97 protein-coding genes and 1 tRNA gene (2 of these 98 only partly in view) are annotated in these 111,917 nt (G+C 69.9%); 52 read left to right on the forward strand and 46 right to left on the reverse strand.

Annotation, left to right across the window (positions count from 1 at the left end; all coding sequences use genetic code 11):
• Window positions 1–891: the start of an HAD-IC family P-type ATPase gene (locus ACVFYP_RS13615; protein ID WP_499200726.1), read on the reverse strand. The gene continues 1,812 nt to the left of window position 1, outside the view; the window shows 891 of its 2,703 coding nt (coding positions 1–891); its start codon is at window positions 889–891; its stop codon lies off the left edge, out of view.
• Between the two features lie 244 nt (window positions 892–1,135).
• Here ACVFYP_RS13615 and ACVFYP_RS13620 point away from each other — a divergent pair, with 244 nt between their 5' ends.
• Entirely contained in the window at window positions 1,136–2,266 is a 1,131-nt protein-coding gene (locus tag ACVFYP_RS13620) for an efflux RND transporter periplasmic adaptor subunit (RefSeq protein ID WP_499200727.1), read from the forward strand.
• Window positions 2,263–5,388 carry an efflux RND transporter permease subunit gene (locus ACVFYP_RS13625; RefSeq protein WP_499200728.1) on the forward strand — a complete coding sequence of 1,042 codons (3,126 nt, stop codon included), beginning with the start codon at window positions 2,263–2,265 and terminating at the stop codon, window positions 5,386–5,388. Before ACVFYP_RS13620 ends, ACVFYP_RS13625 begins: the two co-directional genes overlap by 4 nt.
• Here the strand turns inward: ACVFYP_RS13625 and fabI are convergent, their stop codons facing one another.
• From fabI to ACVFYP_RS13645, 4 genes are read right to left on the reverse strand one after another with little or no spacing between them, the layout of a single operon-like run.
• Window positions 5,389–6,162 carry an enoyl-ACP reductase FabI gene (gene fabI, locus ACVFYP_RS13630; protein ID WP_499200729.1) on the reverse strand — a complete coding sequence of 258 codons (774 nt, stop codon included), beginning with the start codon at window positions 6,160–6,162 and terminating at the stop codon, window positions 5,389–5,391.
• Between the two features lies 1 nt (window position 6,163).
• Window positions 6,164–7,327, reverse strand: a complete 1,164-nt coding sequence (locus ACVFYP_RS13635) for an acetate/propionate family kinase (protein ID WP_499200730.1) — start codon at window positions 7,325–7,327, stop codon at window positions 6,164–6,166.
• Complete coding sequence (locus tag ACVFYP_RS13640; protein WP_499200731.1) at window positions 7,324–8,730, reverse strand: bifunctional enoyl-CoA hydratase/phosphate acetyltransferase; 1,407 nt, start codon at window positions 8,728–8,730, stop codon at window positions 7,324–7,326. The genes ACVFYP_RS13635 and ACVFYP_RS13640 overlap by 4 nt, the downstream gene beginning before the upstream one ends.
• A gap of 5 nt (window positions 8,731–8,735) precedes the next feature.
• Window positions 8,736–10,514, reverse strand: a complete 1,779-nt coding sequence (locus ACVFYP_RS13645) for a PHA/PHB synthase family protein (RefSeq protein ID WP_499200732.1) — start codon at window positions 10,512–10,514, stop codon at window positions 8,736–8,738.
• A 210-nt stretch (window positions 10,515–10,724) separates the two neighbouring features.
• Between ACVFYP_RS13645 and ACVFYP_RS13650 the strand changes: the two genes are divergently transcribed.
• Genes ACVFYP_RS13650 through ACVFYP_RS13665 form a run of 4 tightly spaced genes read left to right on the forward strand, consistent with a single transcriptional unit; the run spans window position 10,725 to window position 15,949 of the window.
• Window positions 10,725–11,024, forward strand: coding sequence for a phasin family protein (locus tag ACVFYP_RS13650; RefSeq protein WP_499200733.1), 300 nt, complete (start codon window positions 10,725–10,727; stop codon window positions 11,022–11,024).
• Between the two features lie 19 nt (window positions 11,025–11,043).
• Entirely contained in the window at window positions 11,044–12,117 is a 1,074-nt protein-coding gene (locus tag ACVFYP_RS13655; protein ID WP_499200734.1) for an HlyD family secretion protein, read from the forward strand.
• Complete coding sequence (rbbA, locus tag ACVFYP_RS13660) at window positions 12,081–14,840, forward strand: ribosome-associated ATPase/putative transporter RbbA (RefSeq protein WP_499200735.1); 2,760 nt, start codon at window positions 12,081–12,083, stop codon at window positions 14,838–14,840. Before ACVFYP_RS13655 ends, rbbA begins: the two co-directional genes overlap by 37 nt.
• A 2-nt stretch (window positions 14,841–14,842) precedes the next feature.
• Entirely contained in the window at window positions 14,843–15,949 is a 1,107-nt protein-coding gene (locus ACVFYP_RS13665) for an ABC transporter permease (RefSeq protein WP_499200736.1), read from the forward strand.
• Between the two features lie 67 nt (window positions 15,950–16,016).
• Here ACVFYP_RS13665 and ACVFYP_RS13670 read toward each other — a convergent pair whose 3' ends face one another.
• Window positions 16,017–18,431 carry a recombinase gene (locus ACVFYP_RS13670; protein ID WP_499200737.1) on the reverse strand — a complete coding sequence of 805 codons (2,415 nt, stop codon included), beginning with the start codon at window positions 18,429–18,431 and terminating at the stop codon, window positions 16,017–16,019.
• Window positions 18,432–18,556: 125 nt separating this feature from the next.
• On the reverse strand, window positions 18,557–19,381 hold the full coding sequence (locus ACVFYP_RS13675) for an IclR family transcriptional regulator (RefSeq protein WP_499200738.1): 825 nt from the start codon (window positions 19,379–19,381) through the stop codon (window positions 18,557–18,559).
• Between the two features lie 51 nt (window positions 19,382–19,432).
• On the opposite strand from ACVFYP_RS13675, the gene ACVFYP_RS13680 reads away from it, so the two are divergent.
• The gene (locus tag ACVFYP_RS13680) at window positions 19,433–20,236 is read left to right on the forward strand and encodes an HpcH/HpaI aldolase family protein (protein ID WP_499200739.1); all 804 of its coding nucleotides are present in this window, start codon (window positions 19,433–19,435) and stop codon (window positions 20,234–20,236) included.
• Between the two features lie 27 nt (window positions 20,237–20,263).
• Here ACVFYP_RS13680 and ACVFYP_RS13685 read toward each other — a convergent pair whose 3' ends face one another.
• Window positions 20,264–21,910 (reverse strand): methyl-accepting chemotaxis protein, encoded by a 1,647-nt coding sequence (locus ACVFYP_RS13685; protein ID WP_499200740.1) that lies wholly within the window; start codon window positions 21,908–21,910, stop codon window positions 20,264–20,266.
• A gap of 129 nt (window positions 21,911–22,039) precedes the next feature.
• Between ACVFYP_RS13685 and ACVFYP_RS13690 the strand changes: the two genes are divergently transcribed.
• A complete protein-coding gene (locus tag ACVFYP_RS13690) occupies window positions 22,040–23,089 on the forward strand; it encodes an Ldh family oxidoreductase (RefSeq protein WP_499200741.1) in 1,050 nt (349 codons plus the stop codon).
• Here the strand turns inward: ACVFYP_RS13690 and ACVFYP_RS13695 are convergent.
• Window positions 23,086–23,676, reverse strand: coding sequence for a DUF4412 domain-containing protein (locus ACVFYP_RS13695; protein ID WP_499200742.1), 591 nt, complete (start codon window positions 23,674–23,676; stop codon window positions 23,086–23,088). The two genes, ACVFYP_RS13690 and ACVFYP_RS13695, sit on opposite strands and share 4 nt — an antisense overlap.
• 185 nt (window positions 23,677–23,861) lie before the next feature.
• On the opposite strand from ACVFYP_RS13695, the gene ACVFYP_RS13700 reads away from it, so the two are divergent.
• A complete protein-coding gene (locus tag ACVFYP_RS13700) occupies window positions 23,862–25,544 on the forward strand; it encodes a methyl-accepting chemotaxis protein (protein WP_499200743.1) in 1,683 nt (560 codons plus the stop codon).
• Between the two features lie 39 nt (window positions 25,545–25,583).
• Window positions 25,584–25,937, forward strand: a complete 354-nt coding sequence (locus tag ACVFYP_RS13705; RefSeq protein ID WP_499200744.1) for an MmcQ/YjbR family DNA-binding protein — start codon at window positions 25,584–25,586, stop codon at window positions 25,935–25,937.
• Window positions 25,938–26,045: 108 nt separating this feature from the next.
• Here the strand turns inward: ACVFYP_RS13705 and ACVFYP_RS13710 are convergent, their stop codons facing one another.
• Genes ACVFYP_RS13710 through ACVFYP_RS13720 form a run of 3 tightly spaced genes read right to left on the reverse strand, consistent with a single transcriptional unit; the run spans window position 26,046 to window position 28,783 of the window.
• On the reverse strand, window positions 26,046–27,023 hold the full coding sequence (locus tag ACVFYP_RS13710) for a Bug family tripartite tricarboxylate transporter substrate binding protein (protein WP_499200745.1): 978 nt from the start codon (window positions 27,021–27,023) through the stop codon (window positions 26,046–26,048).
• Window positions 27,024–27,054: 31 nt separating this feature from the next.
• The gene (locus ACVFYP_RS13715; RefSeq protein WP_499200746.1) at window positions 27,055–27,927 is read right to left on the reverse strand and encodes an ABC transporter substrate-binding protein; all 873 of its coding nucleotides are present in this window, start codon (window positions 27,925–27,927) and stop codon (window positions 27,055–27,057) included.
• Window positions 27,920–28,783 (reverse strand): amidohydrolase family protein, encoded by an 864-nt coding sequence (locus tag ACVFYP_RS13720; RefSeq protein WP_499200747.1) that lies wholly within the window; start codon window positions 28,781–28,783, stop codon window positions 27,920–27,922. Before ACVFYP_RS13720 ends, ACVFYP_RS13715 begins: the two co-directional genes overlap by 8 nt.
• Before the next feature lie 85 nt (window positions 28,784–28,868).
• On the opposite strand from ACVFYP_RS13720, the gene ACVFYP_RS13725 reads away from it, so the two are divergent.
• Window positions 28,869–30,026: a LysR family transcriptional regulator gene (locus ACVFYP_RS13725; protein WP_499200748.1), complete on the forward strand. Its 1,158-nt coding sequence runs from the start codon at window positions 28,869–28,871 to the stop codon at window positions 30,024–30,026.
• Window positions 30,027–30,033: 7 nt separating this feature from the next.
• Here the strand turns inward: ACVFYP_RS13725 and ACVFYP_RS13730 are convergent, their stop codons facing one another.
• From ACVFYP_RS13730 to arfB, 3 genes are all read right to left on the reverse strand, one after another.
• Window positions 30,034–32,568: a DNA translocase FtsK gene (locus ACVFYP_RS13730; RefSeq protein WP_499200749.1), complete on the reverse strand. Its 2,535-nt coding sequence runs from the start codon at window positions 32,566–32,568 to the stop codon at window positions 30,034–30,036.
• Between the two features lie 74 nt (window positions 32,569–32,642).
• Window positions 32,643–34,283, reverse strand: a complete 1,641-nt coding sequence (locus ACVFYP_RS13735; RefSeq protein WP_499200750.1) for a methyl-accepting chemotaxis protein — start codon at window positions 34,281–34,283, stop codon at window positions 32,643–32,645.
• A gap of 125 nt (window positions 34,284–34,408) precedes the next feature.
• Entirely contained in the window at window positions 34,409–34,822 is a 414-nt protein-coding gene (arfB, locus tag ACVFYP_RS13740) for an alternative ribosome rescue aminoacyl-tRNA hydrolase ArfB (protein ID WP_499200751.1), read from the reverse strand.
• Between the two features lie 107 nt (window positions 34,823–34,929).
• On the opposite strand from arfB, the gene ACVFYP_RS13745 reads away from it, so the two are divergent.
• The gene (locus ACVFYP_RS13745; RefSeq protein ID WP_499200752.1) at window positions 34,930–35,439 is read left to right on the forward strand and encodes a type VI secretion system amidase effector protein Tae4; all 510 of its coding nucleotides are present in this window, start codon (window positions 34,930–34,932) and stop codon (window positions 35,437–35,439) included.
• Between the two features lie 78 nt (window positions 35,440–35,517).
• Here the strand turns inward: ACVFYP_RS13745 and ACVFYP_RS13750 are convergent, their stop codons facing one another.
• Window positions 35,518–36,846, reverse strand: coding sequence for an ammonium transporter (locus tag ACVFYP_RS13750; RefSeq protein ID WP_499200753.1), 1,329 nt, complete (start codon window positions 36,844–36,846; stop codon window positions 35,518–35,520).
• Window positions 36,847–36,889: 43 nt separating this feature from the next.
• Window positions 36,890–37,228 (reverse strand): P-II family nitrogen regulator, encoded by a 339-nt coding sequence (locus ACVFYP_RS13755; protein WP_499200754.1) that lies wholly within the window; start codon window positions 37,226–37,228, stop codon window positions 36,890–36,892.
• Window positions 37,229–37,426: 198 nt separating this feature from the next.
• Between ACVFYP_RS13755 and ACVFYP_RS13760 the strand changes: the two genes are divergently transcribed.
• Window positions 37,427–38,710, forward strand: coding sequence for a UbiH/UbiF/VisC/COQ6 family ubiquinone biosynthesis hydroxylase (locus ACVFYP_RS13760; protein ID WP_499200755.1), 1,284 nt, complete (start codon window positions 37,427–37,429; stop codon window positions 38,708–38,710).
• A gap of 6 nt (window positions 38,711–38,716) precedes the next feature.
• Here the strand turns inward: ACVFYP_RS13760 and ACVFYP_RS13765 are convergent, their stop codons facing one another.
• Window positions 38,717–39,463: a 2OG-Fe dioxygenase family protein gene (locus tag ACVFYP_RS13765; protein ID WP_499200756.1), complete on the reverse strand. Its 747-nt coding sequence runs from the start codon at window positions 39,461–39,463 to the stop codon at window positions 38,717–38,719.
• Between the two features lie 411 nt (window positions 39,464–39,874).
• Between ACVFYP_RS13765 and ACVFYP_RS13770 the strand changes: the two genes are divergently transcribed.
• Window positions 39,875–40,939, forward strand: coding sequence for an ATP-binding cassette domain-containing protein (locus ACVFYP_RS13770; RefSeq protein ID WP_499200757.1), 1,065 nt, complete (start codon window positions 39,875–39,877; stop codon window positions 40,937–40,939).
• The gene (locus ACVFYP_RS13775) at window positions 40,852–41,394 is read left to right on the forward strand and encodes an ATP-binding cassette domain-containing protein (protein WP_499200758.1); all 543 of its coding nucleotides are present in this window, start codon (window positions 40,852–40,854) and stop codon (window positions 41,392–41,394) included. The genes ACVFYP_RS13770 and ACVFYP_RS13775 overlap by 88 nt, the downstream gene beginning before the upstream one ends.
• A gap of 50 nt (window positions 41,395–41,444) precedes the next feature.
• On the opposite strand, the gene gyrB is transcribed toward ACVFYP_RS13775, so the two are convergent.
• Both gyrB and recF read right to left on the reverse strand, forming a co-directional pair.
• Complete coding sequence (gene gyrB, locus ACVFYP_RS13780; RefSeq protein WP_499200759.1) at window positions 41,445–43,913, reverse strand: DNA topoisomerase (ATP-hydrolyzing) subunit B; 2,469 nt, start codon at window positions 43,911–43,913, stop codon at window positions 41,445–41,447.
• 75 nt (window positions 43,914–43,988) lie between these two features.
• The gene (gene recF / locus ACVFYP_RS13785; RefSeq protein WP_499200760.1) at window positions 43,989–45,152 is read right to left on the reverse strand and encodes a DNA replication/repair protein RecF; all 1,164 of its coding nucleotides are present in this window, start codon (window positions 45,150–45,152) and stop codon (window positions 43,989–43,991) included.
• Between the two features lie 124 nt (window positions 45,153–45,276).
• Here recF and ACVFYP_RS13790 point away from each other — a divergent pair, with 124 nt between their 5' ends.
• Window positions 45,277–45,642 (forward strand): OmpA family protein, encoded by a 366-nt coding sequence (locus tag ACVFYP_RS13790; RefSeq protein WP_499200761.1) that lies wholly within the window; start codon window positions 45,277–45,279, stop codon window positions 45,640–45,642.
• Here the strand turns inward: ACVFYP_RS13790 and ACVFYP_RS13795 are convergent.
• Window positions 45,639–47,258: a peptide chain release factor 3 gene (locus ACVFYP_RS13795; RefSeq protein ID WP_499200762.1), complete on the reverse strand. Its 1,620-nt coding sequence runs from the start codon at window positions 47,256–47,258 to the stop codon at window positions 45,639–45,641. The two genes, ACVFYP_RS13790 and ACVFYP_RS13795, sit on opposite strands and share 4 nt — an antisense overlap.
• Before the next feature lie 17 nt (window positions 47,259–47,275).
• Entirely contained in the window at window positions 47,276–47,896 is a 621-nt protein-coding gene (locus ACVFYP_RS13800) for a class I SAM-dependent methyltransferase (RefSeq protein ID WP_499200763.1), read from the reverse strand.
• A 97-nt stretch (window positions 47,897–47,993) separates the two neighbouring features.
• On the opposite strand from ACVFYP_RS13800, the gene ACVFYP_RS13805 reads away from it, so the two are divergent.
• The 3 genes from ACVFYP_RS13805 (at window position 47,994) to ACVFYP_RS13815 (ending at window position 50,521) form a co-directional block, all read left to right on the forward strand.
• A complete protein-coding gene (locus ACVFYP_RS13805; RefSeq protein WP_499200764.1) occupies window positions 47,994–49,004 on the forward strand; it encodes a hypothetical protein in 1,011 nt (336 codons plus the stop codon).
• A 30-nt stretch (window positions 49,005–49,034) separates the two neighbouring features.
• Entirely contained in the window at window positions 49,035–50,000 is a 966-nt protein-coding gene (locus tag ACVFYP_RS13810; RefSeq protein WP_499200765.1) for a Bug family tripartite tricarboxylate transporter substrate binding protein, read from the forward strand.
• An 83-nt stretch (window positions 50,001–50,083) separates the two neighbouring features.
• Window positions 50,084–50,521: a DUF6481 family protein gene (locus ACVFYP_RS13815; RefSeq protein ID WP_499200766.1), complete on the forward strand. Its 438-nt coding sequence runs from the start codon at window positions 50,084–50,086 to the stop codon at window positions 50,519–50,521.
• A gap of 76 nt (window positions 50,522–50,597) precedes the next feature.
• Here the strand turns inward: ACVFYP_RS13815 and ACVFYP_RS13820 are convergent, their stop codons facing one another.
• The 6 genes from ACVFYP_RS13820 to ACVFYP_RS13845 form a co-directional block, all read right to left on the reverse strand.
• On the reverse strand, window positions 50,598–51,338 hold the full coding sequence (locus tag ACVFYP_RS13820; RefSeq protein WP_499200767.1) for a maleate cis-trans isomerase family protein: 741 nt from the start codon (window positions 51,336–51,338) through the stop codon (window positions 50,598–50,600).
• Entirely contained in the window at window positions 51,335–52,483 is a 1,149-nt protein-coding gene (locus ACVFYP_RS13825) for an FAD-dependent oxidoreductase (protein ID WP_499200768.1), read from the reverse strand. Before ACVFYP_RS13825 ends, ACVFYP_RS13820 begins: the two co-directional genes overlap by 4 nt.
• A complete protein-coding gene (locus ACVFYP_RS13830) occupies window positions 52,473–53,735 on the reverse strand; it encodes an MmgE/PrpD family protein (protein WP_499200769.1) in 1,263 nt (420 codons plus the stop codon). Before ACVFYP_RS13830 ends, ACVFYP_RS13825 begins: the two co-directional genes overlap by 11 nt.
• On the reverse strand, window positions 53,732–54,712 hold the full coding sequence (locus ACVFYP_RS13835; RefSeq protein ID WP_499200770.1) for a Bug family tripartite tricarboxylate transporter substrate binding protein: 981 nt from the start codon (window positions 54,710–54,712) through the stop codon (window positions 53,732–53,734). Before ACVFYP_RS13835 ends, ACVFYP_RS13830 begins: the two co-directional genes overlap by 4 nt.
• A gap of 70 nt (window positions 54,713–54,782) precedes the next feature.
• Window positions 54,783–55,589 carry an enoyl-CoA hydratase gene (locus ACVFYP_RS13840; protein ID WP_499200771.1) on the reverse strand — a complete coding sequence of 269 codons (807 nt, stop codon included), beginning with the start codon at window positions 55,587–55,589 and terminating at the stop codon, window positions 54,783–54,785.
• Between the two features lie 149 nt (window positions 55,590–55,738).
• The gene (locus tag ACVFYP_RS13845) at window positions 55,739–56,941 is read right to left on the reverse strand and encodes a CaiB/BaiF CoA transferase family protein (protein WP_499200772.1); all 1,203 of its coding nucleotides are present in this window, start codon (window positions 56,939–56,941) and stop codon (window positions 55,739–55,741) included.
• Window positions 56,942–57,034: 93 nt separating this feature from the next.
• Between ACVFYP_RS13845 and ACVFYP_RS13850 the strand changes: the two genes are divergently transcribed.
• From ACVFYP_RS13850 to ACVFYP_RS13860, 3 genes are all read left to right on the forward strand, one after another.
• Complete coding sequence (locus ACVFYP_RS13850) at window positions 57,035–57,778, forward strand: FCD domain-containing protein (RefSeq protein WP_499200773.1); 744 nt, start codon at window positions 57,035–57,037, stop codon at window positions 57,776–57,778.
• Window positions 57,779–57,861: 83 nt separating this feature from the next.
• Window positions 57,862–58,884, forward strand: a complete 1,023-nt coding sequence (locus tag ACVFYP_RS13855; RefSeq protein WP_499200774.1) for a TAXI family TRAP transporter solute-binding subunit — start codon at window positions 57,862–57,864, stop codon at window positions 58,882–58,884.
• Between the two features lie 99 nt (window positions 58,885–58,983).
• On the forward strand, window positions 58,984–61,014 hold the full coding sequence (locus tag ACVFYP_RS13860; protein WP_499200775.1) for a TRAP transporter permease: 2,031 nt from the start codon (window positions 58,984–58,986) through the stop codon (window positions 61,012–61,014).
• Between the two features lie 152 nt (window positions 61,015–61,166).
• Here ACVFYP_RS13860 and ACVFYP_RS13865 read toward each other — a convergent pair whose 3' ends face one another.
• The 4 genes from ACVFYP_RS13865 to ACVFYP_RS13880 all read right to left on the reverse strand — a co-directional run bounded on the left by ACVFYP_RS13865 (window position 61,167) and on the right by ACVFYP_RS13880 (window position 64,298).
• Entirely contained in the window at window positions 61,167–61,913 is a 747-nt protein-coding gene (locus ACVFYP_RS13865; protein ID WP_499200776.1) for a prephenate dehydrogenase/arogenate dehydrogenase family protein, read from the reverse strand.
• Between the two features lie 220 nt (window positions 61,914–62,133).
• Complete coding sequence (locus ACVFYP_RS13870; RefSeq protein WP_499200777.1) at window positions 62,134–62,721, reverse strand: hypothetical protein; 588 nt, start codon at window positions 62,719–62,721, stop codon at window positions 62,134–62,136.
• Between the two features lie 45 nt (window positions 62,722–62,766).
• Entirely contained in the window at window positions 62,767–63,489 is a 723-nt protein-coding gene (locus ACVFYP_RS13875; RefSeq protein WP_499200778.1) for an SDR family oxidoreductase, read from the reverse strand.
• Complete coding sequence (locus tag ACVFYP_RS13880) at window positions 63,486–64,298, reverse strand: alpha/beta hydrolase (protein WP_499200779.1); 813 nt, start codon at window positions 64,296–64,298, stop codon at window positions 63,486–63,488. Before ACVFYP_RS13880 ends, ACVFYP_RS13875 begins: the two co-directional genes overlap by 4 nt.
• A gap of 99 nt (window positions 64,299–64,397) precedes the next feature.
• Here ACVFYP_RS13880 and ACVFYP_RS13885 point away from each other — a divergent pair, with 99 nt between their 5' ends.
• The 6 genes from ACVFYP_RS13885 to ACVFYP_RS13910 all read left to right on the forward strand — a co-directional run bounded on the left by ACVFYP_RS13885 (window position 64,398) and on the right by ACVFYP_RS13910 (window position 70,545).
• Entirely contained in the window at window positions 64,398–66,101 is a 1,704-nt protein-coding gene (locus ACVFYP_RS13885; RefSeq protein ID WP_499200780.1) for a cation:proton antiporter, read from the forward strand.
• Between the two features lie 116 nt (window positions 66,102–66,217).
• Window positions 66,218–66,778, forward strand: a complete 561-nt coding sequence (locus ACVFYP_RS13890; protein ID WP_499200781.1) for a TetR/AcrR family transcriptional regulator — start codon at window positions 66,218–66,220, stop codon at window positions 66,776–66,778.
• Window positions 66,775–67,809 (forward strand): hypothetical protein, encoded by a 1,035-nt coding sequence (locus ACVFYP_RS13895; RefSeq protein WP_499200782.1) that lies wholly within the window; start codon window positions 66,775–66,777, stop codon window positions 67,807–67,809. Before ACVFYP_RS13890 ends, ACVFYP_RS13895 begins: the two co-directional genes overlap by 4 nt.
• Window positions 67,806–69,011, forward strand: coding sequence for an ABC transporter permease DevC (gene devC, locus ACVFYP_RS13900; protein ID WP_499200783.1), 1,206 nt, complete (start codon window positions 67,806–67,808; stop codon window positions 69,009–69,011). Before ACVFYP_RS13895 ends, devC begins: the two co-directional genes overlap by 4 nt.
• A complete protein-coding gene (locus ACVFYP_RS13905; RefSeq protein WP_499200784.1) occupies window positions 69,011–69,721 on the forward strand; it encodes an ATP-binding cassette domain-containing protein in 711 nt (236 codons plus the stop codon). Before devC ends, ACVFYP_RS13905 begins: the two co-directional genes overlap by 1 nt.
• A gap of 104 nt (window positions 69,722–69,825) precedes the next feature.
• The gene (locus tag ACVFYP_RS13910; RefSeq protein WP_499200785.1) at window positions 69,826–70,545 is read left to right on the forward strand and encodes a hypothetical protein; all 720 of its coding nucleotides are present in this window, start codon (window positions 69,826–69,828) and stop codon (window positions 70,543–70,545) included.
• A gap of 30 nt (window positions 70,546–70,575) precedes the next feature.
• Here the strand turns inward: ACVFYP_RS13910 and ACVFYP_RS13915 are convergent, their stop codons facing one another.
• From ACVFYP_RS13915 to metX, 4 genes are all read right to left on the reverse strand, one after another.
• Window positions 70,576–71,544 carry a Bug family tripartite tricarboxylate transporter substrate binding protein gene (locus ACVFYP_RS13915; protein ID WP_499200786.1) on the reverse strand — a complete coding sequence of 323 codons (969 nt, stop codon included), beginning with the start codon at window positions 71,542–71,544 and terminating at the stop codon, window positions 70,576–70,578.
• Window positions 71,545–71,560: 16 nt separating this feature from the next.
• The gene (locus tag ACVFYP_RS13920) at window positions 71,561–72,088 is read right to left on the reverse strand and encodes a 3-isopropylmalate dehydratase small subunit (protein WP_499200787.1); all 528 of its coding nucleotides are present in this window, start codon (window positions 72,086–72,088) and stop codon (window positions 71,561–71,563) included.
• Window positions 72,085–73,425, reverse strand: coding sequence for a 3-isopropylmalate dehydratase large subunit (locus tag ACVFYP_RS13925; protein WP_499200788.1), 1,341 nt, complete (start codon window positions 73,423–73,425; stop codon window positions 72,085–72,087). Before ACVFYP_RS13925 ends, ACVFYP_RS13920 begins: the two co-directional genes overlap by 4 nt.
• 98 nt (window positions 73,426–73,523) lie before the next feature.
• Window positions 73,524–74,684, reverse strand: coding sequence for a homoserine O-acetyltransferase MetX (gene metX / locus ACVFYP_RS13930; RefSeq protein WP_499200789.1), 1,161 nt, complete (start codon window positions 74,682–74,684; stop codon window positions 73,524–73,526).
• A 132-nt stretch (window positions 74,685–74,816) separates the two neighbouring features.
• Here metX and hisC point away from each other — a divergent pair, with 132 nt between their 5' ends.
• The 3 genes from hisC (at window position 74,817) to ACVFYP_RS13945 (ending at window position 78,195) form a co-directional block, all read left to right on the forward strand.
• A complete protein-coding gene (gene hisC, locus ACVFYP_RS13935) occupies window positions 74,817–75,902 on the forward strand; it encodes a histidinol-phosphate transaminase (protein WP_499200790.1) in 1,086 nt (361 codons plus the stop codon).
• A complete protein-coding gene (locus ACVFYP_RS13940; protein ID WP_499200791.1) occupies window positions 75,895–76,782 on the forward strand; it encodes a prephenate/arogenate dehydrogenase family protein in 888 nt (295 codons plus the stop codon). The genes hisC and ACVFYP_RS13940 overlap by 8 nt, the downstream gene beginning before the upstream one ends.
• 132 nt (window positions 76,783–76,914) lie before the next feature.
• A complete protein-coding gene (locus tag ACVFYP_RS13945) occupies window positions 76,915–78,195 on the forward strand; it encodes a DEAD/DEAH box helicase (RefSeq protein WP_499201274.1) in 1,281 nt (426 codons plus the stop codon).
• A 62-nt stretch (window positions 78,196–78,257) separates the two neighbouring features.
• Here the strand turns inward: ACVFYP_RS13945 and ACVFYP_RS13950 are convergent, their stop codons facing one another.
• The 4 genes from ACVFYP_RS13950 to ACVFYP_RS13965 form a co-directional block, all read right to left on the reverse strand.
• Window positions 78,258–78,713 carry a DUF6691 family protein gene (locus tag ACVFYP_RS13950; RefSeq protein ID WP_499200792.1) on the reverse strand — a complete coding sequence of 152 codons (456 nt, stop codon included), beginning with the start codon at window positions 78,711–78,713 and terminating at the stop codon, window positions 78,258–78,260.
• 8 nt (window positions 78,714–78,721) lie between these two features.
• On the reverse strand, window positions 78,722–79,150 hold the full coding sequence (locus tag ACVFYP_RS13955) for a YeeE/YedE family protein (protein ID WP_499200793.1): 429 nt from the start codon (window positions 79,148–79,150) through the stop codon (window positions 78,722–78,724).
• 1 nt (window position 79,151) lies between these two features.
• The gene (locus ACVFYP_RS13960) at window positions 79,152–79,370 is read right to left on the reverse strand and encodes a YgaP family membrane protein (RefSeq protein WP_499200794.1); all 219 of its coding nucleotides are present in this window, start codon (window positions 79,368–79,370) and stop codon (window positions 79,152–79,154) included.
• Between the two features lie 140 nt (window positions 79,371–79,510).
• Window positions 79,511–80,302 (reverse strand): GntR family transcriptional regulator, encoded by a 792-nt coding sequence (locus ACVFYP_RS13965; protein WP_499200795.1) that lies wholly within the window; start codon window positions 80,300–80,302, stop codon window positions 79,511–79,513.
• A gap of 187 nt (window positions 80,303–80,489) precedes the next feature.
• On the opposite strand from ACVFYP_RS13965, the gene ACVFYP_RS13970 reads away from it, so the two are divergent.
• The 4 genes from ACVFYP_RS13970 to ACVFYP_RS13985 all read left to right on the forward strand — a co-directional run bounded on the left by ACVFYP_RS13970 (window position 80,490) and on the right by ACVFYP_RS13985 (window position 85,935).
• Entirely contained in the window at window positions 80,490–81,803 is a 1,314-nt protein-coding gene (locus ACVFYP_RS13970) for an aspartate aminotransferase family protein (RefSeq protein WP_499200796.1), read from the forward strand.
• Window positions 81,804–81,830: 27 nt separating this feature from the next.
• On the forward strand, window positions 81,831–83,420 hold the full coding sequence (locus ACVFYP_RS13975) for an ABC transporter substrate-binding protein (RefSeq protein WP_499200797.1): 1,590 nt from the start codon (window positions 81,831–81,833) through the stop codon (window positions 83,418–83,420).
• 26 nt (window positions 83,421–83,446) lie between these two features.
• Window positions 83,447–84,487, forward strand: a complete 1,041-nt coding sequence (locus ACVFYP_RS13980) for a phosphotriesterase family protein (RefSeq protein WP_499200798.1) — start codon at window positions 83,447–83,449, stop codon at window positions 84,485–84,487.
• 170 nt (window positions 84,488–84,657) lie between these two features.
• Window positions 84,658–85,935, forward strand: a complete 1,278-nt coding sequence (locus tag ACVFYP_RS13985; RefSeq protein ID WP_499200799.1) for a cytochrome P450 — start codon at window positions 84,658–84,660, stop codon at window positions 85,933–85,935.
• A gap of 64 nt (window positions 85,936–85,999) precedes the next feature.
• Here ACVFYP_RS13985 and ACVFYP_RS13990 read toward each other — a convergent pair whose 3' ends face one another.
• Window positions 86,000–86,263, reverse strand: coding sequence for a YjiS-like domain-containing protein (locus ACVFYP_RS13990; protein ID WP_499200800.1), 264 nt, complete (start codon window positions 86,261–86,263; stop codon window positions 86,000–86,002).
• A 274-nt stretch (window positions 86,264–86,537) separates the two neighbouring features.
• On the opposite strand from ACVFYP_RS13990, the gene ACVFYP_RS13995 reads away from it, so the two are divergent.
• The 4 genes from ACVFYP_RS13995 to ACVFYP_RS14010 all read left to right on the forward strand — a co-directional run bounded on the left by ACVFYP_RS13995 (window position 86,538) and on the right by ACVFYP_RS14010 (window position 89,539).
• On the forward strand, window positions 86,538–87,194 hold the full coding sequence (locus ACVFYP_RS13995) for a hypothetical protein (RefSeq protein ID WP_499200801.1): 657 nt from the start codon (window positions 86,538–86,540) through the stop codon (window positions 87,192–87,194).
• 206 nt (window positions 87,195–87,400) lie between these two features.
• On the forward strand, window positions 87,401–88,237 hold the full coding sequence (locus tag ACVFYP_RS14000) for an alpha/beta fold hydrolase (RefSeq protein WP_499201275.1): 837 nt from the start codon (window positions 87,401–87,403) through the stop codon (window positions 88,235–88,237).
• Between the two features lie 187 nt (window positions 88,238–88,424).
• The gene (locus ACVFYP_RS14005; protein WP_499200802.1) at window positions 88,425–88,751 is read left to right on the forward strand and encodes a nuclear transport factor 2 family protein; all 327 of its coding nucleotides are present in this window, start codon (window positions 88,425–88,427) and stop codon (window positions 88,749–88,751) included.
• Window positions 88,751–89,539, forward strand: a complete 789-nt coding sequence (locus ACVFYP_RS14010) for an SDR family oxidoreductase (RefSeq protein WP_499200803.1) — start codon at window positions 88,751–88,753, stop codon at window positions 89,537–89,539. The genes ACVFYP_RS14005 and ACVFYP_RS14010 overlap by 1 nt, the downstream gene beginning before the upstream one ends.
• Here the strand turns inward: ACVFYP_RS14010 and ACVFYP_RS14015 are convergent.
• Together ACVFYP_RS14015 and ACVFYP_RS14020 are read right to left on the reverse strand one after the other, a co-directional pair.
• Window positions 89,536–90,939: an ATP-binding protein gene (locus tag ACVFYP_RS14015; protein ID WP_499200804.1), complete on the reverse strand. Its 1,404-nt coding sequence runs from the start codon at window positions 90,937–90,939 to the stop codon at window positions 89,536–89,538. The genes ACVFYP_RS14010 and ACVFYP_RS14015 overlap by 4 nt on opposite strands.
• A complete protein-coding gene (locus tag ACVFYP_RS14020) occupies window positions 90,936–93,809 on the reverse strand; it encodes an ATP-binding protein (protein WP_499200805.1) in 2,874 nt (957 codons plus the stop codon). The genes ACVFYP_RS14015 and ACVFYP_RS14020 overlap by 4 nt, the downstream gene beginning before the upstream one ends.
• A gap of 337 nt (window positions 93,810–94,146) precedes the next feature.
• On the opposite strand from ACVFYP_RS14020, the gene ACVFYP_RS14025 reads away from it, so the two are divergent.
• From ACVFYP_RS14025 to ACVFYP_RS14070, 10 genes are all read left to right on the forward strand, one after another.
• Window positions 94,147–96,720, forward strand: coding sequence for an ATP-binding protein (locus ACVFYP_RS14025; RefSeq protein WP_499200806.1), 2,574 nt, complete (start codon window positions 94,147–94,149; stop codon window positions 96,718–96,720).
• Window positions 96,721–96,826: 106 nt separating this feature from the next.
• On the forward strand, window positions 96,827–97,753 hold the full coding sequence (locus ACVFYP_RS14030) for an alpha/beta fold hydrolase (protein ID WP_499200807.1): 927 nt from the start codon (window positions 96,827–96,829) through the stop codon (window positions 97,751–97,753).
• A 122-nt stretch (window positions 97,754–97,875) separates the two neighbouring features.
• Complete coding sequence (locus tag ACVFYP_RS14035) at window positions 97,876–98,229, forward strand: hypothetical protein (RefSeq protein WP_499200808.1); 354 nt, start codon at window positions 97,876–97,878, stop codon at window positions 98,227–98,229.
• Window positions 98,230–98,315: 86 nt separating this feature from the next.
• A complete protein-coding gene (locus ACVFYP_RS14040; protein ID WP_499200809.1) occupies window positions 98,316–99,098 on the forward strand; it encodes an alpha/beta fold hydrolase in 783 nt (260 codons plus the stop codon).
• 72 nt (window positions 99,099–99,170) lie between these two features.
• A complete protein-coding gene (locus ACVFYP_RS14045; protein ID WP_499200810.1) occupies window positions 99,171–100,400 on the forward strand; it encodes a benzoate/H(+) symporter BenE family transporter in 1,230 nt (409 codons plus the stop codon).
• 231 nt (window positions 100,401–100,631) lie between these two features.
• Window positions 100,632–101,315 (forward strand): response regulator, encoded by a 684-nt coding sequence (locus tag ACVFYP_RS14050; protein ID WP_499200811.1) that lies wholly within the window; start codon window positions 100,632–100,634, stop codon window positions 101,313–101,315.
• Window positions 101,315–102,310: a cytochrome-c peroxidase gene (locus ACVFYP_RS14055; RefSeq protein WP_499200812.1), complete on the forward strand. Its 996-nt coding sequence runs from the start codon at window positions 101,315–101,317 to the stop codon at window positions 102,308–102,310. Before ACVFYP_RS14050 ends, ACVFYP_RS14055 begins: the two co-directional genes overlap by 1 nt.
• Window positions 102,307–104,673: a two-component system VirA-like sensor kinase gene (locus tag ACVFYP_RS14060; RefSeq protein ID WP_499200813.1), complete on the forward strand. Its 2,367-nt coding sequence runs from the start codon at window positions 102,307–102,309 to the stop codon at window positions 104,671–104,673. Before ACVFYP_RS14055 ends, ACVFYP_RS14060 begins: the two co-directional genes overlap by 4 nt.
• A 95-nt stretch (window positions 104,674–104,768) precedes the next feature.
• Window positions 104,769–105,125, forward strand: a complete 357-nt coding sequence (locus ACVFYP_RS14065; RefSeq protein WP_499200814.1) for a hypothetical protein — start codon at window positions 104,769–104,771, stop codon at window positions 105,123–105,125.
• Window positions 105,043–106,998, forward strand: a complete 1,956-nt coding sequence (locus tag ACVFYP_RS14070) for a GMC family oxidoreductase (RefSeq protein WP_499200815.1) — start codon at window positions 105,043–105,045, stop codon at window positions 106,996–106,998. Before ACVFYP_RS14065 ends, ACVFYP_RS14070 begins: the two co-directional genes overlap by 83 nt.
• Before the next feature lie 275 nt (window positions 106,999–107,273).
• Here ACVFYP_RS14070 and ACVFYP_RS14075 read toward each other — a convergent pair.
• Window positions 107,274–107,348: transfer RNA gene (locus ACVFYP_RS14075), tRNA-Thr, on the reverse strand.
• 102 nt (window positions 107,349–107,450) lie between these two features.
• Between ACVFYP_RS14075 and ACVFYP_RS14080 the strand changes: the two genes are divergently transcribed.
• From ACVFYP_RS14080 to ACVFYP_RS14090, 3 genes are read left to right on the forward strand one after another with little or no spacing between them, the layout of a single operon-like run.
• On the forward strand, window positions 107,451–108,521 hold the full coding sequence (locus ACVFYP_RS14080; protein ID WP_499200816.1) for an efflux RND transporter periplasmic adaptor subunit: 1,071 nt from the start codon (window positions 107,451–107,453) through the stop codon (window positions 108,519–108,521).
• Window positions 108,518–109,762, forward strand: a complete 1,245-nt coding sequence (locus tag ACVFYP_RS14085) for an ABC transporter permease (protein ID WP_499200817.1) — start codon at window positions 108,518–108,520, stop codon at window positions 109,760–109,762. The genes ACVFYP_RS14080 and ACVFYP_RS14085 overlap by 4 nt, the downstream gene beginning before the upstream one ends.
• 39 nt (window positions 109,763–109,801) lie before the next feature.
• Window positions 109,802–110,482, forward strand: a complete 681-nt coding sequence (locus tag ACVFYP_RS14090) for an ABC transporter ATP-binding protein (RefSeq protein WP_499200818.1) — start codon at window positions 109,802–109,804, stop codon at window positions 110,480–110,482.
• Window positions 110,483–110,531: 49 nt separating this feature from the next.
• Here ACVFYP_RS14090 and ACVFYP_RS14095 read toward each other — a convergent pair whose 3' ends face one another.
• Together ACVFYP_RS14095 and ACVFYP_RS14100 are read right to left on the reverse strand one after the other, a co-directional pair.
• Window positions 110,532–111,803: a heme biosynthesis HemY N-terminal domain-containing protein gene (locus tag ACVFYP_RS14095; RefSeq protein ID WP_499200819.1), complete on the reverse strand. Its 1,272-nt coding sequence runs from the start codon at window positions 111,801–111,803 to the stop codon at window positions 110,532–110,534.
• A gap of 11 nt (window positions 111,804–111,814) precedes the next feature.
• Window positions 111,815–111,917 carry the 3' end of a COG4223 family protein gene (locus tag ACVFYP_RS14100; RefSeq protein WP_499200820.1) on the reverse strand. 1,076 nt of this gene lie beyond the right edge of the window, so only the last 103 of its 1,179 coding nucleotides appear in the window; its start codon lies beyond the right edge, outside the window; its stop codon occupies window positions 111,815–111,817.

The following is a 111,917-nucleotide window of genomic DNA, read 5'->3' on the forward strand; positions in this document are numbered from 1 at the left end:
GGTGATGGTCATCACCGCCGGCAGCCCTTCCGGAATCGCGGCGACGGCGACGCTGATGACGGCGAGGAAGGCATCCCCCATCGCGAAGCCGCGCAGCAGCCAGGCGAACGCGAAGAGCAGGGCGGCGATGCCCAGGATGACGAAGGTCAGCCGCCGCGCGAAGATATCCATCTGCCGCAGCAGCGGCGTGGCCAGGGTCTGCACCGCGCCGATCATGCCGCTGATCCGGCCGAGCTCCGTCGCCGGACCGGTGGCCACCACCAGCCCCGTCGCCTGCCCGGTCGCGACCAGCGTGCCGGAGAAGGCGATGCTGGCGCGGTCGCCGAGCGGCGCCGCCTCCGCCACCGCCGCGACGGTCTTCTCCGCGGGCACGGATTCGCCGGTCAGCGTCGCTTCCTCGATCCGCAGGCCGCGCGCGCGGATCAGGCGCAGATCGGCGGGCACGCGATCGCCCGCTTCCAGCAGCACGATGTCGCCCGGCACGAGATCCGCCGCATCCACCGTGCGCCGCGCCCCGTCGCGGAGCGCGGAGGCGTGCGGGGTCAGCATGTCCTGGATGGCATTCAGCGCCTGTTCCGCGCGGCCTTCCTGCACGAAGCCGACCACCGCATTGGCCAGCACGACGCCCAGGATCACCGCCGCATCGGTGAAATGGCCGAGCAGGGCGACGATGATCGCGGAGGCCAGCATCACGTGGATAAGAAGGTTGGTGAATTGCCCGAGAAAACGGCGCAGCGCACTGCGCGGGGCCGTGGCGGGCAGGCGGTTCGGCCCGTAATCCGACAGGCGGCGTGCCGCCTCCGCCGCCGAAAGCCCGGTGGGAGAGGCTTGCAGGCGTTCCGTGGCCGCCTCGGCGGAAAGGGCGTGCCAGGCGGGCTGCGGCGCCGTCACCAATGGTACCCCGCGCGGTGCGGCGGCGGCGGGATGGCCTGCGGAATCGTCATCACGATCTCTGTCCCGGCTTTTGAGTCCGGCTCTCAGGGGCGGAGCCGGCGATGCCGTAGCCTCTGCCGAAGATGAAGGCGCCGCCATGACCTGAGTCAAAACGCGCCCTTTTGGCGGACACGCCCGCGTGATCCGACGCAACTGCACCGGTGCCGGGGGCTTGCATCGGCAGGCGCAGTGGGGACGAAGCATGGCGATGATGAAGTGGTGCGGCAGCGGAATGCTGGCGGGCATGGGAATGCTGGCTGGCTTTGCCTTTGTCGCGCCCGCCACCGCGCAGCCCGCCCCGCCACCTCCGGCGGTGATGGTGGCGGAGGTGACGGCGGAACCGATCAGCCGCCCGGCGGAATTCGTGGGGCGGGTGGAGGCGATCCGCAGCCTCGATATCCGCAGTCGCGTGCAGGGTTTCGTCACCGAGGTGCCCTTCGAGGAAGGCTCTGCCGTGCGGCGTGGCGACACGCTGTTCGTGCTGGACCCCGCGCAGCATGAGGCCGAACTCGCCTCCGCCGAGGCGCAGCTCTCCCGCGCCCAGGCGACGGCGGAGGAGGCCCAGCGCAGCCTGGGGCGCAGTGCCGAACTGCGGCGGACCAATACGGTGCCGCAAGCGCGGGTGGATGAGGCGCAGGCGATCTATGACGCGGCGCGTGCCGATGTGCTGGCGGCGGAGGCGGCGGTGCGGCTGGCACGTCTGACGCTGTCCTATACCCGCATCGAAGCCGCCATCGATGGGCGCATCGGCCGCGCCAACTTCACCACCGGCGCGCTGGTGGGGCCGGATAGCGGCGCGCTGGCGCGCATCGTGCAGTTGCAGCCGCTGCGCGTGGTGTTCTCCGTCACCCAGGGCATGATCGTCGATTTCCGCGAGGCGCAGCAACGCGAGGGCGCGACCGCCCCCGACCTGGCGCTGCAACTGCGCCTGCCCAATGGCAGCCTGTATGACCTGCCCGGGCGCTTCGACTTTCTGGACAGCGAGGTGTCGAGCAACACCGGCACCGTCGCGCTGCGCGCCATCTTCGACAATCCGGATGAGATCCTGCTGCCCGGCCAGTTCGTCACCGTGATCGTGGCCGCGCGCGCGCCTGAACGGCGGGCGCTGGTGCCCTTTTCCGCCGTGCAAAGGGATCGCGAGGGGACCTTCGTGTTTGTCCTCGGTGCCGATGACACGGTGGCGCGCCGCCGCATCCAGACCGGTGCGCGGTTGCCGCGGGGCTGGTCCGTTTCGGGTGGGCTGGAGGCCGGCGAGACCATTGTGGTGCAGGGCACGCAGCGCCTGCGCGATGGGCTGACGGTGCGTCCGTCGCGCCAGGGTGAAGGCTCGTGATTTCCAGCCTGTTCATCTCCCGCCCCCGATTGGCGGCGGCGATTTCCATCGTCATCCTGCTGGCCGGCGCCATCGCCTATCTGTTCCTGCCGGTGCAGCAATATCCGCGGATCGCGCCGCCATCGGTCACAGTCTCGGCGAACTATCCCGGCGCCAATGCGCAGGTCATCGCCGATACCGTCGGCGCGCCGCTGGAATCCGCGGTGAATGGGGTGGAGGGCATGATCTACATGTCCTCCAACAGCTCCAATGCCGGGCAATACTCGCTGACGGTGACCTTCGAGGTCGGCACCGATCCCGATATCGCCCAGGTGAATGTGCAGAACCGCGTGCAACTCGCCTCCTCCTCGCTGCCCTCGCAGGTGGTGCAGCAGGGCGTCACGGTGCGCGCGCAATCGCCCGACTTCCTGCTCGCCATCGCCTTCCATCCGGCGGAAGGCAGCGCGCTGGACCCGCTGGAGGTCAGCAACCACGCGAGTACCCTGATCGCCGATGCGATGTCGCGGATCGAGGGTGTGGGAGAGGCACGCTCCCTCGGCACGGCCGACTATGCCATGCGCATCTGGCTGGACCCGAATCGCATGGCGGTGCTGGGGCTGACGCCGGATGATGTGGCGGCGGCGATCGCGCGACAGAATGTGCAGGCCTCGCTCGGCCAGGCCGGCGGTGCACCGGCCCCGGCCGGGCAGCAGGACCAGTACACGATCCTGGCGGAAGGCCGCCTGCCGGATGCCGCGGCCTTCGGCGAGATCATCATCCGCGCCGGCGCCGATGGCGCCATCCTGCGCATCCGCGACATCGCCCGCACGGAGCTGGGCGCGCAGAGCTACATGGCGGGCGCCCGCTTTCGCGGCCAGCCGGCCACGATGATGACCATCTCCCAATCCCCCGGTGCCAATGCGCTGGACACCGCCGATGCGGTGCGGGCGGAGCTGCTGCGGCTGGAAGGGGATTTTCCCCAGGGGATGGAATATGCGGTGATCTACGACGCCACCGCCTTCGTCCGTGCGACGGTGCGGGAGATTCTGGTGACGCTGGGGATGACCTTCGTCATCGTCGTTCTGGTCACCTTCGTCTTCCTGCGCAGTTGGCGCGCCACGCTGATCCCGGCGCTGACCATTCCGGTCTCCCTGATCGGCACGCTGGCGGTGCTGCTGGCCGCTGGCTTTTCCGCCAATACCGTCAGCCTGCTGGCGCTGATCCTGGCCATCGGCCTGGTGGTCGATGACGCGATCCTGGTGGTGGAGAATGTCGAGCGCATCCTGGAGGAGACGCCGGAGATCACCCCCGCCGAGGCCGCGCACCGGGCCATGGGCCAGGTCTCGACGCCGATCATCACCACCACGCTGGTGCTGCTGGCGGTCTTCGTGCCCACCGCCTTCCTTCCTGGCATCAATGGCCAGCTCTACCGGCAATTCGCCATCACCATCTCCTCCGCCCTCCTCCTGTCCTCCGTCGTCGCGCTGACGCTGGCGCCGGCGCTGGCGGCCAGCCTGCTGCATCGCAGCCAACCGGGGCGCGGGCCGCTGGCCGCCTTCGCACGCGGGCTGGACTGGCTGCGCGACCGCTATGTCTCCGCGGTCGGCTGGCTGGTGGGGCGCGCCGTGCTGGCGCTGGGCGTGGTGCTGCTCAGCATGGCCGGCGCCGTCTATCTGTTCATGACGCTGCCTTCGACCCTGGTGCCCAATGAGGACCAGGGTGCGGTCTTCGTCGATATCCAGCTTCCCGATGCCGCCTCCCTGGAAAGGACGGAAGCGGTGGTGGCGCAGGTGCGGCAGATCATGGCGGAGACGCCGGGCGTGCGCGACGTGGTGATGGTCGCCGGCTTCAGCATGTTGCAGGGATCGCCGCGGCCGAATGGCGGATTTGGCCTGGCGGCGCTGCATCCCTGGAACGAACGCGACGCGGAAGCGGAAGGGCTCGGCCGTATTCTCGGCACGCTGCAACAGCGTTTCGCCGCGATCCCGGAAGCCCAGGTCATCGCCTTCCCGCCGCCCGCCTTGCCGGGCGCCGGATCGGTTGGTGGCCTCGACTTCCGCTTGCAGGCGCAGCGCGGCCAATCGCCGCAGGAACTCGCGGAGGTCACCCGCGCCCTGGTGGCCGCCGCCAACGGACACCAGGCAGTGGGCAGCGCCTCCTCCAGCTTTTCGGCAGAGGTGCCGCAGATTCGCCTGAACCTCGACAGAACGCGGGCCGAAGCCTTTGGGGTCGGCGTTGGCGAGGTGTTCTCCACCATCGGTGCCTTCTTCGGGTCCCGCTACGTCAACGACTTCACCTATGCCAACCGCGTCTACCAGGTGGTGATGCAGGCCGATGCGCCGCATCGCGCCACGCCGGATGACGTGCTGGAGGTGCATCTGCGCAATGCGGAGGGCGGCATGGTGCCGGTGCGCGCCCTGGCGGGCATCGAGACCGAACTCGGACCCTACGCGCTGTCCCGCTACAATCTTGCGCTGGCCGCGCAGATCAATGCGCAGGCGGCGGAGGGCGCCAGCACCGGCGCGGCGATCGAGGCTTTGCAGGATGCGGCGGCGGAGGTGCTGCCGGAAGGCTACAGCTACGAATGGTCCGGCACTGCCTTCCAGCAGTTGCGGGCGGGCGCTCAGCTGCCGGTGATCCTCGCCGTGGCGCTGGCCTTCGCCTATCTGTTCCTGCTGGCGCAGTATGAAAGCTGGACCCTGCCGCTGCCGATCCTGCTGTCGCTTGCCGTGGCGGGGCTGGGCGCCACCGCGACTCTGACGCTGGTGGGGCTGGAGAACAGCCTCTATGCGCAGATCGGGCTGGTGCTGCTGATCGGCCTGGCCAGCAAGAACGCCATCCTGATCGTCGAATTCGCGCGGCTACAACGCGATGCGGGGAAAAGCGTGGCGGAGGCTGCCACCATCGCCGCCGCGCAGCGCTTCCGCGCCGTGCTGATGACGGCGATTTCCTTCATCATCGGCGTGCTGCCGCTGGCCTTTTCCTCCGGCGCCGGCGCGGGTGCGCGCAGCGCCATCGGCTTTACCGTGCTGGGCGGCATGCTGGCCGCGACCAGCCTGGGGTTGCTGGTGATTCCGGCGCTGTATGCCGTGGTGCAGCGGATGGCGGAGGGCACGGCGGCGCGCTTCGGCGGCAAGGCGTGATCACGCCACGGTATGCGCACCATTGTCGGCATGCACCACCGAACCACTCATCGGCGCCGCCGCCTCGCTTGCCAGGAAGGCGGCGATGCGGCCGATCTCCTCGATGCTGACCAGATGGCCGCTGGGCGTGCGCGCCCGCACGCGATCCAGCAACTCGTCGAAGCGGTCGATGCCCGAGGCCGCGCGGGTAAGGATGGCGCCGGCCGAAATCGCGAAGGCGCGGATGCGGCGTGGCGCGAGGTCGGCGGCGATGTAGCGCACGCTGGATTCCAGCGCGGCCTTCACCGGCCCCATCAGATTGTAATTCTCCACCACCCGGTCAGCACCGTAGAAACTGACGGTCATCAGGCTGCCGCCTTCCGTCATCAGCGGCGCCGCCAGCCGCGCCATGCGGAGGAAGGAATGGCAGGAGACGTCCATCGCCATGGCGAATCCCTCCGCTGAACAATTGACGACGCTGGCATGCAGATCCTCGCGCGGGGCGAAGGCGATGGAATGCAGCAGGAAATCCAACCGGCCCCAATCCCGCGCGACGCGATCGAACACCGCTTCGAGCTGGCCGGGGATGCGCACGTCGCAGGGCAGCAGCATCGCCGCGCCCAGCTCCTCCGCCACCGGGCGCACGAAGGGCGCCGCCTTCTCGTTCAGATAGGTCACGGCGAGTTCGGCCCCGGCCTGGCGAAAGGCGGTGGCGCAGCCGGCGGCGATGCTCTGGCCATTGGCGATGCCCACCACCAACCCGCGCTTGCCGGCGAGATCCACGATCGGGGTCATGTCAGGCTCCTTCCTCGCGCAGCAGGGACAGCGCTTCATCCGCCACCACCTGCTCCTCATCGGTCCGCAGCACCAGCACGGCGATGCGACTGCCGGCGGCGCTGATGGTTTCGGCATTCGCGGCATTGGCCGCTTCGTCCAATGCGACGCCCAGCCAGGCGAGGCGGGCGCAGACGGGCGCGCGGATTTCGGGCTGGTGCTCACCGATGCCGGCGGTGAAGACCAGCGCATCCAGCCCGCCCAGCGTGGTCGCCAGCCGCGCCACCTCGCCCGCGATGCGGAAGGTGAAGACATCCACCGCCTGTCGCGCTTCCGGTCGGTCGCTGGCCAGCAGGTCGCGGCTGTCAGCGCTGAGACCGGACATGCCGAGCAACCCGCTGCGACGGTTCAGCATGTCTTCCAGTGCCGCCAAGGTCAGGCCACCGGCTCCGAGAAGATGCAGCAGCACGCCGGGGTCGAGCGCGCCGGGGCGCGTCGCCATCGGGATTCCGTCCAATGTGGAAAAGCCCATCGAACTGTCTCGGCTGATGCCGCCTTCCAGCGCGCAGAGGCTGGCACCGCTGCCGAGATGCGCCACCACGACACGGCCTGCCGCCAGCGCCGGCATGCGCTGCGCCATCTTCGCGGCGATGGAGGCATAGGACAGGCCGTGGAAGCCGTAGCGCTTGATGCCTTCCTCGTGCAGCGCGCGCGGAATGGCGAAGCGGCAGACCTCATCCGCATGCTGGCGATGGAAGGCGGTGTCGAAGGAGGCGGTCTGCGTCAGCGCCGGGCGCAGCGCATGCAGCGCCTGGATCAGGCGCAGGCTTTGCGGCTGATGCAGCGGCGCGCGCGGGACCAGCGTCTCGATCGCCGCGAGGCTGTCGGCATCGATCCGGGCGGGGCCGGCAAAATCCTCCCCACCATGCACCACGCGGTGCCCGGCGACGGCCAGGCGCGACAGGTCAAAGCGCGTGTCGATCGCCGTCAGCACATCGGCCAGCATGGTCTCCGGCGTGCCGTTCAGCGCGATCCGCTGATCGTTGAACTGCAGAACCAGCGGCGCATGGCGTAGATCCAGCGCGCCGCCGGCCAGCCGGCAGGCCTGCCCTGCCCGAATGGCGAAAAGGCCGAGCTTCACGGTGGAGGACCCGGCGTTGAAGGTCAGCAGCAGCGGCTCGCTCATGGCGCGAGAACCCCACCCGCCGGCACCGGCGCGGCCAGCAGCTTCGCCAGGGCGGCGGAGGCGATGCGCGTGGTCAGCGAATCCGCGCGGCTGGTCAGGATGATCGGTACCCGCGCGCCGAGCACCAGCCCCGCGGCAGTGGCGCCCGCGAAATACAGAAGCTGCTTGGCCAGCATGTTCCCCGCTTCCAGATCCGGGACCAGCAGGATATCCGCCTGGCCCGCGACCGGGGAAGTGATGCCCTTGATGCGCGCCGCATCCGGGCTCACCGCATTGTCGAAGGCCAGCGGCCCATCCACCAGCCCGCCGGTGATCTGCCCGCGCGCCGCCATCACTGTCAGCGCCGCCGCGTCCAGCGTCGCGGGCATGCGTGGGTTCACCGTCTCCACCGCCGCCAGCACCGCGACCAGCGGCTGTTCCAGGCCGAGCCGGCGCAGCATGTCGATGGCGTTCTGACAGATGTCGCGCTTCTGCTCGAGCGTCGGCAGGATGTTGATGGCCGCATCGGTGATGACCAGGGGCTTTGCATAGGCCGGCACGTCCATCGCATAGACATGGCTGATGCGGCGTTCGGTGCGCAGGCCGGATTCCCGCGCCAGCACGGCGCTCAGCAGCTCATCCGTGTGCAGGCTGCCCTTCATCAGCATCGCGACGCGACCGGAAGCCGCCAGCTCCACACCCCGTGCGGCCGCGGCGTGGCTGTGCGGCACCGGGTCGATGACGATGCCATCCAGCGAGACCCGCGCCGCCTCTGCCGCCGCGCGGATCTTCGCCTCCGGCCCGATCAGCAGCGGTTCCAGCAGCCCTTCGTCGCGCAGCTCCACCGCCGCCAGGATGGCCGCGGTGGAACAGGGATGCACGATGCCGGCGGCGAGCATCGGCCCGCCCCGCGCGCGTTCGATGAAGGCGTCGTAGCGGTCATGCCGCCGGATCGAGATCTCCGGCAGTTCCGTGCGCGGCCAGGCGATGGCATTGGCCGGCGCGATCACCGTCGCCACGCCTTCCAGCACCTTCTCCCCCTTCTGGTTGGTGCAGACGGTGTCGAGCAGCACGATGCGCTTCGCATCCCGCTTTTCCCGCACCGTGACGGTCGCGGTCACCACGTCGCCGGGCGAGACGGGCTTCAGGAAGCGCAGTTCCTGCGCCAGATAGATCGTGCCCGGCCCCGGCAGCCGCGTGCCGAGCACGGCGGAGACCAGGGCGCCGGTCCACATGCCATGCGCGACGACATGGCCGAACAGGCCGGTGGCGGCGAAGGTGGCGTCGAGATGCGCGGGATTCACATCGCCGGAGACGCGGGCGAACAGCTCGATATCATCGCGACCTACGATGCGGACCAGCGAGGCGCTTTCGCCCGTCTGCATCTCGTCGAAGGTGCGGTTTCTGAGAAGCGGCTGGGTCATCATCCTCACCTTTGCAGCACATAGGTGCCGGGCGCGTCGTCTCGTGGTGGGTAGCCGGCCTCCGGCGCCCCCATGGGCGGTGGCGGCACGGAGTCCCCCGGCGTCTGCGCCTCCAGCCAATCGATCCAGGCCGGCCACCAGGATCCCTCCTGCGGCACGTGCAGCTCCATCCATTCCTCCGCATCCCGCCAGGCATCGCCCGGCTGGCGCGTGGTGATCCGGTAATGGCGGTGGGGGTGCCCCGGCTCACTGACGATGCCGGCATTGTGGCCGCCGCTGGTCAGCACGAAGGTCACCTGATCCGCATCCGCCAAGGCGTGGATCTTGTAGACCGACTTCCAGGGCGCGACATGGTCGCGTTCGGTGCCCACCGCGAAGACCGGCACGCGGATATTCTGCGGCGCCGCCGGCCGGCCATCCACCATCAGCCGACCCGCCGCGAATTCATTGTCGAGGTAGAGGCGGCGCAGATATTCAGCATGCATGCGATAGGGCATGCGCGTGGTGTCCGCGTTCCAGGCCATCAGGTCGATCATCGGCGCGCGCTCGCCCATGAGATAATCATGCACCATGCGCGACCAGATCAGGTCGTTGGAGCGCAGCAGTTGGAAGGCGCCGGCCATCTGGTCCGCGGCCAGGTAGCCGCGATCCCACATCATGCTGTCCAGCAGATGCATCTGGCTGTGGTCGATGAACAGCGCCAGCTCCCCCGGTTCGCTGAAATCGGTCTGCGCCGCCAGCAGCGTCAGCGAGGCCAGCCGGTTGTCGCCGACGCGCGCCATCGCGGCCGCGGCGATGGCCAGCAGCGTGCCACCCAGGCAGTAGCCGGTGGCATGGATGCGCTGCCCCGGCAGTATGGCCCCCACCGCTTCCAGCGCGGCCATCACACCCAGCCGGCGATAATCGTCCAGCGCCAGGTCACGATCCGCCGCCGTGGGATTGTGCCAGGAGATGCAGAACACCGTATGCCCGCGCGCCACGAGATAGGCGATCAGCGAGTTCTGCGCCGAGAGGTCCAGGATGTAGTATTTCATGATCCAGGCCGGCACGATCAGGATCGGCTCCGCCTTCACCTGCTCCGTCATCGGCGCGTATTGGATCAGCTCCATCAAGTGGTTGCGGTGAACGACGCGCCCCGGCGTGCGCGCCACGTCGCGGCCGACGACGAAATCCTCGGCCCCCAAAGGCGGCTGGCCGGCCATCGTCCGGCCGGCATCCTCCATCCAGTTCCGCATCCCTTGCAGCAGGTTCATGCCACCGGTCTGCACGGTGGCCTGCAGCACCTCGGGATTCGTGAAGGGCAGGTTGGCGGGCGAGAACATGTCGAGGATCTGCCGCGTCAGGAAGGACACCACCTCCTCATGATGCGGCGTCACCCCGGGCACATCATGGGTGACGTTGTGCCACCATTGCTGATTGAGCAGGAAGGCCTGCTGCCACAGGCGGAAAGGCCATTGCTGCCAGCCGGGGTGCTGGAAGCGCGTATCGCCTGGCAGGGGTGCGATGCACAGCGGGGCTTCCGGATGCAGGGCGCCCGCCGTCATCTCGCCGGCCAGCCGCGTGGCTTTGCGCAGCGCCTTTTGCAACAACTCCGCCTGCTTGCCGGGGGCGCGTGCCAAGTGGATGGACCAGTCGAACAGCGCCAATGCCAGTGCGGCACGCGAGATGCCGGAGGAGGATTTCGCGCTCAGCGCCTCCGCCATGCGGTCCATGGCCCGAAAGCCCTCGGTGCCGATCGGGTCCTCGCGCCGCGCCGTGCACGCTTCCGTGAGAGCCTTCGTCATGTCATGGATCCTTCACTGTCCTGGCCCAGAAGCCGCGATCGCGCATTCGTGAGATCGCAGCGCAGGACTGGCACCACGACAAATCGCGGCGGCCTTTGGCGTGCTGCGCAGTAGCGGCGGTGGCGGTCGGGAGTCCTTGACGCAGATCAATGCCTGGCGAGGCAGTGGCGCCTAGTCAGGTGCTTCCACCGCAAGAGGCAGGGATCGATCATGTCGAACCACAAGGCCGCCGCCGCGCCGCAGCCCGGCACCACCCCGGCGAACCCATTCCTCGCCACCGGGGACTGGACCAAGCCGATGATGGACGTGCCCGCCAAGTTGCAGGAGGAGGCGATGAGCTTCGCCGCGCAGCGGCTGCGCGCCCAGGCGGAGTTCCTGGAAGGCCTGGCCGGCTGCCGCAGCCCGGCCGAGATGATGGAGCGCCAGGGCCAGTTCCTGCGCTCGGCGATGGAAGCCTATTCGGCAGAAGCCGGCAGGTCGTGGAAGCTGTTGCAGGGTCCTGGCAACTGATCCAGTCCGGATACGCCGCATGATGGCCGGTGCCCGGCGCCACCTTCCTCTGGTGGCGCTGCTTCTGATCGTGGCCGTCGCAGCCTTCTATGGCTGGCGCGCCTGGCAGCCTGCCGGGCTGCCCAGCGGCATCGCCAGCGGCAATGGCCGTATCGAGGCGGTGGAAATCGACGTTGCCACCAAGCTCGCCGGCCGGTTGCAGGAGGTTGCGGTGCGCGAGGGCGACTTCGTGACCGCCGGCCAGGTGATCGCGCGCATGAACACCGACCAGTTGCAGGCACAGCGGCGGGAAGCCGAGGCGCAGCTCCGACGCGCGCGCATCGCCATCCGCACCGCCGGCAGCGTCGTCACGCAGCGCCAGGCGGAACGCATGGCGGCGGAAGCCGTGCTGGCGCAGCGCGAGGCGGAGCGGGAGGCAGCGGAACGGCGCGTCGCCCGCACCGAGCAGCTCGCCCGTGGCAACAACGCCCCGCTGCAACTGCTGGATGACGACCGCGCCCGCGTGCAGGGCGCCATCGCCGCCACCGGCGCCGCGCGCGCGCAGCTCGCCGCCGCCGAGGCCGGCATCGGCGCCGCGGAATCGCAGGTGGTGGATGCGGAAGCGGCGGTGGAGGCCGCGCAGGCCACGCTGCAACGGATCGATGTGGAAATCGCGGACAGTACGCTGCGCGCGCCGCGTGACGGCCGCGTGCAATACCTGGTCTCCCAGCCCGGCGAGGTGCTGGCCGCCGGCGGGCGCGTGCTGAACCTGATCGACGTCACCGACGTCTTCATGACCTTCTTCCTGCCGACCGAACAGGCCGGCCGCACCGCCTATGGCGCGGAGGGGCGCATCATCCTGGATGCGGCGCCACGGCTGGTGATTCCCGCCGAGGTCTCCTTTGTCTCCGACACCGCGCAATTCACGCCCCGCACGGTGGAGACGGCGCTGGAACGTCAGAAGCTGATGTTCCGCATCCGCCTGCGCATTCCCCCCGCCTTGCTGCGCCAGCATATGGAGCAGGTGAAGACCGGCCTGCCCGGCATCGCCTATGTCCGCCTCGACCCCGCCACGGAATGGCCGGCCGCCCTGCGGGCGACGATCGCGCCGTGACGACACCGCCGGTGGCGCGGCTGGAACAGGTCGTGCTGTCCCATGGCGCCAACAAGGCACTGGATGGGGTGACGCTGGACCTGCCCGCGGGCTGCGTGGTCGGCTTGATCGGGCCGGATGGCGTTGGCAAATCCAGCCTGCTGGCGCTGATCGCTGGCGCCCAGGCGATCCAGAAGGGGCGGGTGGAGGTGCTGGGCGGCGACATGGCCCAGGCCGCGCATCGCCGGCGCAGCGGGCCGCGCATCGCCTATATGCCGCAGGGCCTGGGCAAGAACCTCTACCCCACGCTCTCCGTCTTCGAGAATGTCGATTTCTTCGGCCGCCTGTTCGGCCATGGCAAAGCGGAGCGCGCCCGCCGCATCGCCGGGCTGCTGCGCAGCACCGGCCTGGCCCGCTTCGCCGACCGGCCGGCCGGCAAGCTGTCCGGCGGCATGAAGCAGAAGCTCGGCCTGTGCTGCGCGCTGATCCACGACCCCGAGTTGCTGATCCTGGACGAGCCGACCACCGGCGTGGACCCACTCTCCCGCCGCCAGTTCTGGGAGCTGATCGCGGCCATCCGCGCCGGCCAGCCCGGCCTCAGCGTGCTGGTCGCCACCGCCTACATGGAGGAGGCCGCGCGCTTCGACTGGCTGGTGGCGATGGAGGCTGGGCGCGTGCTGGCCACCGGCACGCCGGGCGACCTGCTGGCGCAGACCGGCGCTGTGGATCTGGACGCCGCCTTCATCGCCCTGCTGCCGGAGGCGCGCCGCGCCGGCCACCAGGCGGTGTCGATCCCGCCCCGCCCGGCGGCGGCGCAGGCGGAGATCGCGATCGAGGCCGAGCACCTGACCATGCGCTTCGGTGATTTCACCGCCGTCGACGATGTCAGCTTCCGCATCCCACGTGGCGAGATCTTCGGTTTCCTCGGCTCCAATGGCTGCGGCAAGACCACGACGATGAAGATGCTGACCGGCCTGCTGCCGGCCAGCGCCGGCACGGCGAAACTGTTCGGCCAGCCCGTCGCGGCGCAGGACGTCGCCGCGCGGCGGCACGTCGGCTACATGTCGCAGGCCTTCTCGCTCTATACCGAGCTGACGGTGCGCCAGAACCTCGACCTGCATGCCCGCCTGTTCAACCTGCCGCCCCAGACCATCCCCGACCGCATCGCCGAGATGTGCCGCCGCTTCGGGCTGGAGGAGGTGATGGAGGCGCTGCCGGAATCCCTGCCGCTCGGCATGCGGCAGCGCCTGTCCCTGGCCGTGGCGATGATCCATGCGCCGCGCCTGCTGATCCTGGATGAGCCGACCTCCGGCGTCGATCCGGTGGCGCGCGACGCCTTCTGGCGCATCCTGGCGGAGCTGTCGCGGCAGGATCAGGTGACGATCTTCGTCTCCACCCATTTCATGAACGAGGCGGCGCTCTGCGACCGCATCTCCCTGATGCATGCCGGCCGCGTGCTGGTCAGCGACACGCCGCAGGCGATCCGCGCGGCCCGCGGCGCGGCGACGCTGGAGGAGGCCTTCATCGATCATTTGCAGGAGGCGATGGGGGCGGAGGCCACGGCGCCCGAAGCGCCGCCGGCACCAGACGCCACGGCGCTGGCCCCAGCCCCGCGCAGCTTCGATCCGCGCCGCCTGGGCGCCTATGCGTGGCGGGAAGCGCTGGAGCTGCGGCGCGACCCGATCCGCACGGCCCTGGCGCTGATCGGCAGCCTGATCCTGATGTTCGTCATCGGCTATGGCATCAACCTGGATGTCGAGAACCTGACCTTCGCCGTGCTGGACCGCGATGGCAGCGCCGCCAGCCGCGACTACCGGGGGCAGATCGGCGGCTCCCGCTACTTCATCGAGCAGCCGCCGATCCTTGACTATGCCGATCTCGACCGGCGCATGAGGCGCGGCGAGATCAGTCTTGCCATCGAAATTCCCGCCGGCTTCGGGCGGGACCTGGCGCGCGGCCGGCCGGTGGAGATCGGCGCCTGGATCGATGGCGCCATGCCGACGCGGGCAGAGACGGTGCGCGGCTATGTGCAGGGCATGCATGCCGCCTGGCTGACCCAGCGCGCGCGCGAAGGCCACGCCGCGGCCGCGGCGCTGGGCAGCTTCACGCTGGAAATCCGCTACCGCTACAATCCGGATGTGCAGTCCCTGGTGGCCATCGTGCCGGCGGTGATTCCGCTGCTGCTGATGATGATCCCGGCCATGCTGGCGGCGCTGAGCGTGGTGCGGGAGAAGGAGCTGGGCTCGATCCTCAACTTCTACGTCACCCCGGTGACGCGGCTGGAATTCCTGCTGGGCAAGCAGGCGCCCTATGTGGCGCTGGCGATGATGAACTTCCTGATGCTGGCGGGCTTCGCCATCTTCGGCTTCGGCGTGAACTTCACCGGCAGCTTCCTGGCGCTGGCCACCGCCGCGCTGATGTATGTGGTGGCGGCCACCGCACTGGGGCTGGTGATTTCCGCCTTCATCTCCAGCCAGATCGCGGCGATCTTTGGCACGGCGCTGATCACGCTGATTCCCGCCGTGCAGTTCTCCGGCATGACCGATCCGGTGTCCTCGCTGGAAGGCGTCGGCGCGCTGATCGGGCAGGTCTATCCGACCAGCCATTTCATGACGATCGCGCGCGGCACCTTTTCCAAGGCGCTGAGCTTCGGCGATCTCGGCGGGTCCTTCCTGCCGCTGGCGCTGGCCGGGCCGGTGCTGATCGGCCTGGCCGCGCTGCTGCTGCGCAAGCAGGCGCGCTGACCATGCGCAATATCCTGCAACTGGGCATCAAGGAGTTGCGTGGCCTGGCGCGGGATGTGGTGCTGCTGCTGCTGATCCTGCATGCCTTCACCCTGGCCATCCACACTGCCTCCCGCGCCATGCCGGAAGCGTTGAACAAGGCGGCCATCGCGGTGGTGGACGAGGATCGGTCGCAGCTTTCCGCGCGGCTGTCCGGTGCCTTCTACCCACCCCATTTCACCCTGCCGCCGCTGATCACGGCGCAGCAGATGGACCGGCGGATGGATGCGGGGCAGGACACCTTCGCGCTCGACATTCCGCCGAACTTCCAGCGCGACCTGCTGGCCGGGCGGGTGCCGTCGCTGCAACTGAACATCGACGCCACGCGCATGACGCAGGCCTTCACGGGCGGCGGCTATGTGCAGTCCATCGTCAGCGAGGAAATCGCCAGCTTCCTCAACCGGCAGGATGGCGCCAGCATCACCACCGTGGGGCTGGCGCTGCGCGCGCGCTACAATCCGGAACTGAGCAAGGCCTGGTTCGGCGCCATCAATGAGGTGATTTCCTCCATCACCATGCTCTCCATCATCCTCACGGGCGCGGCGCTGATCCGGGAGAGGGAGCATGGGACGATCGAGCATCTGCTGACCATGCCGGTGACGCCCTTCGAGATCATGGCGAGCAAGATCTGGTCGATGGGGCTGGTCGTGCTGCTGGCGGCCACCTTCTCGCTGGTGGTGGTGGTGCAGGGGCTGTTGGAGGTGCCCTTGCAGGGGTCGCTGGCGCTGTTCCTGCTGGGCACCGCCTTGCAGCTTTTCGCCACCACCTGCCTCGGCATCTACCTGGCCACCCTGGCCGGGACGATGCCGCAATTCGGGCTGCTGTTGATCCTGGTGCTGCTGCCAATGCAGGTGTTGTCCGGCGGGATGACGCCGCGGGAGAGCATGCCGGAGGTCATCCAGACCATCATGCTGCTCGCGCCCAACACGCATTTCGTCATGCTGGCGCAGTCGGTGCTGTTTCGGGGCGCCGGGTTGGATGTGGTCTGGCCGCAATTGCTGGCGCTGGTGGCGATCGGCGGCGTGCTGTTCGTGTTGGCGCTGCGGCGGTTTCGGCAGTTCTTGCGGTAGCGTGTGGGGAAGGGGCGGTCACCCTGCCCTCTCCCCCCTTTGGGTGGAGAGGGTTCTTTTGGTGGCCTCAGATGGGGCAGACGCCGGAGGCGCATTGCAGATGCGCCAGGTCCACCGCCTCATGCAGCGCCGGGTCGTTGATGCCCTCGACCAGCGCCAGGAAGCGTTCCGGCGAAACCTCCTCCTCCGGCAGGTATTCATAGCCCAGCTCATTGTCCGGCCGGCTCGGCAGGATGGCGCAGCAACGGATCTCGGGCTGGTGCGTCAGCACCATGTCGCGGAAGGCCGCCAGATCGTGGCGGTCGGTGTAGATCTTCAGCGTGTAGGACACTTGATTGCCGCGCTCGGCGCCGATCCAGTGGCGTTCCAGCAGCGACAACCAGCGATACTGCGCGGCTGGCGCCGCTTCCGGCGCCGTCACCAGCTTCTCCGCCAGGCCCAGCCGTTCGATCAGCGACAGGGTCGGGAAGCCGACGATCGACATGCCGGGGAAGGAGGACAGGCTGCGGATGGGATAGCCGCGCGCCTCGTAGTCGCCCAGTAGCCGGTCGCTGTCCGGCGTCCAGCCGCCATCCTCCGCGCGGCTGCCCTTGAACTGCACCCAGCGCAGATAGTGGCGCCGCGCCGGTAGATGCGCGCCCTCCGTCAGGCCGAAGAGCTTGCTGGTGGTGCCGGCCGGCTTCACCGTGGTGACGGTGGCCGGCGGCGCCATGCCAAGCTCCGCCGCATAGCGGGAGGATTCCTGCTTCGCCGCGTCCGACAGGCGCGACAGCATCGCCCAGAAGGGGGCGGCGCGGTCTTCGTCCAGCAATTCGTCAAAGCCCAGACCCCAGCGCATCCAGGCCCATTCATGCAGGCCGGTCGGGCCGATGCCGATTCGGTTGGTGCGCGCGACCTCTGCCGCGTAGAGCGCATCCATGCGATTGGCGCGGATCAGGAAGCGCACGCCGAGCCGCACGCTGTCCTCCACCCGTGCATCCCATTCCTCCGCCATATCGGGCGGCAGGTCGCCGGGCGTCAGCTTCGTATAATCCGCCGGGCAGGCCAGCAGCGGCGCGAAATCGGCGATGACGCAATAGCCGCCGGTGACATGCAGCGTGATCTCGCCGCAGGGATTGGTGGTGGCCGGGAATTGCGCGGAGCTGGCGCGGCGCGCCACCTCGGCCAGCAACCCCACCGCATGGTCGGCCTGGTAGCGGGCGGAGCGCACATCGCGCCCATCCTCATGCACCGGCTTGTCCCAGGCGCTGCCGGTGCGGTGATCTTCCAGCCGGTCGCCGTTGATGAAGCCGGGCTCGCCATTGATGTAGCCGCAGCGCGTCGCTTCCTCGAACACCGTCAGCGCGTGGCGGTGCAGCGGGTCGGTGCTTCCGGCGCGGGCCCGCCGCACGCCGTCCCAGAAGGCGGCATCGACCATGACGGAGTTGTTGGCCGTCCACAGCCCGCCTTCGGACTTCACCCGGATGAAGCGCAGGATGCCCGGGTCGCGCCAGGACTTGGTCGCCATGCGCGCGGCCCGGCGGGCACCGCCCACCTGCACCTCCACCGACAGATGGTGGTCCACCAGCATCGCCTGTTCCCAGGGCGCCAGCTGGCGGCTCTTGGCCGGCTCAATCACCTGGGCGCGCAGATTGACGAAGGCGCGCATCAGGGAGAGGGGGCCGGAGGCCGGGCGGCCCTGCATGCCGCCGATCGGCGCACCGCAGGGGCGGATGGCGGAGAAGTCGAGCAGCAGGGTGCGGTCCGCCGCGCCCTCGAAGGCCAGGCTTTCCAGCAGCTCCACCGCCTTGCCCCAGCCTTCGCGGCTATCGGCCACCAGGTGATGGATCGCATCCGCCGGCGCCGCGCCAACCAGGAATTCGCGCGCGATCCAGCCGCGCAGATCGGCCTCCTGCGCCGCTGTCATCGATTCCAGCGAGGTGCCCCAGGGCAGAAGCTGAAAATCGAGCGCGAAGCGATGCAGCGTGGCGCGGTTCGCCGGCCAGTCCTGATGGCCGGAATCCAGCCGCAGCAGCAGCTTCGGCGCCCGCGCCCAATCCACCGCCATCAGCTCATCATCATAGGCGCGGCCGACGCCGCTGCCGTTCAGCAGCAGGTAGAACAGGCTGAAGGAGGCCGCGGCCGTGGCGCAGTTGGTAAAGACCTCCATGTTGCGGCCGTGCTGGTCGGCGTCGCCGTGCTGAAGGTGGCGGCCGGAGGTGATCAGCGCGCCGGTCGCGATGGCATTGCGCAGCCGCGCCTGTTCCACCGGATCGGCCGCCGCGCCGAGCAGCCCCATATTCCCCGCCGCCACACGATCCGCCACCCGGCCGAAATCCTCGGCGTCGCTGGGGCGGAAGACGGTGCGCCGCGCCACGGCCAGACCCATCCCCGCATCCAGCACCCGCGCTTGCACCGGCGGGCCCGCGAAGCGGGAACCCGGGGTCTGCCCAAGGGTCTGATAATGGCGGGCATAGGGGGCGCCGGGTAGGGAACCGTCCATCGTGAGCATCCTTCAACGCCGCTTCGACGCGGCGAAGGACACCATATATGGTTATCGACCGGCCGCAAGACCACCAGATGTGGTCGGGTAGCCGAATGAAGCGCCGGCGGCGCCCAGCCCAGACCTCAGCCCACGGCGCGGGCCGGCAGGGCGGAGAGCTGCACCTGGTCGGCGATGGCCGTGCAGGCCTGCCGCGCCGCCGCGATCACCTTTTCGGCAATCGCCAGGCGGTCCGCCTTGGGCACCAGCTCGATCTTGGCGGCGATGCCGATGCTGCCCAGCACGCCGCCTTCCGCATTGAACAGCGGGGCGGCGATGCCGATGACGCCGGGCAGGAATTCCGACTCGGTGATGCTGTGCCCCACCTCCCGGATACCGCGCAAAGCGTGCCGGAAGCTCTCCCAGTCCCCGCCCAGCCCGGCGGCCTCGATGGTGGCGCGGTGGCGGGCGAAGATCGCGCGAAGCTGGTGCGGCGGCAGATGCGCCAGGATGACCTTGGAGGCCGCCCCGGCGAAAAGCGGCCGGCGCTGGCCTCGGCTGAACAGCCCCTCCGGCGCGCCGGGCGCCGGGGCATCGGCCACGCACATGACGGTGCCGGAGAACAGCAGGCAGAGCAGGCCGGTCTGCCCCACCTCCTCCGCCAGCCGCCGCATCGCCGGCACGCCGCCGGCCGTCACCGGGTCACAGAGCCGCATGGTGCGGTCCAGCTCGATGATGCGCGGCCCCAGCATCCAGGCGCCGCCCGCCACCGGCGTCACCAGCCCCGCCGCCTGGAGCGCCTTGATGTAGCGATAGCAGGTGGAGCGGGAGGTGCCGGAGACGCGGATCAGATCCTCCGTCGCCCAGGCGGGAACGGTGGTGGTGAACAGATCCAGCAACCCCAGCATCTTTTCCAGACTGCTGGCGCCGCGACGCGGCTCCAGGGCGGCAACTGAAGAAAATCCCGTCATGATGGACAATCCAAAAACCCGGACATAGCGTCGGGCACGCGTGAGGAGGGAATGACTTTGAATGACACCGATATAGCCGCGAATGCGGCGCGGCGCAGGCTTGATGCCGGGGGGCTGGTCCTGTGCATGGGGCTGCGACAGGCGCGCAGCGTGGATATCGGCCAGATGGTCGCGGCCTGCGGCTTCGAATCGCTGTATCTCGACATGGAACACAGCCCGCTGGGGCTGGAGACGGTCTCCGCCATCTGCATCGCCGCCGCCGCCTGCGGCGTGACGCCCCTGGTGCGCCCGCCCGGCCATGGCGCGGAATGGATCGGCCGGATTCTGGATGGCGGGGCGCAGGGCGTCATCGTGCCGCATGTGAACACGGCGGCCCAGGCCCGCGCCATTGTCGCCGCCGCCCGCTTCCCGCCGCTCGGCCATCGCTCCGTCATGGGTCCCGGCCCCGGCACCGGTTACCGCGCCATGCCGTTGAAGCAGATCAACGCCACGCTGAATGCCGGGACGCTGGTGGTCTGCATGATCGAAACGCCGGAAGGCGTGGGGAATGCGGAGGCCATCGCCGCCGTTCCCGGTGTGGACATGCTGCTGATCGGCTCCAACGACCTCTGCACCGAGATGGGCATCCCCGGGGAGTTGCGGAACCCGAAGCTGCGGGAGGCCTATGTGACCGTCGCCGCCGCCTGCCGCGCCCATGGCAAGGTGCTGGGTGTGGGTGGCATTCGCGGCGATGTGGAATTGCAGCGGGACCTGATCGGCCTGGGCGCGCGCTTCCTGATCGCCGGCAATGATGTCGCCTATCTGATGGCCGCAGCCCGCGCCGATGCGGCGACGCTGCACCAGCTGCTGCCCTGAGGGTCCTTCCGCCCGGGCGGCCCGTGATCAGGCCGCCCGACGGCTCAGCCGGTCCACCAGCGCCGCGAAGCGCGGCTGCGCCGCGCTGGCCGGCGCGAATTGGACGCCGCATTCGCCGGCGGCCCCGATGCGGGCGATGGTGACCTGCATATCCAGGCCTTCCAGCGACAGCTGGCCACGCTGCCCGGCCGTGACACGCGGCCCACCTGTCAGCCGCGCACCGCCGCTGGACAGGTCCGCCACCCGCACCGCCACCGGCGTGCCGCCCTCCAGGGTCAGTTCCGCGGGAAGGTTGGCTCCGTGGCGCTCATGCAGGCGGCGGTTGACGCTGTCGGTGGAGCTGCGCACGGCCCGGATCACCGCAGTGCGCAGCTGCACCATGGCACCTTCCAGCGTCACGGCGGTGGCCTGCACCGCCTCCGCCTGACGGTCGGTTTCGCCCACGGCCAGACGCACGGCTTCGGTCTGCTGCGACATCTCCTCGGCCGCGGCGGCCGTCTGGCCGATGCTGCGCGCGATCTCACTGGTCGCCTCGCCCTGCTGCTGCACGGCCTCCGTGACATTGGCGACGACGCGGTCGATTTCGCTGATCCGGTCCGCCATCTCCGCCACTTCCGCCACCGCCTGGCCGGTGGCCTGCCGGATCGCGTTGAGCTGCTTGCTGATATCCTCGGTCGAGCGCGCGGTCTGCGTCGCGAGCTGCTTCACCTCGCTCGCCACCACGGCGAAGCCCTTGCCGGCCTCCCCGGCACGCGCCGCCTCGATGGTGGCGTTCAGGGCGAGAAGATTGGTCTTGCTGGCGATGTCGGCGATGATGCCGGCGACATGGCTGATCTCCTCCGCCTGCTGCGACAGCGCCTCGATACTGGTGCGCGCGGCGCGACCCGCCTGCACCGCCTGCTGCGCCGCCTGGCCCGACAGGTTGACCTGCCGGGTGATCTCCCCGATCGAGGCGGTCAACTCCTCGGCCGCCGCGGCCACGGTCTGCGCCGTGGTGCGGGTCTGGTCCGCGGCGCGCGCCGCATCCTCCGCGTTATGCCCGGTCTGCGTTGCGGCGTTGGACATCTCCTTGGCGGTGCGGGCCATGTCCTCCGTCAGCAGGCTGACCTGCGACACCGCCTGGCCCGCTTCACGCTCCACCGCCTCGGCCATGCCGACCAGCGCCCGGCTGCGGCTTTCCGTCTCCGCCGCCGCATAGGTTTCCAGCAGCAATTCCAGATCAAGCCAGGTGATGCGGCTCAGCGCTTCGCGCAGGGCTTCGTCGCGCCGGCGCGCGCCATTGTTGAACAGGCCGCTGCCCCGGGCCGAATTCCGCTGCAACGCAAGGTCGCGCAGGATGCCCGCCATCACGCTGTGGTGGCAAACGGCCACGGCGAAGCCCGGCACGCCATTGGTGTAGAAGGCCGAGGCGAGGCGGGCGGCGGACTCGGTAAAGCCCTCCCCGATCTGGCCGCCGACCACGCGCTGCCAATGCGCCACGCGCACCTCATGCACCTCGGGCTTCGCCAGCGCCTTCTGCATCTCCGGCCAGGACGCGAAGGCGCCGTGGAGGTCGGTGAGCAGTTGCGGCAGCCGCTGCGCGGCGAAGGAGGTCAGGCCGCTCAGCGCATCCAGATCCACGGGGGTCAGGCCAAAGGCGGCGATACGCTTGTCCTGTGCAGAGCTCTTGGTCATTTGGCTTCCAAAATTATAATTGGGGCTTGTCTCCATTTTGCTCCACAAGGATTGGCGAAGAATGAAGCCCGGGCCTGCATCGACGTCCCGGCGCGAACCGCGTAACGAGGCGGGTCGGAGGAACCGCACATGACCGAAACCAGCCCCCGCCACGACGTCGCCGCACTGACCCGATTCGCCCAGGATCTCTGCTTGGCGGCCGGGCTGGATACGGAAAAATCCGCCGCGGTGGCAGGTACGCTGGTGGAATCGGACCTGCTCGGCCATGTCACCCACGGCCTCGCCCTGCTGCCGCGCTATCTGGAGGATGTCGCCAACGGCGGCATGACGCGGGAGGGGGAGCCGGAGGTGCTGCGCGACCACGGCGCCTGCCTGAGCTGGAACGGACGCCGCCTGCCCGGCCCCTGGCTGGTGCACAAGGCAATCGACATCGCGCTGGAGCGGGTGGGCACCTTCGGCACCTACAGCGTGGCGATCGGCGACAGCCACCATATCGGCTGCCTCGCCGCCTATCTGACCCGCGCGACGGAGCGCGGCTTCATGATGGTGCTGTCCTCCTCCGCCTCCGCCGCCTCGGCCGTGGCGCCTTTCGGTGGGATCACCGGGGTGCTGGCGCCGGACCCCGTGGCGACGGGCATCCCGACCGAGGGCGATCCCATCCTGATGGATGTCAGCGCCTCCATCACCACCATCAACATGGCCGGCACCTTGCAGAAGCAAGGGGCGCAGTATCCGCATGCCTGGGTGCAGGACGCCGAGGGAAATCCCAGCACCGATCCGAAGGTGCTGAGCCAGGGCGGCACGCTGCTGCCGGCGGGCGGGCTGGACCATGGCCAGAAGGGCTACGCCTGGGCGCTGATGAACGAGGCGATGACCCAGGGCCTGTCCGGCTATGGCCGCGCCGACAAGCCGACCGGCTGGACCGCCAGCGTGCTGCTGCAACTGTATGATCCGGAGGCTTTTGCAGGCCTGCCCGCCTTCCTGCGCCAGACCAGCCACACCGCCGCCGCCTGCCGCGCCGCGACGCCGCGCCCGGGGGGGGAACGGGTGCGGCTGCCCGGCGAATCCGGCCTCGCCCGTCGCCGGCTGGCCTTGCGGGATGGCGTGGCGCTGGCGCCCGGCATCTGGGACGGGCTGCGCGGCGCGGCGGCGAAGCTCGGCGTGGCGATGCCGGGTTAGCGCCGGGGCGCGCCCGGCATGCCCTGCGGCATCCCTTGGGGCATCTGCATGGTCTGGTAGCCCTGCGGCCGGCGGAAGCGGGCCGGGTCCTGCGTGCCATAGGCGACCTGCGTCGCCTCCATGCCGCCGGACTCGCCACCGGAGGTGCCCTGGGCGCGCAGCATCACGCCATCGGCGGTGACGCAGGCGGTGCCGTTGTTCTGGCCGTCCTGGAAGCTCCAGACCGTGCAGGGGTGGCCGGCCACCGTGTCGCTGCCGGTGCGCCGGAACGTGCCGCCGCTGGGCAGGCCGGTATTGGCCTGCTCCATCGGGATATCCATCAGCATGCGCATCTGCTCCATCACCATGAAGCCGCGCTGCGCCTTGTGGTCGGCGACCATGTAACCCATGCCGCCCATATCCATCCGCATGGTCTGCTGGGCGGCGAGCCAGGCGATGGACATGCTCGGCAGGCCAGCCTGCGCCCGGGCACCGGTGACCCGATAGGTAACGGCGACATCCCGCGTCGGGAACAGCGGGGGCCGGTCCTGCGCCAGGGCCGGCAGGGTGGCGGTGGCCAGCAGGACGGCAAGCAGGGTCACGCGCATGGGTCCGATCCTTCCTCCGTGTAGCCGGACGCTCCCTCGCGGCGACGCGCCGCGTCAAGCGCGCCCCGCCGCTGCCGAAACGGGGTGAAGCGGTGGTGAAACTGCGATCACGTCGCCGTGTTTCACGCCTTGTTCACCCCGCAGACCGATAGTGCGCGCTTCAACCAAAGCTGGAGCCATCGCCCATGCTGTCGCGCCTTTCGATCCAGGAGCGGCTGATCGCAGCCTGCGCCTTTCTGCTTCTCTGCGTCGTTGGGATCGGCGGCTTCGGCATCTTCAAGATGCAGGCGGTGAACGCGGCCTCCACGGACATCAATGAGAATTGGCTGCCCAGCATCCAGACCCTCGCCCGAATGCAGAATGAGATGAACGAAATTCGTCTCGAAATCCGGAACCACAGCGCCACGGAAGACGCGGCCCAGATGCAGGCCATTGAAACCAGGATCGCGCAGAACGTCACGGAACTGACCGCGGCACGGCGGCTGTACGAATCCATGATCAGCAGCCCGGCAGAACGTAGCCTGTTCGACCAGACTGCGGCCGCCATCGACAATTACCTGCGCGAGACGCCTGCCGTGCTGACGGTGTCGCGCAATGAGAACGTCGCCGCCGCCGGTGCCGTGGTCAATCGCGTGCTATCGCCGATCGCCACTGTGGTGGCGCAGCGGCTGGACGATCTGACGGAGCTGAACCGGGTCGGCGCCAAAAACGCCAGCGAGGCCGCCGATGCCACCTTCCAGACCGCCCGCATGCTGATGCTGGTCGGCGGGGGCGCCGCCGTGTTGATCGGCATCCTCGTCACCCTGCTGCTGCTGCGCGCCATCAACACCGGCATCAATGCCGTGATCGCGCCGATGCAGCGCCTGTCCCACGGCGACCTGACGGCCCAGGTGCCGGCGCTGCCGGAACGCACGGAAATGGGCCGCATCGCCGCCGCATTGACCGTCTTCAAGACCGCCCTGGAGGAAAAGCAGCGCGCCGACGCCGCCATGCGGCAGGAGGAGGAGGCCAAGGCCCGCCGCGCTGAGACGGTCGCGGCCCTGGTCGCCGGGTTCGAGGCCGATGCGGCGGAGGCATTGCAAGGTGTCGCCGCCGCCACGACCCAACTCGACAGCATGGCCGGCAGCATGACGAAGACGGCCCGGGATGGCGAAAGCCGTTCCGCCTCCGTCGCCGCCGCCGCCGAACAGGCTTCCGCCAGCGTGCAGAACGTGGCCGCCGCGGCGGAGGAACTCGGTGCTTCCATCGCCGAAATCGCCCGCCGGGTGAACGACAGTGCCGCGGCGGCGCGTAACGCCGCTGAGGGCGCTCGCGCCAGCGACGCCGCCATCACCAGCCTGTCCGAGGCCGCGCAGCGCATCGGCGATGTGGTGCGGCTGATCGCCGACATCGCTGGCCAGACCAACCTTCTGGCGCTGAACGCCACCATCGAGGCGGCACGCGCCGGCGAACACGGCAAGGGTTTCGCCGTGGTCGCCAGCGAGGTGAAGGCGCTCGCCGCGCAGACCGCGAACGCGACGGAGCAGATCAGCACACAGATCGCCGCCATGCAGGCCGAGACGCGCGGCGCTGTGGACGCCATTCGCGGCATCGCGGCGACCATCGACCAGGTGGACCAGATCACCGTGCAGGTGGCCGCGGCGGCCGAGGAACAGGCCAGCGCGACGCAGGAAATCGTCCGCGCGGTGGCGGAGGCCGCGACCGGCACCCGCGAAGTCTCCCGCTTCACCGGCGAATTGTCGCAGGGCGCGGTGGCGACCGGGGAAGCCGCCTCGCAGGTCGGTGCCTCCTCCAGCGAACTGACCCAGCGTTCGCAGCGGCTGCGCCAGCAGGTGGATGGCTTCCTCTCCGGCATCCGCGCGGCCTGATTTTTTGGCCATGCGGCGGTCCTGTGCCAGGATCGCCGCATGGCCCTGTCCCCCACCACACGGCTGCGCCGCATCTGCCTCACTCTGCCCGAAGCGGCCGAGATCGAGACCTGGGAGCAGCCGACTTTTCGGGTGCGCGGGAAGATCTTCGCGATGTTGTATCTGTCGGCGGATGGCCTGGCCGTGTGGTTCAAGGCACCGCCCGGCAGCCAGGAGGTGCTGGTGGAAGCGGCGCCGGACCGCTTCTTCCGGCCGCCCTATCTTGGCCCAAAAGGCTGGGTGGCGCTGCGGCTGACCGGGCCGGTGGACTGGGCGGAGGCGGAGGCGCTGATCCGCCGCAGTTATTCGATCATCGCGCCGAAGCGGCTGGCGGCGCGGATGGTCGGGGCGTAGAGCATTTTCGAGCATTGCGGCTTCGCAAGGCGACTCGGAAAATGCGTAACACAAAGAGCTGGAGCCGTTTCACCGTCGTCGCTTTCTGTGAAACGGCTCCGGCGCCGGTCAGTCCGGCCGGATGCCCCCATCCCGCACCACCCGCGCCCAGCGCGTCAGTTCGGACTGCACCCTGGCGGCGAATTCCGGTTGCGGGCCACCGGCCGGCACCAAGCCGTTGGACAGGATGAATTGCCGCGTCGCCGGCTGCGCCAGCCAAGCGTTCAGCCCGGCATTGAGATGCGCCACCAGCGGCGCCGGCAGCCCGGCGGGACCGTAGAGCCCGTAGATGATGGTCATGCTGGCCTCCGGATAGCCGGCCTCGGCCATGGTCGGCACCTCCGGCAAATCGGGCCAGCGGGTTTCGGCGGTGACCGCCAACAGGCGGATCTGGTTGCTGCGCGCCAGTGGGATGGCGACCGACACCGGCAGCACCATCGCCGCGATCCGCCCGCCCAGCAGGTCCTGCAAGGCCGGCGCCGTGCCGCGATAGGGGATGTGGTTCAGGTCGATGCCGGCCGAGAGCGCGAACAGCACCATGCCCATATGCGGCGCGGTGCCATTGCCGGGGGAGCCATAGTCGAGATCGGCGGGCCGCGATTTGGCCAGGGCCACGAAACTCGCGACATCCTGCACCGGCAGGTCCGGCCGGACCGCGAGCACCGAATTGCCATCGGCGATGCGGATGATCGGCACGAAGGCGCGCTGCGGGTCATAGGGCAGGGTGGCGATCAGCGGCGGGCTCATCACGAAGTTCGCGCCCTGCATCAGCAGCATCCGGCCATCCGGCACGGCGCGGGCCACGGCGCCGGTTCCGATCACGCCGCTGGCGCCTGTGCGGTTCTCCACCACCACCGCCTGCCCCATCAACTCGGTCAGCGCGGGCGCCATGGCGCGCGCCAGAAGGTCCTGCGCCGTGCTCGGCGTGACCGGCACGACGAGGGAGACCGCACCACTCGGCAATGGCACCTGCGCAAGGGCCGGCGTGGTGCCCGCCAGGGCAAGGCCGGCGGCGAGCGTCGAAAATCCGCGTCGGGTCAGTGTCATCTTGTTGATTCCTCCCAATTCAAAACGGCGGTCAGTCCAGGCCGAGCGCCCGCGCGGGCGCGAAAACCTCCTCGACTGTCAGGCTGCGCGGCAGCAGCCCCTGTGCCGTGCTGGCGGCCAGCACATGTTCCAGCGAATGGGCCATGGCGGCGGCGGAGGCCGGCAGCAGGTCCGGCTCCCGCAGCGGTCTGGCCGCGCGCAACGCGGCGAGCAGAGTGGCGACCGTGCCCGGCCGTGCCTCGGCAAAGGCACGGCTGGCGACGAGCACATGGTTGATCGGCACCACCCCTGTGCGGGCGAACCAGGCGCGTGCCGCGGCCTCCGGCTCCGGGAAGACCGGGGCGAAGTCAGGGTCGTCGGGCAGGTCGTTGCCCAGGATCGCGGCATCGATCAGGCCATCGCGCAGCATCGCCGGCAGCTTCAGCCCGGGCGCCACATGGGTGACGAAGGGCGGGTCGGCAAATTCCGCCACATGGGCGCCGTCCTGGGTCAGCCATTCCGAGGCCTCCGCCGCCAGCCCGGCCTCCTCCGCCAGGATGGCGCGCACCCACATGCCGGTGGTCTGGGTATAGGCGCGCACGCCAATCCGACGCCCGGCCAGGGCCGCCGGCGTCAACTCCGGCCGCGCGGTCAGGCGGATGATGCAGCGGTGCTGGAAGCGCGCCGCCAGGGTGATCGGCAGCAGGATGATCGGCTTGCCATAGGCGAGCGCCTGCAAGGCGGTGACGATGGCCATCTCCGCCACGTCGAAGCGCTGTTCCCGGGCCATGGGGGCGAAGGCGCGGTGGATCGGCTCGATCTCCGGCATCGTCACGGGCGTGCCATCCGGCAGGGCGCCCGCCTCGCGCAGCGCCGCCGCCATGGGGCCTTTGCCGATCGCCAGGGTGAAGCCGGGCTCAGCCATGGGAGGGCGCCAGTTCGGGATAGAGGCGGCGTGCCGTGCCGCCCAGGATCGCCGCGCGATCGGTCTCCGCCAGGCTATCCAGAGCGCCAAGGCTGCGCGCCAGCAGGTCCGAAAGCCGGCCCTCAGCCGCCGGGAAGTTGGAGCCCCAGCAGATGCGCGCCGCACCGAAGCGGGCGATCAGCGCCGCCAGCAGCGCCTCCGGCGTCGAACGGCCGGCCCCGGCCAGGTCCAGCGCCCGGCTGGTCAGCTTCAGGAAGACGTTGGGATAGTCGGCCAGCGCGAAAAGCGGCGCGGAGAGCGCATAGGGCGGGCCATCGGACAGGTCCGGCCGCGCCAGATGGTCGAGCAGCACGGGCACGGTCGGGAAGCGTTCCAGCAGGATGCGCAGTGCCGGGATGCCCTTGGCTGTCATCTGCAGGCAGACCGGCAGGCCAAGCTCCGCCGCCATGGCCCAGCCCGGAAAGCCGCGCGGATCGTCCAGCCAGCCGGCCTGGCCGGGCATGGTGGTTCCGGTGGTGAACAGCCGGAAGCCGGACAGGCCGGCATCGCGCCAGCGGCGGATCACGCGCGGCGCCTCTGGGTCCAGGATGTCCACGGAAAACACGCCGACGAGGCGGTCGCGATGCGCGGCTACGGATTCCACGAGGTAGCTGTTGTCATGGCCATAGGCGGTGGAGGCCTGCACCACCACGGCGCGGGCGATGCCGGCCGCATCCATCGCCGCGATCAGCGCCTCCGGCGGCGTTGGGCGTTCCGCCGACCAGTCGGACTGCTTGCCGCCCAGCGGCGCCAGCGGATAGCGCGCCTGGTCGGGCGAGATGACATGGGTGTGGGTATCGATGATCTCGATCGGCATGCGTTTCTCCCTTGGATCGTAAAATGACCGCCGGCCGCCTTCCCCGGTAGGCGAATTGCGCGGCGCGGCTCATAAGTTCCAGGCTATGCCCGAGATCGATCCGCTGCCCCGGCTACGTGACTTGGCCGCCTTCGCCACCGCCGCGCGGCTGGGCAGCCTGGGGGAGGCGGCGCGTCAGGCGGGTCTGTCGCAGCCGGCGCTGTCCCAGGCCATCGCACGGCTGGAGGCCCGCTGCGGCGGCGTGTTGCTGGTACGCGGCCCGCGCGGCAGCTTTCCCAATGCCAAAGCCGCGCGGCTGCTGGAACGCTGCCGGCGGATGGAGCAGCAGCTTGCCGCCGGCCTTGCCGCCTGTGGCAGTGCCACGGCGCCACGCCTGCTGACGGATACGGCGCTGGCCACGCATATGGCCATCGTCGCCGCAGGCAGCTTCGCCGCGGCCGCCCGGCTCCGTGGCATCTCCCTGCCCACCCTGGCGCGTACCGCGCGGGGGCTGGAGGCGACTTTGGGCGTGGCGCTCTATCGCCGCAGCGCGGCCGGGCTGGTGGCCGCGCCGGGTGGCGCGGAGCTGGCGCGGCGCATCGGGCTCGCGCGGCTGGAAATCGAGCAGGGCCTGGCGGAACTGGCGGCGGAGCCGCCGCGCCTGCGGCTTGGCACCCTGCCGCTGATGCCTCGCCAGCCGATCGCTTTGGCCCTGCAGGCGGCGGGACCGTCGCTGGCGGTCTATGCCCAGGATGGCAGCCACGCGGAGCTGGTGGCGCTGCTGCGCCAGGGCAGGATCGACGCCATGCTGGGCGCCCTGCGCGGCAGGTCACCGCATCCGGATGTGACGGAGGAGGCGCTGCTGGACGATCCCTTCGTCATCGCCTGCGGCAGCGACGCCAGGCTGCCCGCCGGACCGGCGCGGGCGGTGTTGGCGGCTTCCGCCTGGGTGGTCGCGGCGCCGCCCCTGCCGCGACGCGCGATGGCAGAGGCGTTGTTCGCAACACTGCCCCATCGCCCCCGAATCCTGCTGGAGACGAATGCGGCGGAAACGACCATCGCGGTGCTGCGTCAAAGCGCCGCGCTGGCGCTGCTCTCCACCCAGCAGGTGGCCGCGACGCCCGGCTTGCGACGGCTGGATATCGCCCTGCCACCAGCCCCGCCCCGGCAGGTGGGGCTGACGCTCCGCCAGGACTGGCTGCCCACCCCGGATCAGGCCGTGTTTCTGGCGGCCCTGCGCGCGGCGTGCCGGGAGGCGGGTTAGTCCCGCTTCAGTCCCGAGGCCCCGGCGCCAGCACTTCGCGCTTGCCGACATGGTTGGCCGCGCCGACCACGCCATTCTTCTCCATCTGCTCGATCAGCTTGGCGGCGCGGTTGTAGCCGATGTTGAGGTGGCGCTGGACGAAGCTGGTGCTGGCCTTGCCTTCCCGCGTCACCAGCTCCACCGCCTGGTCGTAGAGCGAGGCTTCGCCATCGGTATTGCCGCCGAGCATGCCGGACAGGTCGGGGCCACCGCCCTCCTCATCCACCTCGGTGACTTCCTCGATATAGGACGGCTCGGCCTGTTCGCGCAGGAAGGCGACGATCGCCTCCACCTCCTCATCGGTGACGAAGGGGCCGTGCACGCGGCTGACGCGGCCGCCGCCGGCCATGTGCAGCATGTCGCCCTGGCCCAGCAACTGCTCGGCGCCCATCTCGCCGAGGATGGTGCGGCTGTCGATCTTCGAGGTGACCTGGAAGCTGATGCGGGTCGGGAAGTTCGCCTTGATGGTGCCGGTGATGACATCCACCGAGGGGCGCTGGGTCGCCATGATCACATGGATGCCGGCGGCGCGCGCCATCTGCGCCAGGCGCTGCACCGCCGCTTCGATGTCCTTGCCGGCGACGATCATCAGGTCGGCCATCTCGTCGATCACGACCACGATCATCGGAAGCGGCTCCAGCGCCAAGGGCTGGTCCTCGAACAGCGGCTTGTTGGTTTCCGGGTCGAAGCCGACCTGCACGCGGCGCGTCAGCACCTCCCCGCGCTGGCGGGCGGCGCTCACCTTTTCGTTGTAGCCGCCGATATTGCGGACGCCGAGCTGGGACATGGCGCGGTAGCGCTTCTCCATCTCCCGGACGGTCCATTTCAGGGCGCCAATGGCCTTGGCCGGCTCCGTCACCACGGGCGCCAGCAGATGCGGGATGCGGTCATAGACCGACAGTTCCAGCATCTTCGGGTCGATCATGATGAAGCGGCACTCATCCGGGGTGAAACGGTAGAGCAGCGACAGGATCATGGTGTTGATGCCGACCGACTTGCCCGAGCCGGTGGTGCCCGCGATCAGCAGATGCGGCATGCGGGCGAGGTCGGCGATCACCGGGGCGCCGCCGATATCCTTGCCGAGCGCCAGCGGCAGCCGGGCCTGATGCTTGTGCCAGTCCTCCGCCATCATCATCTCGGAGAAATAGACCATCTCCCGCTTGGCGTTCGGCAGTTCGATGCCGATCACGTTGCGCCCGGGCACGGTGGCGATGCGCACGGCGGTGACGGACATGCTGCGGGCGATATCGTCGGCCAGGCCGATGACGCGGGCGGATTTGGTGCCGGGGGCGGGTTCCAGCTCGTACAGCGTGACCACGGGGCCGGGGCGGATCTCCGCGATGCGGCCGCGCACGCCGTAATCCTCCAGCACCGTCTCCAGCATCCGCGCATTGCCCTGCAGCGCTTCCTCCGACGGGCCGGTGTTGCGGCGGGCGGGCGGGGCGGCGAGCAGCGACAGCGGCGGGAAGCGCCACTGGCCGTCGGGCAGGTCCAGATTGCCCTGGCGCGCATTGGCGACCGGCTTCGGCGGCGCGGCGCGTTCCGCCACGCGTGGCGCGGCGGGCTTGCCGCGGGCGGGGGTGGCAGGGGCCGGCGGTGGCGCGGTCGCCGGGCCGCCGTCAGCCCCGAAGGACGGCTCACGCCGGTGCGGCGCGGGGGCGTCCTCGACCAGGGCATCGGCGTTGCGCAGCAGTTCGGCCAGCGGCGTCTCCCGCTCTCGCCGCCGGCGCACCGCGCCGCCGACGATGCGGCCGAGCGAGCGGAAGGGCCAGGTGGCCGCGCGGGTGAACAGGCCGGGCGGCACATGTTCGCCCATCTGGCGCGCGCCGGTCGCGGTCAGCCGCGCCGCGCCGCTGGCGGCGCTGCCGGCCACGGAGCCTGCGACCGACCCGGCGCGGCGCCATTCGCCCAGGGTCAGGCCGAGCGCGATGAAGGCCAGCACTGCCATCAGCGCCGCCAGCACCAGATGCGCGATGCCGGCGCCGACCGGGCCCAGCAGGTCACGCATCACGCCGAGCAGCGCCTGGGCCACCACTGGCCCAGCCGCGCCACCGGGGCCGGCGGCGGCCGGGGCATCGGCGGGCAGCGGCAGCAGAATCAGGGTGGCGGCCAGCAGCGGCAGCGCCGCCAGCAGGCAGGCCAGACGCAGCACGAAGGGGGCGAGGCCCTTATGCACCGCCAGCCGCCAGGCCCAGGTCATCAGGCAGGCCACCGGCAGGAAGGCAGCGTAGCCGAAGGCCTGCAACAGCAGGTCCGCCACATGCGCACCGACCGGCCCCGCCAGATTGGCTGTGGGCTGCGCGGTGGCGGTGGAGAAGGACGGATCGCCCGCATCATAGGTGGCCAGCGCCAGCCCGAGCACCAGCCCGGATACCACCAGGATCAGCGCCAGCAGCTCCGCCAGGCGCCGCTTCACGGCGGCCTTGACGGCGGGGGAGGCGAAGCGGCGTCCGGCTGCGGCGAGCCGGTCGCCCACGGCCGGGGTGCTTGCGGTGCGGGCCATGGAGGCAATTCCTGAGAGCTTGCTGCAACCCTACACCGGAAGTGGCTCGGATTGAAGCAGAACCCCGAAGCCCGCTACGCCCTCAGCTGCGCCAGATAGGCACCCAGCTCGCCGCCCAGCCGGTCCGCATCGCCATCCAGGGCCGCCGCGGTGTGATCCACCTGCTGCGCCGCCTGGCTGGTCTCCGACGCCGCGCGGGCCAGATCCTCCGCCGCATCCGCGATGCCCGCCGCGCCGCTGGCCAGGCGCTGGACGCTGCGCGCGATCTCCGCCGTCGCCTGGCCCTGCGCCTGCATGGCCGCGGCCACCTCCGTCGTGATCGAGCCCATCCGGTACACCGTGCCGCCGATGGCATCGATCTGCGCGGCGGCGGCGGCGGTCGCATCCTGCACGGACTGGATCTGGGCGCCGATCTCCTCGGTGGCCTTGGCGGTCTGCGCGGCCAGGGCCTTCACCTCACCGGCCACCACGGCAAAGCCCTTGCCGGCATCGCCGGCCCGCGCCGCCTCGATCGTCGCGTTCAGCGCCAGCAGGTTGGTCTGGCTGGCGATCTCGGTGATCAGCCGCACGACCTGCCCGATATGCTGCACCGCCTCGGTCAGCCCGCCGATGCGGGCGTTGCTGTCGGTCGCCTGGCTCACCGCCTCCGCCGCGATTCGCTGGCCGGTATCGACCTGGGAACTGATCGCGGTGATGGAGGCGGCCAGCGCCTCCGTTGCCTCCGCCACCCCGGCCACCTCGCCGCGCGCGGCGCCGGCGGCATCGCGCACCGTACCGGCCTGGCGGGTGGCGGCCGTGGCCACGGCGACCAGCCCACCGGCGGCGCCGCGCATCCGCTCCGCCGCCGCGGCCACATTGCCGACGACGCCGCCGACGCCGCGCTGCAGCCCATCGGCCAGCGCCAGCTCGGCCGCCCGCTGTTCGGCGGCGGCGGTCTGCTTCGCCAGATCCTGCGCCATCCGCGCCGCCTCCGCCTCCCGCAGCGATTGCGCCAGGCAATCCAGCGCGCGGGACATCGCGCCGAGTTCGTCCTGCCGCCCGATGCCCGGGACCGGGGTGGCCAGCTCCGCCGCCGCGATACGGCCCATGGCGCCGCGCAGCGCCGCGAGCGGCCGCACCACGCCGCCCAGCGCCACCCAGACCGCCAGCGCGATGGTCAGCGGCAGGCCGATCGCCACCGTCACGCCGAGGATGCGGACCGAATCATGGCTCTGCGCCGTCAGGCCGGCCGAGCGCGCCACGCCCCGCTCCACCGCCGCATCGGTCAGCCGCGTCGCGGCGTCGCGCAGCGCGGCAACCGGGCTGGCGAGGCCGGGCCGCGCTGCCGGGTCCGTGGCCAGGCCGAGCAACCGGGCGAATTCAGTGCCGATCCGTCGGGCCTCGGCCTCCTCCGCCGTGCCGCGCAGCGCATCGGCGACCTGGGCCATGTGTTCCTGCATGTCGGGGCCGAGGCGACGCAGCGCCTCCGTGGTCTCGGTCTGCCCGGCCCCCGCCGGCGCCTGCACCAGGCGGCCGAGATCGGCGCTGGCCGTGGCCATGCGGGCGCTGAAGATCGCCGCCTTGGCGTCGCGGAACAGCAGGTCGTCGTAGCCGCGCTGCAGCCCGGCCAAATGCCAGCCGCCAGCGATGGCCGCGGCCAGCGCGACAAAGGCGGTCAGCAGGGCAGGCAGCAGGATCTTGGCCGCGATCGGCAGGTTGCGCAGGGGATCGGTCATCGGCGAGGAACCTCGGCACAGGTGCCGCACTTTGGCGCCGACGCGTTGCTTCTCCGTAAAGCGGCTGCAGCTTATTGGTCCGACGCATGCCGGGTCGCCTTGCGCAGCCGCCAGGCTTGAAAATGCTAATCCTGGCCGGGCTTGTCGCCACGCAGCTTCTTCACGCCGCTGCGCAGCTTCTTGCCCTCCAGCCGTCGCATCTGGGCGCCATAGCTGGGCTTGGTGGCGCGGCGCGTCGGTGGCGGCGGCTCGGCGGCCTTGGCCAGCAGCTCATCCAACCTTTCGCGTGCATCGGTGCGGTTGCGGTCCTGGGTGCGGAAGCGCTGCGCCTGGATCACCAGCACGCCATCCTGGGTGATCCGCCGCCCGGCCAGCGTCGCCAACCGCCGCGCCATGTACTCGCCAAGGTCGAGCCGCTTCAGGTCGAGCCGCAGCTCCACCGCCGTCTCCACCTTGTTGACGTTCTGCCCGCCGGGGCCGGAGGAACGTACGAAGCGTTCCTCCAGCGCGTCGTCGGGGATGGTGGGGATGCGGGCCATGTGAATCCTGGTGTGCCGGGGATCGGAGGCAGCCGAAATGAGTCACAGTCCGTGCCATGTCCTCATTACTCTGTGCCTTAAAACATGGCGGATGGGGGAGAGGCTAAATGGCGAAGATCACATTCGAGCAGCTCTGGTCCTCCTATCCTTCGAAGGATTCGCCCTGCGTCGCCCCGCCTGGAAAGCAGGCCATGTCCAATCAATGTGCGATCCGCGTGGGAATCGCCCTCAACGCCTGCGGCGTGTCCACGAAGGCGCTTGGGGTGACCCACTGCTGGTACCACAAGGTGAGCGATGGCCACGTCCTGCGGGCCCAGGAACTGGCAACGGCGCTACAGAAGAGGCCCCCTGCCTGGCTCGGCAAGCCCCAGACGCTGCAGTCACGCGGCTTCTCCACCCGCATCGCGGGGCGAACCGGCATCATCTTCTTCAAGGATTACTGGATGCGCGACCGGGACCGGGAAGGCCGGCCGACCGGGGATCACATCGACCTCTGGAATGGCAGCCGGCTGACCGACATGAAAAGCTGGCTGCGCGTGCAGATGGGCATCGTCATCCCGGGCATCTGGTCCGACCTTGAGGCCGCGGCTGGTATTACCTTCTGGCAGGTCGATTGACCGCCACCAAGTTGGGCCCAAATGAAAAGGGCGCCGGGGGTTGCCCCCCGACGCCCTGTTCCGTCGATGGCGAAAACCTCAGCCGAGACGCTCGCCGTGCAGGGAGACGTCGAGGCCCTCGCGCTCCTCATCCTCGGTCACGCGGAGGCCGACGATGGCATCCACGATCTTGAGCAGGATGAAGGTGGCCACCGCGGTGAAGATGAACACCGCCGCCACCGCGTAGAGCTGCAGCAGGAACTGCGCCATGGACCCGCTGATGCCTTCGGGCGACGCCGTCGTGCCCGACAGCGGGCCATAGGCGAGGAAGCCCACCAGCAACGCGCCGACGATGCCGCAGATGCCGTGCACGCCGAAGGCGTCCAGGCTGTCGTCATAACCGCACATGTGCTTCAGCGCGGTCGCACCCCAGAAGCCGGCGAGGCCGGCGACCAGGCCGATGACCAGCGCGGAGCCCGGCAGCACGAAGCCCGCCGCCGGGGTGATGGCGACCAGGCCCGCCACGGCGCCGGAGATGGCGCCGAGGACGGAAGGCTTGCCCTTGGTGGCCCATTCGGCGGCCAGCCAGGCCAGCACCGCACCCGCCGCGGCGATCTGCGTCACCAGCATCGCCATGCCGGCGCGTGCATTGGCGCCGACGGCGGAGCCGGCATTGAAGCCGAACCAGCCCACCCACAGCATGCTCGCGCCGATCACGGCGAAGGCCAGGTTGTAGGGGGACATGTTCTCCGTGCCGTAGCCGGTGCGCTTGCCGAGCACGATCGCCGCCACCAGGCCGGCCACGCCGGCGTTGATGTGCACCACCGTGCCGCCCGCGAAGTCCAGCGCGCCGAGGGCGAAGATCCAGCCATTCGGATGCCAGACCCAGTGCGCCACCGGGGAGTAGACCAGCAGGGTCCAGAGCGTGATGAAGACCAGCAGCGCGGAGAACTTCATGCGGTCGGCCACGGCGCCGGTGATCAGCGCCGCGGTGATGATCGCGAAGGTCATCTGGAAGGTCACGAAGACGCTTTCCGGGATCGTCGTCGCCACCGCGCCATCGCCGGAGCCGAGCACGAAGGGACGGTCCCAGCCCTCGCCCATGCCGGAGAGGAACAGCTTCGAGACGTCGCCGATATAGGCATTGCCCTCGCCGAAGGCGAGGCTGTAGCCCAGCACCATCCAAAGCACGCCAACCAGGCCGCAGACCGCGAAGGACTGCATCATGGTGGCCAGCACGTTCTTCTTGCGGACCATGCCCGCATAGAACAGCGCCAGGCCCGGCACGGTCATCATCAGCACGATGGCCGTGCTGGTCAGCATCCAGGCGGTGTCGCCGGTGTCGATCGTCGCGTCCTGCGCGAAGGCCGCGCCGGATACGAGCAGCGCCGGCAGCGCCATGGCAGCGGCGCGCGCAATCCTCGTCATTCCCCCGTTCCTCATCATGGGTGTGGTGTCGCCCGACATGCGGCTACAGCGCCTGGTCGTCGGTTTCCCCGGTGCGGATGCGCAGCGCGCGTTCCACATCCAGGACGAAGATCTTGCCGTCGCCGATCTTGCCGGTGCGCGCGGCGCCCGCGATCGCCTCGACCACCGAATCCACCATCTCGGCGGCCACGGCGACTTCGATCTTGAGCTTCGGCAGGAAGCTCACGTGATATTCGGCCCCGCGATAGATCTCGGTCTGGCCCTTCTGGCGACCAAAACCCTTGACCTCGGTAACCGTAAGCCCCTGCACGCCGAGCGGGGTGAGCGCATCGCGCACCTCGTCCAGCTTGAAGGGCTTGATGATGGCCATGACCAGCTTCATCGCGCCGCAGTTCCCCTTCCCAAGGCGATATCGGTCCGATGCAATCCAAGGAACGTGCCACAGCCCGCAAGCCATGGTTTGCGCCGGACTCACGGCGCCCGGGGAACTGTTGCCTCCGTGCAGCGCAACAATTCAGCCTGTTTTTTAGGCAATTGCCTCGCCCTTGCCGAAGTGCCGCTTCGGGGCGACTTTCATCGCATGAGCGATCTCGAAACCACTGTCTGCATCGTCGGCGCCGGCCCGGTCGGCGCCACCCTGGCCGCCACGCTGGCCGCCGCCGGCATTCCCACCGCGGTGCTGGACCAGGCGCCGCTGCCGCCCATGGAGCTGCCGGATTTCGATGGCCGCGCCTACGCCATCGCGCTCACCAGCCAGCGGCTGCTGGCGGCGTCGGGCATCTGGGACCGGCTGCCGGACCCGCCGCAGCCGATCCACCGCATCCGCGTGGCGGATGGCCGGCCGGGCCATGCGCCTTCCCCGCTCAAGCTGGATTTCGACAGCGCGGAGGTCGGCCCTGATCCCTTCGGCTGGATGGTGGAAGCCCGCGCGCTGCGCGTCGCCCTGAATGCCGGCCTGCCGCGCCTGCCCAATCTGCGCGTCTTCGCCCCGGCCGAGGCGGCGGTGGAACGCGGGCCGGAGGGCGCACGCATCCGCCTGACCAGCGGCCCCGATTCCGGCACGGTGATCGCCGCCCGGCTGGTGGTGGCGGCGGAGGGTCGCAACAGCCCGCTGCGCCAGCAGGCCGGCATCGCGGTGACCCGGCATGATTACGGCCAGACCGGCATGGTCGGCGCCTTCGCGCATGAGCGGCCGCACAACGGCACGGCGCTGGAGATGTTTTTGCCCAATGGCCCCTTCGCGCAATTACCCCTGGCGGGTCCGGGCGGCTTTGGCACAACGGAACTGCCCTATGCCTCCGCCTTCGTCTGGTCCGACCGGCGCGACCTGGCGGCCCGCTTCCTGGCGATGGACGAGGCCGCATTCGGGCGGGAGTTGCGGCGGCGGATGGGCGACCATCTCGGAAAAATCCGCCCGATCGGGCGGCGCTGGTCCTATCCGCTGACCGCGCTCTGGGCGCAGCGGCAGACCGATACGCGGCTGGCCCTGGTGGGGGATGCGGCGCATGGCATCCACCCCATCGCCGGCCAGGGCCTCAACCTCGGCTTCCGGGATGTGGCGGCGTTGGCGGAGGTGGTGATTGCCGCCATGACCGCCGGGGAGGACCCCGGCGAACAGGCGGTGCTGGCCCGCTACGCCGCCCGCGCCCGGCCGGATGCGGCGCTGATGCTGGGCGCCACCCATGTGCTGGAAAAGCTGTTCGGCAACGACTTTGGGCCGCTGCGTATCGCCCGCCGCCTGGGCATCGCAGCGGTGGACCGCATGCCCCGCCTCAAGCGCGCCTTCGCCCAGCGCGCGATGGGCATGGCCGGCGCGAGCGGGCTGCTGGCCGGGCAGGGGCTTGGCGCGACGCCTCTGAACTGACCCGGGCTACATATGCCGGAAGGTCACCACCAGCACGTCGCGCCAGGCGGGGCGGGTGGGGTCGGCGGGCAGCACCGGGGTGACGCCGTGGAAGCAGCGGCTGTCATCCACCAGGGCGGAATCCATGGGCCGTGTCAGGGTGAAGCCACCGAGCTGCCGGCGTTGCAGGTCGTGGATGCTGGTCTCCCCGTGCAGGACATTCTCGCGATGCACCAGCATGACCAGCACCCAGTCCACGCCATCCTGATGCATGCCCTCCGGCGTCGGCTGCCCGGCCTCATTGGGGCGGGCCTCGATGCGGAACTGGTGCATCTCCACATGCCAGCTTTCGGGGCGTACGGCGTCCGGCGTCAGCGGGTGGAACAGGCCGTGGCAGAAGCGCAGCGTGGCGCGTAGCGCGGGATGCGCGGCGATCTCCTCCGTCACCGGTTCGAACCAGCGTTCGATGCCGCCGTTCAGGGCGTTGTAGTCGCGGCTTTGATAATGCGGCTGGTGCGGCTTGCGGGTGATGTCGCCGGCGGCGGAGACGGCGAAGGCGGCGAAGCGGCGGCGACGGTAGCGGCCGCCATCGGCCATGTAGCTGTCCTGCGGCATGTCGCTCCAGCTGGCAGCGAAACCCTGCCAGTCGGCGAGCCCGGCCTCGCCCAGCAGGGCGCCGGTCTGGGCGGCGGCGGCGAAGGCGAAGCCTTGGTCACGCAGCTGCTGCTTCAGCGTCGTCTCGGCCGTGCTGCCCGTCTCCGCCTGCTGGTCCATGTCCCATCTCCTCGGCCGGCCATTGCACGGCCGGACACGGAGCATGGCCCCGGCCGGCACGGCTGGCGATGCGCGTTCGTCGCGGATCAGGGCTGCGTCTCACACCAAAGCCCCTTCCGCGTGACCGCTCCGCGCCACCTTTATACGCCGGACCGAAGCCTCCGGTCCGCTGGTTTACTTGCCCGGCACATCTCGTTTCGCTAGGCTTGCGGTCTCGGCAGCCATAACCAGAGGAGGGCCGCGGTGCATCACAGCTACCACCACCGGCGCGGCCCTGTTCCAGCCCTGCAGATGCGTTTGCAGGGCTGATCAGGCGACGGACTTTCGAGGTCTCTTTCCCGGTCAGCTCATCTTCTGACGGACGTTCTGCGCCTGGACCTTCGTCCGGCCAGGACAGTGAAAGACGACCCCATGTCCCTGATCACGCTCGAAGCCCTCGGCATGTCCGTGGGTGTGCCGCTGTTCACCAAGCTCGACTTCGCGATCCATAAGGGCGACCGCATCGGCCTCGTCGCCCAGAATGGCGGCGGCAAGTCGACCCTGCTGCGCCTGCTCGCGGAACGCAGCGAACCGACGGCGGGGCGCTGTCGCTACGGCCGCAACCTGCGCATCACCCTGATGCAGCAGGACCCGGAGCCAGCCTCGCTGCCACTGCCGGTGCGCGATGTCCTTCTCCAGGCCCTTCCCGCCGAGAGCCGGGAATGGGAGGGCTGGCGGGTGGATGTCGCGCTGGGCGCCATGCAAATCCCCATGGAGTTGCACGATCGGCCGCTGGGCGCGCTGAGTGGCGGCTGGCAGCGGATGGTGCTGCTGGTTCGCGCCTGGCTGACGGAACCCGACGTCCTGCTGATGGACGAGCCCACCAACCACCTCGACCTTCAGCGGATCGGCCAGTTGCAGCGCTGGATCGCGGAGCTTCCACAGGACGTCGCCCTGATGGTCGCCAGCCACGACCGTGCCTTTCTGGATGCGGTCACCCGGCGCACCCTGTTCCTGCGGCGCGAGGCCTCCGCCGAGTTCGCGGCGCCCTACTCCCTGGCGCGCGCCAGCCTGGTGGAGCTGGACGAGGCCACGGCACGGCGGCACGAGACGGAGCTGCGCCAGGCCACCCGGCTGCGGCAGCAGGCGGCCAAGCTGCACAATATCGGCGTCAACTCCTGCTCTGACCTGCTGAAGGTCAAGACGAAGCAACTGCAGGACCGCGCCGAGCGCATCGAGGCTGCGGCCCGCCCGGCCTATCGCGAGGGATCAGCCGGGCAGATCCGGCTGGCCGACGGCAGCACCCATGCCAGGACGCTGCTGACCCTCGACTCCGTGAAGGTCACAGCGCCGGGCGGGCGGCGGCTTTTCGCCACGGGCAAGCTGCGCATCCACCTGGGGACCGCGTGGTGCTGCTGGGCGCGAATGGCAGCGGCAAGTCGCGCCTGCTGGGGCTGGTGGCGGAGGCCATCCAAGGCCAGTCGCATCCGGGGCTGACGGTGAGCGCGACGGTGGTCGCCGGGATCTGCGACCAGTCGCTGAGCCACCTGCGCCCGGGCGAGACGCTGCACGACGCCATCCGCAGCCGCTTCGCGATCGGCGACCAGCGCATCCGGACTATGCTCGCCACGGCGGGCTTTCCGGTGGAGCGACAGGGGCACAGCATCGGGCAGCTTTCCGGGGGGCAGCGGGCGCGGCTCGCCATGCTGATCCTGCAATTGCAGGAGCCGAACTTCTACCTGCTGGATGAGCCGACCAACCATCTCGACATCGAAGGCCAGGAGATGCTGGAGGATGAGCTGCGGCAGCGGGAGGGCGCCTGCCTGCTCGTCTCACACGACCGGCGCTTCGTGGAGAATGTCGGGACGCGGTTCTGGCTTATCGCGCGCGGGCACTTGGTGGAGACGGACGACCCGCGCGCCTTCTTCGCAGCCGCTATCGCTGAAGTATGATCCCGGGACGCGCGTGGGCAGGCTTTTGCCCGGCGCGTCCCCGGCGTTCCTCACACGTCCAGATTCGCCACCTTCAGCGCATTGCCGACGATGAACTCGCGCCGCGGCTCCACCACGTCGCCCATCAGCGTGGAGAAGACCTGCTCCGCATCCTCCACGTCTTCGATGCGCACCCGCAGCAGCGTGCGCGCGGCCGGGTCGAGCGTGGTCTTCCAGAGCTGGTCGGGGTTCATCTCTCCCAGCCCCTTGAAGCGCTGGATGGTCAGGCCGCGGCGGCCCTGGGTCAGCACGCGGTCGAAGGTCAGCAGCGGGCCATGCTGCGTCGTCTCGGTCGCGTCGAAGGCGAGCATGGCGGGGCCGCTGGCATAGTCGCGGGCAAATACGTCGCGACGCTCATCCAGCCAGCGGGCCTCGGCACTGCGCAGTGCCGCGGGGTCCAGCGCATGGCGCTCCGTCACGCCGCGCACCACGCGGTACAGCTGGAGGCCCGCCGCGTCGGAGGTTGCCTTCCAGCCGCGTTCGCTCGGCGGCGCCAGCGCGTCCAGCCTTGTGGCCAGCAGCGCGGCGCCGGCCAGCGCCCTGTCCACATCAGGCGTCAGCGCGCCGGCGACGGCGGCCTGTTCGATGATGCCGGCCGGCACCTGGGTGGCGAGGCGGCGGATGCGGGACGCCACCTGACGCAGCCGCTCCACCTCCTCCGCCAGCTCGTCCCGCGCCACTTCCCGCCCATCGGCAAAGCGCAGCCGCGCGCCGGACAGCGCCTTCTCGATGAGAAAGTCTTCGAGCGCGCGGTCGTCCTTCAGATACCGCTCCTCATTGCCGCGCTTGGCGCGGTAGAGCGGCGGCTGGGCGATATAGAGATGCCCGCGCTCGATCAGCGAGGGCATCTGCCGGAAGAAGAAGGTCAGCAGCAGGGTGCGGATATGGCTGCCGTCCACGTCCGCGTCCGTCATGATGACGATGCGGTGGTAGCGCAGCTTGTCGGCGGAGAAGCCGCCGCGATCCTCCGGCCCCGTGCCGATGCCGGTGCCGAGTGCCGTAATCAGCGTGCCGATCTCGGCGCTGGACAGCATCTTGTCCATGCGCGCGCGCTCGACATTCAGGATCTTGCCCTTCAGCGGCAGGATCGCCTGGTAGCGCCGGTCGCGGCCCTGCTTGGCAGACCCGCCCGCGCTGTCACCCTCGACCAGGAACAGCTCGGACTTCGCCGGGTCCTTCTCCTGGCAATCGGCCAGCTTGCCGGGCAGGGTGCTGATATCCAGGGCGTTCTTGCGGCCGACCTTGTCGCGCGCCAGCTGCGCCGCCTTGCGGGCGGCGGCGGAGAGCACGACCTGCTCCAGCACCTGCTTGGCTTCCTTCGGATGCGTCTCGAACCAGTGGGAGAGTGCATCGGCCACCGCCATATGCACCACCGGCTGCACTTCCGAGGACACCAGCTTGTCCTTGGTCTGGGAGCTGAACTTCGGATCGGGCACCTTCACGGAAAGGACGGCGGTCAGACCCTCCCGCATGTCGTCGCCGATCAGCTCGACCTTTTCCTTCTTGGCGAGGTCTTCCGCATATTTCATCACGATGCGGGTCAGTGCCTGCCGGAAGCCGGCCTGGTGGCTGCCGCCGTCGCGCTGCGGGATGTTGTTGGTGTAGCACAGCGCCACTTCATGCGGGCTGGAGTTCCACCACATCGCCAGCTCGACCCGGATGCCCTCGGTGGCCTTGGTCACCAGGCTGATCGGCGGCTTGAAGATGGGTTCCTTGCTACGGTCCAACCATTCGACGAAGGCGACGAGCCCGCCCTTGAACTCGAAATGCGCCTCCACCGCCGGCACGTGCCGGTCGTCGCGCAGGGAGATCTTCAGGCCGGAATTCAGAAAGGCCAGTTCCCGCAGGCGGCGTTCCAGGATGGGGTATTCGTATTCGGTCTTGGTGAAGGTGCTGGCGGCCGGCTTGAAGGTCACCTGCGTGCCATGCATGTGCGCGGATTCGCCCACGATGGTCAGCGGCTGCACCGTGTCCCCATGCTCAAATCGGATAAAATGTTCCCGCCCGTCGCGCCAAATGCGGACTTCCATCCATTCGGACAGGGCGTTGACCACCGCCGCGCCCACGCCGTGCAGGCCGCCGGAGACCTTGTAGCTGTTCTGGTTGAATTTTCCGCCCGCATGCAAGCGGGTCAGCACCACTTCGGCGGCGGAGACGCCTTCCTCGGCATGCATGTCCACCGGGATGCCGCGCCCGTCATCGGTGACGGTGACGCTGCCATCGCCGTTCAGCACCACATCGCAGGTGGTGGCGAAGCCGGCCTGGGCCTCGTCCACCGCATTGTCGATGATTTCGAAGGCCATATGGTGCAGGCCGGAGCCGTCATCGGTGTCGCCGATATACATGCCCGGCCGCTTGCGCACGGCCTCCAACCCCCGCAGGACGGTGATGGACGCGCTGTCATAGGCATCCGCGCCCGGATTGCTGGGGTCGGGATTCGGGCGTTCGGGCGGGTTGGCGCGCGCGGCGGCGTCGGACATGCCGGCGGAGGCTCCTGAGTGTGGCTTGAAGCCCTGCTGATATAGGGTTTCGCGCGGGTTACGGCACTGCGTAGTCTACCGAATCGCAGCCCCCTGCACCACCCCGCGTGACATGGGGCGCAAGCCCTCCGGCGTGGCCCAAAACCCCTCCGCCAGATCGGCCAGCGGGGCGAAGATGTCGGGCTCCGTCCCGGTCAGGAAGACCTGGGCGGGCAGGCGGGCCAGGGCCTCGTACAGCGCCTCCCGCCGCGTCTGGTCCAGGTGGGCGGCGACCTCGTCCAGCAGCAGCAGGGGCGCGAAGCCCCGCGCGGCGCCGATCAGCGCGGCATGGGCCAGCACGACGGAGACCAGCAGCGCCTTCTGTTCCCCGGTGGAACACAGCGCCGCCTCCAGCCCCTTGGGCAGGTGGACCAGCTCCATATCGCTGCGATGCGCGCCCTGGGCGGCGCCGCCGGCCGCGGCATCCCGGCCCCGGCTGGCGGCCAAGGCGGCGCGCAGCCGGTCCTCCACCGCCAGGGCCGGGGACTCGGCCAGCGCGGTGGCGATGGGGCAGACCAACTCCATCCGCGCGGCAGGGAAGGCCCCGGTGGCGGTGCCGGCTTCCAGCAGCAGGTTCAGCTGCTGCGCCAGGGATCGGCGCGCGGCGATGGCGGCCACGGCGTGGCGGGCCATCGAATCCTCCAGGGCCGCCAGCCAGGCGGCATCCCGCCGGCCTTCCGACAGCAGCCGGTTGCGGCCGGCCATGGCGGTGTCATGCGCCGCCACTTCCCGCGCATGGCCGGGCTCCAGCGCCCAGACCAGCCGGTCCAGGAAGCGGCGGCGGCCGCTGGCGCCTTCCTGGAACAGCCGGTCCATCTGCGGCGTCAGCCAGACCGCGGCGGCGTGCTGGGCGAGTTGCGCTTGGTTCTTCGCCGCCTCCCCATCGACCAGATATTTGCGGCGGCTGGCCTCGGCGCTGTCGCCGATGGTGCCGGTGCCGATCTCCGTCACCCCGTCCGGCCCCTCAAAGGCACCGAAGGCGGCCCAGGGCAAAGCGGGCGCGCTGGCGACGCGCCGCCCGATCTCCCCGGCCCGCGCGCCGCGCAGCCCGCGCCCGGGGCCCAGCAGGCTGATCGCTTCCAGAAGATTGGTCTTGCCCACGCCATTCGGCCCGGCGATGGCCACGATCTGGCCGCTGAAACGCTGCTCGAAGCTGGGATAGGACCGGAAATCCGTCAGCCGGAGGCGCGTCAGGCGCAAAGGGGGGGCAGGGGTCAGGTTCGGGGTATCCGGCGAGCGACCTGGGCCGGGATTAGGGCGAACGAAGTCGGAACGTCAAGGCGGGCGGCTCGCCAGGGACGGCCGGGCATGGGATGGCTGGGGCATGACAGCGCGCCTCGCCCTTCTCCTCGTCATGCTGGCCACGCCCGCTTTGGCGCAGCCCCAGCCCCCGGCCTGCCTGTTCCCGCGCGGCAGCGATGTGCTGGAGGAGGACTGCCTGGCCCTGCTGGCCGAACTCGCCACCGCCCCGGGCCGTTTCGAGCTGCGCGGCTATGCCCAGGACCAGCAGGGACCGCGCCTCGACGGGCTGCTGAGCCGCCGGCGGGTGGAGGCGGTGGCGGAGGAACTGCGCCGGCTCGGCGTGGCGCCGGACCGGCTCACTGTACGGACACCGCCGGCCGAGGCGCGGGACATGCGCGGCACGGTGGACCCTTTCCGGCGACGGGTGGAGATCGAACGGCGCGATTAGCGCACCATCGCCACCAGCCCACTCTGCTCCCGCACCGCATCGAAGCGCAGCGCGGGAAACTCCTCCTCCGCCCGCTTCCGGCGCCAGTCGCTGCCGAACAGGGCGACATATTCGCCGTCATGGTCGGTGGCGGTGTCGCCGCGATTGGTGGTGGCCCATTTCTCGATGGCCGCGCGGTCGCCGCCGGGGGCGGAAATCCAGCGCATGGTCTGCCAGCGGGTCTCGTCGAAGCCCGCCGGCACGCCGTATTCCACCGACAGCCGCGATTTCAGCACGTCGAGCTGAAGCTGCCCGACCACGCCGACGACGGGTGGCGAGCCATCCAGCGGCCGGAACACCTGCACCACGCCCTCCTCCGCCAACTGGTCGAGCGCCGTGCGTAGCTTCTTGGCCAGCATCGGGTCGCCGAGGCGTACATGGCGCAGGATTTCCGGCGCGAAGCTGGGCACGCCCCGGAAATTGATGTCCTCGCCCTCGGTCAGCGTGTCGCCGATGCGCAGCGTGCCGTGGTTGGCGATGCCCACCACGTCGCCGGGCCAGGCCTCCTCCGCCACCTGCCGTTCCTTGGCGAAGAAGAACAGCGGGGCGTTGACCGGCACCTGCTTGCCGGTGCGCACTTGGCGCAGCCGCATGCCCTTGGTCAGCCGGCCGGAACACAGCCGCACGAAGGCCACGCGGTCCCGGTGATTCGGGTCCATATTCGCCTGCACCTTGAAGACGAAGCCGGTCAGCTTCTCCTCCGCCGCATGGACCGGGCGCTTGTCGGATTCGCGGTCGCCGGGCGGCGGGGCGAAGTCGGCCAGGCCTTCCAGCAGATGGCCCACGCCGAAATCGCGCAGCGCCGAGCCGAAATAGACCGGCGTCAGCGTGCCTTCCCGGAACTTTTCCAAATTGAACTGCGCGAGCCCGGCTTCCGCCAGTAGAATGTCCTCATAAAGTTGGGTGGCGCGTTCCTCGCCCACCAGTTGCCCGATTTTTGGATCATCCGGCCCGCTGACCGGAATGCCGCCCTCCTCGGTCGCATCCACCGGCATCAGGCGCTTCGCCAGAATGTCGTAGGTCCCCCAAAAAGTGCTGGCGCGGCCGACGGGCCAGGCGACGGGGGCGGCGTCCAGTGCCAGGGTCTGCTGGATCTCGTCGATCAGCTCGAAGGGATCGCGGGCCTCGCGGTCCATCTTGTTGACGAAGGTGACGATCGGGATGTCCCGCAGCCGGCACACCTCGAACAGCTTTCGGGTTTGGCTTTCGATACCTTTCGCGGCGTCCAGCACCATCACGGCGGCGTCCACCGCCGTCAGCGTCCGGTAGGTGTCCTCGGAAAAGTCTTCGTGGCCCGGCGTGTCCAGCAGGTTGAACACCATGCCGTCGCGCTCGAAGGTCATGACGCTGGTCGCGACCGAGATGCCGCGATCCTGCTCGATCTTCATCCAGTCGGACCGGGTGCGCCGGGCATTGCCCTTGGCGCGCACCGCCCCGGCCAGCTGGATGGCGCCGCCCTTGAGCAGCAGCTTCTCCGTCAGCGTGGTCTTGCCGGCGTCCGGATGGGCGATGATCGCGAAGGTGCGCCGGCGGGCGGCTTCGCGCGCGACGGTGTCGAGGGCCGGGGTATCACTCATGCGGGGGCTATAGCCTGTCAGGCCGTCCGGGCGAAGGCCAGGCGGGTCCAGCTCACCCCGCCGCGGCCCAGGGTATCATCCGTTTCCTGGCGGCGAAGCAGCGTGAGCCCCGCGGCGGCGGCCTGGGCGATCACCTCGGCGGGATCCACCGCATGCATCACCCGGCCCTCCGGCACCGGCCCGTGGCGCAGTGACAGCCACATCTGCCCGCCCGGCGCCAGCAACCCCGCCAGCACCGGCATGGCCCGCGCCCGGTCCCCGGCCTCCAGATGCATCCAGACGGCGGTCAGCAGCATCAGGTCGAAGTCCAGGCCCTGGGCGCGTAGTGCCGTCAGATCGGGCAGCCCGTCATCGAGCCAGGTGAGGCGCGGATCGGGGTGCAGGGCCGCGCCGCCTTCCCGCAATTCGGCCGTCGGCTCCACCGCCAGCACCTGGTGGCCCATCGCCGCCAGCGCCGCCGCGTCCCGGCCGGTGCCGGCGCCGATATCGACCACCCGCGACGGCGCGGGCGGCAGCAGGTCCAGGAAGGCGCCGTGCAGTGTGGCGAAGCTGATGCTTTCGTACTGCCGCAGCAAAGCGGGGGCCTCCGCGGCATAGCCTTGCGTGCCGGGGCGGGTGGGGAAGGGGGGCTCGTCCATCGCCGAACCATACCCATCCCTGGCCCGGCTGGCACCGCCATTCCGATCCTGGAATCAGCCCATTGACCCGCCGTGGCGGGGCGCGATACGCAAGCTCATGCAGAACGGCCGCCTCGCAATCCTGCACATTGGCGGGGAGAAGACCGGCTCCACCACCCTGCAGACCACTCTCGCCGCCAACCGTACGGCGCTGGCAGAGCAGGGCGTTCTCTACAGCCGTGCCGCCGGCGCCCAGAACCATCTGAAGCTGGCGCTGCATGCCACGGAGGGCCGCGGCACCGGCGACCTGCGCGCCATGGCGGGGCTGGAGGATGAGGCCGATTTCGCCGCCTTCCTGCGCGACTTCCCCGCCGAATTGCGGGCGGAGGCCGAGGCCAGTGACGCCCGGCTGATCTTCTATTCCAACGAACACCTCGCCTCCCGCATCCGGGATGCGGATGGGGTGCGCCGGCTGTGGTCGCTGCTCGGGCCGATCGCGGATGAGATCAAGGTGCTGTTCTACGTACGCCCGCAGCCGGAGCTGGTGCTGGCCGGCTGGTCCACCATGCTGAAATCCGGCGCTGCCGAGCCCTTCGACCTGGCCCGGCTGCTGCGCCACGGCACGCCGCTGGATCATGCCGCGGTGCTGGATCGCTGGAGCGGCTATTTCGCCGAACCCTATTGGATCCTGCGCGCCTATCAGCGCCAGGCGATGGCCAAGGGCGATATCGTGGCGGATGTGCTGGCCTGCTGCGACATTCCGGCGGAGGCGGTGCCGCGCCGCCTGGCGCCGATGAACCGCAGCCTGGATGCGGCCACCGCCGAATTCCTGCGCCTCTACAACGCCGCCGCCGGCCCGACCGCCCCGGGGCGAGGCCGGCTGATCCAGGCGCTGGAGGCGATGTCGGACGGCCCGCCGATGCGGCTGCCGCCGAAGATGGCGGAGCAGGTCGCCGCCTATTTCGCCGAGGGCAATGCCCGCCTGGCCCGCCGCCTGCTGGGGCGGGAGGCGCTGTTCCAGCCGGCACCGCCCGAGCCCGGCGTGCTGCCGGCGCTGGAGGCGGAGGACGCCGTGCGCATCGCGGCGCGGCTGTGGCATCTGGCACATGAGATGCATACCAGGTCATGATCTGACCTCCATCGCCTGAGGATGCCCGCCATGCATCGCCGCAGCCTGCTTGCCCTTCCCTTGCTCGCCGCGGCCGCGCCGGCCTGGGCCCAGGGCGCCTATCCGCAGCGGCCGGTGCGGCTGATCGTGCCTTTCCCGCCGGGTGGCACCACCGATGTCCTGGCGCGCGCCATCGCCGCCAAGTGGCAGGAGGGTTGGGGCCAGCAGGTGGTGGTGGAGAATCGCGGCGGCGGCGGCGGGGTGATCGGCGCCGAGGCCGCCTTTCGCGCCACGCCGGATGGCACCACGCTGGTGCTCGGCAACAACCAGACCCATGCGACCAATGGCGCGCTGATCCCTGGCCTGCCCTATGACCCGGCCGGCTTCGCCGCCATCACTCTGGTGGCCCGCGCGCCGCATGCCCTGGTGGTGCCGGGATCATCCCCGGCGCGGACGGTGGCGGATCTGGTGGAGCTGGGCCGGCAGCCGGGCCGGGGCCTGTCCTATGCCTCCTCCTCCGCCGGCTCCTCCTCTCATCTGATGAGCGAGACCTTTGCGCGGCGGAACGGCATGAACGCCACCCATGTGCCCTATCGCGGTGCCGCGCCGGCGGCGATGGACCTGGTGGCGGGCACGGTGGACTTCATGATGGCGACCTGGGCCAGCGTTTCCGCCCTCGCGGCCGATGGCCGCATCCGGGCGCTGGGCGTCGGCGGTGCCGAGCGCTTCCCCGACCTGCCGCAGGTGCCGACGCTGCGCGAACAGGGCTACGACTATATCTCCGGCGACGCCTGGTTCGGCCTGTTCGCCCCGCGCGGCACGCCGGACCCCGTGCTGGCGGCGGTGTATCAGGCGACGGAGGCGGCGCTGGCCGATGGCGCGGTGCGGGGGCGGCTGGAGGCGGCGGGCTTCCGGGTCGCCACCATGCCGCCGGCCGAATTCGGCGCCTTTCACCAGGCGGAGGTGGTGCGCTGGGCGGCGCTGGTGCGGGAATCCGGGGTGACATTGACCAATTGAGGCGCTTCTGGATGGGAGGGTTGCACCGGACGCGCAGCGATCCCCCCTTTTCCCCCGGCATGACAAAGGCTACATAACCATCCATGCAGGCACGCAAGCTATTTGACTTCAACGACCGTCGCAACGCGGCGGAAGAGGCACGGAAGAAGACGGCGGAGAAGTTCCAGTCGCTCAAGTCGCGACTCTCCGATCCGGAAGTGCAGCGGAAGCTGGCGGAGCAGAAGGCGATCGCCGATGCGCGTGCCGCCCGCCTCGCCGAACGCGCCGCCGAGAAGGCCGCGGAAGCCGCCCGCATCGCCGCCGAGAAGGCCGCCGCCGAGGCCGCTGCCGCCATCGCACGCAAGGAAGCCGAGCGCCTCGCGATCGAGGAAGCCCAGCGCGCCCGTATCGCCGAGATCGACGCGCAGAACCGCAGCGTGATCCTGGACGCCGAGAAGAAGGCCCGCGCCTTGGCGATGGCCGCCGAGCAGAAGGCGAAGCGCGACGCCCGCTACGCCGCCCGCAAGCAGCGCACCAAGTAGCCTGGGCGACACCGCCGCATCCGCGGCGGACGAGACGACGAACCCCCGGACATCCGGGGGTTTTGTCGTTCTGGGGTCAGAGCTTCTCCGCCAGATCCGGGCAGCACATCGCCAGCGTCGCGCTGGCCCGTAACCCCAGCCGCCGCGACACCGCGAAGGCGCAGGCGAGATTTGAAGAAATCATCGGCACGCCGATGCGCCCCGCCATCCAGCCCATCGCATCGATGGTCGGCATCCCGGTGCCGGACAGCAGCACCGCACAATCCGCCGGCGGCGCCAGCTTCGCGAGCCCATCCGCCACCTCCTCCGGCGACAATTCATAGGCCCGGAAGGTGTCGGAGACCTTGTGGCTCTCCACCAGATCGAGCCCGGCGGCGCGCCAGTAGCGCTCCGCCCGCTCCGTCAGCCAGCCCGGATAGGGCGAGAACAGCAGCAGTTTTGGGCGCCCCAGCGCCGCCAGCGCCTCCGCGATGGCGCGGGCGGCCAGCAGCACGGGGCGGCCGGCGCTTGCGCTCAGCCGGTCCTGCAGCGCGGCATCCTCGGCGGGCGGCTGGGCGTAGCTCGGCCCGGTGATGCCGACCACCACGGCATCCAGCGCCAGCGCGCCGAAATCGCCGAAGGACTCGGCGATGGCGGCCGGGTAGGCGGCGTTGCGCTGTTCCAGCGTGGTGCCGGGCATCACCGGCAGGCGGGTGACATGCAGCGCCACGCGCGGGGGCAGCAGGTCCCGCATCTCCGGCTCCACCGCCGGATTGGCGGAAGGGGTGAGCAGGCCGATGCGATGCGTCGGCAGATTTTGAGGCGTGGGCCAACTCATTGCGGCATTCCCACCTTGGCCAGATCCAGCATCGACGCCTCCCGCGCCCAGACCAGTCTTTCCGAATCCGTCAGGGCCGCCATCCGCGCCACCTCTTCGCCCGGGCTGGCGGCGACGCGGCTGTCGGTGCGGGGCAGCAGGGACTGGCGCACCACGCGCAGCCGGGCATCGGCCCAGTCCTGCAAAAGCTGCTCATCCTCCCCACCCAGCACCAGGTCCAGCGTGGCGGCCAGGGTCATCGCGTCGTGTATGCCGGCATTCATGTTCATGCCGCCACGGGTATTGGTCAGATGCGCCGCATCGCCGGCCAGCAGCACGCGGCCGGCGCGATAGGCGGTGGCCATGGCGCGCTTCACGCCATAGACGTCACGCCCCTCGATCTCCATCCCGGCCGCCTGCGGCAGGAAGCGGGCGATGCGGGCGCGGGCGTGATCCTCCGCCATCGCCTCCGCATCCGTCATCTCCGGCGCGATCCGGAAAATCAGCCGCCAGACGGTCGGCATGCGCAGCAGGGAACAGGAACCGGTCTCGTCATAAAGGTAGCCGAGCCCGTCCAGCCCCGGCACCACCTCGCGCAGATCCAGCGGCGTCAGCAGCCTCAGCACGCGATGGGCGTAGTCATTGGTCTCCGCCTCGATCCCCGCCAGGCCGCGCAGCGCGCCGGAGGCGCCGTCGCAGCCCACGGCGTAGCGGGCGCGCAGCGTGCTGCCATCGGCGGCGCGCAGCGTGACGCCCGTATCATCCTGGCTCATTCCGACCACCCCGGCCTGGAAGCGCACACATCCCAAGGGCAGGGCGGCAAGCAAGGCCGGCGTCAGATCCTGCTGTTCCCGGTGCCAGCGGAAGGGAAAGCCGGTTTCGGCCGCCAGAATGCCGAGGTCGATGCCCGCCGCCTCCCCGGTATCGGAGCGCCGCCACAGAATGCGGTCCACCCGCACGCCGCCGGGCAGCAGCGCTTCCAGCACGCCCAATTCCTGCAAGGCATCCAGCGTCGGCGGATGGAAGGTGGAGGCGCGGGAGGCGGCGGACAGACCCTCCCGCTTCTCCAGCACCCGGACGGCCACGCCGCGCTTGGTCAAGGCGAGGGCCAGCGCCAGCCCGACCGGGCCGGCGCCGGCGATCACCACCTCCGTCTCATCGAACATGGAACAGGCCCTCCGCCGGGGCATCGCGCAGCAGCGCGGCGATGGCGCGCGTGACGCCCGCCTCGCCCAGCGCCGGTGTCGCGAAGCGTGTGAATTTTTGCACGGTCTCGGCCTCCGTCATCGGATGGCCGGGGTCGCCGGTGACGTGGTGGGCGGACTCGGACAGGCCGTCGATGGTCACCGTGGCGCCGCGCAGGCCGGCCGTTGTCAGGGCCTTATCCTCCACCAGTTCGACCGCCGCTTCCAGCGCCCGCAAGGCGGGATCGGCCAGCGCGGCCTCGGTATAGGCGGCGGGGCCGAGATCGCCCTGGGCCAGCGCCGCGGCGACTGCCCAACTCAGGCTGAACTGGGCCGAGATCGCGGCCTTCGGCGCGCGGTTGCCGGCATAGCGCAACGCCTCGGCATAGGTCGCGACGGTGATGCGCGCGGGCGGCGGGGTCAGGCGCGGGCGGAGCGCCAGGGCGGCGGCGGCGGCGTAATGCGCGTGGCGGACGCCGGCAAAAGGTTTTTGGTAGCTTTCCTCCAGCAGCCATTCGCCGGCCGGCGCCATGACGACCGGCGTCTCGTGGCCCAGCGCGATGCGTCGGGCTTCCGCGAAGCCGGCCTCCGGCGCGTCCATGCCCGCGGCGGCGGCGGCGGCGGACATCTGGCCGAGCAGCGCGGCATGGGCCGGAAAGCTGTTGCGCCCGTCCATGCCGGCGGCGATCGGCGCATACATCGCGAAGGGAATCTGGCAGGCCGTCAGCCGCACCGCGCGCGCCACACCCGCCGCATCCAGTCCGGCCAGCCGTGCGGCGCAGGCGGCCGCACCCAGGCTGTGCCAGGACCCGTCCACATGCATCCCCGGCCTGATCCGCCAGGCCTCCCCGGCCCGGGCCGCGACCTCATAGCCCAGCGCGAAGGCGGCGAGCGTCAGGCGCGGATCGGCGCCCTGGGCGCGCGCCACCAAGGCGAGCGGTGCCACGGGCAAGGCCGGCCGGCCATGGGCGCGGGCCAGCCCCTCATTCGCCTCGTCCCAGCAAGTTGCGGCGGCGAGCACGGCGGCGGCGGCGGCGGGGGCGAGATGCGCCCCGGCCAGCGCCACCGCCCCCGGAAACCCCGCCTGCATCGCCTGCGCGAAGGCGGCGACGCGCGGATGGCCGAGCCCGGCCAGGGCGCAGCCCAGGCTGTCCAGCAGCAACAGCCGGGCCCGGCCTTCAGCCGAGCCATGCGGCCCGCCAAAAGCCCAGTCGATGACGGGAAGCAAGGTCAATCCGCGCGCGCGCCGGACCGGGTCACGGCATCGCGCCAGACGCGGCGTTCCCGCGCCATCAACTGCGCCAACGCCACGCGGCCCTGCGGCATGGCATCCGCCTGGCGCTGCGCCAGCAGCGCGATCCAGGCCGGGCTTTCCAGCACCTGGCGCAAGGCAGTTTCCAGCGCCGCCAGCACCGGCTCGTCCAGCTTCGACTGGGCGAAGATGCCGTACCAGGGGCTGGCATCGAAGCCCGGCACCGTCTCCGCCACCGCCGGCACATCCGGCATGGCGCGGAAGCGGGTGCCGGAGGTCACCGCGATGGCCTTCAGCGCGCCGCCCGCACCGACCTGCGGGGCGGAGGTGGCGAGGCCGTCGAAGGCGAAGGGGATGGTGCCAGCGACCATATCCGTCAGCAGCGGGGCGCTGCCGCGATAGGGCACATGCGTCATCTCCAGCCCCGTGACGGAACGCAGCAATTCCATCGACAGATGGGTGAAGGAGCCGACGCCGTTGGAGCCATAGGGCAGGCCGCCCGGCGTCGCCTTCACCTTGGCGATCAGATCGGCGAGGTTGGTCACATCCGGCAAGGCGCGCGGCGAGACCACCAGCAGGTTGGGCTGCTGCGCCATCATGGCGAGCGGCACGAAATCGGCGTCCGGATCGTAGCTGAGGCGGGCGAACAGCACCTTGTTGATGGCGATGATGCCCTGGGTCGCCACCAGCAGCGCATGGCCATCCGGCGTGGCCCGCGCCACCGCCTCCGCCGCCAGGTTGCCGCCGGCGCCTGCGCGGTTTTCCACCACCACCGGCTGGCCCAGCACCGGGGTCAGCTGGTCCGCCACCGCGCGGGCCAGGATATCGGTCAGCCCGCCGGGGGCGAAGGGCACCACCAGCCGGATCGGCCGGGTCGGGCGCCAGCTGTCCTGGCCGTAAGCCAGCATCGGCGCCGCGAGGGCGCTTCCCAGGATCAGGCGGCGGGTGACGGGCAGCATGGGCAGGACTCCTGACTTGGTCCTGACAAATGCACCCGCGACGCGCCCCCCGTCCAGAGTGGGCCGGCGGTCAGCGGCCCTTGAACTGCGGCGGGCGCTTTTCCATGAAGGCGCGACGGCCTTCCACATAGTCCTCGCTGGCGAAGCAGGCCTTGACCATGGCGTCGCAGGCGGCCTCGTTGGCCTCGCCACGATCCTTCAGCGCCTGGCCGATGATGAACTTGGCGCTGCCGACCGTCAGCGGCGCATTGCCGGCGATGGTCTTGGCGTAGTCCGTCACGAAGGATTCCAGCTGGTCGTTCGGCACCACCCGGTTCACCAGCCCCATCACGCGCGCATCCTCGGAGGACCACTTCTTCGCGGTGAAGAAGATCTCCTTGGCGAAGGACGGGCCGACCAGATCGACCAGCTTGCGCAGGCCGTGCAGCGGGTAGCCCAGGCCGAGCTTGGCCGCCGGCACGCCGAAGCTGGCGCTTTCGCCGCAGATGCGCATGTCGCAGCACACGGCCAGCGCGGTGCCGCCGCCGATGCAATGGCCCTGGATCATGGCGATGGTGGGCTTCGGGCAGTCATAGACCGCGTCATAGGCGCGGGCCGTCTGCGCCTGATAGGCAGCGACGGCCGCTTCCCCGCTGCGCTCGCTCTCGAACTTCGAGATATCGGCACCGGAGACGAAAGCGCGGCCCCCGGCGCCGGTGAGGACAACCACGCGCACCGCCGGATCGGCGGTGAAGTCCGCCATGATCCGCTCCAGCGCTTCCCACATCTCCATGGAGACGGCGTTGTGCCGCTCCGGGTTGTTGAAGGTCACCCAGCCGATGCCATCGGCCTTGCGGGCCAGCATCTTCTCCGAACCCGTCACGATCATGCCGTCCATCGCATCCACCTTTTTGTCACATGAAAAGCCCTCTCCCCCCGACGGGGGGGGGTTGAACGCATGCGTTCAACGGGCGGGTGAGGGGGGGGGCATCCCCAAAACAGGACGGAACGCCGCCCTGACCCCGCATCCTCAGTAGGGCAACAGTCTCAAACCACCTGGCGCTTGTGCAGATCGGCGATGGTCGCCGCATCCAGGCCCAGCTCGGCCAGCACCGCATCGGTATGCTCGCCGATCGCCGGCGGATGCGTCACGATCTTCGATGGCGTGCGCGACATGTCGATCGGCTGGCCGACATAGGCGACCTTGCGGTTGCCGCCGTTCAGCGTCTGCGCGATGCCGAGATGCTGCACCTGCTCGTCGGCAAAAACCTCGTCCACCTTGTTGATCGGGCCGCAGGGCACGCCGAGGTCGTTCAGCGCCTTCACCCAATGCGCGGTGGTGTTGGTCTTGGTCACGTCCTCGATCATCGCATTCAGCGCGTCGCGATTCTCGCTGCGCAGCGCGCCGCTGTTGAAGCGCGGATCGGACTTCCATTCCGGCTTGCCGAGGCCGTCCGCGCAGCGTTCCCAGATGCGCTGGCCGGAAGCCGCGATGTTCATATAGCCGTCGCTGGTCTGGAAGACGCCGGTCGGGATGCTGGTCGGGTGGTTGTTGCCCGCCTGCTTCGGCACCTGGCCTTCCATCAGCCAGCGGCTGGCCTGGAAGTCCAGCATGAAGATCTGCGCCTGCAGCAGGCTGGTCTGCACCCACTGGCCCTTGCCGGAGACTTCACGCTCCAGCAGCGCGATGAAGATGCCCTGGGCGGCGAACAGACCCGCGCAGAGATCGGCGATCGGGATGCCGACGCGCACCGGGCCCTGGCCCGGCAGGCCGGTGATGGACATCAGCCCGCCCATCCCCTGGGCGATCTGGTCGAAGCCCGGGCGGGTGGCGTAGGGGCCGTCCTGGCCGAAGCCGGAAATGCTCGCATAGACCAGGCGCGGGTTCACCGCGGAGAGCGACTCATAGTCGATGCCGAGCCGCGTCTTCACATCCGGTCGGAAATTCTCGACCACCACATCGGCCTTCTCGACCAGCTTCTTCAGCAGGGCGACGCCGTCCTTGTCCTTCAGGTTCAGCGTCATGCCGCGCTTGTTGCGGTGCAGGTTCTGGAAGTCGGAGCCCATGCGCGGCCCGCCCATCGGGTCGCCCTGGTCCAGACCTTCCGGCATCTCGATCTTGATGACGTTCGCGCCCCAATCGGCCAGCTGCCGAACGCAGGTGGGGCCGGAGCGCACGCGGGTCAGGTCGAGGACGGTGAAGCGGGACAGGGCAGTCGATGCCTGGGGCGATGTGTCGGCCTGCGACATGGCGTTTCTCCTTCTCGGGCGCGTTTTCTAGCACCACCCGGGCCCTGCGCAAACTGTTGACAAACTGCACTTGCCCCCGGCAAGCTTGCAAACATGGACGAGTCCCAAAAGCGCGCCGCGGCCCTGGAGATCGTGCGGACCCGATCCCTCGCCTCCCTGGTTTCGCAGGAGATCGAGGCGATGATCCTCGATGGCCGCCTGCCGGCTGGCGAAAGGCTGAACGAACAGCAACTCGCGCTGCGCCTCGGCGTCTCCCGCGGCCCGGTACGGGAAGCAGTGCGGGGGCTGGAACGATCCGGGCTGGTGGTCTCTGTCCGCAACCAGGGCAGCTATGTGCGCAGTGTCAGCGCGACGGAGGCGCTGGAGATCTACGACCTGCGCGCCGTGCTGACCGGCCTCGCCTGCGCCCGGCTCGCCGGCAGCGCCACCCCGGCGCAGATCGAACAGCTCGGCGCGCTGGTGCGGCGGATGGAGGCGGCCTGGGCCGCGGATGCCGCCTCGGCTTATTACGCCGCCAACCTGGAATTCCACGCCACGCTGCTGGCCCAGGGCGGCGGCCCGCGCGGGTTGCGCATCTATGAGGACCTCGGCAACGAGCTGCACCTGTTCCGCCGCCGCGCTTTGGTGGAGCCGGAGAATATGCGCGAGAGCAATGCCGAGCACGCCGCCATCCTGGCCGCCATCGCCGCCGGTGACGCCGAGGCGGCGCGCACGGCCGGGGAGAAGCATATCGCCGGCGGCAAGCGCCGCTTCCAGGCCACCGATGTTAGCCGCCCGGCCGCGCCGGGGGCAGTGGAGGTGGTGGCCACGGCCAGGCGGCGGCGGCGCACCGGCTGATCGCCGGGTGGCAAGGTTGTCGCCAAGCCCTTTCCCTGATTAGGCTAGGCCGGCACTGGTCGATTCCAAACGGGGACAAGCAGATGAACGAATTTTCCATGACGCGGCGCGGCCTTGGCCTCGCCGCTGTCGGCGCCGCCATGGCGCCGGGCCTTGCCGTCGCCCAGGCGCCGCAATTCTTCCGCATCGGCACCGGCTCGGCCGGCGGCACCTACTACCCGATCGGCGGCATCATCGCGAACGCGATCTCCTGCCCCCCGGGCGCGCCCTGCAACACCGCCGGCGCCACCGATGGCGTGCCCGGCATGGTCGCCGTGGCCGTCGCCACCCAGGGCAGCGTCCAGAACGTCAACCTGATCCAGTCCGGCAATGCCGAGGCCGGCTTCACCCAATCCGACGTCGCGCATTGGTCCTACACCGGCACCGGCCTGTTCGAGGGTCGCCCGAAGGTCGACCGGCTGCGTTTCGTGGCGCATCTGTTCCCGGAACACATCCACGCCGTGGTGCGCCGCGACAGCGCCATCCGGGGCTTCTCCGACCTTCAGGGCAAGCGCATTGCCATCGGCCTGCAGGCCAGCGGCGCGCGCATCGGCGCGGAGATGATCCTGGAGGCCAATGGCCTGCGCGCCGGCCGCGAATACACCGCGGAATTCCTGAACCAGGCACAGGGGACGGAGCGGATGCAGGATCGCGGCCTGGACGCGACCTTCACCGTGGTCGGCTACCCGGCCGCCGCCTTCACCGAATTCTGCAGCCGCGCCGGCTGCCGCATCCTGCCGATCCAGGGCGAGGAGGCGCAGAAGGTCATCGCTCGCGCCCCCTTCTACGGCACCGGCACCATCCCGCGTGGCGCCTATGAGGGTCTCGAGGCCGATGTGCCGACCCTCACGGTGGGCGCCGTTCTGGCGGTGCGCGACAGCGTGCCGGAGGCGACGGTCTATGCCATCACCAAGGCGCTGTGGTCCGACACGACGCGCGGGTTGTTGGACCGTGGCCATGCCAAGGGCCGCGAGATCGTCAAGGAAGGCGCGCTGACCGGCCGCGGCGTGGTGCCCTTCCACCCGGGCGCCGAGCGCTACTACCGCGAGAACAACATCCTGCGCTGATCCGCGCCGGCTGAACCTGCCCCGCCCGGCCCACGCGAAAGCGTCGGGCCGGGTTCTGCATTCTGGACTGTTTCACTTCCCCCACCCGAGGCCCTGACCATGAGCGGCTCCCCCGCGCCCAACAAACTCGACCTGGAGGCCGCGGCGCGGCTGGAGAAGGAGGTGGACAGCGAGCTCCGCTTCCGTGATCTGACCGGATGGACTGCCCGGCTGGTCTCCGTGCTGCTCGTCGCCCTGTCGGTCTTCCACTACTACACGGCGGGCTTCGGCATCCTGACCGAGCACTGGCACAAGGCGATCCACCTGGCCGCCGTGCTCAGCCTGATCTTTCTTCTGTTTCCGGGCGGGTTTCTCTCCGTGGGCCCGCGCATCGGCGGCGTGCCGGTGCTGGACTGGCTGTTCGCCGCGGCGGTGACGGCGGCGACCATCTACCTGCCGCTGATCTTCGATGACCTGACCTTCCGCATCGGCAATCCGAGCCAGACGGATGTGGTGATGGGCACCATCATGGTGGTGCTGGTGCTGGAGGCGACGCGGCGATCGATGGGCGCGATCCTGCCCGGCATCGTCGTGCTGTTCATCCTCTATGCCCTGTTCGGCAACCACCTGTCCGGCGTGCTGGCGCATCCCGGCTCCGACTGGTCGGGCTTCGTCAACCATGTCTACCTGACGCAGGAAGGCATCTTCGGCATTCCGGCCAAGGTGGTCGCCACCTTCGTCTTCCATTTCGTGCTGTTCGGCGTGATCGCCACGCGGATGGGCCTCGGCCAGTTCTTCATCGACCTGGCCAGCATCATCGCCGGGCGCTACCCGGGCGGGCCGGCCAAGGTCGCGGTGCTGTCTTCCGCCATGTTCGGCAGCATCAGCGGGTCCTCCATCGCCAATACCGTCACCACCGGATCGCTCACCATCCCGGCGATGAAGAAGGTGGGCTACAAGCCGCATTTCGCGGGCGCGGTCGAGGCCGCGGCCAGCGCGGGCGGGCAGATCACCCCGCCGATCATGGGCGCTGCCGCCTTCGTCATGATCGAGTTCCTGGAGATCCCGCTGACCACGCTGCTGATCGCGGCGGCGGTGCCGGCGGCGATGCATTTCTGGGGGGTCTTCGTGCAGGTGCATTTCGAGGCCAAGCGCCTCGGCCTGCGCGGCATGGAGCCGCATGAGATTCCGAAGCTGTGGCCGACCATCCGCGATGGCTGGCCCACCGTGATCCCGCTGGTGGCGCTGGTCTGGGTGATCGTCGATGGCTACACGCCCTATCTCGCGGCCTTCGTCGGCATCACGCTCTGCGTCATCGTGGGCTTCCTGAATCCCCGCAACCGGCTGACCCTGCGCGACCTGTGGGACGCGCTGGACATGGGCGCGCGCTATGCTCTGGCGGTGGGCGCGGCGGCGGCGGCGGTGGGCATGGTGGTCGGCGTGGTGACGCTGACCGGCGCCGGCTTCCGCGTCGGCTTCATCGTGACGCAGGCGGCGGCTAGCACGGCGCAGTGGTTCGCGCCGATCTTCGACATTCTGCCGCCGGCCTTCGGCACCCTGGCCGGGCTGACCCTGTTCCTGACTCTGGTCTTCGTGGCGGTGATCTGCATCGTCATGGGCGCCGGCATCCCGACCACGGCGCTGTACATCGTGCTGGCGGCGATCGCGGCGCCGGCCGTGATCCAGCTCGGCGTGCCGCCCTTGGCCGCGCATCTGTTCATTCTCTACTACGGCATTCTCGCGGATCTGACGCCGCCGGTCTGCGTCGCCGCCTATGCGGCGGCGGGCATTGCGGGCTCGAACCCCTTCCGCACCGGGCTGACCGCCTTCCGGCTGGGCGCGGCGAAGGCCACCGTGCCCTTCGTCTTCGCCTATGCGCCGGTGATGCTCATCATGGTGGATGACTTCACCCTGGCCAGCTTCCTGTTCGTCACCATCACCTGCGCGCTCGGCGTGCTGGTGCTGGGCATCGGGCTGACGGGCTATGCCTTCACCCATATGGGCATCGGCTCCCAGCTCGGCCTGGTGGCGGCGGCGCTGCTGACCATCTCGCCCAGCGGCCCGATGACGGCCGTGGGCGCGGCGATCGCGGTGCCCATCCTGGCCTGGAATTTCGTGCGCAGCCGGCGAGAGACGGCCGCGCTGGCCTGAACCAGGGTCAGCTTCATGCTGGCGGGCCGGTCTCTTGACCGGTCCGAGCGCCCGAATGGGCGCCGCGGCATGTGCCGCGTAACCAAGCCGCCGGAGACGGCGCCCGGCGCTTGAGGGCGGCCCGGAGCGGTCACGCGATAGGGCCGTTGGAATTAAGCCGGGTGCTCCAGCGCCCGGCCCATCTCCGCGGTCAGCTCCAGGAAGCGGGTGCGCACCTCGGCGGCATAGGGGTTGGCGCGCTCGATGGCGTCGAAGACGCCGGGCGGGTCGTGCCGCACCATGCCGACCGCCTGCATCAGCAGGTCGAAGCTTTTCGTCGTCATGCGCTGGGGCAGCGGCTCCATCCGCACGAGCACGGCGGCGATCAGATGCGTCAGGCCCTGCGCCACCGCCATGTCGCGGTCATGCGCCTCCGGCGTCGTCAACACCACGCGAAGCCCCAGCCAGTGACGCAGGAAGGCGCCGATGCGGAAGGCGGCGCGTCCGCGGATGGGACACAATGCGAGCTTCAGCCCGGCAATGCCGTCCCGCGCGCTTTGCGGCCCGAACAGCGGATGCGTGCCGACGATCTCCACATCCGCTGGCAGCCCCGCCAGCATCGCCCGGGCCGGCACCACCTTCACCGAGCCGACATCGACCACCACCGTGCCGGCACGCAGATGCGGGCGCAGCGCGGCGATCACCGTCTCGAAGCGATCCACCGGCACGGCCAGCACCACGATCGGGCAGGCGGCCGCGGTCGCCAGATCGGTGAAGGTCACGCCCTCCTCGGGCGCCAGCCCTGCCGCTTGGTCATACGCCAGCAGGTCGCAATGGGGGCGCAGATGGCGGGCCATCAGCCGGCCGAAGGCGCCGAAGCCGATCAGTCCAAGGGTGGGGCGGGGCAAGGCGGCCGTCATCACGCGAACTCCATAGGGGCGCTTCGACGACTGGCGGGTCTTGCTTGGGATCAACCGCCAGGGACGAGGCGGTTGAGGGAACATGACGCACCCGGCCGCTAGGATAGCGGCGCGTAATACCGGCGAGAGGTGGCGGTGCGGATCATGGGCCGGATCAGGGACCGCGGGCGGCCCGCTGTCAAGCCGGTGCCCGGCTCGCGCCGGGATCGCGTGCGGCCGGTCAGCGGGGCGGCTCGGTGCCCTTCGCGACGGCCAGGAATTCGGGCCGCCGCTCGGCGAAGCCGTCCACCTCGCCGACGCAGACGGTGGTGGTGCGGCCGCGAGGGGTTTCCAGAATGGTGAACAGGGTGCGGATTTCCTGCGCGCGGGCGGGAATGCCGTCGCGCGGGCGGATCATCCCCTCCATCAGCAGCCCCACCACATCCCCCTGCCGGTAGGTTTCCTGGTGCTGGATGTCATAGAGGGCGGACATGGTACGGATCACGGTTTCGCGCCATTCCGGGGCCTGCATGGTCTCGTTCAACTGCGCCTGGCTCAGCCCGGCATTCTGCGGCGCCTCCGCGAAGGCCACCTGGCAGCCCGTGTCCCTGTCCGCCGGCCGGCGCACCCGGAAGATCGCGGCATAGGGCGCGCGGGCCGGGGCGGAGCTGGCCTGGTAGTCCGGTGGCGGCGTGACGGACAGGCCCGTGGTTGGGTCCTGCATCGGCTGCGCCAGCGCCACGCCACCCAGGGCGCATAGCGCCGCCGCCATCATCGCCACCCGCATCGCCGCATCCTTGTCCTGCCGTTCGTGGCGATAACGCGGCATGGCGCCCGGCGCCGCGTGGCTCCGCCGGACGTGAAGCGCGGCGCTTCAGACCGGCGCGAGGCCCACCGTCAGCCCGCCGCAGACATACAGCACCTGCCCGGTGACGAAGCCGCTGCGCGCATCCAGGAAGAACTGCACGCCATTGGCTACATCCTCCGGCGTGCCGAGGCGTTTCACCGGCACGCCCTCGATGATCGCGCGGGTGCGGGGGCTGTTGTCGGGATTGGCGCGCTTGAACAATTCCGTCGCGATGGGCCCCGGGCCGATGGCGTTGACCGTGATACCATCGGCGGCGAGTTCCAGAGCCCAGGTCCGGGCCAGCCCGATCAGACCGGCCTTCGATGCGCCATAGGCGCTGCGCAATTCCTTCCCCAGGGCGGCGCGGGAGGCGATGTTGACGATGCGCCCAAAGCCCGCCGCGCGCATCGCCGGCAGCAGCGCCTGCGCCGCCAGCACCGCGCTGCGGAGATTCACCTCCATCACCGTGGTGAGGTCCTCGACCGAGGTTTCCTCCAGCGAGGCCGGCTTCACCACGCCCACATTGTTCACCAGCCGCGTCGGCCCATGCGCCGCCACGACCCGCGCCAGCACATCCCGCGTCATCGCCAGGTCGGCGAAGTCGCATTCGAAGAAATCCTCGATGGGCAAAGGGGTTTCGGGCGCGCGCAGGTCGAGGTTCACCACCCGCCAGCCGGCTTCCGCCGCGCGCTGCGCGATGGCGCGGCCAATGCCGCCCGAGCCGCCGGTCACCAGCACCGTTTCCGTCACCTGTAGGTGTCCTCCAGCCAATAGCCCAGCCGATCCGCCAGGCTTTCCCAGCCCAGATCGAGCATCATCGCATGTCCCATGCCGTCCAGCAGCGCGAAGGGCGCGGCGTGCCAGGTGGCGGTGCGCACCACCGTATCGGGCGGCACCAGCGGGTCGCGCCGGCCGCCGAAGACCACCGCGGGCTTGCCGAGCCCCCAGGCGCAGGGCACCGGCTGTGGCGCCTGCGCCTCCAGCAGCGCCAGCCGGCTTTCAGGCCGCAGCCGCGCCAGATGGCTCTGCGCCAGCGCGTCGGGCATGCCGGGGCCGAAGAAGGCGCGGCGCAGCGGCGCGGCATCGGCGGGGCCGGGTTCCGTCATCCGGGCCACGGCGCGCCACAGCGGCGGGTCGGCCATGGCGAGGCGCCAATTGGCCCAGGCCAGCCCCTCCGGCGGCGCCGGCGCCAGCAGGGCCATGCCCGCGACTTCGGGCGCATCCAGCATTCGCTGCGCCACCAACCCGCCGAGGGAATGGCCGATGACCACCACGCGCCGCCGCAGCGCGGCCAAGGCGGCGCGGGCATCCGCCACGTAATCGGCCAGGCTGGCCGGCGCCTGAGGCGGTCCCGGGTTGAAGCCGGGGGCGAAGACCGCATGGCCGGCGGCCGCCAGGCGTCCCGCAAATCCCTCCGCCCAGACCCAGGCGCCGCAGGATGCGCCGTGCAGCAGCAGCAGCGCCGGCGCGTCGGGGCGCGAGGCAGGGGTGTCCCAGGCGAGCATGGTGCCGCGGGAGAAGGCGAGTTCATGGGGGTCGGGGGCGCGCATCGCCGGCATGTTGGCAAGGCACCGCCGTGGCGACAACGGGGGTGCGACACCCTATCCGACGCTTCGGCGGCGCGGCATGCTGTTGCCATGCCGCACGGACCAGACCCCATGCTGGCGACCATCGTCGCCTGCATCCTGCTCGCCTTCATTTTTGGTACCGGCGCCCGCATGCTGCGGCTGCCGGCGCTGATCGGCTATATCGCCGCCGGCGTGCTGATCGCGCCCTATCTGCCCGGGGCGGTGGCCGAGCGCGGCATGGTTTCCGCCATGGCGGAGGTCGGCGTGGCGCTGCTGCTGTTCAGCATCGGCCTGCATTTCCGCCCCGCCGACCTGCTGGCGGTCTGGCGCGTGGCGGTGCCGGGGGCGGTGGCGCAGATCGGCATCGCGCTGGGCGCGGGGGCGCTGGTGGGCATCGGGCTGCTGGACTTGGCACCTGCGCCGGCCCTGGCCTTCGGCCTGGCATTGGCCATCTCCTCCACCGCCGTCGCCACCAAATCGCTGGAGGAACGCGGCAAGCTCGGCGGGCCGGTCGGGCGGCTGGCGCTCGGCTGGCTGGTGATGCAGGACCTGGTCGTGGTCTTCGCCTTGGTGCTGCTGCCGGCGTTGGCCGGCGGCGTGGGCGCCGGGGCTGTGGCGATGCTGGCGGGGCTCGGCCAGGCGGCACTGTCGCTCGCCGCCTTCGTGCTGCTGATGGCGCTGGTCGGGCGGCGGGTGCTGCCCTGGGCGCTGCAATGGGTGGCGCGGACCGGGTCCCGCGAATTGTTCACCCTGGCCGTGCTGGCGGCGGCGCTGGGGGTGGCGGTGCTGGCCTCCTCCCTGTTCGGCGTGTCCTTCGCCCTCGGCGCCTTCTTCGCCGGGGTGCTGCTGGGGGAGAGTGATGTGGGCCATCAGGCGGCGGCGGAAGCCACACCGCTGACGCGCATCTTCTCCGCCATCTTCTTCGTCTCGGTCGGGCTGCTGCTGGACCTGACCCAGGTGGCGGACCAGCCTTTGGCCGCGCTGGCGGCCACGGCCTCCGTTATCCTGGTGATCGGCGGCTCCGTCCTGGCGCTGCTACTGGCCTTCCGGGTGCCGCCGCGCATCGCCCTGCTGGTCGCGGCGGGGCTGGCGCAGATCGGCGAATTCTCCTTCCTGCTGACCGAGGTCTCGATCCGCCAGGGCCTGCTGCCGGAGGCGGTGCGCGGCCCGGTGCTGATGGCCGCGATCGGCAGCATCATCGCCACCCCCCTGCTGCTGAAGGCGGCGGAAGCGCTGGCGCCGGGCCTGGAACGTCGCCTTGCCGGCCGCAGGCCCGCTGCGGCCCCACGCCCGCCGCCGGTCCCCTGGCCGGTGCTGACCGACCACGCCATCGTGGTCGGCGCCGGCCGGGTCGGCGCCACCATCATCGGCGCGCTGCGCCGCCATCACCTGCCGCTGATCGTGATGGAGGAGGATCGCGCGGCGGTCGAACGGCTGGCGGCGGAAGGCGTGCCCGCCATCTGGGGCGATGCTACGCGGCCGGAGGTGATGGAGGCCGCGCATCCCGAACGCGCCCGCATCCTGGTACTGGCCCTGCCCGGCGCGCTGGAGGCGCGGGAGGTGCTGCGCCTCGCCCGCCAGGCCAATCCCGATATCCAGACCGTGGTGCGCAGCCATTCGGACACGGAGACGGTCTGGCTGGAGGCCGAGGCCGGAGTCGGGCTGGTGATGATGGGGGAGCGGGAGATCGCCCTCGGCATGGCCGATTTCGCCATGCAGCGCCTGGGACTCGCCGCCAGCACGGCGCAGGCGACGGTCGATGTGCTGCGGCGTCGCCCGGCCGAGGGCGCCTGATCCTAGACGGTCCGGCCGAGGGCGCCTGATCCGCTAGAGGGTCCGGCCGAGCGAGGGCTGATCGCTGTACCGTCTGGCCGGTTGACTTACCGTCCGGACGGTACATCTAAAGCCGCATGGTCGATTCCCAACCCGATTCCCGCACCCGCATCCTCGATGCCGCCGAGGCGATCGTGCATGCGCGCGGCGTGCCGGCCCTGACGCTGGAAGCCGCGGCGCGCGATGCCGGCATTTCCAAGGGCGGGCTGCTGTACCATTTCGCCTCCAAGGAGGCGCTGCTCACCGGTCTGCTCGGCCGGCTGGCGGAAGCCATGGCGGTGGATTTCGAGGCGGCGGTGACCAGCCAGCCCGAAGGTCCGGGCCGCACCGCCCGCGCCATGCTCGACTGGGCCTTTGGCGCGGCGGTGCCGGGCTGCGAGCTGCAGGACCGCGCGGCGGCGGTCTTCCTGGCCGCCTTCCACCACGACCCCGCGCTGCTCGACCCGATCCGCGACGTCTTCGCTCGGATGCGGACGGCGCTGGCCCAGGACGGGCTGCGACCCGGCGCCGCCCAGGCGATCATGTGCGCCACGGATGGGCTGTTCATGTCGCATGTCTTCGGCCTTTACCGCATGGATGAGGCCGAGCTGGCCGCGGTGCGCCAGGCCCTGGACCTTCTGCTGGAACCCGCCCGATGACCCGCCGAGGCAAGCTTTTGACCTTTGCCCTGCTGCTGGTGGTGGCCGGGGGTGCCTATGTGGCGCTGGGTGGCGGCGCCGCGCCGCCAGCGCCGGTCGCCGCGGCGCCTTCCGGCCCCGCCGGGGTCGGCGCCCTGGGGCGGGTGGAACCGGCCTCGCGCATCCGCCGCCTCGCCCCCGGCAATGCGCAGGAAAGCCCGCGCATCGCCCGGCTGCTGGTGGAGGAGGGCAGCCAGGTCCGCGCCGGCCAGGTGGTGGCGGAATTCCAGGATGCGGGGTTGAAGGACGCGGCCCAGGCCCAGGCCGCGGCGCAGCTCGCCCAGGCGGCCGCGCGGCTGGCCCGTACCCGTGCCGGCGGCCGCGAATCGGAGGTGACGGCCCAGCGCGCCCGCGTTGAGGCCCTGCGCAACGCCGAGGCCAGCGCAAGGCGCGAGGCCGAGCGGGCGGAGCGATTGGAGCGCAGCGGTGCCGGCGCCGAGGCGACCGCGGAGCGCAATCGCTTCGCCGCCAACCGCGCCCGCGCCGAGCGGGCGGAGGCGGAGGCTGCGCTGGAAAGCCTGCTCGGCCCGCGCCCCGAGGACCTCACCTTGGCCGAGGCTGAATACGCCGCCGCCTCGGCCGCTTTGGCCCGCGCCCAGGCGGAAGCCGCCCTGGCCCGGCTGCGCGCCCCGATCGACGGCACCGTGCTGCGGATTCTCGCCCGGGCCGGGGAGGCGGTGAGCAGCGACGGCGTGCTGGAGATGGCAGATCTGACGGCGATGGATGTCGTCGCCGATGTCTTCGAGACCGACCTGCCCCGCCTGCGCCCCGGCGCCGCCGCGGAAATCCTGGTGCCCGGCGAGCCGCGCCGCTTCGCCGCGACGCTGCGGGAGATCGGCTGGCAGGTGCGCCGCACCACCCAGGCGAGCACCGATCCGGTGGCGGCGGTGGATGCGCGAACGGTGGAGGTGCGGCTCGCCCTGGATGCCGCCGGCGTCGCGGCGCTGGCGCGGCGGTCCAACATGCAGGTCCAGGTGGCGATCCAGCCGTGAGCGCCGCTGTCCTCCCCGCCCGCCAGCCGCCGGGCTTCGCCGCCGCGAGCCTGCTGGCGCTGCGGCTGGCCTGGCGGCAATTGTGGTCGGAGAAGGCGCGGCTGGCCTCCGCCATCGCCGGCGTCATGTTCGCCTGCGTGCTGGTCTTCATGCAGCTCGGCTTCCGCGCCGCGCTGTTCGACAGCGCCACGGCGCTGATCGGCGCCATGCGCGGCGACCTTTTCCTGATGCATCCGCTGACCACCGCCAGCTTCCGCCCCGAACCCTTCCCCCGCGCCCGCACCTTCCAGGCGCTGGCCCTGCCGGAGGTGGAGCGCGCCGTGCCGATCTACCTAGCGCAGAGCACCTGGCGGAACCCGGCCGATGGCAGCCGCCGCACCATCCAGCTGATCGGCGTGGACACCGATGCGGGGGTGATGGATTTTCCGGGCCTCACCCCGCTGATCGGCGCGCTGCGCCGGCCGGATACGGTGGCCTTCGATGGCCGTTCCCGCCCCGAATTCGGCCCTGTGGCGGACATCCTGGCGCAGCGCGGCCCCTTTGGCGTGCAGGTCGGCAATCGCGACATGGAGGTGGTCGGGCTGGTGGAGATCGGCCCCTCCTTCGGCGCGGATGGCAATCTGGTGCTGTCGGATGTGAATTTCCGGCGCGTGGTGAAGGAGCGGCTGGTGTCCTCCATCGACCTCGTTGCCATCCGGCTGCGGCCAGGCAGCGACGTGCTGGCGACGCAGCGCCGCTTGCAGGAGATCCTGCCGCCCGATGTGATGGTGCTGACCCAGGCGCAGCTCGACGCGCATGAGCGTGCCTATTGGGAGGAGGCGACGCCGATCGGCTTCATCTTCTCCTTCGGCAGCCTGATGGGTCTGATCGTCGGCATGGTGATCGTCTACCAGATCCTGTTCAGCGACATCGCCGGGCATCTGAAGGAATACGCGACGCTGAAGGCCATGGGCTATTCCAACTTCTATCTCGGCCAGGTGGTGCTGGGGGCGGCGCTGATCCTGGCGGTGGGGGGCTTCGTGCCGGGCATGCTGGTGTCCATCCTGCTCTACGACCTGGTCGGCGGCGCCACCTTCCTGCCGCTGGCCATGGATGTGCCGCGCGCCACCACCGTCTTCCTGATGATCTTCACCATGTGCGCGGTGGCCGGGCTGCTGGCGATGCGCAAGCTGCGGGACGCCAATCCGGCGGACATGTTCTGATGGGCCCCGTGGAAGCCCCCGTGGAACTGCGCGGCATCACCTTCGCCTATGGCGAGGGCGAGTTGCGCAAGGCGGTGCTGCGCGACGTGGGTCTGACGGTGGCGCCCGGGGAGATCGTGCTGCTGACCGGCCCCTCCGGCAGCGGCAAGACCACGTTGCTGACGCTGATCGGCGCGCTGCGCGGTATGCAGGAGGGCAGCGCCCGCGTGCTGGGGCAGGAGCTGCGCGAGGCCGGGGAGGCGGCGCGGGTGCGGCTGCGCCGGCGCATCGGCTTCATCTTCCAGAGCCACAACCTGCTGGGCTTCCTGACCGCGCGTCAGAACGTGGCGATGGCGCTGGAGCTGGAGGCGGGGATGTCGGACCGCCAGCGGCTGGATCGCGCGGCGGAGCTGCTGACCCTGGTCGGGCTGGCCGACCATCTGGACAAGCTGCCGGCCCAGCTTTCAGGCGGCCAGCGCCAGCGTGTCTCCGTCGCCCGCGCCCTGGCGGGGGAGCCTGGCCTGGTGTTGGCGGACGAGCCCACCGCGGCGCTCGACAAGGCCAGCGGGCATGAGGTGGTGCAGCTTCTGCGCAACCTGGCGAAGTCGCGCGGCGTGCCGATCCTGCTGGTGACGCACGACCCGCGCATCCTGGATATCGCCGACCGGGTGGTGGCGATGGAGGATGGCCGCATCGTCAGCGCCACCGCGCAGAACAACGCGGCGGCCTGAGGTCCGGTCCATTCGTACTGGATTCGAAAAATATTGCTGTAAGCAGGGGACCGGATCATGCTTCCCGAAACCGCATCAGGCGGTGAGCGGGAGAGGCCAGGGTCATGCCCTATGGGCTGCTGGGAAAGTCCGCGGTGGTGTTGCCGCCAGGGTCCACGGGCCTTTGCCTGACGCTGGTCTTCGATTGGCTGAAGCTGTTGGTGGCAGAAGCCGCCACGCCCGCCGGCATCGCCATCAACGCGACGCGCTGCACCGCCCGGATGACGGAAATCGCCAGTCATTCGGGCTTGGCGACACGCCATGCGCGTAACCGCACCTGTGTGCAACTCTGCGCCCTGGATGACGTGATTTCCTCCGCCACCGTCTACAGCGCCTTCTTCACCGACCAGTCGCTCAACCAGGGTCAGGGCCGCTTCTTTCCGACCAGTCCCAGATGGAAGGACTGGGTCAATGCCGCCGATCCGGATACGCGGATCAGGGCCGCCCCGGCGGCGGAGGCCAATCCCGCCTATTTCCTGTTCATCACCCGCCAGGGCATGTCGCTGCGCGCCGGGCGCATCATGGCGCCCGATGGCAGCATGATCCATGCGCTGGGGGTGTTGTACTTCGCCAAGCAGGGGGTCGTCCTGCTCTACGATCCCAACCATGGCGAATTCATCATGAAGACCGACTGCGCCGATTTCTGGACCAAGTTCAGGACCGACTATGGCAGCAAGCCGCGGGCGGATTTCATGATGTTCCGGTACCGGCCGGACCGGGTGCTGTACGGCACGGTGGCGGAGTTGGCGGCGGCGGGCCAGATCACCCCCTTCGTCCGGCCCTGAGCGCGCGCCCAGGGCCGTAGAAAGCGGGCGCTATTCGAGCTTCACATTGCCCAGCCGCACGGCGCGCCGGTAGATGTCCAGCTCCTCCCGCACCACGGCGCCATAGCGTGCCGGCGTGATCTCCGCCGGGATCTCCGCGCCCAGGCTCATCAGGCGCTGGCGCACGGTGGCATCCGACAGGGCGGTGGCGAGCGCGGCGCGCAGCTTCTCCACCACCTCAGCCGGTGTGCCGGCGGGGGCGAGAAAGCCGAGCGTGGTGCTCAACTCCGCCTCCACCATCCCGGCCTCGCGCAGCGTCTGCACATCCGGGATCAAGGGGGAACGGGTGGCGGAGGCAATGCCCAGGATGCGCGCGCGGCCATCGGCATGCAGCGGCAGGGCGCTCGACAACTGGTCGAACACCACCGGGATGGTGCCGGCGATCAGGTCGTTCAGCGCCGGGCCGGTGCCGCGATAGGGCACATGCACAAGCCCGGCATCCGTGCCGGCGTTGAACAATTCGATGGCCAGATGCGCACCGGAACCGATGCCGGCGGTGCCCGCCGAAAGGCCGCCGCGCGTCGCCTTGGACTGCGCGACGAAATCGGCGAGCGTGCGCGCGGTCATGTCCTTCGAGACCATCATCACGATCGGCACGCGATAGGCCATGCCGATCGGCGCGAAATCCCGCAGCGGATCATAGGGCAGACGCTCCATCGCCACAGGGAAGATGGAGACGGGGGCGGTGCCGGTGATCAGGATGGTATGGCCATCCGGCCGCGCGCGGGCCACGGCCTCCGTCCCCACGATCCCGCCGGCGCCGGCGCGGTTGTCCACCACCACCTGCTGGCCGAGCGCCTGGCTCATCGCCGGCGTCAGCAGCCGCGCGGTGAAGTCCACATTGCCGCCGGGCGGATAGGCGACGACGAGGCGCACCGGCCGGTCGGGAAAGGTCTGTGCGAGGGCGGGCGTGGCCAGCAGGGCGGCGCCGGCCAGGATCGTGCTGCGACGGGTGAGCATCTTCGTTCGACCTCCCTCAAACCTGCGCCGCGCGGCGCGCGGCGAATTCGCGTTCCAGAAGCGGGATCGAGCCGCCCGCCTGCCATATCTGCACCATGCGCTCGGAAAACGGCCGCGCCGTTAATGCGCGCCCATCGGGCAGCGTCACCAGGCCCGTCGCGGGATCGGCGGAGATCACCTCGCCGTCCTCGACACTGGCATGGATGCCGGGGCAGATCATCACCGGCAGGCCGTGGTTCAGCGCGCGGCGCAGGAAGCCGGAATCGCAGGATTCCACCACCACCACGGCGATGCCGGAGGCGCGCATGGCGACACTGACCTCGACATGGTTGTGATGCGCGAAGTTGCGGCCACCGACCACGATATCGCCCTTGCGCACCTCGGCCGGGAATTCCGGGCGAAGCCGGCGGAAGCACATGGCGCGCAGCGCGTCCTCGTCGAATTCCTTGCCGAAACTGTCGCGGATGATGGCGAACTCGATGATGCCGTCATCGCCATGCACGTCGTCGCCGAATTTCCAGACGCGGCCGGTGGGGGCGGTCATGGCGCAGCCTCCGCCAGCATCGGCCGGGGATCGGTGATGCGACCGGCAATGGCCGAGGCCGCGACCACCGCGGGCCCCGCCAGGAAGACGCGGGAGGTGCGGTCGCCATTGCGGCCCTGATAGTTGAACTGCTGGGTGGAGATCAGCACCTCATTCGCGTTCAGCACGCCCTGATAGCCCCAGCAGGTGGTGCAGCCCGGGGCGAGGATGGTGGCGCCGGCTTCCGCCAGATCCCCCAGCAGCCCTTCCTTCGCCGCCTCCACATAGACGCCGCGGCTGCCGGGCGTGACGTAGAGCGTGACATGCGACGCGACCTTGCGGCCACGCAGCAGCCGCGCCGCCTCCCGCAGGTCGTCCAGCCGGCCGTTGGAGCAGAAGCCGATGGTGGCCTGGTCGATGCGCTGGCCTTCCGCCTGCGCCACCGGCACCGCGCCATGCGCATCCGGCGGCAGCGTGACCATCGGCGTGATGGCCGAGAGGTCGTAGGTCAGCTCCGTCATATAGACGGCGCCCGGATCGGCCCGCACCACCTGCCAGGGCCGGCCCGCATCCCGCGCGCGGACGTAATCCAGCACGCGGTCGTCGGGGGTCATGATCCCGGTATAGGCGCCGGAATGGAACAGCGAGGCGAGCAGCGTCTGCCAGTCGTCCAGGCTGAGCGTGGCGAGCCCCGGCCCATCGAATTCCACGCAGCATTGCAGCAGCCGGCCATCGCCGGCGCAGTCGCGCAGGATGGTCTGGATCACGTCCCGCGCCGTCACGCCAAAGCCCAGCTGCCCGGTCAGGGTGATGCGGGCGGAGGGGGGCACGGCGATCCAGTTGCCATCCTGGATGATGGCAACGATCACCTCCGTCGAGATCGGCAGGTTCAGCGCGCCCAGCGCGCCGATGGAGGCGATGTTGCCCTCATCCGAAAAAATCAGCGTGCCGGGCCGGGCGAAGCCGCGTTCCGTCAGCACCAGGTGACGCAGGCCGTTGCCGGGGCCGAAGAAATTCTCGATGCCCTGCTGCGCGCACCAGTCGCGCAGCGTGCGGTGCGTTTCGTGGTGGTGGGAGCCCATGGCGGCGGAGGTGGAGTGGTCGATCACCATCACCGCTTTGTCCGGGCGGGGAATGCGGTCGACGCCGATGCGCTCCAGATTGCGCTTATGGCCGGGCCAGAACAGCTCCTGGCAGGCGGTGTAGTCGGGGGTGACGGTGACGTATTCGCCGACCTCGACGTGATCCCGCCCGCAATGCGCGGCGATGATCTTCTGGGCGATCGTCTGGGGAGCCGTCACGCCCATCACGATGAGGCCCGCGGCGCCGCCAGGCCAGTAGTCCGGATCCGCATCCACCCTCCTCGCCGGTCTCTGCCGGAGATGTCAGTTGGGTTTATAGGTCAGACTTATGGCCGATGAACAGAGGGAGATGCGACGGAGGGGTGCCGCCGTTGTCAGACGCCCACCCGTTCCGCCGCCCCGCGCAGAAAGCCGCCAAGCGCCCGGTGGAAGACCGGTTCGTCCAGCAGGAACGCGTCATGGCCCTTGTCGGTGGCGATCTCGACGAAGGAGGTATTGGCCGCCGCCGCGTTCAGCGCACGGACCAGCGCCCGGGATTCCTCGGTCGGGAACAGCCAGTCGCTGCTGAAGGAGGCGACGAGGAAGCGGGTGCTGGTGCCACGGAAGGCCGCCGGCAGGTCGCCACCATGCTCCGAGGCCAGGTCGAAATAATCCATGGCGCGGGTGATGGTCAGGTAGCTGTTGGCGTCGAAGCGGTGGACGAAGGTGCTGCCCTGGTAGCGCAGGTAGCTTTCCACCTCGAACACATCCTCGAGGAAGGTCAGGGCGGAGGCGCCGCGCAGCCGGCGGCCGAACTTTCGGCCGAGTGCGGCCTCCGACAGATAGGTGATGTGGGCGACCATCCGGGCCACCGACAGGCCCTTGGCAGGGATGCGCCCATCCTCCCAGTAGCGGCCGCCCAGCCAGTCGGGGTCGCCATGGATGGCGGCGCGGCCGACCTCATGGAAGGCGATGTTCTGGGCGGAGTGATAGGCGGCGCAGGCGATGGGGGCGGCGGCCACCACCATCTCCGGATAGGTCGCGGCCCATTCCAGCACCTGCATCCCGCCCATCGACCCGCCAACCACGGCCAGCAGGCGCGGGATGCCGAGATGGTCCACCAGCAGCTTCTGGGCGCGGACCATGTCGCGGATGGTGATGGAGGGGAAATCGGTGCCGTAGGGCCGGCTGGCGCCAGGCGTCGGCTCCGTCTGGGACGGCATCAGCTCGGCGGGGCCGGAGGAGCCCATGCAGCCGCCCAGCACATTGGCGCAGATGACGAAGAAGCGGTCGGTATCCACCGGCTTGCCGGGTCCGACCACCGCCTCCCACCACCCCGGCTTGCCGGTGATGGGGTGGCGCTCGGCAACGTACTGGTCGCCGGTCAGCGCGTGGCAGACCAGGATGGCGTTGCTGCGCTGGGCGTTCAGCTTGCCATAGCTGCGATAGGCCACGGCCAGGGGCGCGATCACCGCCCCGGAATCCAGCGCCAGGCCTTCCGGGAAGATGGCGCGCTGGTGGTCGATCTGCGGCGTGCGGGCGAGGGCCTCGTTCATGGGTCCCGGGGGTGTTGCGCGGGGCAAGAGATAGGGCGGGTCTTCCCGGCGGGCAACCTTGGCCCCCTAAGCTTGGCGCGAGGCGATGTGGCGTCTATTCAGCCATACCTGTTTTCAGCCGGATCCCCCGCCATGACCGTCATGCCGCGCCCGTCCATCCTTTCGGTGGAACCCTATGTCGGTGGCGAATCGAAAGTGCCGGGGGTGAACCGGATCATCAAGCTCTCCTCCAATGAGGGCGCCTTCGGCCCGCCGCCCGGCGCCATCGCCGCCATCGCGGCCGGGGCGCGGGAGGCACATCGCTACCCCGATGGCGGCGCCGCGGCGCTGCGGGAGGCGATCGGCGCGCGCTTCGGCCTGGACCCGGCGCGGATCGTCTGCGGCAATGGATCGGACGAGCTGCTGGCCCTGCTGATCCTCGCCTATGGCGGGGAGGGGACGGAGCTGGTGATGTCCGCCCATGGCTTCATGATGTACGACATCACCGGCCGCTGGGCCGGCTGCCAGATCATCAAGGTGCCGGAGAAGAACCTGACGGCGGATGTGGACGGGCTGCTGGCGGCGGTCGGCCCGCGCACCCGGCTGATGTTCCTCGCCAATCCGAACAACCCAACCGGCAGCATCCTGGCCCAGTCCGAGGTGGATCGCCTGCGGCGCCAGCTGCGGGAGGATGTGCTGCTGGTGCTGGACAGCGCCTATGCGGAATATGTGAGGCGGCCGGATTACGACCCGGGCCAGCGCCTGGTGGATGCCAGCCCGAACACCGTGATGACCCGCACCTTCAGCAAGATCTACGGCCTGGGCGGCATGCGGCTGGGCTGGGCCTATGCGCCGCCGGCCATCGTGGATGTGCTGGCGCGGGTGCGCGGGCCGTTCAATGTGAATGCCTCCGCCATGGCGGCCGGCATCGCGGCGCTGGCGGAGCCGGGCTGGATCGAGGCCTCCGTCGCCCACAACACCGAATGGCGGGGCAAGGTGGCGGCGGCACTGGAAGCGGCCGGGCTGAAGGTCTGGCCGAGCGAGGGCAATTTCCTGCTGGTCGATTTCGGTGGGGCGGAGCGGGCGAAGGCGGCGGATGCGCATCTGCGCGGGCGCGGGCTGATCGTGCGCGCCATGGGCGGCTACGGCCTGCCGGCCTGCCTGCGCATCACCATCGGCAATGTCGAGGAATGCCAGATGGTGATCGAGGCGCTGACCGCGTTCAGCAAGAATGGCTGAGCCACTTTTTGACCGGCTCTGCCTGCTGGGCGTTGGCCTGATCGGCTCCTCCATCGCCCGCGTCGCGCAGCAGCGCGGCGACCTGGCCCGGACCGTGGTGGCCCATGCCAAGACTCCGGCGACGCTGGACCGGGTGCGGGAACTCGGCATCGCCGATGTGGTAGAGGCCGATGCCGCCAAGGCGGTGGAGGGTGCCGATTGCGTGGTGTTCTGCGTGCCGGTCGGCGCCAATGCGGCGGTGATGGCGCAGGTGGCGCCGCATCTGAAGCCGGGCGCCATCGTCACCGATGTCGGCTCCACCAAGATGAGCGTGCTGCGGGACCTCGGCCCGCTGCTGCCGCCGGGCGTGCATCTGGTGCCGGCGCATCCCATGGCGGGCACCGAATTCTCCGGCCCCGATGCCGGCTTCCCGGAGCTGTTCCAGGGCCGCTACACCATCCTGACCCCGCTGCCGGAAACCGACCCAGAGGCGGTCGAGAAGGTGCGGGAGCTGTGGCGCCGCTGCGGCAGCATGATCGAGACCATGGACCCGGCGACGCATGACAAGGTGGTGGCCATCGTCAGCCACCTGCCGCATCTGCTGGCCTTCACCATCTGCTCCACCGCCGATGACCTGGCGGAGGAGACGAAGGAGCAGGTGCTGAAATTCGCCGCCTCCGGCTTCCGGGATTTCACCCGCATCGCCGCCAGCGACCCCACCATGTGGCGCGACGTCTTCCTGAACAACCGGGAGGCGCTGCTGGAAATGCTTGCCCGCTTCACCGAAGACGCCCAGGCGCTGGGCCGCGCCGTGCGCTGGGGCGAGGCGGGGTTCATCGAGGACCGCATCCAGCGCGGCCGGAAGATCCGTAAGGGGCTGATCGACCGCAAGCAGGCGTAGGTGGGGCGCGCGGGGCAGCCCCCCGGCCTTCGGCGTTGACGCAGTGCAGCATCGCCCGTAAAGGCGCGCCTTCCCAACACGCGAAGCCTCAACCGGCGCAGCCTTTTCGAGCGCCGGAGGCGCCGCTTGACCATGTCCATGACCTTCGCCGACCTGTCCCTCGCGCCGCCGCTGCTGCGCGCGCTGGGCGAGGCAGGCTACGCCACCCCCACCCCGATCCAGGCCCAGTCGATCCCGCTGCTGCTGGAGGGCCGCGACCTGCTGGGCATGGCGCAGACCGGCACCGGCAAGACCGCCGCCTTCGCGCTGCCGCTGCTGCATCGCTTGGCCGCGACGCCGCGGCCCGCGCCGCAGGGTGGCGCCCGCGTCCTGGTGCTGGCGCCGACGCGCGAGCTGGTCTCCCAGATCGCGGACGGTTTTGCGAGTTTTGGGCGCCATCTGCCGCTCAGCGTGACCACGATCTTCGGCGGCGTCAGCCAGGTCCATCAGGTCAATGCGCTCAAGCCCGGTGTCGATATCATCGTCGCGGCGCCGGGGCGGCTGCTGGACCTGATGGAGCAGGGCCTGTGCGACCTGTCGCGGTTGGAGGCGCTGGTGCTGGATGAGGCGGACCAGATGCTCGACATGGGCTTCGCCAAGCCGATCGAACGCATCGTCGCGACGCTGCCGAAGGATCGGCACACGCTGCTGTTTTCCGCCACCATGCCCAAGACCATCGCCGCGCTGGCCGAGAGCCTGCTGCGCGATCCGCTGAAGGTCGAGATCGCCCCACCTTCGACCACCGTCGACCGGATCGAGCAATCGGTCATGTTCGTCGATGCGGCGGACAAGAAGGCGGCGCTGCTGGCGCTGCTGCGCGAGCCGGGGATGGGCCAGGCGGTGGTCTTCACCCTGCAGAAGAACATCGCCAACGAGGTCTGCGCCTTCATCACCGAGGCGGGCATCACTGCCGAGGCGCTGCACGGCAACAAATCCCAGGGCCAGCGGGAACGCGCGCTGGAGGCTTTTCGGGCCGCGAATGTGCAGGTGCTGGTGGCCACGGATATCGCCGCGCGCGGCATCGACGTCGATACCGTCACCCATGTCTTCAACCACGACCTGCCGAGCCTGCCGGAAAGCTATGTCCACCGCATCGGCCGTACCGGCCGCGCGGGCCGCAGCGGCTTCGCCATCACGCTCTGTGATGCCGAGCAGCGCGCCTGGCTGCGGGATGTGGAGCGGGAGATCGGCCGCCCCCTGACCGTGCAGGCGGATCACCCCTGGCATTCGGAAGCGGCGCGGCATTCGACCAAGCGCCCGCCCGTGCTGGGCGGCGGGCCGGTCAAGGAGGTCAAGCCGCAGGAAAAGCGCGAGCGCAAGGTCTGGACCGAGGAAGAGAAGCTGATGGCCCGGGCCGCGGCGAAGGCGGCCTGAGGGACGCCAGGCGTTGATGCCCCCTTCCGTGCAGGGGGGTGAGAAAGCGGGCGTCCCGTTCGTCAGCCGCGTGGGGTGGCTGGTGTAAACGTGGCTGGGCGGCTCGCGAGCCAGCGCGCGCCCACCATTCCGGCCAGCATGGCCGCGACGAAGATCAGCGCCGCGCTGCCGCCCGTGGTCAGCGCCGTAAAGGCCGGGCCGGGGCAGAAGCCGGCGAGCCCCCAGCCCAGGCCGAAGATGGCGGGGCCGACGACGATGCGCGCATCGATCCCGGTCGCCGGGGGCAGGTGGAATTTGCCGCCGAAGATCGGCTGCGGGCGCCGCAGCACCAGCTTGAAGCCGATGAAGGTGACGGCGATGGCGCCTGCCATCACGAAGGCGAGGCTCGGGTCCCAGCCGCCGGTCTGGATCGCGGCAAGGTCGAGGAAGTTCAGCACCTTCGCGGGGTCTGACATGCCGGCGATGACGAGGCCGAGGCCAAAGACCAGGCCGATGGCGAATTGCGCGAGGATGGACATGTTCAGCCTCACAGCAGGTGGCGGGTGAGGAAGACGGTCAACATGGCGGTCGCCATGAAGGTGAGCGTGGCGACCAGCGAGCGCAGGGACAGCCGCGACAGGCCACAGACGCCATGGCCGGAGGTGCAGCCATTGCCCCAGACCGCGCCGAAGCCGACCAGAAGACCCGCAAGGGCGAGCAGCGCGGGTCCCGCCTCGATGGTCGGCACCGGCGCCGCGCCCGTGGCGAGCAGGACGACCAGTGGCGCCATCACGATGCCAAGGATGAAGGCGATCCGTCCGGCAAGTTCACCATCGGCATAGGGCGGAAACAGCCGCACCGCGATGCCGCTGACGCCGGCGATACGACCCTGGGCGGCCATCAGCATCACCGCCGACGCGCCGATCAGCCCGCCGCCGAGAAGCGAGGCCACGGGGGTGAAGTCGGTGGCTGCCATGTCAGGCCTTGCCGGTCGCGCAGGTGCGGATGCCGAACAGCATATAGGCCGGGCAGATCCGGAACAGGGCAGTGCCGAACAGCACGGCGCCGACGGTCACCACGGCGAAGCGCCACGGGCCGAGCGGGGCGAACAGCCCCGGCAGCACGAAGGGCAGGACGAGCAGCGCGGCGCCCAGCACGAAACGGGCGGCACGATCCAGCGGACCGATTTTGACCATGGCGGGACCCTCCAGCGAACGGGTGTTCACTTTATATATTCGCATATTCTAATATGTCGAGATGAAAAGAGGCATCCGTGGTTGCGCTCCAGGCCCATGCCGGCGCCGAAGGCGGGATCAACGGGGCCGGTCAGGGCAGGTCAGGCCGGCCGTTTGGTCCTGCCGCGATGCTGTGACAGCGACACCGGCGCGGTGGAATCCGGGTCCCGTCCGGCCCTGCCGATCGCCGCCAGCCGCTCTGCCGCCGTATCGTCGCCTTCGAACCGCGCCGTGGACTGGATGAAGCGCGTCGCCTCCTCGATCTCGCGGCGCAGCAGCGCCGCGGCGGTCTCGCCGTCGCCGGCGCGCAATGCCTCCAGTATGGCCCCGTGGTGGTGGCGCAAGCCGCCGGCGGCTGCGACGAGCGCGCCCACGGAACGGAACAATGGCCCGCGTCGCAGCCACAGCGTCTCGATCAGGCCCAGCAGCAGCGGCGCGCGCGCGGCGCGGTAGATCCGGAACAGGAATTCGCGGTCGGCCGCCTGCGCCGCATCCGCATCCGCCCTGGCTGCGTCATGGGCCGCCACGAGCGTCGCCAACAGATCCCGATCCGCATCGGTCAGATGGGCCGCTGCCAGCCGCACCGCGAGCGGCTCCAGCTCCGCCCGCACCGCGCTCAGCTCGGCGAAGCCGGCCCGGGTCAGCCGCGGCACCACGGCGGTGCCGGATGGCAGCATGTCCAGCGCCTGTTCCGCGGCTAGGCGCCGCAGCGCCGTGCGCGCCGGCATGGCGCTGACGCCGAGCGAGGCCGCGACCCCGCGGATCGACAACCGGTCCCCCGGCAGGACGGCGCCGCTGACCAGCGCCTCCCGCAGGCGACGATAGGCCATCTCCTCCAGCGGCAGACCAAGCTCCTCCGACGACGCAAAAAATGCGATGGCACTTTCTGACATTATGTGATCACATTTCCATCGTTGCTGGCACAGCCGCCTGATCCTTGGGGCTCATCCTATTGATGTTGGCTGCAAGTCGCCAAGCCGCAAGTGCGTTTCCCGCAAGCCGTCGGAGACCGACCATGCCCCGTTGCGCCCCTTGCCGAAGTGTCCGCCATCCAGGTTTGGGCCACCAAGGCCTGGGCCGATGAGCGCGGCCGTTCAGCTCCGCAACAGCGACCTCGCCTCTGCTTTGGCGGAGGCGCGGGAGGAGTATGTCGCCGCGCATCCCGCCAGCCGCGCCCTGCATGAGCGGGCGCGCGAGGTCATGCCCGGCGGCAATTCCCGCACCGTGCTGATGTACGGGCCCTTCCCGACCGCCATGGAATCGGGCGAGGGCTGTCATCTGCGCGACATCGACGGCCGCGACTATCTGGACCTCTGCGGCGAATACACCGCCGGCCTGTTCGGCCATTCCGAACGGCGTATCCATGATGCGGTGCGCGACGCGCTCGGGCGCGGCCTCAACCTCGCCGCGGTGGGCGCGGCCGAGACCTCCCTGGCCGGCCTGATCTGCGGCCGCTTCCCCTCGGTCGATCTGGTTCGCTTCACCAATAGCGGCACGGAGGCGAATCTGATGGCGCTGACCGCCGCGCGCGCCTTCACTGGACGCGAGGCGGTGCTCGCCTTCCGGGGCGGCTACCATGGCGGCGTCCTGTTGTTTCCGCTGTCCGGCACCAACCCCGCCACCGTGCCCTTCCCCTTCGTGATGGCCGATTACAATGACACGGAGGGCGCGGTCGCGCTGATCCGCGCACATGCGGCGCGGTTGGCCGCCGTGATCGTCGAGCCGATGTTGGGCAGCGGCGGCTGCATCCCGGCCCGGCCCGATTTCCTTGCCGCACTCCGCGCCGCCACGACCGAGGCGGGCAGCGTGCTGATCTTCGACGAGGTGATGACCTCGCGCATGAGCGCCGGCGGCATGCAGGCGCGGCTCGGCATCACGCCGGACCTCACCACGCTCGGCAAGTACATGGCGGGGGGCATGTCCTTCGGCGCCTTCGGGGGCCGCGCCGACATCATGGGGCTGTTCGATGGCCAGATCGCCCATGCCGGCACCTTCAACAACAACGTGCTCTCCATGGCTGCCGGCAAGGTCGCGCTGGGCGACATCTTCACCGCCGAGGCGGCGGAGGCGCTGTTCGCGCGCGGCGAGGCGATGCGCGCGCGGCTGAACGGCATCCTGACGGGCTGCGGCACCGCGATGCATTTCTCCGGCATCGGCTCGATGGCCACGGCGCAGTTCCGCGCCGGTCCTATCGAGCGGCCCATGCCGCCGACCGCGGAGGAGGAGGCGCTCCGCGAACTGTTCTTCTTCGACATGCTCGCGGCCGGCATCTACCTCGCGCGGCGCGGCATGATCGCGCTGAGCCTGCCGGTGGGCGAGGCGGAAATCGACCGCCTGGCCGCGGCCGTGGCCGATTTCGCCGAGGCGCGCGCCGCGCTGCTGCCGCGCGCCTGAGCCCCTGCCATCCAAGGAGACCAGCCCATGGAGCGACGCCGTTTCATCGCCACATCCGCCGGACTGGTCGCAGCGGGCATCGCGCCCGCACGTGCCCAGCGCAACGACCCGCGCGTGCTGCGCTTCGTGCCGCAGGCCAATCTGACGGCGCTCGACCCTGTCTGGACGACGGCGGCCGTGACATCGGTGCATGGCTATACGGTGTTCGACACGCTGTACGGCACGGACGATGCCGACCGCATCCGCCCGCAGATGGCCGAGGGGCACAGCGTCTCCGATGACGGGCTGACCTGGACCATCCGCCTGCGCGAGGGGCTGCGCTGGCACGACGGCGAACCCGTGCTGGCGCGCGACTGCATCGCGAGCCTGCAACGTTGGAGCCGGCGCGACGTCTTCGGCCAGTCCCTCGCCGCCGCGGTGGGGGAATGGGGCACGACGGATGACCGCACGCTGCGCATCCGCCTGCGCAGTCCCTTCCCGATGCTGCTCTCCGCCATCGGCAAGACGGCCTCCAACATGCCGCTGATGATGCCGGAGCGGCTGGCGCGGACCGACCCCTTCCGTCAGGTGACGGAGATGGTGGGCTCCGGCCCCTATCGCTTCCTGAAGGACGAATACATCTCCGGCAGCCGGGTCGCCTATGCCAGGTTCGACGGCTACGTGCCGCGCCAGGAGCCCGCGGCGAACACCACGGGTGGCAAGGTGGCGCATTTCGAGCGCATCGAGTGGCACGTCATGCCGGACAGCGCCACAGCCGCGGCGGCGTTGCAGGCGGGCGAGGTGGATTGGTGGGATCAGGTGAACCCCGACCTCACGCCGCTGCTGCGGCGCAGCCGCAACCTGCGGGTCGCGGTGAACGATCCTGCCGGCTACATCGGCACGCTCCGCTTCAACCAGCTGCACGCGCCGTTCGACAAGGTGGCGGTGCGGCGCGCGATTCTCTACGCGGCGAAGCAGGATGACTATCTGCGCGCGATCACCGGCAACGATCCCGAGATCTTCACCGAATGCCATTCCATGTGGCCCTGCGGCACCCCCTATGGCCGCGAGACCAAGCCGGCCGAGCTGCGCGGCAATCCACCCGATCTCGAACGTGCCAAGCAGATGCTGCGCGATGGCGGCTACAACGGCGAGAAGGTCGTCATCATCAACCCGAGTGACCTGCCGAGCATCGCCCCCTTCGGCCTCGTCACCGCTGACCTGCTCAGCCGACTCGGCATGAATGTCGAGCTGGTGGAGACCGATTGGGGTTCCGTGGTGCAGCGCCGCGTCAGCAAGGAACCGATCGCACGCGGCGGCTGGTCCATCTTCCACACCTGGTGGCCAAGCCCCTCCATCCTCAACCCGGCGACCAGCCCGATCCTGCGCGGGCAGGGGGATCGCGGCTGGTTCGGCTGGTACGAGAATGCCCGGGTCGAGGAATTGGCGGCGCAGTGGCTGCAGGCGCCAACCGAGGCGGAGCAGGCGCGCATCGCCGAGGACATCCAGCAGGAATCCTTCCGCGAGGTGCCGGTGGTGCCGCTCGGCCGCTACTTCATCCGCACCGCCTACGATGCCAGGCTGACCGGCTTCCTGAAAAGTGCCTCCAGCTATCCCTGGAATGTCCGCTGGGCCTGATGCACTTCAAACAAGGAGAGACAGGCATGCGCCTGACGCGCGACGCGATGCGGGGCAAGGCCCAGACCGTGCTCGGACTGGTCGACCCGGCCGAGCTTGGCCCGACCCTGATGCACGAGCATCTGATCTGGAACATCACCCATCCCGACAAGCGCCAGCCGGGTCTCACGGGCGGGCCACAGCCGGGACAGTACTGGGACCTGCTCAACAGCCATGTCGCGGATATCCGCAACACCACCCAGAAGGACCGCGCCGTCGCGGCGCGCGCGACGCGCGAGATGGTGGATGCCGGTGGCAAGACGGTGGTGGAGCTGACGATCGGCGGTCTGGAGCCAGACCCGGAGGGGCTGGCGCAGGTGGCGCGGGAAACCGGCGCGCATATCGTCATGGGCTGCGGGCACTACGTCCATTCCTACCAGGATCCGGCGAACCACGACCGCAGCATCGACAGCTTCGCGAAGGAGATGATCGACCAGGTCCAGCAGGGCGCCTGGGGTACCGATGTCCGGGCGGGTATCGTCGGCGAGATCGGCTGCGAATGGCCCTGGACGGATCTGGAAAGGCGCGTGCTGGCCGGTGCCGTCATCGCGCAGCAGGAAACCGGCGCGTCGCTCACCATCCATCCGGCGCGGCATGAGGATCATCCCTGGCTGCTGGTGGAATTCCTGCGCGAACACGGCGCGGACCTGTCGCGGACCATCATCGATCACATCGACCGCACGATCTTCGACGACGACCGGCTGTTCCGCCTGGCCGATGCCGGCGTGATCCTGGAATGGGACCTGTTCGGGCAGGAGAACACCTACTACGCGCATTCCGACATCGACATGCCGAATGACGGCATGCGCCTGCGCACCATCCGCCGTGTGATCGATCGCGGGCATCTCGACCAGGTCGTGATCAGCCATGACATCTGTCACACGATCCAGTTCAGCGAATGGGGCGGGCACGGCTACGCCCATATCCAGAACAAGGTCCTGCCACATATGCGGAAGCGAGGATGGCAGCAGGCCGAGATCGAGGCCATCATGGTTGGCAATCCGCGTCGGCTTCTGACGTTCATCTGAGATGGGGGCATCTGAAGCCGCGGGGCGCTCACGATGGAGATCGTGTCGCTTCTGCGCCTGATAGGCGCATCTCGTGGTCTGGGTTGCGCGCGTAACACACGCCGTCTTGCTGAAACTGGCACGTAGCGGCAGCCAGGCACTCAGGGACTTCCGACCGTAGGAAGTCCCTCATGAGTGAAATCGCGATCAGCCCGAAGACTTCGGAGTACTACGAAGCCCAGCTTGCAACGCTGCCGATCGACGCGATCGACGTGGCGCAGCCGGGGCTGTTCCAGCTGGGGCTTGCCCCACGGTATTTCGAGCGACTGCGCCGGGAATCGCCGGTGCACCACTGCGCCAGGGGCCTGTTCGGTGCCTACTGGTCAGTCACGCGCGCGCGCGACATCGAGGCTGTCGAGCTGGATCCTGCCACCTTCTCCTCGGACCACGGCAATGGCGGCATCTCGATCCTCTCGCATCCCGACGACCCGCAATTCCTGCCCTCCTTCATCGCCATGGATCCACCGCGGCACACGGAGCAGCGCAAGGTGATCGCGCCGGCTTTCTCGAATGATCGCCTGGTCGCCATGGCCGCCTGTCTGCGGAGCTGGTCGGCGGAGATCCTGGACGAACTGCCCATCGGCGAAGTCTTCGACTGGGTCGATCGCGTCTCCGTCGAACTGACCGCGCGGACGCTCGCGCTGCTGCTCGGCTTTCCGCAGGCGCGTTCACGCGACCTGATCCGCTGGTCCGAGGCCGTCGTGGCGCTGCCGGGCAGTCCCGGCTTTCCTACCCTGGCGGACAAGCTGCGCGTCATGCAGGAATGCCTCGGCGCCTTCGATCAGATCTGGGAGGAGCGGCTGAGGGCGCCGGAGGGCGACGACCTGCTGTCCATGCTGGCCAGATGCCCGGAGACGCGCGAGATGCCCCGGGCCGAACTGCGGGGCAACATTCTGCTGCTGATCGTCGCCGGCAACGACACCACCCGCAACAGTATCAGCGGCAGCGTCGTCGCCTTCGATCGCTTCCCGGACGAATGGGAGAAGCTGCGGCAGCAGCCGTCGCTGATGGCCGGCCTTACGCCCGAGGTTCTGCGCTGGCAGACCCCGGTCGCCCATATGCGTCGCACCGCCATGCGCGACGTGTCCCTGGGCGGCCGCATGATCCCAAAGGGCGACAAGGTCATCCTCTGGTATCTCTCCGCGAATCGCGATGAGGACCTCTTTCCGCAGGCCGATGACTTCATGCTGGACCGCGCCAATGCGCGCCGCCATCTCGCCTTCGGCGCCGGCATTCACCGCTGCATCGGCGCTCGCCTCGCCGACCTTCAGCTTCGCACGCTCTGGCAGGAAGCCTTGAAGCGGTTTCCGCGGATCGAGGTGGTGCATCCGCCGCTGCGGACCTTCTCGACCTTCATGCATGGCTTCACGGAGTTGCGGGTACGGATTCCGGAACGCCGCGCCGCCTGACTTCGGCGATCCCGAGGCGGTTGCCGCCCGGGATCGTCACTATGCGCCGGCCATGGAGCCGCACTCAGCCCATGGGGTGGCCGCAACCGTCACGCCCAGCCCTCGCGACGAAGCGTGAGGGATGCGCGCGGGGCGCCCCGACGTCCCATCGCATCAGCCCGATATCGGCCAGCATGTGGTCACTCAGCCGCGCAAGCTCCTGCGCCGCCAGACGCTGCCGGCGCCGGCGATCGAAGGCCGCGCGGATGCGGCGCCAGAGGGATGGGCGTGGCGAGGCTAGGGACATTGCGAAGGGAGCAGGGTCCCAGTCGGGTCGACGAAGATGCATGGTGAAATCCTTGCCTGATCCAGTGGGGGAGGAGGCCGGACCCTGCGGCCGCGTGCTTGCGGCTTGATGTCAATCGCGCCCGTCGCGGCTACGGCGGTAGCTGCCGGGTGGATCCGGCAGATGTTTCAGATGACATCAAGGAAGCTGGACTTGTAGCCGGCCCGTAACGGCGTGGGCGTAGCGATGCTGCATCTGTCGAGGAGATGATGCGCGTGCGATCCGTCTCAACATATCGAATAGCACCGGTCGTGATGATCTGCCTGGGGCGGCCCGCATGATGGCCGAGCACAGCATCGACGAGGGCTCCAGCCGCTATACCGCCAAGGTCACCAATGAGACGGATCTGGCCTCCCCGGTCACCGTCACGAGCGGCGGCTACACCGTGACGTTCGAGGGCAACAACTTTGCGACCAAGCATCTGCGTCGCATCCGCAGAGGCAGTGTCGATGAGCTCACGAATCCCGAAACCGGTCCGGATAAGCTGACCAAGTACATTACCGAGGCGAAGGACAAGAGTCTCGAACGGTTCGACGGCAGGGCGGCCAGCACCAATTCGCTGATCTATCTCGACCTTGGTCAGTACTGCCAGTTCGGAGCACAGGTCATCGGGATCGTTAAGAACACGGCGATTCCCTGGCAGCCCTTCGGAGCCAACCTGGTGTTGCAGAAGGTGGGCACCATCAGCATCGGGAAATGCCTGGCCTATTCCTTCAGCGGCGTCGGCCTGCCGCGCATCGCGAATGATCATCGGCCGCAGGGCGGCGTCGGCATCGACATGCGGGTGACCATCGCCCAGGTCGCGGGCAAGGCCAACCACGTCACCGTCAGTCATTATGCTAGCGGCGTGGTGCAGGACCGATTCTACACGGAATACGGCGACAAGAAGAACCTGGAGAAGCGCGCCCGCCTCGCCAGGAGCATCGTCAGTTGAAGACAACCGCAGCCCCCGTCGGCAAGACGGACACTTCAAACGCTGCGGTCGCGATGACCGATCCGGAGGTCCCCGGCCCGTGGCCTGACCGGCGCGCGCTGCTTGCTGCTGGCGCGGGCCTGCTTGTCGGGCTGTCCACCGGCGCGCCGGCCGCGCTCGCCACCACGCCCACCACAACCACGTCCCGCACCGAAAGGGTGACGAACATGAACACCGTGACCACCACCGATGGCGCCCAGATCTTCTTCAAGGACTGGGGGCCGAAGGATGCGCAGCCCATCGTCTTCCACCACGGCTGGCCGCTGTCGTCGGACGACTGGGATGCCCAGATGCTGTACTTCCTCGGCCAGGGCTACCGGGTGGTCGCGCATGACCGTCGCGGCCATGGCCGTTCTTCCCAGGTCAGCGACGGCCACGACATGGATCACTACGCGGCCGATGTCGCCGCCGTGGTGCAGCATCTGAACCTGCGCAACGCCGTCCATATCGGCCATTCCACGGGCGGCGGCGAGGCGACGCGCTATGTCGCGCGGCATGGCCAGCCGCAGGGCCGCGTGGCCAAGCTGGTCATCATCGGCGCGGTGCCGCCGATCATGGCGAAGACCGCGGCGAATCCCGGCGGTCTGCCGCTCTCGGTGTTCGACGGCTTTCGCGCGAGCCTCGCGGCCAACCGTTCGAAATTCTACCACGACATCCCGGCCGGGCCCTTCTTCGGCTTTAATCGCCCCGGTGTGGAGACCATTCAGCCGGTGGTCGACAATTGGTGGCGCCAAGGCATGGCCGGCGGAGCGAAGGCCCATTACGACGGCATCAAGGCCTTTTCCGAGACCGACTTCACCGATGACCTTCGCGCCATCGATGTGCCCACGCTGGTCATGCACGGCGACGACGACCAGATCGTGCCGCTCGACAACACGGCGCGCCTCGCTGCCCAGCTGCTGAAGAACGGCACGCTGAAGGTGTATGAGGGTTTCCCGCATGGCATGTGCACCACGCAGGCGGATGTCATCAATCCGGACCTCCTCGCCTTCATCAAGCGCTGACGCGTGATCGCCCGGGGCCGTCGCGCCCCGGGCGACGATGCCTGCGCGAACCACCATCGCATCGGCGGCGAGTCTGCGGACCCCACGCTTACCTTCTGGTGCGTGCCTTACCTTTCCGTCCGTTGTTGCCATTCCCGCGGCACGTGCACAGCTTCCGCGCAGCATATGCGAATCCTGGAGACAGCCCGTGATCGACGTTCTGCCAGCCCCGATCGAAGCCTATGTCCGTGCGAATGCGCGGCTGGATGCCGAGGGCATGCTGGCGCCCTTCGCGCCCGACGCCGTCGTCCACGACGAGGGCGGCAACCATGCCGGCCCCGAGGCGATCAGGGCCTGGATCCAGTCGGCGACGATCGCCAGCCAGGCCGTGTTTACGCCCGACCACTGGCATGTGGATGGCGACACGATCGTCGTCGAGGGCCCGACGGCCGGCGCCTTTCCTGGCAGCCCGATCCGCTTCACCTTCCGCTTCAAGCTGGCGGGCCAGACGATTTCCGCGCTGGAGATCGGCTGATGGCGCCGCAGCCCGATCCGACCGAGTTCGAAGGCCGCCGCATCCTCGTCACCGGCGGCAGCAAGGGCACCGGGCGGGCCACGGTGCGGCGCTTCCTGGCCGGCGGCGCCCGGGTGCTGACCGCCGCACGCCGCCCGCCCGAGGACCCCGAGGGCGCGCTCTGGGTCGCGGCCGACCTCACCACCCCGGAAGGCGCCCGCGCGCTCGCCGAGGCGGCCACGGAGCGCCTGGGCGGCGTGGATGCGCTGGTGCATGTCCTGGGCGGCTCCTCCGCCCCCGGCGGCGGCTTCGCGGCGCTCACCGAGGCGGATTGGCGGGCCGAGCTCGACATGAACCTGATGCCCGCCGTGCGGCTCGACCGGGCACTGCTGCCGGGCATGGTGGCGCAGGGACGCGGCGTGGTGGTCCATGTCGCCTCGATCCAGAACCGCCTGCCGTTGCATGACTCCACCACCGCCTATGCCGCGGCCAAGGCGGCGCTGACGACCTACAGCAAGGCGCTGTCGAAGGAGGTCGGGCCGAAGGGCGTGCGGGTGAATGTCGTCTCGCCCGGCTGGATCTATACGGAGGCCGCGGAGGCCCTAATGGAGCGCCTCGCCGCCCAGAATGGCGGCAGCCTGGAGGCGGCGCGGGAGGGCGTGCTGCAAGCGCTGGGCGGCATCCCGCTCGGCCGTCCGGCGGCGCCGGAGGATGTCGCGGATCTCATCGCCTTCCTGGCCTCGGACCGGGCCTCGGCGATTCACGGCGCGAACTATGTCATCGATGGCGGGACCATCCCGACCGTCTAGCCTTGGCTTTGCGCAGCATGGCGCGCTTCCGTCGCCTCGACCTCGCCGGCCGCGGCCAGCTGCTCCAGCGCATAGGCGCGCGTCGTTTCCAGGAAGTACCAGCTTCGGCCGGCCGCGCCTTCGTCGCGCAGCAGGATGGATTGCTCGACCAGGCTGACGATCCCCTCGATCACCTCGTCATCGGTCAGGTCTTCGCCGGCGACGGCGAGGGCTTCGATGAGGGTGAAGTGGCCGCCGAAGATCCCCAGCCGACGCATCAGCCGTCGCTCGGTCTCCGTCAGCCGGTCGCTGCTCCAGTCCAGCGCCGCGCGAAGGGTGCGATGGCGCGACGGCGCGCTGCGCTGGCTGCTGCCCAGCGACAGCAGCCGCGTCGGCAACCCCGACAGCACCGCCTCGATGCCGAGGCTCGCGGTGCGGAAGGCCGCCCATTCGATGGCCAGCGGCAAACCATCCAGCCTTCGGCAGATCTCGCCGATCCTGCGCAGGTCATCCGCATCGGTGACGGGCGGCGCGCCCGCCTGCTGCATCCGGTCGAGGAACAGCGCAACCGCGCTGGGTTCGTGGCATGACGACTTGCCGTCGGGCAAAGGCTCCAGTGCCGGAACGCGCCAGACCTGTTCGCCGTCGATCCGCAGCGTGTCACGACCGGTCACCAGCACACGGATGCCGGCGCAGCGCGTGACGATGAGATGCACGAGCCGCGCTGTCTCCGCCACGACATGCTCGCAGCCATCCAGCAGCAGCAGTGCATTCCTGTGCGTCAGCGCTTCCGCCAGCGGCTCCGGCCCCCAGGCGCCGGGATCGCTGACCGGCCGCAGCGCCTGGGCCACGACACCCGGCACCTGCCATGGCTTCACCACCGTGGTCAGGTCCACCAGGAAGGCTGTGAGGCCTGACTCCTGCGCGAAATGCCGCGCCGCCTCAATCGCCAGGCGCGTCTTGCCGATGCCGGGTGAGCCCGTCAGCGTGACCAGCCGATGCTGCCGCAGCAGTTCGAGAACGGTGAGCAGCGCCTGCTGCCGGCCGAGCAATGCGCCCTCGGTCGGTGGCAGATTGCCGCCCTCCTCCAGCGCGGCCTCGACGCGCGGCCGCCACGCGCCCTGCAGCAGGTAGCCGCGGCCGCGCACGGTTCGCAGCAGCCCGCGATCCTCGCCGAAGGCACGGCGCAGGGCCAGGATATGCACCTCGAGCGTATTCGCCTCGACGCTGATCTCCGGCCAGGCCGCCTGCATCAGCTCGGCGCGGGAGACAGCCTCGCCGGACCGGTGCAGCAGCACATCCAGGATGACGAAGGCGCGCTGGCCAAGGGGGATGCGCACGCCATGCAACCGCAGCTCTCGCCGCGCCAGGTCGATCTCCCAGGGCCCATGCGCATAGGTCGCAGGGCCTGACGCGCTCATGGGCCTTCCGCAAGGCCTGCCACGGCCGCGGGCTGCGGTCGTCGCACGGGTTTTGTCGCGCGGACGGCCTCCGCCTCCTCGGCACGGCGCAGCATGTCGCGTGCCGCCTGCACGTCCGGCCAGTCGGCGCCGCCGGTAATGCGGGCACAGGCCTCGCGCAGCGCCGGCAGTGCGCGATGCGGCTCGTCCCGATGCAGTCGGCCGAGGCTGCCCGCGATGCGCAATTCCCAGAAGGCCGAGCCCTGCTGCCGCGCGAGGTCGAGGGCGGCGCCGAGCTGCGCCTCCGCCGCGGCCGCAAGGTCGGATTGCCGCTGCGCCATCAGGCATTCGGCCTGCAGCCGCAGCAGTTCCGGCAGAATCCACCGCTCGCCATGGCTGTCGACGAGGCCCGCCGCTTCTTCGAGAATCAGCCCGGCCCGCCTGTGATGCCCGCAGGCCAGCAGCGCGGTCGCCTGATGGGACATGAAGTAGCCCAGATAGGCGCAGCGCCCGATCCGTCGCAGCGTGCCTAGCGTGGCTTCCAGCAATGCGGCGCCGCCCATCGGGTCGCCGCAGACGGATTGCAGTACGGCGCGCACGCAGCGGATCTGCGCCAAGCCGAAGACGAAGCCGCGCGCCTGGCAAAAGTCGCCGCTCAGATCCAAGGCGACGCAGACGGCATCGTGATCGCCGGCGTAGATTGCGATCGGCGCCACGCCCAGCAGCGCGGCGAACATCACATCGGCACCGGCGCCGCTGGCGCTGGCGATTTCCAGCGCCGCGCTCGCCGTCTGCCGCGCCTGGTCCAGCAGGCCCGTCTGCCACTGCACTGGCGCAAGCATCGCCTCCGTATAGCCCCGCTGCTCGTAATGCATCCAGGCCAGCGGGCGCCGATGCTGCTCGCGCGCGGCCAGCTTCTGCGCCTCCGCAAGATGCCGTGCCGCCAGATGGTAGCGGCCCAGGTGCCGGTACACGTAGCCCCGCATGTTATGCGACACGACCTCGTGCAAGGGTCGCCCGATCCGCCCGACGAGCTCCACGAAGCGCTCCGCGCTGGCCAGCGCCGCATCGTGCCGGTCGGAATTGGCCTGCTGGTTCCAGATGGCCCAGAGGCCGAAGAGCTGCGCTTCCGAATCGGGCGCCTGATCCACGAGCCTCGCCAGTTCGGCCAGCAGCGTTGCGCTGTCTTCCGCCGGTGCGGCGTGGCGTTGCAGGATCAGCGTCAGCGTTGCCAGCAACCGGATCCGCGTCGAGATGCTGCCCGCCGCGTGATGCGTCAGGGCCCGCTCCACCCGCCGCTGGCAGTCCAGCGTCAGGCCCAGATGCAGCCAGACCGGGACGAAATCCGCGACCAGGCGGGCGCCGCGATCCTGATCGCCGTCCGGCCGGAACAGCGTATCGATCGCGAGATGCACATTCTCCAGCTCGCGCGCCCCGGCCGCGAGGTGTTCGGCCTGTGGCGCGCCGGCATTCCAGACGTTCTCGATCTTCGCGCAATACCAATCGGCGTGGCGAGCGGCCAGCGCTTCGACCTCCCCCGCCGCCTGCAGCTTTTCCCGCGCGAAGGCACGCGTCGTTTCCAGGAAATGCCAGCGCGGCGCGGGTGCGGCGGTGAAGTTGAGCAGCGATTTTCCGACCAGCCCCGCCACAGCCTCCTCCACCGCCTCGGCATCGAAGGCCGCGTCCGTCGCGACGGCGCGGGCCGCATCAAGGGTGAAGCCGCCCAAGAAGGCGGCGAGGCGGCGAAACACCAGCTGTTCCATGGGCGTGAGGAGATCGTGGCTCCATTCCAGCGTCGCGCGCAGCGTGGAATGGCGGGACGGCATGCAGCGGCGCCCGGCGCTCAGCAGGTTCAGCCGGCCATCCAGCCGCGCCGCGACCTCCCGCACCTCCAGCGTGCCGGCGCGGGCCGCGGCCAGCTCGATCGCCAGCGGAATGCCGTCCAGCTGCCGGCAGATTCGCGCGATCGTGGGCATCTCCTCGTCCCGTGCGGCGGCACCCAGCATGGACATGCGTTCAAGGAACAGCGCGACCGAACCATGCCGGCGGATCGCCTCGGCGTCCTCGACCGCTGCGAGCGGCACGTCGAGCGACGGAACCCGATAGGCCTGCTCATCCCGTGCCCGCAGGCCTTCCCGGCTGGTGGCCAGGATGCGGATGCCGGGGCAGCGGCGGAGCAGCGTTTCCGCCAGCTCGGTCGCGGTACCGATGACATGCTCGCAATTGTCAATCAGCAGCAGGCATTCCTTGGAATCCAGCATGGCCGCGACGTCGCCGGCCGTCACTTCGCGGCCGGTGAAGCCCTGGCCGATGGTCCTTGCCACGGTCTGCGGCACCAGCCGTTCGTCGTTCAGTGCCGCCAGCTCCACCAGCCAGCACCCGTCCTGAAAGCCGGGCGCGACCCGCCGCGCCGCCTCGATCGCCAGCCGCGTCTTGCCGATTCCGCCGGCGCCGATCAGCGTGACCAGGCGATGACCGGCCAAGAGCCGCACGACCTGGTCGAGCGGTTCTTCGCGCGCAATAAGTCGTGAGGTGGGAAGCGGCAGGTTGGTCAGCGGCGCCGCTGGTCCGGCGGTGGCATTCGTGCCTTCAGCAGAAGCCGTCCAGTCGCCCAGCAGCCTGTAGCCGCGACCATAGGTCGTCTCCAGCAGAGCGCGCTGCACGCCGAGCGCCCTGCGAAGGGCTGCGATGTGGACCTGAAGCGTATTCTCGCTGACGGACGCGCCGCCCCAGACGGCGGTCATCACCGCATCCTTGCTGACCAACCGCCCGCCCGCCCGGGCCAGGACCAGAAGGATGTCGAAGGCAGGTGCCGGCATCGCCACGGTGCGACCATCGATGCGCAGTTGGCGACCCGCAACATCCACCAGGAGATTCTCGAAACGAAGCATCAGCGCCCTGTAGCCATGCGAAACCAGCGGCGAAAGCCCCGGTCGTGATTGCTGCCCACGCTCGCCTCTCTCCTGCCTGGCACCGCTGGCCATAGCCGACATGATCCCGGGTCGGCAGCACCCTGTCCTGGTGCCGCCGCCAAAATCATCCGAATTTCCCGAGCCTGTGATTCCGCATGCGTGGGATGCGCCGAGCGTCCCGTCTCAGCGCTGGCCGCTTGCAGAGGCTGTATCCTGCCCCGTCACGCCGCCGCATGACATTCGATGGAAGATGCTCCGGCCGCATTGCCGGGCCGAGCAAAGAAATGCAAAATTTTCCAAAGGGAGGGGCCTGGCCGTGACGGAGACCGCGACAGCCTTCGCCTTCGGCCCCTTCCATCTGGTCCCGGATCGCCGCGCCCTGACCGCGGAGGGCCGCGAGGTGCCGATTCGCGGTCGCGCCTTCGACCTGCTGCTGGCCCTGGTGGAGCGGCGGGACCAGGTCGTCTCCAAGGATGAGCTGATGGCGCTGGTCTGGCCCGGCCGCGTGGTGGAGGAGGGCAATCTCACCGTGCATGTCGCGGCCCTGCGCAAGCTGCTCGGCCGCGGCATCATCGCCACCCTGTCCGGGCGCGGCTACCGCTTCGTCGCGCCGGTTACCGTGCTTCCTGTGCAGGACCCGCGGCAGGCGCGCCCCAACCCTGCCCAGGAGGCGCCGGAGGCCGCCATCGCCGCGCCCCGGTCGGCGGCCATGCCGCGCCCGCTGACCAGGCTGGTCGGCCGGGATGCCGAGCTCGACCGGCTGGCGGCGCAGCTGCGGGAGGCGCGCCTGGTCACCGTGGTGGGCGCGGGCGGCGTGGGCAAGACGCGCCTGGCGCTCGCCACCGCCGACCGTGCCGCAGGCCGTGCCGAGGAGGGCGTCTGGCTGGCCGATCTCGGCCCCTTGGAGGATCCGCGCCTGGTCGGGACGACCATCGCCGCCGCGCTGGGCCTCGATCCCGGCGGCGGGGATGCTCTGCGCGCGGTGGTGGCCTGCCTTGGCAGCCGGCGTGGGCTGCTGGTGCTCGATGGCTGCGAGCATCTGCTGCGTGCGGCGGCCGACGCCGCCGAGGCGATCCTGCGCAGCTGCCCCGGCATCGCGATCCTGGCCACCAGCCGGGAGCCGCTGCGCGCCGAGGGTGAACGGCTGCACCGGCTGCAGCCCCTGGAGTCGGCGGCCGCCGATGTCGCCATCACCGCCACCCAGCTCGCGGACTACCCGGCCAGCGCGCTGTTCGTCGACCGCGCCGGCGCGGCGCTGGGTGCCTTCGTGCCGGGCGATGCCGAGGCCGCCGAGGTCATGCGGATTTGCCGGCGGCTGGACGGCATCCCGCTCGCCATTGAGCTCGCCGCGCCGGCGTTGCGGGCCATGACCCTGGCGGAGCTTCGCGCGCGGCTGGATCGGCATTTCGGGCCGCTCACCGCCGGGCGGCGCACCGCGCTGGCGCGGCAGCAGACGCTGCGGGCCACCATCGGCTGGAGCCTCGACCTGCTGGAGCCCGCGGAACGCGCGCTGCTGCTGCGACTTTCGGTCTTCGGCGGCAGCTGGAGCTCGGACGCCGCCGCCTTCGTCGCCGGCGAGGTGGCCGGCGGGGCGGAGGACATCAGCGCCCTGATCGCGGCGCTGGTCGACAAGTCACTGGTGCAGGCAGACCTCAGCGGCGCGCAGGCGCGCTACCGCCTGCTGGATTCCACGCGCTACTACGCCGCCGAGCAACTTCCCGCGCGCGAACTGGCGGCGGCGCGCGGCAGCGTGCTGCGGTGGCTGGTGAAGGCCTATGAAGGCGCTGAGGCCGACTGGCCCTTCATGGCCGATGACGACTGGTTCGCCATCTACGCGCCTGAGATCGAGAACCTGCGCGCCGGCCTGGCCTGGGCCTTCGGACCGGATGGCGATGCGCCGCGCGGCGTCCTGCTGGCCAGCCTGACCGAGCATGTCTGGGGCGAGCTTTCGCTGAAGGGCGAGCTGCGCGAGTGGTTCGACCTGGCGATCTCCCGCATCGACGCGGCGACGCCGCCCGATGTCGCGGGCCGGCTCTGGCTGGGCCGCTGCGGCTGGGTCGCCCCCCGCGGCCCCGAGGCGCTGGAGGCCGCGCGCCGGGCCATTGCGCTGTTCCGCGCCGCGGACAGCCGGATCGAGCTGGGGCGGGCGTTGTGGCGCCAGGCCTGGCAGCATGTGCTGGCCGGCGACCTCGCCGCCGCCGGGCCGCCGCTCGACGAGGCGGAGGAGCTGCTGCGCGGCGGGCGGGTGAACAAGGCGCTCGTCTCCTGCCTCCGGGTCCGCGCCGTCGCCTGCCTGCACGGAAGCCGGTCCGCGGCGGCCAGCGCGGCGCTGGAGGAGGCGCTGACCATCGCCCGGCAGCTCCGCAGCCCGCGTGACGTGGCCCTGACGCAGGGGAGCATTGCCGAGCTTCACTGCGCAGCGGGGCGCATGGGAGAGGCCATCGCGGTGGCGCAGGCGGCCCTGGCCTCGCTGGGGCCAGCGCAGGCACGCTCCGCCTGGGTTCAGCACATCGGTGGGGCCGAGGCCTCCTACCGGCTCGCGCAGGGCGACATCGCGCAGGCCCGCCCCATCGTCGCGGAACGGCTGGCCGTCGCCGGCATGATGGGGCTGCCGCATGAGGTGGCCGCCAATCTCGAACGGGCGGCGCTGATCGCGGCGATGGAGGGCCGTCTGGACAGCGCCGGGCGGCTCTACGGCCATGTCCAGCTGGGTCATGAGCATCGGGGTATCCTGCGCAGCTTCGGCTCTCAGGCCGTGCATGACCGGCTGCACGACCTGCTGCGCCAGCGCCTGGCCCCGGCCGAGCTGGAGCGGCTGGCGGCGCAGGGTGCCAGCCTGGGCGAGGAGGAGATGGTGGCGGAGGCCATGGGCATCCTGCAGCCGGGCTGAGCCGGCCTCCGCTTCACGCTGCCACCCTTTCAGAATTCTTCAGCTTCGCGCCAAGGATTGCGGCGCCCGCGGCTGCCACTCTTCGTTCGTCGGAACGGAGATGATTATGCCTGGTCGGAGCGGTTCACAGTCCAGTTGCAGCGCCGGCCCCGCGCCGGGTCCGACCGGGCCGTTCAACCAGCATCGCCAGATCGAGCTGAACGGGCTTTCCGTTTTCTATCGCGAGGCGGGCCGGGCGGATGCACCCGTGCTGCTGCTGTTGCATGGCTTCCCCGCCGCATCCCGCATGTTCCGCGACCTGATGCTGGCGCTGTCCGATCGCTACCGCGTCATCGCGCCGGACTATCCGGGCTTCGGGCACAGCGCGGTGCCGAATCGCGACGCCTTCGAATGCACCTTCGCCAATACCGCGGCGCTGATCTCCGCGCTGCTGGATGCCAAGGGCATCGCGCGCTTCGCCATCTATGCGCATGACCTTGGCGCCCCCATCGGCTTCCGCCTGGCCTTGGCGCGGCCCGGCCAGATCGCCGCGCTCATCGTACAGAACGGCAATGCCTATGAGGAAGGAATCGGCAGCTTCTTCGCGCCGCTGCTCGATTTCTGGCAGGAGCCGACGCTGGCGCGCCGGGACGCGCTGCGCGAGCGCCTGACGCTGGATGCGATCCGCAGCCAGTACCTTGCGGGCGTCGAGGACCCGTCGCGAATCGATCCTGACAACTGGGTGATCGACTATGCGCAGCTCTGCCGCCCTGGCGCGGCCGATCTGATGATCGAGCTGCTCTGCGACTATCGCACCAATCTCCTTCTCTACCCGAAGTTCCAGAGCTTCCTGCGCGCGGAGCAGCCGCCGACGCTGGTGCTCTGGGGTGAGAACGACGTGATCTTTCCGGCCGCCGGTGCGCATGCCTATCGGCGCGACCTGCCGAATGCGCAGCTTCACCTGTTGGCCTCCGGCAATCTCGCGCTGGAGGACCGCAAGGCCGAGATCGCGCAGCTTGTGCGCCGCTTTCTCGATGAGGAGTTCCGGCCATGAGGCGCCTGGCACGCCGCCATTCCCCATTCGGTGAATCGCAGCCGGAGGCAGCGATTCCCCTGACGGCATCCTGGTCGGGATGCCGTGACCCTCTCGCCTCCAATCCCACGAAGGAAAACCAGATGTTCGCACACCTCCGCATCGCCCTCACGGGCACCCTGCTCGCCGCCGGCCTGTCTGCCTCGGCTGCCGTGGCGCAGTCCTATCCCATCAGCCGCTGCAGCGGCGAGAATTGCGAGATCGACTACGGCCCGATGGGCCAGGCCACCCTCGTCGGCGGTGGCCGCGTGATGGTCTCCATGCCGGACGGCATGTCGATCCACATCGTGCATCTGGACACGATCTTCTCGCAGCAGCCGCGCCCCGGCTACATCCCGATGTCGCTCGGCTCGGGCGAGGAAAGCACCGTCATCTACGTGCCTGCGGCGATGCTGGAGATGGCGCGGCGCGCCATGGCCGCTCCGGCCGGACGCTGATCCCCACTCGCTTCACCGCCGGATGAGCCGGGCGGGCCGACCAGACGGCCGCCCGGCTTCCGGTCCCGCAGACAAGGAACATCGCCATGACCACCACACGTCGCGACGTGCTGGCCGCCACCGCCGCCGCCAGCATCACCACCGCCGCCCAGGCCCAGCCGACGGGCCAGCGCGCCTCGACCCCGCCGGCCCGGAACGTCGTGCTGGTGCACGGCGCCTTCGCCGATGGCTCCGGCTGGCGCCCGGTCTATGAGATGCTGACCGCGCGCGGCTACCGCGTCAGCATCGTGCAGAATCCGCTGACCTCGCTCGCCGACGATGTCGCGGCTACGCGGCGTGTGCTCGACCGGCAGGACGGCCCGACGGTGCTGGTCGGCCATTCCTGGGGTGGCACCGTCATCACCGAGGCGGGGCTGCATCCGAAGGTCGCCAGCCTCGTCTTTGTCTCCGCCTTCTCCCCCGATGCCGGCGAGACGAGCGCCCAGCAATATGAGGGTTTCGCGCCGCAGTCCGACTTCGTCATCGATACGACCCCCGACGGCTTCGGCTTCCTCAGCGCGCAGAAATTCAAGGCCGGCTTCGCCGCCGATACAAGCGACGCGGATGCCGCGTTTATGCGCGATTCGCAGGTGCCGATCGCGATGTCGGCCTTCGGCACGCGGCTGACCCAGGCCGCCTGGCGCAGCAAGCCGAGCTGGGCGCTGATCGCGACCGACGACAAGGCCTTCGACCTGCGCATGCTGCGCCACATGGCCAACCGCATCGGTGCGCAGATCACCGAAGTGCCGGCCAGCCACGCGGTGTTCTACACCCAGCCGCAGGTCACCGTCGGCGTGATCGAGGCTGCGGCGAAGCAGGCGGCCCCCTGACGCGTGACGACATGGCGGCGCGGGATCGCCCCCAGCCGCCATCGCCACACTTCCCTTAGGAAGGCCTGCGCCATGCCGCAAAACCTGCCGCCGCTGACCGCCTGGTCCGCCGCCCTGGTCGCCGCGCTGGTCGGCTTCGGCGGCACGGTGGCGCTGGTCGTGCAGGCCATGCGCATGCTGGGCGCCTCCGTCACGCAGACCGGATCGGCGGTGACGGCCCTGTGCCTGGCCGTCGGGCTGGCGGGTGCCGCGCTGTCGTTCGGCCTTCGCGTGCCGGTGGTGCTGGCCTGGTCGACGCCCGGCGCGGCTCTGCTCGCGGCCACGACCACAGGTCTGTCCTGGCAGGTGAGCGTTGGCGTCTTCATGGCGGCCGCGCTGATGATGATCGCCCTGGGACTGCTCCCGGCGCTCGGGCGACTGGCGGCGCGCATCCCACCCGCCATCGCATCGGCCATGCTGGCCGGCGTGCTGCTGCCCTTCTGCCTGGCGCTGTTCCGCGCCGGTGCGTCCGACCCGCTGTTGGTCGCGATGCTGGTGACCGTCTACCTGGCAGCGCGTCACCGCCTGCCGCTCTATGCGCTGCTCATCGTCATGGTCACCGGCGCGGCGCTGACGCTGCTGCGCGGGGATCTGGCGGAACTGCCGCCAGGCGCGGCACTCGGCGGGCTGGTGCCGATGGCGCCGACCTTTGAGATCGCCGCTGTCATCAGCCTCGGTGTGCCGCTGTTCCTCGTGACGCTGGTGTCACAGAATCTTCCCGGCCTGCTCGTGCTGAAGGCTGCGGGCTACGAGGTGAAGCCCGCGCCGCTGTTGGTCGGCACCGGGCTGGCGAGCCTCGCGGCCGCGCCGTTTGGCGGTTTTGCCGTCAACCTCGCCGCGATCACCGCGGCCATCTGCACCTCCGAGGAAGCCCTGCCCGAGCGGGACCGACGCTGGATCGTGGGCGTGATCTATGGCGGGCTCTATCTCGTGCTGGCGCTGCTCGCGCCCGGCCTGGTGCGCGTCTTCCTGGCGTTGCCGCCCACGATCATCGCGGCGCTGACGGGCCTCGCGCTGCTGCCTGCGCTGGCCGGCGCGCTGGCGGCGATGCTGGCCGCGCAGGAGGATCGGGACGCGGCGCTGCTCACCTTCGCGGCGACGGCCTCGGGCCTGTCGCTCCATGGCCTCGGCTCCGCCTTCTGGGGGCTTGTGATCGGCATCGGGGCGGTCGGCATTGGGCGGTGGCTCGGGCCGTCGCGCAGCGGCGCCTCCAGGCCGATGAGGCGACACGGCCGCCGGCAGCCGGAGGAGAAAGCTCCGTGACATCCGATGGCCGGCGCAGGCATGTCCCTTCGGTGACAGATGCAATCGTCGCGTCGGCCTCGCGAAACGCAGCGGTAACACGCCTTCCACATATGCCGCATCCACCGCCCCATCTCGAGGCCCCCAATGGCAGCCGGAGCAACCCAGGACAGGATCCCGATGATGCTGCAAATGTTTGACGATCCACCCCTTGGTGCGACGCCCTCGTCCTGGTCGCCGCGAGTCCTTGTCGTGGATGACGACCCCGACATGCGCCGGATGGTCGTGAACTTTCTGCTGGACAACGGCCTTCGTGCGACGAGCACGGTGGAACGCCAGGAGGTGGAGCGCCAGGTGGCGCGCGAGGACCTGGCGCTGGTCGTGCTCGATCTGCGCCTCGGTGCACAAAGCGGCCTGACACTCCTGCGGGAGATCCGGGCGCGGTCGGATATTCCCGTCATCATCATCACCGGTGAGCGACGCGACGAGGTGGATCGCGTGATCGGCCTGGAACTCGGGGCCGATGACTACGTCACCAAGCCCTTCAGCCCGCGTGAGCTTCTGGCCCGCATCCGCGCTGTGCTGCGCCGCCACGCCGCCAGCCCCCGACCGAATCGCGAGGCGATCCGGCAGCGCTTCGCGGACTGGATGCTGGACCGGCGCATGCGGCGCCTGACGGCACCGGACGGGGCGGAGGTGCGCCTCACCAAGGGCGAGTTCGCGTTGCTCTGCGCCTTCCTCGATGCGCCGGGCCGTCCGCTGCCGCGCGAGCATCTGCTGCAGGCGACGCGCATCCATGAGGATGTGTTCGATCGCAGCATCGACGTTCAGGTCCTGCGGCTGCGCCGCAAGCTCGATGCCGGGCGGGCTGTCAGCATGATCCGGACGGAACGCGGCGTCGGCTATACGTTTGATGTGGCGGTCGAGCGCATCTGATGGATCGGCGGGCGGGATGGCCGCGTGTCCTCGCCTGGCCGCTGATGGCCCTGCCGCTGGCGACCGCGATACTGATCGGCCTTCTCGTCCTCGATGCCGTCACGAAGCGGGACGAGGCCCCGCGCCGCGCCGTGGTGACCGAGACGATGCCACGACCGCATCCCATCGACATTCTGCCACCGCTGGCGATGGTCGATGAGCGTCGGCGCGCCTTGGGCGAGCGGCTCTTCGCCGATCCGCGGCTTTCGGGCGATGGCTCCCGCTCCTGCCTCACTTGCCACGACCTGCGCAGCAACGGCGCCAGCGCCAGGCGGCGCGATGTCGGGCTGGATGGGGCGGAGCTGCCGTTGAACACGGCGACCGTGTTCAACGCCGCGCTCAGCTTTCGCCTGGGATGGGAGGGGCATTCGCGCAGCCTGGAGGCGCAGACCGAGACCCTGTTGCGCAACCGCGCCATCATGGGCGCGGATCTCGAGGTCGTGCTGCGGCGCCTGTCCGCGGATCCCGCGCTGTCCGCCGAGTTCCGCGACGTGTATCGGCGGCGACTGGACAAGGCGGCGCTGCTCGACGCGCTCGCCACCTTCCAGCGCAGTCTGGTGACGCCGCGCAGCCGCTTCGACCGTTGGCTCGGCGGTGTGGAGGAGGCCATCACGCCGGCGGAGCGCGAGGGATATCTGCTGTTCCGGTCGATCGGCTGCGCCGCATGCCACCAGGGCGTGAATATCGGCGGCAATCTCTTCCAGCATCATGGCATCTTCCACGCTCTGGCGGCGCCGGAGCCGCAGGTCCTGCGCGTGCCGAGTCTGCGCAACGTGGCGGTGACGGCACCCTACTTCCACGACGGCAGTGCGGCGACGCTGGAGGAAGCGGTGCGTGGCATGGGCCTCGCCCAGCTCAACCTCGTCATGGAGGAGGGGCAGGTCGCCTCCATCGTCGCCTTTCTGCGCACGCTGACCGGCAGCTACCGCGGCACCCCGGTCACGGCCCCGCCATGATGCGCATCGTCCTGCCCGCGATGGGCGCAACCTTGCTGCTGCTCACCTGGCTGCTGGCGCGCGGCTTTGCCGTGGATCACGGGCCTTTCGGCGAAGCCATACACGCGCTGGACGAGATCGAAATGGCCGAGAGCGCGATCCAGCGCGACCTGCTGGCCGCCCGTGCGGGATTGCTGCGCGACTACGATCCGCTGGTCGGCGCGTTGCGCCGGATCGACGCTGCGCTTGCCGAATTGCAAGACAAGACGACGCCCCAGCTGCTCGATCGACTCAGGGCCTGGCAGGAACGGCAGGAGTCGATCGTGGAAGCGACCAAGAGCGCCAATGCGTTGCTACAGAATTCGCTGGCACAGTTCGGTCGTCTCTCGATCCTGCTTTCCGCGCCGCCGGATGGCGCGGTGCCCGTCGCAGGCGCCGGGCGCCTGGGATCGGCGGTCCTGCATCTCACGCTCGACACCTCGCCCGCGGTGGTCGGCGAGGTCCGTCGCGGTCTGACGGATCTGCACCGGCAGCCGGTCGTCGGCCGTGCCGCCGAGGCCGCCTCCGCCCTGCTCGCGCATGGCTGGCTGCTGCACGACTTGCTTCCGCGGGTCGATGGGCTGCTGCGCGAGCTTCATGCCAATGCCGGCGCATCGGTACGTCAGGCGATCGCGACCGACATCGAGGCGGGCCGCATCGCCGCGGAGTCACTTGCACGGCAATACCGGCTGCTGCTCTACGCCTGCGCCGTGCTGCTCCTGCTGGGTCTGCTGCTGCTCGGGATGCGGTTGCGCGCGAGGTCCGAGGCGATGCGGCGCCACGCGGCCTTTCAGCACATGCTCGCCCAGCTCTCGGCCCGGCTGATCGGCACGCAGGCGGATGAGGCTGATGCCAGTCTCGATCAGGCATTGGAGGCGATTGCGCGGCGGCTGGGGGCGCATCGTGCCTATCTGCTTGTCGAAGGTCCCGTGCCCGTCGCGCATCTCTGGGCAGAGGAGGGCGTGGCGCGACCGCGGGATTGGAGCGAGGCCGTTCTGGCACTCACCGCCGCCCACACCACCCAGCCCACGGGAACATTGTGCCTGCGGCCCGGGCACCCAGACCTGCTGGCACTCCCAGGCCAGCCCCATGCATGGTTCGCCGCGGTGCGCCGGACGGAGGATGGCGTCGCGGCCGTACTCGGCTGCGAGGTGGTCCACCTGGGCCGCATCCCGATGGAGCAGGAGCTCGCCTCGCTTGGCCTGGCGCTTGACGCGTTGCTCAATCTTGTCACGCGAGGCCATCTGGAGGCGGAACGGGCCGGCCTCGCGGCGCGGGAGGCCGAGTCACGACAGATGCAGATGCTCGGCACCTTTGCCAGCGGCATCGCGCACAACTTCAACAATATCATCGGCGCCATACTGGGTTTCGCCGAAATGGCGCAGTCCGATGGCTCCGCGGCGCGCATCGCCGACATCCGCCGCGCCGCCGAACGCGCGCGCGACCTCGCCTCCGATATCCTGAGCTTCGGCGGGCCGCAGCACACGCCGCATCAGGCCGTTGAGCTCGGCGCCTTGCTTGTGGAGACGAAGCTGGTTTTGCGCGCGATGCTTCCCGCGCAGGTGCGGCTGGCGTTTGAACTGACGACCGAGCCGACCCTCGTCTGGGGGGACGCCACCAGGATTCAGCAGGTTATCGTGAATCTGTGTCGCAATGCGGCCCAGGCGATGGATGGTGCGGGCATGGTGACGCTTCAGGTGCTGCGGCAGACGCTTCGTGAGCGCCGCGCGCTTCGCCTCGGCGCGCTGCGGCCGGACCATTACCTGTTGATCCGAGTGGAAGACACCGGGCCAGGCATGGATGCCGCAACGCTCGCGCAGATCTTCGAGCCCTTTTTCACGACGCGGCAGGCTGGCCATGGTCTTGGCCTGGCCACGGTGCGGGAGATCGTGCTGGGGCATGGCGGTGGCATCGCCGTCTCGAGCACTCCGGGAAGGGGTAGTTGCTTTGAGGTTTGGCTGCCCCGCGCCCTCGCGGCGGAAGTCGCACGCAGCGACCTGCCGCGCGCGGAGGGCGAGCTGGTGCTCCTGCTGCACGGCGACGACCGGCTGCCGCGCGAGGAAGAGTTGCTCGCCGAGCTCGGCTACGAACCGCACGGATTTTCCAGCCTACCTGCTGCGCTGGGCGCACTTCGCGTGGATGCATCGCGTTTCGCGGCGGCGCTTCTGCTGGAGGGCAGCAGCGAGGTTGCGAGAACACTGCGCCTCGCTGCGCCCAGCCTGCCGATCATCGTCGCCAGCACAACGCCTGTGAATGGCTTCGACTGGATCGAATGGCCATTTGTAGCGGAGGATCTGGTTCTCTGCCTGCGACATGCGATGCTGCAAGCGGCGCCGCCGGCATAGGCACCGTGTTGCGGCCGTAGGCAAGGGTGGTCCTTTTGACATCGCGCCATCACGCGCGGTGACCAGATTGCCGGCTCCGTCATGAGGAGCTGACCATGGACGAGATGACCCAAAGCCCTGCCGTGCACGTCACTTTGCGGCGTCAGCCTTTGCGCAAGGTGATTGCGGCCCTGTGCCTCGGACTGTTGCCGACCTTGGTTCAGGCACAGGGCTACTATCCCCGCAGCGTTGGGTCGGGCGAGAGCACGACCATCGAATACGGGCCAGGTCCGCATGGCAACATCGTGGGTGGCGGCCGCGTGGTTGCGAGCAGCAGCGGGGAGGAGAGCCGGATCATTCATCTCGATCCGCGATACGATCAGCGCCCTCGTGGAGGCCTGGTGCCATTCACCGTCGGCAGCGGCGAGAGCACCATGGTGGTCTGGGTGCCGGTCGAAACCGATCGCCTGTGAGGCGCAGGAGCTTTCCCGCACTTGCGACATCGCAGATCAGTCAAGGGCCCGCTTCATCGCGGCTCTCATCCCCTCAAACGGCTACCGCCGTAACAGCCGATATCGACTGAGACCGACACGATCCGTATCTCGCGACTATCGCGACCGGCATCTGCCGATTCAGCAGACCTGGCCGCAGGCTTCGGCAGGTCACTGCGGGCCCGGCTCGCCCTGGCCAATCGCGGATCGTCACATCATCCAGATGGAGTTCCAGATCATGATCAACGCAGCATCGCCCGAAGATCCGGATTTCGCGATTCGTGCGCGCGACAACCAGACGCGCCTCACAAGCCGTCTGCAAACCCGTTATGACGTTATCGTCTGCGGCGCCGGCGCCTCCGGCTCAGTGGTCGCACGGCGGCTGGCCGAGAATCCGGAGGTCCAGGTGCTGCTGCTGGAGGCGGGCGGCGGTGACGATGCGGAATCGGTCCAGAACCCGGCCTTGTGGCCGACCAATCTGGGCTCCGAGCGCGACTGGGGATTCCAGGCAGAGCCGAACCCGCATCTGAACGGCAGGCAGCTGTCGTTGTCGATGGGCAAGGGGCTCGGCGGAGGCTCCAGCGTCAATGTCATGGTGTGGGCGCGTGGGCATCGCAGCGACTGGGACTTCTTCGCCTCCGAGGCGGGCGATCCGGCCTGGGGCTACGACAACGTCCTCAATATCTATCGCCGCATCGAGAACTGGCAGGGCGCACCTGATCCCCAGTATCGCGGAACCGCTGGACCTGTCTGGGTGCAGCCCGCGGCGAATCCGAGCCCGGTCGCGCTGGCCATGCTGCAAGCGGCGGGCGAGATCGGTGTGCCCGTCTACGATCATCCGAACGGGCAGATGATGGAGGGCCAGGGCGGCGCCGCGCTCAGCGATCTGCTGATCCGCGATGGCCGCCGCCAGTCCCTGTACCGTGCCTATGTCCATCTCTGGCTGGACCGGCCGAACCTGACCGTGCTGACGGGGGCCTTGGTGCGGCGCGTTCTGTTCGATGGCCGGCGTGCCTCCGGCGTCGAGTTCATTCGTGGTGGGCAGGTCACGGTGGCACATGCGCGCAACGAGGTCGTGCTGTCGCTGGGCGCGATCCAGACGCCGAAGGTGCTGATGCATTCGGGCATCGGTGACCGGGCGGAGCTGGGCCGCGTCGGCATTCCGTTCCGCCAGCACCTGCCCGGCGTTGGCCGTAACTTCCAGGACCATGTCTCCTTCGGCTGCACCTGGGAATATGCGGAGCCCATCGCGCCGCGGAACAACGGCAGCGAAGCCACCATGTACTGGAAGAGCCGGCCTGAGCTGGATGCGCCGGACCTGTTGTTCTGCCAGGTGGAGTTCCCGGTCCCCAGCGAGCGGACAGCGGCGCGTGGCGTTCCGGCGCATGGCTGGACGATGTTCGCGGGGCTTGCGCAGCCCGTCAGCCGTGGGCGCATGCGCCTGCAGAGCAGCGATCCGCTGGCGCCTGTCGCCATCGATGCCAACTTCCTGTCGGAGCCTGCGGACATGGCGACAGCCAAGGCCTGCATCGAGCTCTGTCGCGCGCTGGGCAATGCCTCGGCCTTCCGTCCCTTCGTGCGCGGCGAATCCATGCCGGGCGCGCTGAATGACGAAGCGCTCGAGCTCTATATCCGCGAGGCGGCCGTCACCTACTGGCATCAGAGCTGCACGGCAAAGATGGGGCGCGACGACATGTCGGTCGTGGATGCCGCGCTGCGGGTTTATGGCGTGGAAGGCCTGCGGGTGGCGGATGGTTCCATCATGCCACGGGTGACGACCGGCAATACGCAGGCGCCCTGCGCGGTCATCGGCGAGCGTGCGGCGGAGCTGATCAGGCAGGCGCACGGCATCTAGGGCGGTCACTGCCGGTTGCGAAGGACGGCGTTCCAGTGACGGCGGGTGGGTCGGGTGCCGATCGAAACGAGGCGTGATCGCCGGAGGTAGGCCGGCGGGCGCCCTGCGGTAGCATCCGCGCTGGCGTGCCCAGCGCGGATGGGTATGCCAGCGGCGCCTGCCGCGGCGTGAGGGCCGTCACTGGCCAACCAGCTCTGCCGAGACGTTTTTGACACCCAGTCGGTTCTGGAGCGCCAGCCGGAACGGCTTATCGCAATCTAAGCTATTGAAAAGTATGGTGCCGACACCCGGGATTGAACCGGGGACCTACTGATTACGAATCAGTTGCTCTACCGCTGAGCTATGTCGGCGCACCATCAGCGCGGCCCTATAGCCCTCCGCGCGCCGCCGGACAACCCGCTTCCCAACCCTCCGATGACCAGACGGCGCCGATCTGCTAGCTTGGCTTGCAGATGCGCCGGCTCGTCCTCCTCGTCCTTGTTCTGCTCGCCGGGGGAATCGCGGCCTGGCTGCGTTACGGGCTGCCGCCGCGCGTCACCATCGCGCTGGCCAGCCAGGGCACGGCGCTGGAGGCGGTCTATGCCACCGGCACGGTGGAACCCGTCAACTGGGCGCGCATCGGCCCCGCCACCCGTGCCCGCCTGACGGAGGTGCTGGTGGAAGAAGGGCAGCGCGTTGCCGAAGGCCAGCCGCTCGCCCGGCTCGATGATCGCCAGGCCCGCTCCATGGCCACGGAAGCGGAGGCGCGCGCCCGTTTTGCGGTGGAGGATCTGGCCCGGACCCGCACCCTCGTTGCCCGCGACATCACCGCCCGCACCACCCTGGAACGCGCAGAGCGCGACGCCCAGGCCGCCCGCGCCACCGCCGAGGCCGCCATCCAACGCCTGGACGATTATGTGGTGCGCGCGCCGACCAGCGGCATCGTGCTGCGCCGGGATGCCGAGGTGGGGGAGGTGGTGGACACCCCCGCCTCCCTGTTCTGGGTGGGGGAACCGCGCCCGCTGCGCCTGACGGCCGAGGTGGATGAGGAGGACATCGCCCGCATCGCCGTGGGCCAGCGCGCCTTGCTGCGCGCCGACGCCTTCCCCGGCCGCGCCATGGTGGCGGAGGTGGCGCAGATCACGCCGAAGGGCGACACGGTCCGCAAGGCCTATCGCGTGCGCCTGACCCTGCCGGATGACACGCCCTTGCTGGTGGGCATGACGGTGGAGGCGAATATCGTGCTGCGGGAAACGCCGGATGCCGTGCTGGTGCCGCCCGGCGCCGTGGTGCTGCCGCCGGCCACCCGCGATTCCTCCCCCACAGCGCCCCCGGCCACACCCCCGGGCGCCACCCGCCGCGCCCATCTCTGGGTGGTGGAGAAGGAAGTGGCCCGGCGGCGAGAGGTGGAGATCGGCGTCCAGGCCACCCGCAGCATCGAAATCCGCCGCGGCCTGGCAGCCGGGGAGGCGGTGGTGCTGGATCCGCCGGCGGGGCTGGAGGATGGCACGCCGGTGCGGCTCGAAGCCCAACCGCCGCCATGAATCTGCTGCTGGATCTCGCGCGGGGCATGCTGACGCGGCGGCTGCGGCAGACCCTGGTCTCGGTCACCGGCATCGCCCTGGGCGTGGCCTTCTTCATCGCCACCGCGGCCATCATGCGCGGCTTCCAGACCTATTTCATCACCCAGATCATCGACGTCTCGCCCCACATCACCCTCAAGGACGAAACCCGCCGCCCCTTCGCCCAGGCGGCGGAGCTGGCCCATCCGGACGGCGCGGTATTGGTCCACGGCATCAAGCCGCGCGACCGCGTGCGCGGCATCCGCAACCCGGCCCAGAAGGTGGCGATCCTGGAGGCGATGGAAGGCGTCGCCGCCGCCCAGGTGCTCCAGGCGCAGACCCTGCTGCGCTACGGCTCGCGCGATGTCTCCGCTGTGCTGACGGGGCTGGAGCCGGAGCGGCATCGCCGCGTCTCCAATATCGAGAAGGACATGATCGCCGGGCGGCTGGAGGATCTGCGCCGCGCCGCCAATGGGATCATATTGGGGGAGGCGCTGGCCTGGCGGCTGGGCGTCGGGCTGGGCGACACGCTCTCGGCGGTGGCGCCCAGTGGCACGGTGCTGTCGATGAAGGTGGTCGGGCTGTTCCGCACCGGCTTGCAAACGGTGGATCAGGGCCATGCCTTCGCGCTGCTGAAGGTGGCGCAGGTGCTGGCGGACCGACCGAATGTGGTGAACCAGATCCTGGTCCGGCTGGCGGATGTCACCCAGGCTGAACCTCTCGCGCGGCAGATCGAGGCCCGCTTCGGCGACCGGACCGAAAGCTGGGAGGAGCAGAGCGCCAATATCCTCACCGTCTTCGTCATCCAGAACGCCATCATGTTCTCCGTCACCGGCGCCATCCTGCTGGTCGCCGCCTTCGGCATCTACAACGTGATCTCCACGGTGGTGATCGAGAAGACGCGCGACATCGCCATCCTGAAATCGCTGGGCTTCACCGAGGGCGACATCCAACTGCTGTTCCTGGTGCAGGGCGTGGTGGCCGGGCTGCTGGGGGCCGTGGTCGGCTGCGTGCTGGGCGCCCTGATGATCGAGGGGCTGGCTCTGATCCGCTTCGGCACGGACACCCCCTCCGGCCAGGGGAAGTTCCTGCTGGACCGGGATTTTCGCGTCTATCTGATGGCCAGCCTGTTCGCCCTGGTTGCCGCGGCGGTGGCCTCCGTCATGCCGGCACGCCGCGCCAGCCGGCTGGACCCCGTGCAGGTGGTGCGGGGCGCCGCGTGATGTTTTTGACCGCCTTCAGACAGCGGCGGGATGGCTGACATGCCCCCCCTGCTGGAGGTCCGGAACGTCACGCGCCGCCTGCCCGAAGGGGCGGTGCTGGTGCGGGACGTGACGATGGTCGTGAATCCGGGCGAGTTCATCGCCGTCACCGGCCCCTCCGGCTCCGGCAAATCCTCGCTGCTCTATCTGCTGGGCCTGCTCGACCGGCCGAGCAGCGGAGAGGTGCTGTTGCAGGGCCAGGACACGGCCCGGCTGCCGGGGTCGGAGCTGGCGGCGCTGCGGCTGGATAAGCTGGGCTTCGTCTTCCAGTTCCATTTCCTGCTGCCGGAATTCACCGCGCTGGACAATGTGCTGATCCCCATCCGCCGGCTCGGCCGCTTGCGCGGCGCGGCGGCGCGGGACCGGGCGATGGGGTTGCTGGAGGCTCTCGGCCTCGCTGAGGCGCACCAGAAGCTGCCGGAACAGCTTTCGGGCGGCATGCGCCAGCGCTGTGCCATCGCCCGCGCCCTGGCCAATGATCCGGCGCTGATCCTGGCGGATGAGCCCACCGGCAATCTCGACAGCGCCAACGCAGCCGCCGTCTTCGACATTTTTGAAAGGCTGGTGCGGGAGGAGGGGCGCGCCGTGGTGGTGGTGACCCACGACCCCGTCCTGGCCCAGCGCGCCACCCGGCAGATCAGGCTGGTGGATGGCGTGATCGTCGAGGATAGCGGGCGCTGAAGTGCCCCCACCCCGACCCTCCCCCGCGTCGCGGGGGAGGGAGAAGATCCTACCCCACCGTCGCCGGCAGCGTCTGCGGGCTGGTCCAGTTGATCGTCCCCACCGCCTGGCACTTCGGGCAAACCGGGTCCCAGGCCGCGTGGTCGGTGCCGCAGGCGGTGCAGCGCCAGCGCGGCTCGGGTGCCGCCGTCGCGGCCTGGCGCAGCCAGCGGGCCTGGGCGGCGCGGCCCTCCGGCGTCTCGCCATGCTCCACCTCCTCCAGGTCGCTCAGCGCCAGATAGGCGCGGCGATCGGCGGCGCCGGAGGCGACCAGCGCGTCCAGCTCCTGCCGCGAGCGGCCGGTCAGCCCGGCTTCCAGCGCCGCGCGGCCAACCAACAGCCGGCTTTCGGCATGGCGCGGATTGCCCTTGGCCAGGATCTCGGCGGATTTCATCCGCGCCAACGCATCCTCATCCTCGGCCAGATAGGCCGTGGCGAGGTCGGGATGCGGCCGGGCGGTCCAGGCCTGTTCCAGCACGCTGCGGGCGCGGCGCGGGCTGCCGCTATCTTTCAACCGCTTGGCATGAGCCAGCGCCGCCGGCGCGAAGGCCGGGTCGGCGGCAAAACCCTGGCGTTCCAACTCCGCCGCGCGCGTGGCATCCGGCTCCTGCCCCGCGGCCGCCAAAGCGAGCGCCGCCTGGCCGGCACCGGGGGGGGCCAGGGTCAGTGCCTCGCGCCAATCGCGCATGCGCAGCGCCAAGGTCTCCCGCTCCTCCCGCAGCCAGGCGGCGCCGGGCTGGGCGGCCTCCGCCTCCCGCGCCAGGCGCTGGGCGGCGGGCCAGTCCTCGCGCTGGATCGCCTGGCGCAGCAGGCCGCGCAGGCCGAGGAAGCGGGCCTCCGGCATCTCGGCGAGCTGGCGGAACACGGTGGTCGCCGCCTCCTCCCGCCCCGCCAGACGTTCGGCCTCGGCGGCCAGCAGCAGGGTCTGGGGGGTGTCGCCCAGACCCTTGCGGGCACGCCGCACCTCCAGCCGCGCCGCATCCGGCGTGCCGGCGGCCAGCGCCACCAGGGCGCGGGTCACGGCGGCATCGCCCTCGCCCCGCCGCCGCGCCGCCTTGCGGTCGCGCAGCCGCCCGGGCAGGCGCCGCAGCGCGCCGAGGAACACCAGGATCAGGTGCAGCACCAGGAACAGCACCGCCAGCAGCAACAGGGCCACCGGCAGGCCGACCAGCACTTCCGCGTCGCCGACGCGGATTTCCACCCCGCCGCCGAGCTGGGCGATCCAGAGGATGCCGGCGGTGCCGGCGGCGAGGAGAACCAGGTAGATCAGGGCTGAGCGCATGATGGCGGCCCTCAGCCGGCGGCCAGGGTGCGCAGCGCGCGGCGGGCGGCGATCAGCGCCTCCGCCTGCTCGACCCAGCCGCGCATGGCGGCCTGGGCTTCCGGCGACAGGCGG

The organism is Roseomonas sp. F4 (genome assembly GCF_053891155.1).

What these genes read in the sequence shown, in the direction of transcription:
- ACVFYP_RS13620 (WP_499200727.1), top strand. Translation starts at nt 1,136, where the DNA reads ATGGCGATGATGAAGTGGTGCGGCAGCGGAATGCTGGCGGGCATGGGA.
- fabI (WP_499200729.1), bottom strand. Translation starts at nt 6,162, where the DNA reads ATGACCCCGATCGTGGATCTCGCCGGCAAGCGCGGGTTGGTGGTGGGC.
- ACVFYP_RS13635 (WP_499200730.1), bottom strand. Translation starts at nt 7,327, where the DNA reads ATGAGCGAGCCGCTGCTGCTGACCTTCAACGCCGGGTCCTCCACCGTG.
- ACVFYP_RS13640 (WP_499200731.1), bottom strand. Translation starts at nt 8,730, where the DNA reads ATGACCCAGCCGCTTCTCAGAAACCGCACCTTCGACGAGATGCAGACG.
- ACVFYP_RS13645 (WP_499200732.1), bottom strand. Translation starts at nt 10,514, where the DNA reads ATGACGAAGGCTCTCACGGAAGCGTGCACGGCGCGGCGCGAGGACCCG.
- ACVFYP_RS13650 (WP_499200733.1), top strand. Translation starts at nt 10,725, where the DNA reads ATGTCGAACCACAAGGCCGCCGCCGCGCCGCAGCCCGGCACCACCCCG.
- ACVFYP_RS13655 (WP_499200734.1), top strand. Translation starts at nt 11,044, where the DNA reads ATGATGGCCGGTGCCCGGCGCCACCTTCCTCTGGTGGCGCTGCTTCTG.
- rbbA (WP_499200735.1), top strand. Translation starts at nt 12,081, where the DNA reads ATGGCCGGCCGCCCTGCGGGCGACGATCGCGCCGTGACGACACCGCCG.
- ACVFYP_RS13665 (WP_499200736.1), top strand. Translation starts at nt 14,843, where the DNA reads ATGCGCAATATCCTGCAACTGGGCATCAAGGAGTTGCGTGGCCTGGCG.
- ACVFYP_RS13670 (WP_499200737.1), bottom strand. Translation starts at nt 18,431, where the DNA reads ATGGACGGTTCCCTACCCGGCGCCCCCTATGCCCGCCATTATCAGACC.
- ACVFYP_RS13675 (WP_499200738.1), bottom strand. Translation starts at nt 19,381, where the DNA reads ATGACGGGATTTTCTTCAGTTGCCGCCCTGGAGCCGCGTCGCGGCGCC.
- ACVFYP_RS13680 (WP_499200739.1), top strand. Translation starts at nt 19,433, where the DNA reads ATGACTTTGAATGACACCGATATAGCCGCGAATGCGGCGCGGCGCAGG.
- ACVFYP_RS13685 (WP_499200740.1), bottom strand. Translation starts at nt 21,910, where the DNA reads ATGACCAAGAGCTCTGCACAGGACAAGCGTATCGCCGCCTTTGGCCTG.
- ACVFYP_RS13690 (WP_499200741.1), top strand. Translation starts at nt 22,040, where the DNA reads ATGACCGAAACCAGCCCCCGCCACGACGTCGCCGCACTGACCCGATTC.
- ACVFYP_RS13695 (WP_499200742.1), bottom strand. Translation starts at nt 23,676, where the DNA reads ATGCGCGTGACCCTGCTTGCCGTCCTGCTGGCCACCGCCACCCTGCCG.
- ACVFYP_RS13700 (WP_499200743.1), top strand. Translation starts at nt 23,862, where the DNA reads ATGCTGTCGCGCCTTTCGATCCAGGAGCGGCTGATCGCAGCCTGCGCC.
- ACVFYP_RS13705 (WP_499200744.1), top strand. Translation starts at nt 25,584, where the DNA reads ATGGCCCTGTCCCCCACCACACGGCTGCGCCGCATCTGCCTCACTCTG.
- ACVFYP_RS13710 (WP_499200745.1), bottom strand. Translation starts at nt 27,023, where the DNA reads ATGACACTGACCCGACGCGGATTTTCGACGCTCGCCGCCGGCCTTGCC.
- ACVFYP_RS13715 (WP_499200746.1), bottom strand. Translation starts at nt 27,927, where the DNA reads ATGGCTGAGCCCGGCTTCACCCTGGCGATCGGCAAAGGCCCCATGGCG.
- ACVFYP_RS13720 (WP_499200747.1), bottom strand. Translation starts at nt 28,783, where the DNA reads ATGCCGATCGAGATCATCGATACCCACACCCATGTCATCTCGCCCGAC.
- ACVFYP_RS13725 (WP_499200748.1), top strand. Translation starts at nt 28,869, where the DNA reads ATGCCCGAGATCGATCCGCTGCCCCGGCTACGTGACTTGGCCGCCTTC.
- ACVFYP_RS13730 (WP_499200749.1), bottom strand. Translation starts at nt 32,568, where the DNA reads ATGGCCCGCACCGCAAGCACCCCGGCCGTGGGCGACCGGCTCGCCGCA.
- ACVFYP_RS13735 (WP_499200750.1), bottom strand. Translation starts at nt 34,283, where the DNA reads ATGACCGATCCCCTGCGCAACCTGCCGATCGCGGCCAAGATCCTGCTG.
- arfB (WP_499200751.1), bottom strand. Translation starts at nt 34,822, where the DNA reads ATGGCCCGCATCCCCACCATCCCCGACGACGCGCTGGAGGAACGCTTC.
- ACVFYP_RS13745 (WP_499200752.1), top strand. Translation starts at nt 34,930, where the DNA reads ATGGCGAAGATCACATTCGAGCAGCTCTGGTCCTCCTATCCTTCGAAG.
- ACVFYP_RS13750 (WP_499200753.1), bottom strand. Translation starts at nt 36,846, where the DNA reads ATGACGAGGATTGCGCGCGCCGCTGCCATGGCGCTGCCGGCGCTGCTC.
- ACVFYP_RS13755 (WP_499200754.1), bottom strand. Translation starts at nt 37,228, where the DNA reads ATGAAGCTGGTCATGGCCATCATCAAGCCCTTCAAGCTGGACGAGGTG.
- ACVFYP_RS13760 (WP_499200755.1), top strand. Translation starts at nt 37,427, where the DNA reads ATGAGCGATCTCGAAACCACTGTCTGCATCGTCGGCGCCGGCCCGGTC.
- ACVFYP_RS13765 (WP_499200756.1), bottom strand. Translation starts at nt 39,463, where the DNA reads ATGGACCAGCAGGCGGAGACGGGCAGCACGGCCGAGACGACGCTGAAG.
- ACVFYP_RS13770 (WP_499200757.1), top strand. Translation starts at nt 39,875, where the DNA reads ATGTCCCTGATCACGCTCGAAGCCCTCGGCATGTCCGTGGGTGTGCCG.
- gyrB (WP_499200759.1), bottom strand. Translation starts at nt 43,913, where the DNA reads ATGTCCGACGCCGCCGCGCGCGCCAACCCGCCCGAACGCCCGAATCCC.
- ACVFYP_RS13790 (WP_499200761.1), top strand. Translation starts at nt 45,277, where the DNA reads ATGACAGCGCGCCTCGCCCTTCTCCTCGTCATGCTGGCCACGCCCGCT.
- ACVFYP_RS13795 (WP_499200762.1), bottom strand. Translation starts at nt 47,258, where the DNA reads ATGAGTGATACCCCGGCCCTCGACACCGTCGCGCGCGAAGCCGCCCGC.
- ACVFYP_RS13800 (WP_499200763.1), bottom strand. Translation starts at nt 47,896, where the DNA reads ATGGACGAGCCCCCCTTCCCCACCCGCCCCGGCACGCAAGGCTATGCC.
- ACVFYP_RS13805 (WP_499200764.1), top strand. Translation starts at nt 47,994, where the DNA reads ATGCAGAACGGCCGCCTCGCAATCCTGCACATTGGCGGGGAGAAGACC.
- ACVFYP_RS13810 (WP_499200765.1), top strand. Translation starts at nt 49,035, where the DNA reads ATGCATCGCCGCAGCCTGCTTGCCCTTCCCTTGCTCGCCGCGGCCGCG.
- ACVFYP_RS13815 (WP_499200766.1), top strand. Translation starts at nt 50,084, where the DNA reads ATGCAGGCACGCAAGCTATTTGACTTCAACGACCGTCGCAACGCGGCG.
- ACVFYP_RS13820 (WP_499200767.1), bottom strand. Translation starts at nt 51,338, where the DNA reads ATGAGTTGGCCCACGCCTCAAAATCTGCCGACGCATCGCATCGGCCTG.
- ACVFYP_RS13825 (WP_499200768.1), bottom strand. Translation starts at nt 52,483, where the DNA reads ATGTTCGATGAGACGGAGGTGGTGATCGCCGGCGCCGGCCCGGTCGGG.
- ACVFYP_RS13835 (WP_499200770.1), bottom strand. Translation starts at nt 54,712, where the DNA reads ATGCTGCCCGTCACCCGCCGCCTGATCCTGGGAAGCGCCCTCGCGGCG.
- ACVFYP_RS13840 (WP_499200771.1), bottom strand. Translation starts at nt 55,589, where the DNA reads ATGGACGGCATGATCGTGACGGGTTCGGAGAAGATGCTGGCCCGCAAG.
- ACVFYP_RS13845 (WP_499200772.1), bottom strand. Translation starts at nt 56,941, where the DNA reads ATGTCGCAGGCCGACACATCGCCCCAGGCATCGACTGCCCTGTCCCGC.
- ACVFYP_RS13850 (WP_499200773.1), top strand. Translation starts at nt 57,035, where the DNA reads ATGGACGAGTCCCAAAAGCGCGCCGCGGCCCTGGAGATCGTGCGGACC.
- ACVFYP_RS13855 (WP_499200774.1), top strand. Translation starts at nt 57,862, where the DNA reads ATGAACGAATTTTCCATGACGCGGCGCGGCCTTGGCCTCGCCGCTGTC.
- ACVFYP_RS13860 (WP_499200775.1), top strand. Translation starts at nt 58,984, where the DNA reads ATGAGCGGCTCCCCCGCGCCCAACAAACTCGACCTGGAGGCCGCGGCG.
- ACVFYP_RS13865 (WP_499200776.1), bottom strand. Translation starts at nt 61,913, where the DNA reads ATGACGGCCGCCTTGCCCCGCCCCACCCTTGGACTGATCGGCTTCGGC.
- ACVFYP_RS13870 (WP_499200777.1), bottom strand. Translation starts at nt 62,721, where the DNA reads ATGCCGCGTTATCGCCACGAACGGCAGGACAAGGATGCGGCGATGCGG.
- ACVFYP_RS13880 (WP_499200779.1), bottom strand. Translation starts at nt 64,298, where the DNA reads ATGCCGGCGATGCGCGCCCCCGACCCCCATGAACTCGCCTTCTCCCGC.
- ACVFYP_RS13885 (WP_499200780.1), top strand. Translation starts at nt 64,398, where the DNA reads ATGCTGGCGACCATCGTCGCCTGCATCCTGCTCGCCTTCATTTTTGGT.
- ACVFYP_RS13890 (WP_499200781.1), top strand. Translation starts at nt 66,218, where the DNA reads ATGGTCGATTCCCAACCCGATTCCCGCACCCGCATCCTCGATGCCGCC.
- ACVFYP_RS13895 (WP_499200782.1), top strand. Translation starts at nt 66,775, where the DNA reads ATGACCCGCCGAGGCAAGCTTTTGACCTTTGCCCTGCTGCTGGTGGTG.
- ACVFYP_RS13905 (WP_499200784.1), top strand. Translation starts at nt 69,011, where the DNA reads ATGGGCCCCGTGGAAGCCCCCGTGGAACTGCGCGGCATCACCTTCGCC.
- ACVFYP_RS13910 (WP_499200785.1), top strand. Translation starts at nt 69,826, where the DNA reads ATGCCCTATGGGCTGCTGGGAAAGTCCGCGGTGGTGTTGCCGCCAGGG.
- ACVFYP_RS13915 (WP_499200786.1), bottom strand. Translation starts at nt 71,544, where the DNA reads ATGCTCACCCGTCGCAGCACGATCCTGGCCGGCGCCGCCCTGCTGGCC.
- ACVFYP_RS13920 (WP_499200787.1), bottom strand. Translation starts at nt 72,088, where the DNA reads ATGACCGCCCCCACCGGCCGCGTCTGGAAATTCGGCGACGACGTGCAT.
- metX (WP_499200789.1), bottom strand. Translation starts at nt 74,684, where the DNA reads ATGAACGAGGCCCTCGCCCGCACGCCGCAGATCGACCACCAGCGCGCC.
- hisC (WP_499200790.1), top strand. Translation starts at nt 74,817, where the DNA reads ATGACCGTCATGCCGCGCCCGTCCATCCTTTCGGTGGAACCCTATGTC.
- ACVFYP_RS13940 (WP_499200791.1), top strand. Translation starts at nt 75,895, where the DNA reads ATGGCTGAGCCACTTTTTGACCGGCTCTGCCTGCTGGGCGTTGGCCTG.
- ACVFYP_RS13945 (WP_499201274.1), top strand. Translation starts at nt 76,915, where the DNA reads ATGTCCATGACCTTCGCCGACCTGTCCCTCGCGCCGCCGCTGCTGCGC.
- ACVFYP_RS13950 (WP_499200792.1), bottom strand. Translation starts at nt 78,713, where the DNA reads ATGTCCATCCTCGCGCAATTCGCCATCGGCCTGGTCTTTGGCCTCGGC.
- ACVFYP_RS13955 (WP_499200793.1), bottom strand. Translation starts at nt 79,150, where the DNA reads ATGGCAGCCACCGACTTCACCCCCGTGGCCTCGCTTCTCGGCGGCGGG.
- ACVFYP_RS13960 (WP_499200794.1), bottom strand. Translation starts at nt 79,370, where the DNA reads ATGGTCAAAATCGGTCCGCTGGATCGTGCCGCCCGTTTCGTGCTGGGC.
- ACVFYP_RS13965 (WP_499200795.1), bottom strand. Translation starts at nt 80,302, where the DNA reads ATGTCAGAAAGTGCCATCGCATTTTTTGCGTCGTCGGAGGAGCTTGGT.
- ACVFYP_RS13970 (WP_499200796.1), top strand. Translation starts at nt 80,490, where the DNA reads ATGAGCGCGGCCGTTCAGCTCCGCAACAGCGACCTCGCCTCTGCTTTG.
- ACVFYP_RS13975 (WP_499200797.1), top strand. Translation starts at nt 81,831, where the DNA reads ATGGAGCGACGCCGTTTCATCGCCACATCCGCCGGACTGGTCGCAGCG.
- ACVFYP_RS13980 (WP_499200798.1), top strand. Translation starts at nt 83,447, where the DNA reads ATGCGCCTGACGCGCGACGCGATGCGGGGCAAGGCCCAGACCGTGCTC.
- ACVFYP_RS13985 (WP_499200799.1), top strand. Translation starts at nt 84,658, where the DNA reads ATGAGTGAAATCGCGATCAGCCCGAAGACTTCGGAGTACTACGAAGCC.
- ACVFYP_RS13990 (WP_499200800.1), bottom strand. Translation starts at nt 86,263, where the DNA reads ATGCATCTTCGTCGACCCGACTGGGACCCTGCTCCCTTCGCAATGTCC.
- ACVFYP_RS13995 (WP_499200801.1), top strand. Translation starts at nt 86,538, where the DNA reads ATGATGGCCGAGCACAGCATCGACGAGGGCTCCAGCCGCTATACCGCC.
- ACVFYP_RS14000 (WP_499201275.1), top strand. Translation starts at nt 87,401, where the DNA reads ATGAACACCGTGACCACCACCGATGGCGCCCAGATCTTCTTCAAGGAC.
- ACVFYP_RS14010 (WP_499200803.1), top strand. Translation starts at nt 88,751, where the DNA reads ATGGCGCCGCAGCCCGATCCGACCGAGTTCGAAGGCCGCCGCATCCTC.
- ACVFYP_RS14015 (WP_499200804.1), bottom strand. Translation starts at nt 90,939, where the DNA reads ATGAGCGCGTCAGGCCCTGCGACCTATGCGCATGGGCCCTGGGAGATC.
- ACVFYP_RS14020 (WP_499200805.1), bottom strand. Translation starts at nt 93,809, where the DNA reads ATGCTTCGTTTCGAGAATCTCCTGGTGGATGTTGCGGGTCGCCAACTG.
- ACVFYP_RS14030 (WP_499200807.1), top strand. Translation starts at nt 96,827, where the DNA reads ATGCCTGGTCGGAGCGGTTCACAGTCCAGTTGCAGCGCCGGCCCCGCG.
- ACVFYP_RS14035 (WP_499200808.1), top strand. Translation starts at nt 97,876, where the DNA reads ATGTTCGCACACCTCCGCATCGCCCTCACGGGCACCCTGCTCGCCGCC.
- ACVFYP_RS14040 (WP_499200809.1), top strand. Translation starts at nt 98,316, where the DNA reads ATGACCACCACACGTCGCGACGTGCTGGCCGCCACCGCCGCCGCCAGC.
- ACVFYP_RS14045 (WP_499200810.1), top strand. Translation starts at nt 99,171, where the DNA reads ATGCCGCAAAACCTGCCGCCGCTGACCGCCTGGTCCGCCGCCCTGGTC.
- ACVFYP_RS14055 (WP_499200812.1), top strand. Translation starts at nt 101,315, where the DNA reads ATGGATCGGCGGGCGGGATGGCCGCGTGTCCTCGCCTGGCCGCTGATG.
- ACVFYP_RS14060 (WP_499200813.1), top strand. Translation starts at nt 102,307, where the DNA reads ATGATGCGCATCGTCCTGCCCGCGATGGGCGCAACCTTGCTGCTGCTC.
- ACVFYP_RS14065 (WP_499200814.1), top strand. Translation starts at nt 104,769, where the DNA reads ATGGACGAGATGACCCAAAGCCCTGCCGTGCACGTCACTTTGCGGCGT.
- ACVFYP_RS14080 (WP_499200816.1), top strand. Translation starts at nt 107,451, where the DNA reads ATGCGCCGGCTCGTCCTCCTCGTCCTTGTTCTGCTCGCCGGGGGAATC.
- ACVFYP_RS14085 (WP_499200817.1), top strand. Translation starts at nt 108,518, where the DNA reads ATGAATCTGCTGCTGGATCTCGCGCGGGGCATGCTGACGCGGCGGCTG.
- ACVFYP_RS14090 (WP_499200818.1), top strand. Translation starts at nt 109,802, where the DNA reads ATGCCCCCCCTGCTGGAGGTCCGGAACGTCACGCGCCGCCTGCCCGAA.
- ACVFYP_RS14095 (WP_499200819.1), bottom strand. Translation starts at nt 111,803, where the DNA reads ATGCGCTCAGCCCTGATCTACCTGGTTCTCCTCGCCGCCGGCACCGCC.